The sequence below is a fragment of the Amycolatopsis sp. NPDC114484 genome, from assembly GCF_055633755.1.
On the sequence record NZ_JBVKDQ010000028.1, the window covers coordinates 1 to 97,186 of the forward strand.

General features: G+C 70.1%; 91 protein-coding genes and 1 pseudogene. 41 read left to right on the forward strand and 51 right to left on the reverse strand.

All coding sequences use genetic code 11. From position 1 onward, the window contains the following. Nucleotides 1-230: 230 nt before the first annotated feature. Genes ACZ7SW_RS39410 through ACZ7SW_RS39420 form a run of 3 tightly spaced genes read right to left on the reverse strand, consistent with a single transcriptional unit; the run spans nucleotide 231 to nucleotide 2,677 of the window. Nucleotides 231-1,100 (reverse strand): carbohydrate kinase family protein, encoded by an 870-nt coding sequence (locus tag ACZ7SW_RS39410; protein WP_470235465.1) that lies wholly within the window; start codon nucleotides 1,098-1,100, stop codon nucleotides 231-233. Beyond that, a complete protein-coding gene (locus ACZ7SW_RS39415) occupies nucleotides 1,097-2,011 on the reverse strand; it encodes a pseudouridine-5'-phosphate glycosidase (RefSeq protein WP_470235466.1) in 915 nt (304 codons plus the stop codon). The genes ACZ7SW_RS39410 and ACZ7SW_RS39415 overlap by 4 nt, the downstream gene beginning before the upstream one ends. A gap of 9 nt (nucleotides 2,012-2,020) precedes the next feature. Beyond that, nucleotides 2,021-2,677: an HD domain-containing protein gene (locus tag ACZ7SW_RS39420; RefSeq protein ID WP_470235467.1), complete on the reverse strand. Its 657-nt coding sequence runs from the start codon at nucleotides 2,675-2,677 to the stop codon at nucleotides 2,021-2,023. 84 nt (nucleotides 2,678-2,761) lie between these two features. Here ACZ7SW_RS39420 and ACZ7SW_RS39425 point away from each other — a divergent pair, with 84 nt between their 5' ends. Both ACZ7SW_RS39425 and ACZ7SW_RS39430 read left to right on the forward strand, forming a co-directional pair. After that, nucleotides 2,762-3,004 (forward strand): DUF3039 domain-containing protein, encoded by a 243-nt coding sequence (locus ACZ7SW_RS39425; RefSeq protein ID WP_470235468.1) that lies wholly within the window; start codon nucleotides 2,762-2,764, stop codon nucleotides 3,002-3,004. 125 nt (nucleotides 3,005-3,129) lie between these two features. Continuing rightward, nucleotides 3,130-3,978, forward strand: coding sequence for a hypothetical protein (locus tag ACZ7SW_RS39430; protein ID WP_470235469.1), 849 nt, complete (start codon nucleotides 3,130-3,132; stop codon nucleotides 3,976-3,978). 1 nt (nucleotide 3,979) lies between these two features. On the opposite strand, the gene ACZ7SW_RS39435 is transcribed toward ACZ7SW_RS39430, so the two are convergent. After that, nucleotides 3,980-5,194: a YihY/virulence factor BrkB family protein gene (locus ACZ7SW_RS39435; RefSeq protein ID WP_470235470.1), complete on the reverse strand. Its 1,215-nt coding sequence runs from the start codon at nucleotides 5,192-5,194 to the stop codon at nucleotides 3,980-3,982. Between the two features lie 227 nt (nucleotides 5,195-5,421). Between ACZ7SW_RS39435 and ACZ7SW_RS39440 the strand changes: the two genes are divergently transcribed. The 5 genes from ACZ7SW_RS39440 to ACZ7SW_RS39460 all read left to right on the forward strand — a co-directional run bounded on the left by ACZ7SW_RS39440 (nucleotide 5,422) and on the right by ACZ7SW_RS39460 (nucleotide 12,262). Then, nucleotides 5,422-7,167, forward strand: a complete 1,746-nt coding sequence (locus ACZ7SW_RS39440) for a DEAD/DEAH box helicase (RefSeq protein ID WP_470235539.1) — start codon at nucleotides 5,422-5,424, stop codon at nucleotides 7,165-7,167. Nucleotides 7,168-7,517: 350 nt separating this feature from the next. Further along, entirely contained in the window at nucleotides 7,518-8,654 is a 1,137-nt protein-coding gene (locus tag ACZ7SW_RS39445) for a sugar ABC transporter substrate-binding protein (RefSeq protein WP_470235471.1), read from the forward strand. A 188-nt stretch (nucleotides 8,655-8,842) separates the two neighbouring features. Beyond that, nucleotides 8,843-9,616, forward strand: coding sequence for an ATP-binding cassette domain-containing protein (locus ACZ7SW_RS39450; protein WP_470235472.1), 774 nt, complete (start codon nucleotides 8,843-8,845; stop codon nucleotides 9,614-9,616). A 20-nt stretch (nucleotides 9,617-9,636) separates the two neighbouring features. Then, nucleotides 9,637-11,070, forward strand: coding sequence for a sugar ABC transporter permease (locus ACZ7SW_RS39455; protein WP_470235473.1), 1,434 nt, complete (start codon nucleotides 9,637-9,639; stop codon nucleotides 11,068-11,070). Between the two features lie 22 nt (nucleotides 11,071-11,092). Continuing rightward, complete coding sequence (locus ACZ7SW_RS39460; RefSeq protein ID WP_470235474.1) at nucleotides 11,093-12,262, forward strand: ROK family protein; 1,170 nt, start codon at nucleotides 11,093-11,095, stop codon at nucleotides 12,260-12,262. A 42-nt stretch (nucleotides 12,263-12,304) separates the two neighbouring features. Here the strand turns inward: ACZ7SW_RS39460 and ACZ7SW_RS39465 are convergent, their stop codons facing one another. After that, nucleotides 12,305-12,949, reverse strand: coding sequence for a TetR/AcrR family transcriptional regulator (locus ACZ7SW_RS39465; RefSeq protein WP_470235475.1), 645 nt, complete (start codon nucleotides 12,947-12,949; stop codon nucleotides 12,305-12,307). A 141-nt stretch (nucleotides 12,950-13,090) separates the two neighbouring features. Between ACZ7SW_RS39465 and ACZ7SW_RS39470 the strand changes: the two genes are divergently transcribed. Both ACZ7SW_RS39470 and ACZ7SW_RS39475 read left to right on the forward strand, forming a co-directional pair. Continuing rightward, a complete protein-coding gene (locus ACZ7SW_RS39470) occupies nucleotides 13,091-13,870 on the forward strand; it encodes a glucose 1-dehydrogenase (RefSeq protein WP_470235476.1) in 780 nt (259 codons plus the stop codon). Then, a complete protein-coding gene (locus ACZ7SW_RS39475; RefSeq protein ID WP_470235477.1) occupies nucleotides 13,867-14,343 on the forward strand; it encodes a nitroreductase/quinone reductase family protein in 477 nt (158 codons plus the stop codon). The genes ACZ7SW_RS39470 and ACZ7SW_RS39475 overlap by 4 nt, the downstream gene beginning before the upstream one ends. 319 nt (nucleotides 14,344-14,662) lie before the next feature. Here the strand turns inward: ACZ7SW_RS39475 and ACZ7SW_RS39480 are convergent, their stop codons facing one another. Further along, a complete protein-coding gene (locus ACZ7SW_RS39480; RefSeq protein ID WP_037358805.1) occupies nucleotides 14,663-14,842 on the reverse strand; it encodes a DUF7455 domain-containing protein in 180 nt (59 codons plus the stop codon). A 341-nt stretch (nucleotides 14,843-15,183) separates the two neighbouring features. On the opposite strand from ACZ7SW_RS39480, the gene ACZ7SW_RS39485 reads away from it, so the two are divergent. Genes ACZ7SW_RS39485 through ACZ7SW_RS39495 form a run of 3 tightly spaced genes read left to right on the forward strand, consistent with a single transcriptional unit; the run spans nucleotide 15,184 to nucleotide 18,141 of the window. After that, entirely contained in the window at nucleotides 15,184-15,984 is an 801-nt protein-coding gene (locus ACZ7SW_RS39485; RefSeq protein ID WP_470235540.1) for an EamA family transporter, read from the forward strand. Nucleotides 15,985-16,042: 58 nt separating this feature from the next. Further along, the gene (locus ACZ7SW_RS39490; protein WP_470235478.1) at nucleotides 16,043-17,395 is read left to right on the forward strand and encodes a type I glutamate--ammonia ligase; all 1,353 of its coding nucleotides are present in this window, start codon (nucleotides 16,043-16,045) and stop codon (nucleotides 17,393-17,395) included. Beyond that, entirely contained in the window at nucleotides 17,383-18,141 is a 759-nt protein-coding gene (locus tag ACZ7SW_RS39495) for a DUF6885 family protein (RefSeq protein ID WP_470235479.1), read from the forward strand. The genes ACZ7SW_RS39490 and ACZ7SW_RS39495 overlap by 13 nt, the downstream gene beginning before the upstream one ends. Here the strand turns inward: ACZ7SW_RS39495 and ACZ7SW_RS39500 are convergent. Continuing rightward, nucleotides 18,108-18,497, reverse strand: a complete 390-nt coding sequence (locus ACZ7SW_RS39500) for a winged helix-turn-helix transcriptional regulator (protein ID WP_470235480.1) — start codon at nucleotides 18,495-18,497, stop codon at nucleotides 18,108-18,110. The two genes, ACZ7SW_RS39495 and ACZ7SW_RS39500, sit on opposite strands and share 34 nt — an antisense overlap. On the opposite strand from ACZ7SW_RS39500, the gene ACZ7SW_RS39505 reads away from it, so the two are divergent. Next, on the forward strand, nucleotides 18,479-19,192 hold the full coding sequence (locus ACZ7SW_RS39505) for an NAD(P)-dependent oxidoreductase (protein ID WP_470235481.1): 714 nt from the start codon (nucleotides 18,479-18,481) through the stop codon (nucleotides 19,190-19,192). The two genes, ACZ7SW_RS39500 and ACZ7SW_RS39505, sit on opposite strands and share 19 nt — an antisense overlap. 2 nt (nucleotides 19,193-19,194) lie before the next feature. On the opposite strand, the gene ACZ7SW_RS39510 is transcribed toward ACZ7SW_RS39505, so the two are convergent. Genes ACZ7SW_RS39510 through ACZ7SW_RS39520 form a run of 3 tightly spaced genes read right to left on the reverse strand, consistent with a single transcriptional unit; the run spans nucleotide 19,195 to nucleotide 22,533 of the window. Continuing rightward, nucleotides 19,195-20,628: an APC family permease gene (locus tag ACZ7SW_RS39510; RefSeq protein WP_470235482.1), complete on the reverse strand. Its 1,434-nt coding sequence runs from the start codon at nucleotides 20,626-20,628 to the stop codon at nucleotides 19,195-19,197. Nucleotides 20,629-20,668: 40 nt separating this feature from the next. Continuing rightward, nucleotides 20,669-21,322, reverse strand: coding sequence for a response regulator (locus ACZ7SW_RS39515; RefSeq protein ID WP_470235483.1), 654 nt, complete (start codon nucleotides 21,320-21,322; stop codon nucleotides 20,669-20,671). Next, nucleotides 21,319-22,533, reverse strand: coding sequence for a sensor histidine kinase (locus ACZ7SW_RS39520; protein ID WP_470235484.1), 1,215 nt, complete (start codon nucleotides 22,531-22,533; stop codon nucleotides 21,319-21,321). Before ACZ7SW_RS39520 ends, ACZ7SW_RS39515 begins: the two co-directional genes overlap by 4 nt. Before the next feature lie 109 nt (nucleotides 22,534-22,642). Here ACZ7SW_RS39520 and ACZ7SW_RS39525 point away from each other — a divergent pair, with 109 nt between their 5' ends. From ACZ7SW_RS39525 to ACZ7SW_RS39540, 4 genes are read left to right on the forward strand one after another with little or no spacing between them, the layout of a single operon-like run. After that, nucleotides 22,643-23,212 (forward strand): hypothetical protein, encoded by a 570-nt coding sequence (locus ACZ7SW_RS39525; RefSeq protein WP_470235485.1) that lies wholly within the window; start codon nucleotides 22,643-22,645, stop codon nucleotides 23,210-23,212. Next, entirely contained in the window at nucleotides 23,209-23,412 is a 204-nt protein-coding gene (locus tag ACZ7SW_RS39530) for a hypothetical protein (RefSeq protein ID WP_470235486.1), read from the forward strand. The genes ACZ7SW_RS39525 and ACZ7SW_RS39530 overlap by 4 nt, the downstream gene beginning before the upstream one ends. 10 nt (nucleotides 23,413-23,422) lie before the next feature. Next, nucleotides 23,423-23,800: a hypothetical protein gene (locus tag ACZ7SW_RS39535; RefSeq protein WP_470235487.1), complete on the forward strand. Its 378-nt coding sequence runs from the start codon at nucleotides 23,423-23,425 to the stop codon at nucleotides 23,798-23,800. A gap of 21 nt (nucleotides 23,801-23,821) precedes the next feature. Then, a complete protein-coding gene (locus tag ACZ7SW_RS39540; protein ID WP_470235488.1) occupies nucleotides 23,822-24,796 on the forward strand; it encodes a phosphotransferase family protein in 975 nt (324 codons plus the stop codon). On the opposite strand, the gene ACZ7SW_RS39545 is transcribed toward ACZ7SW_RS39540, so the two are convergent. The 7 genes from ACZ7SW_RS39545 to ppgK form a co-directional block, all read right to left on the reverse strand. Next, on the reverse strand, nucleotides 24,788-25,723 hold the full coding sequence (locus tag ACZ7SW_RS39545) for a hypothetical protein (RefSeq protein WP_470235489.1): 936 nt from the start codon (nucleotides 25,721-25,723) through the stop codon (nucleotides 24,788-24,790). The two genes, ACZ7SW_RS39540 and ACZ7SW_RS39545, sit on opposite strands and share 9 nt — an antisense overlap. An 80-nt stretch (nucleotides 25,724-25,803) precedes the next feature. After that, entirely contained in the window at nucleotides 25,804-27,495 is a 1,692-nt protein-coding gene (locus tag ACZ7SW_RS39550; protein ID WP_470235490.1) for an ABC transporter family substrate-binding protein, read from the reverse strand. A gap of 40 nt (nucleotides 27,496-27,535) precedes the next feature. Beyond that, nucleotides 27,536-29,668, reverse strand: a complete 2,133-nt coding sequence (locus ACZ7SW_RS39555; RefSeq protein WP_470235491.1) for an ABC transporter ATP-binding protein — start codon at nucleotides 29,666-29,668, stop codon at nucleotides 27,536-27,538. 34 nt (nucleotides 29,669-29,702) lie between these two features. Next, nucleotides 29,703-30,710, reverse strand: coding sequence for an ABC transporter permease (locus ACZ7SW_RS39560; protein ID WP_470235492.1), 1,008 nt, complete (start codon nucleotides 30,708-30,710; stop codon nucleotides 29,703-29,705). After that, a complete protein-coding gene (locus ACZ7SW_RS39565) occupies nucleotides 30,710-31,687 on the reverse strand; it encodes an ABC transporter permease (RefSeq protein ID WP_470235493.1) in 978 nt (325 codons plus the stop codon). Before ACZ7SW_RS39565 ends, ACZ7SW_RS39560 begins: the two co-directional genes overlap by 1 nt. Before the next feature lie 611 nt (nucleotides 31,688-32,298). Next, complete coding sequence (locus ACZ7SW_RS39570; RefSeq protein WP_470235494.1) at nucleotides 32,299-33,717, reverse strand: RNA polymerase sigma factor; 1,419 nt, start codon at nucleotides 33,715-33,717, stop codon at nucleotides 32,299-32,301. 223 nt (nucleotides 33,718-33,940) lie between these two features. After that, the gene (ppgK, locus tag ACZ7SW_RS39575; RefSeq protein ID WP_470235541.1) at nucleotides 33,941-34,702 is read right to left on the reverse strand and encodes a polyphosphate--glucose phosphotransferase; all 762 of its coding nucleotides are present in this window, start codon (nucleotides 34,700-34,702) and stop codon (nucleotides 33,941-33,943) included. A gap of 64 nt (nucleotides 34,703-34,766) precedes the next feature. Here ppgK and ACZ7SW_RS39580 point away from each other — a divergent pair, with 64 nt between their 5' ends. Continuing rightward, nucleotides 34,767-35,594 carry an inositol monophosphatase family protein gene (locus ACZ7SW_RS39580; protein WP_470235495.1) on the forward strand — a complete coding sequence of 276 codons (828 nt, stop codon included), beginning with the start codon at nucleotides 34,767-34,769 and terminating at the stop codon, nucleotides 35,592-35,594. 39 nt (nucleotides 35,595-35,633) lie between these two features. Here ACZ7SW_RS39580 and cei read toward each other — a convergent pair whose 3' ends face one another. Then, the gene (gene cei, locus ACZ7SW_RS39585) at nucleotides 35,634-36,317 is read right to left on the reverse strand and encodes an envelope integrity protein Cei (protein WP_470235496.1); all 684 of its coding nucleotides are present in this window, start codon (nucleotides 36,315-36,317) and stop codon (nucleotides 35,634-35,636) included. A gap of 509 nt (nucleotides 36,318-36,826) precedes the next feature. On the opposite strand from cei, the gene ACZ7SW_RS39590 reads away from it, so the two are divergent. Continuing rightward, complete coding sequence (locus ACZ7SW_RS39590; protein ID WP_013224476.1) at nucleotides 36,827-37,135, forward strand: DUF4193 domain-containing protein; 309 nt, start codon at nucleotides 36,827-36,829, stop codon at nucleotides 37,133-37,135. Between the two features lie 460 nt (nucleotides 37,136-37,595). Here ACZ7SW_RS39590 and ACZ7SW_RS39595 read toward each other — a convergent pair whose 3' ends face one another. Further along, a complete protein-coding gene (locus ACZ7SW_RS39595) occupies nucleotides 37,596-38,081 on the reverse strand; it encodes a DUF3093 domain-containing protein (protein ID WP_470235497.1) in 486 nt (161 codons plus the stop codon). Between the two features lie 24 nt (nucleotides 38,082-38,105). On the opposite strand from ACZ7SW_RS39595, the gene dut reads away from it, so the two are divergent. Together dut and ACZ7SW_RS39605 are read left to right on the forward strand one after the other, a co-directional pair. Then, entirely contained in the window at nucleotides 38,106-38,609 is a 504-nt protein-coding gene (gene dut / locus ACZ7SW_RS39600; RefSeq protein WP_344267559.1) for a dUTP diphosphatase, read from the forward strand. Then, nucleotides 38,609-39,265, forward strand: coding sequence for a DUF3710 domain-containing protein (locus tag ACZ7SW_RS39605; protein WP_470235498.1), 657 nt, complete (start codon nucleotides 38,609-38,611; stop codon nucleotides 39,263-39,265). Before dut ends, ACZ7SW_RS39605 begins: the two co-directional genes overlap by 1 nt. An 88-nt stretch (nucleotides 39,266-39,353) precedes the next feature. Here the strand turns inward: ACZ7SW_RS39605 and ACZ7SW_RS39610 are convergent, their stop codons facing one another. Further along, nucleotides 39,354-40,061: an alpha/beta fold hydrolase gene (locus tag ACZ7SW_RS39610; RefSeq protein ID WP_470235499.1), complete on the reverse strand. Its 708-nt coding sequence runs from the start codon at nucleotides 40,059-40,061 to the stop codon at nucleotides 39,354-39,356. Between the two features lie 104 nt (nucleotides 40,062-40,165). Between ACZ7SW_RS39610 and ACZ7SW_RS39615 the strand changes: the two genes are divergently transcribed. Both ACZ7SW_RS39615 and ACZ7SW_RS39620 read left to right on the forward strand, forming a co-directional pair. Next, nucleotides 40,166-40,546: an OB-fold nucleic acid binding domain-containing protein gene (locus tag ACZ7SW_RS39615; protein WP_009075573.1), complete on the forward strand. Its 381-nt coding sequence runs from the start codon at nucleotides 40,166-40,168 to the stop codon at nucleotides 40,544-40,546. Between the two features lie 9 nt (nucleotides 40,547-40,555). Continuing rightward, complete coding sequence (locus ACZ7SW_RS39620) at nucleotides 40,556-41,302, forward strand: DUF3159 domain-containing protein (protein ID WP_470235500.1); 747 nt, start codon at nucleotides 40,556-40,558, stop codon at nucleotides 41,300-41,302. Between the two features lie 64 nt (nucleotides 41,303-41,366). On the opposite strand, the gene ACZ7SW_RS39625 is transcribed toward ACZ7SW_RS39620, so the two are convergent. Continuing rightward, the gene (locus tag ACZ7SW_RS39625) at nucleotides 41,367-42,023 is read right to left on the reverse strand and encodes a potassium channel family protein (RefSeq protein ID WP_116202959.1); all 657 of its coding nucleotides are present in this window, start codon (nucleotides 42,021-42,023) and stop codon (nucleotides 41,367-41,369) included. After that, nucleotides 42,023-42,688, reverse strand: coding sequence for a potassium channel family protein (locus ACZ7SW_RS39630; RefSeq protein WP_354750456.1), 666 nt, complete (start codon nucleotides 42,686-42,688; stop codon nucleotides 42,023-42,025). Before ACZ7SW_RS39630 ends, ACZ7SW_RS39625 begins: the two co-directional genes overlap by 1 nt. A 96-nt stretch (nucleotides 42,689-42,784) precedes the next feature. On the opposite strand from ACZ7SW_RS39630, the gene ACZ7SW_RS39635 reads away from it, so the two are divergent. Continuing rightward, the gene (locus ACZ7SW_RS39635; protein ID WP_470235501.1) at nucleotides 42,785-44,833 is read left to right on the forward strand and encodes an APC family permease; all 2,049 of its coding nucleotides are present in this window, start codon (nucleotides 42,785-42,787) and stop codon (nucleotides 44,831-44,833) included. Continuing rightward, complete coding sequence (locus ACZ7SW_RS39640) at nucleotides 44,830-46,020, forward strand: class I SAM-dependent RNA methyltransferase (RefSeq protein ID WP_470235502.1); 1,191 nt, start codon at nucleotides 44,830-44,832, stop codon at nucleotides 46,018-46,020. Before ACZ7SW_RS39635 ends, ACZ7SW_RS39640 begins: the two co-directional genes overlap by 4 nt. 679 nt (nucleotides 46,021-46,699) lie before the next feature. Here ACZ7SW_RS39640 and ACZ7SW_RS39645 read toward each other — a convergent pair. From ACZ7SW_RS39645 to ACZ7SW_RS39655, 3 genes are read right to left on the reverse strand one after another with little or no spacing between them, the layout of a single operon-like run. Then, the gene (locus ACZ7SW_RS39645; protein ID WP_470235503.1) at nucleotides 46,700-48,253 is read right to left on the reverse strand and encodes a GMC family oxidoreductase; all 1,554 of its coding nucleotides are present in this window, start codon (nucleotides 48,251-48,253) and stop codon (nucleotides 46,700-46,702) included. Beyond that, entirely contained in the window at nucleotides 48,250-49,776 is a 1,527-nt protein-coding gene (locus tag ACZ7SW_RS39650; protein WP_470235504.1) for an APC family permease, read from the reverse strand. The genes ACZ7SW_RS39645 and ACZ7SW_RS39650 overlap by 4 nt, the downstream gene beginning before the upstream one ends. A gap of 32 nt (nucleotides 49,777-49,808) precedes the next feature. Beyond that, on the reverse strand, nucleotides 49,809-51,278 hold the full coding sequence (locus tag ACZ7SW_RS39655; RefSeq protein ID WP_470235505.1) for an aldehyde dehydrogenase family protein: 1,470 nt from the start codon (nucleotides 51,276-51,278) through the stop codon (nucleotides 49,809-49,811). Between the two features lie 209 nt (nucleotides 51,279-51,487). Between ACZ7SW_RS39655 and dxs the strand changes: the two genes are divergently transcribed. After that, on the forward strand, nucleotides 51,488-53,404 hold the full coding sequence (gene dxs, locus ACZ7SW_RS39660; protein ID WP_470235506.1) for a 1-deoxy-D-xylulose-5-phosphate synthase: 1,917 nt from the start codon (nucleotides 51,488-51,490) through the stop codon (nucleotides 53,402-53,404). Between the two features lie 504 nt (nucleotides 53,405-53,908). Here the strand turns inward: dxs and ACZ7SW_RS39665 are convergent. Continuing rightward, nucleotides 53,909-54,535, reverse strand: coding sequence for a hypothetical protein (locus tag ACZ7SW_RS39665; protein WP_470235507.1), 627 nt, complete (start codon nucleotides 54,533-54,535; stop codon nucleotides 53,909-53,911). Nucleotides 54,536-54,714: 179 nt separating this feature from the next. On the opposite strand from ACZ7SW_RS39665, the gene ACZ7SW_RS39670 reads away from it, so the two are divergent. Together ACZ7SW_RS39670 and ACZ7SW_RS39675 are read left to right on the forward strand one after the other, a co-directional pair. Then, complete coding sequence (locus ACZ7SW_RS39670) at nucleotides 54,715-55,350, forward strand: cupin domain-containing protein (protein WP_470235508.1); 636 nt, start codon at nucleotides 54,715-54,717, stop codon at nucleotides 55,348-55,350. Nucleotides 55,351-55,405: 55 nt separating this feature from the next. Further along, the gene (locus tag ACZ7SW_RS39675) at nucleotides 55,406-56,269 is read left to right on the forward strand and encodes a LysR family transcriptional regulator (protein WP_470235509.1); all 864 of its coding nucleotides are present in this window, start codon (nucleotides 55,406-55,408) and stop codon (nucleotides 56,267-56,269) included. On the opposite strand, the gene ACZ7SW_RS39680 is transcribed toward ACZ7SW_RS39675, so the two are convergent. From ACZ7SW_RS39680 to ACZ7SW_RS39700, 5 genes are read right to left on the reverse strand one after another with little or no spacing between them, the layout of a single operon-like run. After that, nucleotides 56,235-57,683 carry a purine-cytosine permease family protein gene (locus tag ACZ7SW_RS39680; RefSeq protein ID WP_470235510.1) on the reverse strand — a complete coding sequence of 483 codons (1,449 nt, stop codon included), beginning with the start codon at nucleotides 57,681-57,683 and terminating at the stop codon, nucleotides 56,235-56,237. The two genes, ACZ7SW_RS39675 and ACZ7SW_RS39680, sit on opposite strands and share 35 nt — an antisense overlap. Continuing rightward, a complete protein-coding gene (locus tag ACZ7SW_RS39685) occupies nucleotides 57,683-59,089 on the reverse strand; it encodes an aminobutyraldehyde dehydrogenase (protein WP_470235511.1) in 1,407 nt (468 codons plus the stop codon). Before ACZ7SW_RS39685 ends, ACZ7SW_RS39680 begins: the two co-directional genes overlap by 1 nt. Further along, nucleotides 59,086-60,729, reverse strand: a complete 1,644-nt coding sequence (locus tag ACZ7SW_RS39690) for a thiamine pyrophosphate-binding protein (RefSeq protein ID WP_470235512.1) — start codon at nucleotides 60,727-60,729, stop codon at nucleotides 59,086-59,088. Before ACZ7SW_RS39690 ends, ACZ7SW_RS39685 begins: the two co-directional genes overlap by 4 nt. After that, nucleotides 60,726-61,679 (reverse strand): agmatinase, encoded by a 954-nt coding sequence (gene speB, locus ACZ7SW_RS39695; RefSeq protein ID WP_067579433.1) that lies wholly within the window; start codon nucleotides 61,677-61,679, stop codon nucleotides 60,726-60,728. The genes ACZ7SW_RS39690 and speB overlap by 4 nt, the downstream gene beginning before the upstream one ends. Continuing rightward, nucleotides 61,676-63,127, reverse strand: coding sequence for a sodium:solute symporter family protein (locus ACZ7SW_RS39700; RefSeq protein WP_470235513.1), 1,452 nt, complete (start codon nucleotides 63,125-63,127; stop codon nucleotides 61,676-61,678). Before ACZ7SW_RS39700 ends, speB begins: the two co-directional genes overlap by 4 nt. Before the next feature lie 107 nt (nucleotides 63,128-63,234). On the opposite strand from ACZ7SW_RS39700, the gene ACZ7SW_RS39705 reads away from it, so the two are divergent. The 4 genes from ACZ7SW_RS39705 (at nucleotide 63,235) to ACZ7SW_RS39720 (ending at nucleotide 66,999) form a co-directional block, all read left to right on the forward strand. Then, complete coding sequence (locus tag ACZ7SW_RS39705) at nucleotides 63,235-64,719, forward strand: PucR family transcriptional regulator (protein ID WP_470235514.1); 1,485 nt, start codon at nucleotides 63,235-63,237, stop codon at nucleotides 64,717-64,719. 59 nt (nucleotides 64,720-64,778) lie between these two features. Beyond that, complete coding sequence (locus ACZ7SW_RS39710; protein ID WP_344267515.1) at nucleotides 64,779-65,450, forward strand: response regulator transcription factor; 672 nt, start codon at nucleotides 64,779-64,781, stop codon at nucleotides 65,448-65,450. After that, complete coding sequence (locus ACZ7SW_RS39715) at nucleotides 65,447-66,571, forward strand: sensor histidine kinase (RefSeq protein WP_470235515.1); 1,125 nt, start codon at nucleotides 65,447-65,449, stop codon at nucleotides 66,569-66,571. The genes ACZ7SW_RS39710 and ACZ7SW_RS39715 overlap by 4 nt, the downstream gene beginning before the upstream one ends. An 83-nt stretch (nucleotides 66,572-66,654) precedes the next feature. Continuing rightward, nucleotides 66,655-66,999 (forward strand): PIN domain-containing protein, encoded by a 345-nt coding sequence (locus tag ACZ7SW_RS39720; protein ID WP_470235516.1) that lies wholly within the window; start codon nucleotides 66,655-66,657, stop codon nucleotides 66,997-66,999. 51 nt (nucleotides 67,000-67,050) lie between these two features. Here the strand turns inward: ACZ7SW_RS39720 and ACZ7SW_RS39725 are convergent, their stop codons facing one another. The 3 genes from ACZ7SW_RS39725 to ACZ7SW_RS39735 all read right to left on the reverse strand — a co-directional run bounded on the left by ACZ7SW_RS39725 (nucleotide 67,051) and on the right by ACZ7SW_RS39735 (nucleotide 72,116). Next, nucleotides 67,051-68,664, reverse strand: a complete 1,614-nt coding sequence (locus ACZ7SW_RS39725; RefSeq protein ID WP_470235517.1) for a PHP domain-containing protein — start codon at nucleotides 68,662-68,664, stop codon at nucleotides 67,051-67,053. Nucleotides 68,665-68,808: 144 nt separating this feature from the next. Then, nucleotides 68,809-70,917, reverse strand: coding sequence for a 3-hydroxyacyl-CoA dehydrogenase NAD-binding domain-containing protein (locus tag ACZ7SW_RS39730; protein ID WP_470235518.1), 2,109 nt, complete (start codon nucleotides 70,915-70,917; stop codon nucleotides 68,809-68,811). After that, nucleotides 70,917-72,116: a thiolase family protein gene (locus ACZ7SW_RS39735; RefSeq protein ID WP_470235542.1), complete on the reverse strand. Its 1,200-nt coding sequence runs from the start codon at nucleotides 72,114-72,116 to the stop codon at nucleotides 70,917-70,919. Before ACZ7SW_RS39735 ends, ACZ7SW_RS39730 begins: the two co-directional genes overlap by 1 nt. 206 nt (nucleotides 72,117-72,322) lie before the next feature. On the opposite strand from ACZ7SW_RS39735, the gene ACZ7SW_RS39740 reads away from it, so the two are divergent. Together ACZ7SW_RS39740 and ACZ7SW_RS39745 are read left to right on the forward strand one after the other, a co-directional pair. Continuing rightward, nucleotides 72,323-73,387 carry a tetratricopeptide repeat protein gene (locus ACZ7SW_RS39740; RefSeq protein ID WP_470235519.1) on the forward strand — a complete coding sequence of 355 codons (1,065 nt, stop codon included), beginning with the start codon at nucleotides 72,323-72,325 and terminating at the stop codon, nucleotides 73,385-73,387. A 26-nt stretch (nucleotides 73,388-73,413) separates the two neighbouring features. Then, nucleotides 73,414-74,469: a tetratricopeptide repeat protein gene (locus ACZ7SW_RS39745; RefSeq protein ID WP_470235520.1), complete on the forward strand. Its 1,056-nt coding sequence runs from the start codon at nucleotides 73,414-73,416 to the stop codon at nucleotides 74,467-74,469. A 38-nt stretch (nucleotides 74,470-74,507) separates the two neighbouring features. On the opposite strand, the gene ACZ7SW_RS39750 is transcribed toward ACZ7SW_RS39745, so the two are convergent. Genes ACZ7SW_RS39750 through ACZ7SW_RS39760 form a run of 3 tightly spaced genes read right to left on the reverse strand, consistent with a single transcriptional unit; the run spans nucleotide 74,508 to nucleotide 77,358 of the window. Continuing rightward, on the reverse strand, nucleotides 74,508-75,467 hold the full coding sequence (locus ACZ7SW_RS39750; protein ID WP_470235521.1) for a 3-hydroxyacyl-CoA dehydrogenase NAD-binding domain-containing protein: 960 nt from the start codon (nucleotides 75,465-75,467) through the stop codon (nucleotides 74,508-74,510). Further along, the gene (locus tag ACZ7SW_RS39755; RefSeq protein WP_470235522.1) at nucleotides 75,464-76,576 is read right to left on the reverse strand and encodes an NAD/NADP-dependent octopine/nopaline dehydrogenase family protein; all 1,113 of its coding nucleotides are present in this window, start codon (nucleotides 76,574-76,576) and stop codon (nucleotides 75,464-75,466) included. The genes ACZ7SW_RS39750 and ACZ7SW_RS39755 overlap by 4 nt, the downstream gene beginning before the upstream one ends. After that, a complete protein-coding gene (locus ACZ7SW_RS39760; RefSeq protein ID WP_470235523.1) occupies nucleotides 76,573-77,358 on the reverse strand; it encodes an SDR family NAD(P)-dependent oxidoreductase in 786 nt (261 codons plus the stop codon). The genes ACZ7SW_RS39755 and ACZ7SW_RS39760 overlap by 4 nt, the downstream gene beginning before the upstream one ends. 87 nt (nucleotides 77,359-77,445) lie before the next feature. Between ACZ7SW_RS39760 and ACZ7SW_RS39765 the strand changes: the two genes are divergently transcribed. Beyond that, nucleotides 77,446-78,210, forward strand: coding sequence for an IclR family transcriptional regulator (locus tag ACZ7SW_RS39765; RefSeq protein ID WP_470235524.1), 765 nt, complete (start codon nucleotides 77,446-77,448; stop codon nucleotides 78,208-78,210). 95 nt (nucleotides 78,211-78,305) lie between these two features. Here the strand turns inward: ACZ7SW_RS39765 and ACZ7SW_RS39770 are convergent, their stop codons facing one another. The 3 genes from ACZ7SW_RS39770 to ACZ7SW_RS39780 form a co-directional block, all read right to left on the reverse strand. Beyond that, on the reverse strand, nucleotides 78,306-79,577 hold the full coding sequence (locus tag ACZ7SW_RS39770) for an HRDC domain-containing protein (RefSeq protein WP_470235525.1): 1,272 nt from the start codon (nucleotides 79,575-79,577) through the stop codon (nucleotides 78,306-78,308). A gap of 71 nt (nucleotides 79,578-79,648) precedes the next feature. Next, nucleotides 79,649-80,365, reverse strand: a complete 717-nt coding sequence (locus tag ACZ7SW_RS39775; RefSeq protein WP_033291604.1) for a response regulator transcription factor — start codon at nucleotides 80,363-80,365, stop codon at nucleotides 79,649-79,651. A gap of 672 nt (nucleotides 80,366-81,037) precedes the next feature. Further along, nucleotides 81,038-81,601 (reverse strand): DUF3000 domain-containing protein, encoded by a 564-nt coding sequence (locus ACZ7SW_RS39780; RefSeq protein ID WP_167441842.1) that lies wholly within the window; start codon nucleotides 81,599-81,601, stop codon nucleotides 81,038-81,040. Nucleotides 81,602-82,150: 549 nt separating this feature from the next. Here ACZ7SW_RS39780 and hemE point away from each other — a divergent pair. The 4 genes from hemE to ACZ7SW_RS39800 are packed head-to-tail and all read left to right on the forward strand — an operon-like array spanning nucleotide 82,151 to nucleotide 86,752. Continuing rightward, the gene (hemE, locus tag ACZ7SW_RS39785) at nucleotides 82,151-83,233 is read left to right on the forward strand and encodes a uroporphyrinogen decarboxylase (RefSeq protein WP_470235526.1); all 1,083 of its coding nucleotides are present in this window, start codon (nucleotides 82,151-82,153) and stop codon (nucleotides 83,231-83,233) included. Next, nucleotides 83,230-84,639 (forward strand): protoporphyrinogen oxidase, encoded by a 1,410-nt coding sequence (hemG, locus tag ACZ7SW_RS39790; protein WP_470235527.1) that lies wholly within the window; start codon nucleotides 83,230-83,232, stop codon nucleotides 84,637-84,639. The genes hemE and hemG overlap by 4 nt, the downstream gene beginning before the upstream one ends. Nucleotides 84,640-84,685: 46 nt before the next feature. Next, nucleotides 84,686-85,378, forward strand: a complete 693-nt coding sequence (hemQ, locus tag ACZ7SW_RS39795; protein ID WP_470235528.1) for a hydrogen peroxide-dependent heme synthase — start codon at nucleotides 84,686-84,688, stop codon at nucleotides 85,376-85,378. Between the two features lie 6 nt (nucleotides 85,379-85,384). Then, nucleotides 85,385-86,752: a CoA transferase gene (locus ACZ7SW_RS39800; protein WP_470235529.1), complete on the forward strand. Its 1,368-nt coding sequence runs from the start codon at nucleotides 85,385-85,387 to the stop codon at nucleotides 86,750-86,752. A 471-nt stretch (nucleotides 86,753-87,223) separates the two neighbouring features. Here ACZ7SW_RS39800 and ACZ7SW_RS39805 read toward each other — a convergent pair whose 3' ends face one another. From ACZ7SW_RS39805 to ACZ7SW_RS39850, 10 genes are all read right to left on the reverse strand, one after another. Then, nucleotides 87,224-88,003, reverse strand: coding sequence for a TIGR04222 domain-containing membrane protein (locus ACZ7SW_RS39805; protein WP_470235530.1), 780 nt, complete (start codon nucleotides 88,001-88,003; stop codon nucleotides 87,224-87,226). Between the two features lie 101 nt (nucleotides 88,004-88,104). Next, the gene (locus ACZ7SW_RS39810) at nucleotides 88,105-88,431 is read right to left on the reverse strand and encodes an SCO6045 C-terminal-like domain-containing protein (protein WP_470235531.1); all 327 of its coding nucleotides are present in this window, start codon (nucleotides 88,429-88,431) and stop codon (nucleotides 88,105-88,107) included. Then, nucleotides 88,428-89,231: an MbnB/TglH/ChrH family RiPP precursor modification enzyme gene (locus tag ACZ7SW_RS39815; RefSeq protein WP_470235532.1), complete on the reverse strand. Its 804-nt coding sequence runs from the start codon at nucleotides 89,229-89,231 to the stop codon at nucleotides 88,428-88,430. Before ACZ7SW_RS39815 ends, ACZ7SW_RS39810 begins: the two co-directional genes overlap by 4 nt. Then, nucleotides 89,224-89,751 carry a DUF2207 domain-containing protein gene (locus ACZ7SW_RS39820; RefSeq protein ID WP_470235533.1) on the reverse strand — a complete coding sequence of 176 codons (528 nt, stop codon included), beginning with the start codon at nucleotides 89,749-89,751 and terminating at the stop codon, nucleotides 89,224-89,226. The genes ACZ7SW_RS39815 and ACZ7SW_RS39820 overlap by 8 nt, the downstream gene beginning before the upstream one ends. A 60-nt stretch (nucleotides 89,752-89,811) precedes the next feature. Continuing rightward, the gene (locus ACZ7SW_RS39825) at nucleotides 89,812-90,762 is read right to left on the reverse strand and encodes a TIGR04222 domain-containing membrane protein (RefSeq protein WP_470235534.1); all 951 of its coding nucleotides are present in this window, start codon (nucleotides 90,760-90,762) and stop codon (nucleotides 89,812-89,814) included. 98 nt (nucleotides 90,763-90,860) lie between these two features. Next, nucleotides 90,861-91,778, reverse strand: coding sequence for a TIGR04222 domain-containing membrane protein (locus tag ACZ7SW_RS39830; RefSeq protein WP_470235535.1), 918 nt, complete (start codon nucleotides 91,776-91,778; stop codon nucleotides 90,861-90,863). 111 nt (nucleotides 91,779-91,889) lie between these two features. Then, the gene (gene msrB / locus ACZ7SW_RS39835; protein WP_344267467.1) at nucleotides 91,890-92,318 is read right to left on the reverse strand and encodes a peptide-methionine (R)-S-oxide reductase MsrB; all 429 of its coding nucleotides are present in this window, start codon (nucleotides 92,316-92,318) and stop codon (nucleotides 91,890-91,892) included. A 19-nt stretch (nucleotides 92,319-92,337) separates the two neighbouring features. Then, nucleotides 92,338-92,643 (reverse strand): hypothetical protein, encoded by a 306-nt coding sequence (locus ACZ7SW_RS39840; RefSeq protein WP_470235536.1) that lies wholly within the window; start codon nucleotides 92,641-92,643, stop codon nucleotides 92,338-92,340. 50 nt (nucleotides 92,644-92,693) lie between these two features. Then, nucleotides 92,694-94,334 (reverse strand): serine/threonine-protein kinase, encoded by a 1,641-nt coding sequence (locus tag ACZ7SW_RS39845; protein WP_470235543.1) that lies wholly within the window; start codon nucleotides 94,332-94,334, stop codon nucleotides 92,694-92,696. Between the two features lie 117 nt (nucleotides 94,335-94,451). Then, complete coding sequence (locus ACZ7SW_RS39850; RefSeq protein ID WP_470235537.1) at nucleotides 94,452-95,126, reverse strand: TVP38/TMEM64 family protein; 675 nt, start codon at nucleotides 95,124-95,126, stop codon at nucleotides 94,452-94,454. Between the two features lie 37 nt (nucleotides 95,127-95,163). Between ACZ7SW_RS39850 and ACZ7SW_RS39855 the strand changes: the two genes are divergently transcribed. Together ACZ7SW_RS39855 and ACZ7SW_RS39860 are read left to right on the forward strand one after the other, a co-directional pair. Beyond that, nucleotides 95,164-96,186 carry a DNA polymerase domain-containing protein gene (locus ACZ7SW_RS39855; protein ID WP_470235538.1) on the forward strand — a complete coding sequence of 341 codons (1,023 nt, stop codon included), beginning with the start codon at nucleotides 95,164-95,166 and terminating at the stop codon, nucleotides 96,184-96,186. 192 nt (nucleotides 96,187-96,378) lie between these two features. Beyond that, nucleotides 96,379-96,771 carry a DUF6221 family protein gene (locus ACZ7SW_RS39860; RefSeq protein WP_116206681.1) on the forward strand — a complete coding sequence of 131 codons (393 nt, stop codon included), beginning with the start codon at nucleotides 96,379-96,381 and terminating at the stop codon, nucleotides 96,769-96,771. Nucleotides 96,772-97,068: 297 nt separating this feature from the next. Here the strand turns inward: ACZ7SW_RS39860 and ACZ7SW_RS39865 are convergent. After that, a pseudogene (locus ACZ7SW_RS39865) lies at nucleotides 97,069-97,186 on the reverse strand (IS5/IS1182 family transposase); the annotation flags it as partial.

Here is a 97,186-nt window from a genome sequence, read left to right on the forward strand (position 1 = left end):
CCACAAGGGGGGGTTTATAAGGACGAGGGGGTGTTCTTCGAGGAGGAGAAGACGCCCCCCAAACACCCCCCCCCCCGCCGCGTTGTTGGCTTCGTATCGGGGTGCAGGGCCGGGTGTGGCTGCGCTGGTGGGTTGGGTGCGCGGGCTGCGGTTGGGTGGGTGGCTGAAAAGCCGTGAGGGGAACCCTGAGGGAATCAGATTCCCTCAGGGTTCCCCTCACGGACTGCGGGTCAGGGTTGGGGGCCGATGCGGCTTACTGCCAGTGCGCCCAGTTGGGTGCCTGCGCGTAGGACGTCCACTGTGGACTTTTCGGCCAGCCAGGTGGTGAGGACGCCTGCGTCGAAGGCGTCGCCCGCGCCGGTGGAGTCCACGCAGGTGGTTTCTACCGCGGGGACTGAGACGACGCCGGTCGCGTCGATCCAGCTTGCGCCGCCTAGGCCTGCGGTGACTACGACTGCGCCTACTGTGTCCAGGAGTTCGGTGGCGGAGGCGGGGTCTGCCGAACCGGTCAGGGCGACTAGTTCTTCGGTGTTCGGCATGAGCAGGTCGGTGCCGCGTACGTCGTCCAGGAAGGCTGCGGGGTCGTGGATGTGGGCGGCTGCTTGGGGGTCCACGGAGGTGGTTAGCCCGGCTTCTTTGGCGGCGGCCAGCGCGGCTAGGCCCGCGGGGCGCGAGGACGGGTCGAGCAGGACGTAGCCGGACAGGTGCAGGTGGGTGGAGCCGGTCAGGGCGGCTGGGGTGACGTCTTCGGGGGCGAAGCGTTTGTTCGCGCCGCGGTCGGCGAGCATGCTGCGTTGGCCTTCGCCGTCCACTAGGACTACTACGCAGCAGGTGGGGGCTTCCGGGTCGGTCGCGAAGGCGCAGCGGACTCCTGCGGCTTCCAGTTCAGCCCGGATCAGGCGGCCGCCGGAGTCGTCGCCGATTCGGGCTACCAGAGTGGTTTCCGCGCCGAGGGAACGCAGCCACAGTGCGGTGTTCGCACCCGCGCCGCCGCCGGTGAAGCGGATTGCTGCGCGGGCGTCGCCGCCGTGGGGGAGGGGTTGGTCGTGTCGGGCGACGACGTCCAGGCCCGCGTCGCCTACTACTACGATTCCGGTCACGACAGGGCCACCGCTACTTCGGTCGCGAGTTTTGCATTGGAGAGCACCAAAGCCTCGTTCGCGTCGATGCTGACGCCTTCGCTGGCGGTGTGGAAATGCTCCAGCAGCACGGGAGTCACGTCTGCGCCGTGTACGTCGGCGTCGGCCAATTTCGCCAGGCCTTCCCGTAACAGGCGGTCGTGCAAAGCACGGTCCATTTCGGACTCTGCGGGGATCGGATTTGTCAGCAGTACGCCGGAATTCGCGTAGCGGCGGTGGGCGGAGATGACCGCGGCGGCTTGTTTCGCGTCCTCGACTCGCCAACCGACGGGGTGGCCGGAGGAGCGGAGGTAGAAGGCGGGGAAATCGTCGGTGCGGTAGCCGAGGACTGGGACCGAGTTGGTTTCCAGGACCTCAAGGGTGGCGGGGATGTCCAGCACCGACTTCACGCCGGAGCACACGACCACGGTCGGCACCTTGGCGAGGACGCCCAGGTCTGCCGAGACGTCCCAGCTCTGTGCTGCGCCCAGGTGCACACCGCCGAGACCGCCGGTCGCGAAGACGCCGATTCCGGCTGCTGAGGCGAGTGCGGAGGTGCCGGCGACGGTGGTGGCGCCGGAGCGGCCGAGGCCGACTGCGGGGCCGAGGTCGCGCAGGGAGAGCTTGTCCAGGCCGGCGTCCGGGGCGCAGACGCGCTCCAGTTCGGCGGGGGAGAGGCCGATGACTGGCCGTCCGTCCAGCAAGGCGATGGTGGCCGGCACGGCGCCGCCGTCTCGCACGGTTTGCTCGATCCGGCGGCCGACGTCGAGGTTCCGTCCGTAAGGAAGGCCGTGCGAAAGGATCGTGCTCTCGAGGGCGACGACGGGGTGACCGTCACGCAACGCCGAGGCGACTTCCTCGTGGACGAACAGGGGAGTGGTCTGGGTGGTCACGAACGGACATCATCTGTGATCGTCGCGTGCGCTGCGGCATCGGGTCAGCTCTGCCTGCAGATTCCGCCGCGCGGCGGCTTCCCAGCGTGAGCGGGCGGTCTCGGTGAGGTACAGCGCGGGGCGGGCGAGGAGGCTTTCCAGTACTGCGGCGCGGCCGGTCGCCCAGGCGTCGTCGGGGTAGCGCGCGTACTCCTGACGCACGTTGTCCACGTACGCCGCGTACACAGCAGGCGCTGCGCCGAGGATGGCTAGGTCGGCGTCGAGGAGAGCGGCTGCGGCGAAGTCGCCTTCGGGTGCTTCGTGGGCCGCGGTGGCGAGTACGAGAGCTTCGGCCTGGTCGATGTGCGCGTCGGCAACGCCTGCGCGAGTGAGCCAGCGGCGGAGCCACTCGGCGCTGCGCTGTTCGTCTTGGCCGGGTATGGCGTCGTAGACCACGTCGTGTGCCCACGCGGCGAGCACGACGACGGCGCGTTCCTGGAAGGGCAGGTCGGCCGCTAGCTGCTCGGCCTCGTGCGCGACGGCGGTGGCGTGGGCGAGGTCGTGGTAGCGGCGGTGCGGTTCGGTGTAGCGCGTTTCGAGATCGGCCCAGGCGTCGCGGCCGACGTGGTGGTCGCCGCCGAGACGGGCCAGCGCGCTGTGCCACCGGGGTGCGGACTCGTGCGGCATCTGGGCTCCTGAGGGGTCCCTTGGCAGGTCAGGCGAGCGTAGCCGGGCATTACCGCGGGCGGGGCGCTGAGGCATGATGGTGGGGTGAGCACCGAAACGCTGACCAAGCCGGAGACCGACAGCACCGAGTCGACCGACGACGACACCCCGAAGATGTTCCACTACGTGCGCAAGAACAAGATCGCCGAGAGCGCGGTCATGGGCACGCACGTCGTGGCGCTCTGCGGCGAGGTCTTCCCGGTCACGAAGTCGCCCAAGCCGGGGTCCCCGGTCTGCCCCAAGTGCCAGAAGATCTACGAGGGCCTCCGTCCCGGCGGCGACGACTGATCCTTCCCGCGCGTCCCGGTGCGCGGGAACAAAGGTGAAAATCCTTCACTCGGTGGCTGTGCACCCGGGGAGGGACTGGTAGACCTGCAGTCCGGCCAGTCGCCTCCCCACAGGAGTGTCCCCGTATGCGCGCAACCGGGATCGTGTTTTCCCTCGTCGTCCTGCTGTCCGCCTTCAGCGCCGTCGCGGCGGGCGCCGCGAACGCGGTGACCGGATGGACCACCGTCGGCTCGGACCGGGCCCGTCCGCTCGACGAGAGCCAGGGCCTCGCCACTGTCGAGCGCTCGTCCGGCACCAGCATCCGCTACACCGGCATCGGCACGGTCGACCCGGGTCTCGCCGCCAAGGGCTGGAACCACATCGGCGACCCGGGGTCCGCGAAGGGCTGGTACGTCGAGCCCTACCAGCGCGACGACCGCGGCGCGAAGCTCTTCCGCGTCGAAGCCCCGGACGGCTCCCGCGCCGACTACCAGCACGCGCTGGAATCGTGGGAGGCCAACAACAATTCGTTCGCCGCGGTGACGCCCGACGCGCGCTGGCTGGTGTCCGGCGAGTGGGGCACGATGGACCGCCTGCTCGTCTACCCGATGCCCGGCGTCGCGGCCGCCGATCCCGGCCAGAACCTGCCGTACGCCTCGGCGATCCGGCTCGACCACCCGGTGCGCGACGTCCAGGGCTGCGATTTCGTGTCCGCCACCCGGATGATGTGCTCCTCCGACGACCCGGACGGCAGCCTGTTCGGCACCACCAAACCCTTGCTGCAGGTCGATCTCTCCGGCTCGGTCTCCGGCTCTGACGTCACCGGGCACGTCACCTCGCTCGGGCAGCTTCCGCTGCAAAGCGGCTGCGGCGGCAACTTCGAGGTCGAGGGCATCGACTACGACGAGCGCGACGGCACCCTGCGCGTGGTCGTGATGTCGCCGAGCGTCTGCATCGCCTTCGACAGCAAGACGTGGCGGTTCCGCCAGGGCTGAATCAGCTCTGCTGGGAGCGCGGTTCCGGGCCGGGCGACGGCTCGGAACCGCGCTTGCCCGAAGCACGGTCGGGCCTCGCGAGCTGCACGGTCTCCGATTCGGAGTGGTTCACCCCGGCACCGTTCGATTCGTCGTGGCCGACCTCGGACTCTGCGTCGGCGGTGTTGTCTTCGGGGTGCCGTTTGGGTCGGCGCAACGGCATCGTCGTGCGGTCCCACAGCTTGCGGCCCTCCTCGGCCCGCATCCGCTCGGTGGCGCGTTCCATCTCCAGCCGCCGCCACTTGCGCCGCTGCCGCCGGGTCGCCTTCGCGGGCCACAGCTCCTGGATGGCGCTGTTGAAGTACGCGCCCCCGACCACCGCGAGGCCGATGAAGAACATCAGCAGCAGGAACGCGATCGGCGCGGCCAGCGCGCCGTAGGTGTAGCCGGTCTTGGTGATCCAGTTCAGGTAGATCCGCAGCCCGATGCTCGACACCAGGAACACCACGCCGGCCAGCATCGCGCCCGGCAGCCCGCGGTGCCAGGGGAGCCGGCGCGGCAGCGCGAGCTTGTACAGCGTCGTCAGCGCGAGCGCGATCATCACGCCCAGCACCGGGTAGTAGAGCGTGCCGACCCAGGACGAGACCGTCGGACGCCAGTCGACCGGGAAGAACTCCGGCAGCAGGTCCGGCCCGATCGCCAGCAGCGGCAGCCCGACCACGAGCCCGATCAGCGCGCACAGGTACAGCAGCAGCGCGAAGATCCGCTGCCACACCTCGTTGCGGACGCCGTACTGGTCGTGCGCGACGGTGATCGCGTCCACGAACGACGACATCGCCGAAGAACCCGCCCACAGCGAGATGACGAAGCCCACGGACACGATCTCGCCCTTGCCGACGGTGAGGATGCTGTTCACCGTCGGTTCGATGATCTCCTGCACCGCGTTCGCGCTGAAGATGGTGTGGCTGAAGGTGATGATCCGGTCGTGCACCGCGGTGACCACGTTCTGGCCGAACCCCTCGCCGATGAACCCGACGCTGCCGAGCAGGCCGAGCAGCAGCGGCGGAAGCGACAGCGTCTGCCAGAACGCAGCTTCGGCGGCCTCGGAGAAGATGTTGCCGTCCCAGGCTTTCGCGAGCGTGCGGGTGAACAGCCGCCACGGCCCCCTGCGCACGGTCTTCTCCGGCACGCTCTTCTTCGGCTCTGCCTCTCCGGCGTCCGGTGTCACCTCGCCCATGGTGTGTCCCAGCATGGTCCATGCGCGCGGTTTTGGCTCGTCACCCCCGCCGAGAGGGGGCGTGTCGGAGGACACCACCCGTGGCGGTGCCCGGCGCCCGCGGGCGCGGAAGGTAAGCTGGCCGACGTGCCCTCATCGCGGCGCCCGGCGGCGAAGCCGGTGCCACAGTGGGGGTTTTCGCACGTCACGGCCGCGCCGAGCGGCCCGAGGAGGGGGTGAACCGAGTTTTGTCCGAGACGACCCAGCCGGTCCTCGGGGCGCCGCCCGCAGAGAAGGACTCCACCGCGCGCCCGCTGCGCGCCTGGCAGCGCCGAGCGCTCACGAAGTACCTGTCGAGCCGGCCGAAGGACTTCCTCGCGGTCGCGACGCCGGGCGCGGGCAAGACTGTCTTCGGCCTCCGGATCGCCGCCGAACTGCTTTCGGACCGCACCGTCGAGGCCGTCACGATCGTCACCCCGACCGAGCACCTGAAGCACCAGTGGGCGTCCGCGGCCGCGGCGGCGGGCATCCCGATCGATTCGAACTTCCGCAACACCACCGGCGTCACGTCTTCGGACTACCGCGGCGTCGCGGTCACCTACGCGCAGGTCGCCGCGCACCCCACGCTGCACCGGGTGCGCACGGAGAACCGCAAGACCCTGGTGATCCTCGACGAGATCCACCACGCGGGCGACGCGAAGTCCTGGGGCGACGCGACCAGCGAGGCGTTCACGCCCGCGGTGCGCCGCCTCGCGCTGACGGGGACCCCGTTCCGCAGCGACGACTCGCCGATCCCGTTCGTCACCTACGAACCGGACGGCGGCGGCTTCCAGCGCAGCAAGGCCGACCATTCCTACGGCTACTCCGACGCCCTCGCCGACGGCGTGGTCCGGCCGGTCGTCTTCCTCGCTTACTCCGGCGAAGCGTCGTGGCGCACGAGCGCGGGCGAGGAGTTCACCGCGCGGCTGGGCGAGCCGCTCACCGCGGAGCAGAACGCGCGCGCCTGGCGTACGGCACTCGACCCGGCGGGCGAGTGGATCCCGGCAGTGCTGCAGGCCGCCGACACCCGGCTCAGCCAGGTGCGCCAAGGCATCCCGGACGCGGGCGGCCTGGTGATCGCCACCGACCAGGAAACCGCGCGCGCCTACGCCAAGATCCTGGAGCGGATCTGCGGCGAGACGCCGACGCTGGTGCTCTCCGACGACCCGAAGGCGTCCGGGCGGATCAAGGAGTTCTCCGAGACCAAGGAACGCTGGATCGTCGCGGTCCGGATGGTGTCCGAGGGCGTCGACGTGCCGCGGCTGGCGGTCGGCGTGTACGCGACCAGTGCGTCCACCCCGCTGTTCTTCGCCCAGGCCATCGGCCGTTACGTGCGGGCCCGGAAAAAGGGCGAGACGGCGAGCATCTTCCTGCCGAGCGTCCCGGTGCTGCTGGAGCTGGCCAGCGAGCTGGAAGCGCAGCGCGACCACGTGCTCGGCAAACCGCACCGGGAGAAGGAAGGCTGGGACGACGAACTGCTCGCCCAGGCCAACCGCACCGAGGACGAACCGGGCGAGGAGGAGAAGGCGTTCACCTCGCTGCACGCCTCGGCCGAGCTCGACCAGGTCATCTACGACGGCAACTCGTTCGGCACCGCGGTCTTCTCCGGCTCGGACGAGGAGCAGGAGTACCTCGGCCTTCCCGGGCTGCTGGAGCCGGACCAGGTCCGCGCGCTGCTGCGCAAGCGGCAGGAAGAGCAGATCACCGACGAGAAGCGGCGCAAGCCGAAGACCGAGGAACCGGCCGCGCCGCCGGTCCGGTCGCAGTCGGTGAGCGAACGGCTCGGCGCGCTGCGCAAGGAACTCAACGCGCTGGTCGGCGTGTACCACCACCGCACGAAGAAACCGCACGGCGCGATCCACAACGAACTGCGCCGTCAGTGCGGCGGGCCGCCCACCGCGATGGCGACGGTGGAACAGCTCGAAGAACGGATTGTCACGCTGCGCTCCTGGTAATTCAGCGGGCCGCGCGTCGTGTTCGCGCGTCCGGGAGCACGCTCCTTGTCCTGGTAGAACCGCGTGTCCGGTTCGGCCGGGGCGCCCAATCGGGCACTCCTGCCCTCTCGACCGGACAAGACCGGACAACTTCTCGTTACGCTCGGTGCGTGTCAGGGATCACTCCGTCATAGCAAGGCGTTGATGAGGGCTGCGTTGCCGAACCGTGTCCATTTGGTGTCGGTTACTCGATCCCGGCATCTTCCGCAGAGCCGCTCCGCAGCATATGTTGTCGGCCACAACATATCTGCGACGGTGCACCGGGGACCCTCTCCGATCACCCCGCGAGCATGATCGGAGAAGGAACGAGGATGCGCAGCAGAACCCTTACCCTCCTCGCCGCGACGGTGAGCGCCGGCCTGGCGCTTTCGGCGTGCGGCGCCAACAGCGCGGGCTCCGGCAGCTCCGGGGACAGCAAAAGCTCCGCCTCCGCCCCGGCGGGCGGTGGCGCCAGCGGCAAGGTCGGCGTGATCCTGCCGGAGACCGCCACTTCGGCCCGCTGGGAAGCCTTCGACAAGCCGATGCTGCAGGCCGCGCTCTCCGCGCAGGGCTTCAGCGCCGACATCCAGAACGCCCAGGGCGACAACCAGAAGTTCTCCACCCTCGCCGACGGCTTCATCAGCTCGGGCGTCAAGGTGCTGGTCATCGCCCCGTCCGACCCGGCGGTCGGCGCGGCGATCGAGGCCAAGGCCAAGAAGGCGGGCATCCCGGTCATCGACTACGACCGCCCGAGCCTCGGCGGTTCGGCCGACTACTACGTCTCGTTCGACAACGAGAAGGTCGGCGAAATCCAGGCGCAGGGCCTCGCGGACGCGCTGAAGAGCAAGCCGGGAGCCAACGTCGTCCAGATCGAGGGCGCGCCGACGGACAACAACGCGACCCTGTTCGGCAACGGGCACGACAAGGTCCTCAAGCCGCTGTACGACTCCAAGGCGCTGAACCTCGTGCAGAAGCAGGCCATCGACAACTGGGACGCCCAGGTCGGCGGCACCACCTTCGAGCAGATCTTCACCCGGGTCAACGGCAAGGTCGACGGCGTCGTGGCGGCGAACGACGAGCTGGCGGGCGCGGTGATCACCGTGCTGAAGAAGAACGGCCTCAACGGCAAGGTCCCGGTCACCGGCCAGGACGCGACCCCGGCCGGCCTGCAGGCGATCCTGCGCGGCGACCAGACGCTGACGATCTTCAAGCCGATCAAGGAAGAGGCCGAGAACACCGCGAAGCTGGCCGCCGCGCTGGCCAAGGGCGACAAGGCCGCCGCGGACGCGATCGCCACCGGCACGCTGCACGACCCGAAGAACAACCGCGACCTGAAGTCGGTGCTGCTGCAGCCGCAGCTGATCACGATCAAGGACATCAAGACCGTCGTCCAGCAGGGCTACGTCAAGGCGTCCGACATCTGCACCGGCGACCTCGCCGCCAAGTGCACCGCAAACGGCATCTCCTGACGCCGGCTGTGCCGAAAAGCCGCTGATCCGGCCACGGCCCAAGGCCTTCGCCGCAACGGCCGCCTGCCGCTTCGGGGCCGGCCCGCTTCCGGCCGGATCGGCGACTGCCCGCCAGAGCAGCCGGGCCGGGACGCGTTCCCCCGACGCGCGTCCCGGCCCGGTATCCACGCGAGAGACAAGCGAATCCCATGAGCGAGCCCATTCTCGACATCACCGGCCTGAACAAGAGCTTCGGCCCGGTCCACGTCCTGCACGACGTGGACTTCGCCGTGCGGGCGGGCGAAGTGACCGCGCTCGTCGGCGACAACGGGGCCGGCAAGTCCACTTTGGTCAAATGCATCGCGGGCATTCACCCGTACGACACCGGATCCGTCCGGTTCAACGGAGCGGACGCGCACATCCGCGGCCCCAAGGACGCGGCCGAACTCGGCATCGAGGTCGTGTACCAGGACCTCGCGCTGGCCGACAACCTCGACATCGTGCAGAACATGTTCCTCGGCCGCGAGCGCGGCAGCAGCTGGCTGCTCGACGAGGCCAGCATGGAGAAGGCCGCGCGCGAGACGCTGGCGTCGCTGGGCGTGCGCACGGTGAAATCGGTCCGCACGCTCGTTTCCGCGCTTTCGGGCGGGCAGCGGCAGACCGTCGCGATCGCGAAATCCGTGCTGTGGAACAGCAAAGTCGTCATCCTCGACGAGCCGACCGCGGCGCTCGGCGTCGCGCAGACCCGGCAGGTGCTCGACCTCGTCCGCAGGCTCGCCGAACAGGGCCTCGGCGTCGTGCTGATCAGCCACAACATGGCCGACGTCTTCGAGGTCGCCGACCGGATCGACGTCCTCTACCTCGGCAGGCTCGTCGCGGACGTCCAGACCAAGGACGTGACGCACAGCCAGGTCGTCGAACTCATCACCGCGGGCCGTTCCGGCGATCTCGGCCTGGCCCGCCCCGAAGCCGTCGTGCAGTGAGCAGCGAGAAAGAACCCGCCATGACCGAAACTTCCGCGAAGCCGGAGAAGCAGGAGGCCCCCGCGGGGGCGATCACCGACTTCGGCATCGACACCACCTCGATGTCCACCGGCGAGGCGATCAAGGACTACTTCGCCCGGATGAAGGACGGCCAGCTCGGCTCGATCCCGGCCGTGCTCGGCGTGATCGTGCTGGCGATCCTGTTCAGCGCGCTGTCCGGCGACTTCTTCACCCTGTCGAACATCGCGAACCTGCTGCAGCAGGGCGCGGGCCAGACCATCATCGCGATGGGCATCGTGTTCGTGCTGCTGCTCGGCGAGATCGACCTGTCCGCGGGCACCGCGTCCGGGGTGTGCGCGTCGCTGATGGCACTGCACTATGTCCACAATGGAAACCTGCTGGGATCCATGGGCACCGGCGTGTTCATCACGTTCATCGCGGTGCTCGGGCTGGCCGTGGTGCTGGCGGTGCTGCAGAAGATCTGGGCCGGGGCGGTGATTTCCCTCCTCGGCATCGTGGTGATCATGATCGGCGTGCCGGTCAACGCCTGGGTCGAGATGCTCATCGCGGTCTGCGCGGGCACCGCGATCGGCTGCATCACCGGGTTCCTGGTGTCGAAGATCGGCATGCCGTCCTTCGTCGTCACGCTGGCGCTGTTCATCGTGTGGCAGGGCGTCATCCTGCAGTTCGTCGGAGAGGGAGGCACGCTGCCGATCGGCACCAGCGACGTCCTCAGCGCGGTCGCCAACGGCAACCTGTCCGTGCTCGGCAGCTGGGTGCTCTGCGTGGTCGCGGCGGGCGGGTACGCGGTGATCGCGCTCGGCCAGCACTTCTCGCGGCTGAAGCGCGGGCTCGTGGTGCAGCCGACGCCGATCGTGCTGGCCAAGGTCGCCGCGATCGCGGCGGTGGCGGTGGTCGCGACCGCGCTGCTCTCGGTCAACCGGTCGTCGAACACGCTCGTGGTGATCGAAGGCGTGCCGTACGTGGTGCCGATCGTCCTGGTCCTGCTGGTGGCGGGCACCTACGTGCTCAACCGCACCAAGTACGGCCGGCACCTGTACGCGGTCGGCGGCAACAAGGAAGCCGCGCGCCGGGCCGGCATCAACGTGCCGAAGCTGCGCACCAGCGTGTTCGTGATCAGCTCGGCGTTCGCGGCGATCGGCGCGATCGTCTACTCGTCGAAGGTCGGCTCGGTCAGCGGCCAGTCCGGCGGGCTGAATACCCTGCTGTTCGCGGTCGGCGCGGCGGTCATCGGCGGCACGTCGCTGTTCGGCGGCAAGGGCCGGGTGATCGACGCGGTCATCGGCGGCGCGGTGCTGGCGATCGTGAACAACGGGCTCGGCCTGCTCCAGCAGAAGGCCGCGGTGGTCGACATCATCACCGGTCTGGTGCTTTTGCTGGCCGCGACCGTCGACGCGCTGTCGCGACGGCGGGCTGAGGCGTCGGTCCGCTGAGGGCTGATGGGAAGATGACCCGGTGAGCAGCCCGCCCGTCGCCCGCCCGGACGAGGTGCGCCGGCACAACCGCACGACTCTGTTGCGCCTGCTGCACGTCGGCGGGCCCAGTACGCGGGCTGCCCTGGCCACCGAACTGGGGCTCAACCGGAGCACGATCAAGACTCTCGTCGACGGCCTCGCCGAGGCGGGAGTGGTCGAGGAGAAAGTGCCGAGGCCGGGGCGAGGGGCGGGCCGCCCCTCGCTCCTGGTCCTGCCGCAGCCGCACGCCGCGGTCGTGCTCGCGGTCGACCTGCAGGTCGAGCACGTGGCGATCGCGCTGGTCGGGCTCGGCGGCCAGATCCTCGGGCGCAACAGCTGGAACCTGCATGCCCGGACGCGGACCGCGGACGAGGTCATCACGCACGTGATCGAGTCGACCCGGGTGCTGGCCGGGGATCTCGGCGTGGAGCCGGTCGCGGTCGGGGTGTCGGTGCCCGGCGTGGTGCGGCGGGCGGACGGGCTGGTGCACGAGGCGCCCAACCTGCGGTGGACCGATGTGGCGCTCGGGGACCGGTTGTCCGCGGTGCTGCGGATTCCGGTGCTGGTGGCCAATGACGCCGAACTGGGCGCGGTTGCCGAGCATTTGCGCGGCGCGGCTCGGGGGTCCTCGGATTCGGTGTACGTGTCCGCGGACGTCGGGGTCGGCGGCGGGGTGATCTCGCAGGGGTCGTCGCTGCGCGGGGGCGCGGGGTATGTCGGCGAGATCGGGCACATGGCGATCCGGCCCGGTGGGCGGGCTTGTTATTGCGGGAGCCGCGGGTGCTGGGAGACCGAGATCGGCGAGGCGGCGTTGTGCCGCGCGTTGGGGTTGCCCGAGGACACGCCGCGCGGGGCGATTCTGGTTGAGCTGCGCGAGTTGGGGGCGGACGCTGCCGCGGCTGTCTCCCGGCTGGAGGAGTACGCGGAGTGGCTCACGCTGGGGTTGGTCAACGTGGTCAATCTGCTGGGGCCTGAGCTGGTGGTGCTGGGGGATTTGCTGACAGTGCTGCCGGAGTCGGTGATTCGGGCTATCGCCGAGGAAGTCCGGCGGCGGAGTTTGGTCTCCCGGGCTGTCGGGGGGACTCGGATTGTCAGTTCGGCGCTGGGGGCGGACGTGAAGCTGCTGGGGGCGGCCGAGGTGGCGTTCGAGGTGGTTCTGGACACGGTTTGAGCCGCGGGTCTGTCGCGTTGGGGCGGCCTCTGGCGGCGGGACTCAGTCGTTGGCGGAAGCCGCTGGTCCAGTCGCGGCGTACCGGGTGGCGGTGGTGCGGACGGCCTCGTCGACTACCTGAGCGACGCGTTCGGCGCTGACTTCCCAGCCTGGCACCAGAAGCGTCGGCCAGAAGACGTAGTTGGAGATCATGCCCAGGAACTGGGTGGCCGCGAGGTCCGCGTCCTCGATCCGTACCGTTCCCGCCTCGTGCTCAGCCAGGAGATAGCTGCGCACGGACTCGAAATAGGGCATTTTCCCGTGCGAGAACTGCGCATGGGCCAGCTCGGGGAACCGCGGCAGCTCGGCGATGACGATCCTGAACAGGTCGGTCATCTGGGCACGGCCCAGCAGTTCGGCGTAACGGCGGCCGATGATGCCGAGCCCGGCGACGACGTCGCCCGCCGGCGGGGATTCCTCCTCGTCGGCGGTCGACCAGGACTCGGTCACGATGGCGTCGAACAGGGCGGCTTTGGTCGGAAACTGCTTGAACAAGGTGGCCCGCGAAACGCCCGAGCACTCCGCGATCCGCGCCAGCGACGTCCGGTCGTAGCCCAGCTCGAGAAACAGCGCGGTCGCGGCGGTCACGATCAGCGCGCGCTTCTCCTGGGCGACGCGCTGGTGATACGTCGTCACGACCTTGCTCATGGGCCGAGCATACGAGGTGAGTGTCTTGACTCGCCACTGCCGCCGACCTAGTGTCGGCAATGGTGAGCCGAGCGGCTCACCATCGGCCGCCGCTCACCACTTGCGGTCTCGGCCATTCCCCTCGTACCGAAGGAACGTCTGATGCCCCGCTTCGACAACCAGACCGTGCTCGTGACCGGCGGGGCCGGCGGTCAGGGCTCGAGCCACGTGCGCGCCTTTCACGCGGAGGGGGCGAACGTGGTGATCGGCGGCATCGACGCGGAACGCGGTGCCGCTCTCGCCGACGAGCTCGGGACCCGCGCCCGCTTCGTCCGCCTTGACGTTGCCGACGAGAGTTCGTGGTCCGCCGCTGTGCTGGCCGCCGAGAGCGCCTTCGGTGCCCTGAACGTGCTCGTCAACAACGCGGGCGTGCAGAATCCGCCTGCGACAATCGAAAACACGGAGCAGGCCACGTGGTCGCGCATCCTCGACATCAACCTCACCGGGACCTTCCTCGGCATCAAGGCCGCGGCCCCCGCTCTGCGGCGCGCAGCGGGGGGAGCCATCGTCAACATCGCCTCGGCCATGGGCCTGGGCGGCACTGCTCACTACGCGCCGTACGTCGCCAGCAAGTGGGCCGTGCGAGGCCTCACCCAAACGGCCGCACTAGAGCTCGGCCGCGACCACATCCGCGTGAACACCATCCACCCCGGCGTGATCTCGACCCCGTTCATCCACGAACCGGCAGCCGGTGCCGCCGCGGCGATCGCCGAGTTCTACTCACCCGAGCCGTTCGCTATCCCCCGGCTCGGGAAGCCGACCGACGTCAGCCGTCTTCTCCTGTTCCTCGCGTCCTCGGAAGCGTCGTTCATCACGGGGTCGGAGTACGTCGTCGACGGCGGACTCCTCCTCGGCCCCGCCCTTCAGGCCGAGGCCGCATGAGCGCCCCGGACACGACCGGGTCAAACGACTCCGCACGGGACGCGTCCTCGTCCTGCCTGTCCGACCGCATCCGACAAGCCCTTGAGATCACCCCCGCCGCGGGCACCAGGGAACGGATCGTCGACATCACGACGCTGGGCCGCCGCACCGGCCGGGCACGCCGCATCGAGATCTTCTTCTACCGAGCCGCGGGCGCGACGTATCTGTGCAGCGGCGCTGGCGGTGCCGCGACCGACTGGCACGCGAACCTTCTCGCTCATCCCGGCTTCACCTTCCACCTCAAGAACGGGATTCGGGCGGACCTGCCCGCACGGGCCACGCCGGTCACCGACCCAGCCGAACGTCAGGCCGTGCTGGCGGAGATCGTCGCGGATCTCAATCAGCCGCACGACCCCGGCACCATCCGGCCGACTCGGCTCGAAGACTGGGCTGACAGCCGGCTGATGCGCATCGGCTTCGGCTGTCGGCCGTGATCGCGGATCCCTCGACAGATGAGGAGGCATACGCGTTCGCCGAAGGGCTCGGGGCCGTGCGGAACACCGCCGGGTGCCCGGGATGGAAGTCAAGGTCAGTGAGGGGAACCCCGAGGGAGTCTGAGTTCCTCACGGGACAACAGCGAGCGACGGCGGGCGGAGGCCGAGGCCCGCACGCGCCTGGGGCACCAGACCGGGGACGGCACCGAGGACCGCAAACCTGGAGCACCGGCTCCCGGTCGACTCGGCGCCGAAAACACCGGAGGCGGCAAGCGCGCTCGCGCCTGCCGCCTCCGGACGAATCTCTCGGTGAGCGAATTTACTTCTGGATCTCCGCGGCCAGTTCCTTGAGCTTGGCCTCGTGCTCGCGGGCGTGGTGCCCGCAGAAGAGCAGCTCGCCTCCGGAGCTGAGGACAGCGCGTACCTGAGCTGCTGCTCCGCACCGGTCGCATCGGTCGGCTGCGGTCAATTCGGGGCGGGTGAGCGTCGGTGTTGTCATGGGGGTCTCCCTCCGTCCCGGCACCGGTCGCCCGGTGCCTCGATCCAGCTACGCCCACTTCGGTCTCGATGCCTTCGGCGGGGATCGCTTCCGGCTCCGCGGTGTTCGTGCTTCCACTCTTGCAGACGTTTGGCAGCCCGCAAGTGTTCCCGCGCCGGTGGGAGGTGCGTCACGCCGAATTAGCCCGGATGCCGCAGCGGTGTCCCATCCCCTAGGACCAGACCACCCGGCGTAGTGCGTTTTCCGTGGTCAGGCACCATGTCGGAGTGGGCATCGCACTCTCCTTGAAACGCGTGAACGCGATTCCGGCACCGGTCTTGTTCGTTCTCAGCGGAATTTCCATGTATGCCGGTGCGGCCATCGCGGTCGACCTCTTCGGGCATGGCACGCCCTCCGGGGTCGCGTGGCTGCGCTGTCTCGGGGCGGCCGTCGTCCTGGTGTTGTGGCGGCGGCCGCCGAAAGCGGCTTGGCGGGGCGAACGGCTGCTGCTCGCGGGCGCTTTCGGCGTGGTGACGGCCGGGATGAACGTGGTCTTTTACGAGGCCATCGCACGGCTTCCGCTGGGCACGGTGGTGGCGCTGGAGTTCGCTGGACCGGTCGTAGTGGCGGCGGTCGGGTCGCGGACGCGGCGGGACTTGATCGCGCTGGTCCTGGTGGCTTCGGGGGTGGTGGCCATCGCGGACGTGCGCGTCGCGGGCAGTCCGCTCGGCGTCGTGTTCGCGCTGGCCGCGGCGGCCGCGTGGGCGGGGTACATCGTGCTCGGCAAGCGGGTCGCGGTCGGCGGGGACGGGCTGGATTCGCTGGCGGTCGGGTTCGTGGTGGCGACCGTCGTGCTGTCGCCGCTCGCGTGGGGCACCGGGGAAGTGTGGGGTTCGCCACGCATGCTGGTGCTCGGGATCGGCGTCGGCGTGCTGTCGACCGTTGTGCCGTACGCGCTCGACCAAGTGGTCCTGCGCCGGCTCGGGCAGGCTCGGTTCGCGGTGCTGCTGGCGTTGCTGCCGGTGACGGCGGGGGTCGTCGGATTCCTGGTGCTCGCGCAGGTGCCGAGCGTCGTCGAAGCGGTCGGGACGCTCGCCGTCGTCGCCGGGGTGGCGTTGCGCAGCCGTGACGGCTCCGGGCCGGTCACTGAGCCGCCCGGGTGAACATTCGCGGATGGCCCGGATCGCGCGGGCCCGCGATACTGAGGCCGAGGAGGTTGCCATGACCAAGGCGGCGTCGGCGGCGGCGAAGGACCTGGCCGCGGCGGGGGTCGGTGGCGTCCACCTGGCCTGGGCGGACAACAACGGCATCCCGCGCTCGCGCGTGGTCCCGGTCGGCGGACTGGCCGACGCGGCGGTCCGCGGCGTCGGCGCGACCTCGCTGTTCGCGGTCTTCGACAGCCACGACGCCATCACCTACGCGCATTCCGGCCTCAGTACGCCGTCTGGCGACATCCGGCTCGTGCCGGTCCTGGAACGCCTCCGTCGGCTTGCCGGCCAGCCTGCGCTCGCCTGGGCGCCGGTGCGGCAACTCGCCGCGGACGGTTCGCCCTGGCCGTATTGCCAGCGTTCCGTGCTGGAACGACAGGTCGCCGAGGCGGCGCAGCGTGGTCTGGAATTCCGTGCTGGGTACGAGCTGGAGTTTTCTGTCGCCCCGGCGGGCAGCGAGGACGTCGTGTCCGCGCCGGGGCATCGGGGGCCCGCGTACAGCCCGCACGCATTGATCGGCTTGGACGAGTTCGTCGCCGCGCTCCTGCACGATTTCGCCGCGAACGGCCTGCAGATCGGCCAGCTGCACGCGGAATACGGTGTGGCACAGCTGGAATTGTCGCTCGCGGCCACGGATCCGGTGTCCGCGGCGGACGATCAGCTCTTGGCCCGGCAGACCGTTCACGCGGCCGCGCACGCGCACGGACTCGTGGCGAGTTTCGCGCCGATGATCGGCCTCGGCGCGGCCGGGAACGGCTGGCATCTGCATACGTCCGTTCGCCGGAAAGGGCGCAATCTCCTGGCTGGCGACGGCGTGCCGGAAGGCGCGGGCGCGGCCTACCTCGGCGGGCTGCTGCGGGATTTGCCCGCGCTGACGGCGATCACGGCGCCGAGCGTGCCCTCGACGATGCGGTTGCGGCCCGGGTTTTTCGCTGGTGCCTATGCGTTCTGGGGCGTGGAGAACCGCGAAGCGCCGCTGCGGTATGTGCCGGGCACGGCGTTGCTCGGGCCGGAGCACGCGAATGTCGAACTGAAGACGTCGGACGCGTCGGCCAATCCGTATCTCGCGCTGGCTGTCGTGCTCGCCGCCGGGATGGCCGGGATCGAGGATTCGGCGGTCCTGCCCGAGCCGATCGCGGAGGACCCGGGCGGCTGGAGCGAAGGGGAACGGAACACCGCGGGCGTGCTGCCGCTGCCGGCGAGTCCGTCCGAACAGGACACCGCGCTGCTGGCGAATCCGCGCGTGTCCGGGGCTTTGGGGGACGAGCTGCTCGGCGCGTTCCGCGCGGTGCGCGCCTCGGACGCGGCGTGGGCCGCCGAGCGGGCGCCTGAGGAGATCGTGGCGGCGCATCTGTGGCGGTACTGAACACGGGGCTTTCCGACGTCCACTGGCTTCCCGGCGGTGCGCGCCTGGTGGCGGAAGCCCGGGCGGAACTCCCGCAGAAGGACGGTTTGGCGGCGGCCTTCACCGCACTCGTGGCACTGCGCGCGGCGGACATCGCGGTGCCGGATCAGGACGAGGTCGCGATCGCCGCCGGTACTGTGCGCGCACCGGCCAACCTTCCGGAAGGTGCGTTGTCCCGCAACGACTTCCGTCTTCCGGTGCCGTTCGACGAGACGGCTGCGGGCACTTCGCTGGACGGCTTGGCTGCGGCTATTCGGACGTTGTCCGCGAAGAAGCTGGCAGTGGTTCCGGCGGTGGGGGAGTGGCGCGCTTCGACGGTCTCGGATCTGTTGCTGGGCCTGTGGGAATTGCCGCGGGTGGCGGTGCTGGCGCGGGTCGATCCGGCGGAACTGGGCGCGCCGGACACGCCGGAACGCGCGCTGCTGGACTATCTCGACACCGGCATCCCTCCACTGTGGACGAACCGGTGGCGGCCGCCCGCGCCGCATCACGTGCTGATCGCCGGGGTACGGCTCGGCGCGGAGGGAACTCTGCTGTCCGTTGTGGACACTTACCGCGAGGTGGGCGACGACGGCGTGCACGACCAGCCGGTGGAATGGATCGCGGCGGGGCTGGAATCGGTGCTGCTGGTGGCGGACGCCCGGCACGCGGGAGCGTTGGCGCAGGCGGTTTCCTACGCCGGGTTGCGCAGCGGCGGCGCGTCGTAGCGCTCCTGCGCGTCCAGCAATTCCTCCCAATGCTCGGCAACCCAGCCGTACACCACCCGCATCGGCTCCAGCAAGCTGCGGCCGAGCGGCGTCAGCGCGTACTCCACCCCCAACGCGGGATCGGCGTGCGCCGTACGGGACACCAGCCCGGAACGTTCGAGGCCGCGCAGGGTCTGGGTCAGCACCTTCGGCGTGACCCGGCGCAACGGCACCCGCAGCTCGGAGAACCGGCGCGGCCCGTCCTCCAGGCAGCGGATCACCAGCGGGGACCACTTGTCCCCGAAGCGGAACGGCACCATCGAGGACGGGCACAGCTCCTCGAACAGGTCGGGAGGCAATGGCTGCCGAACGGTCATCGCGGTCTCCTCTCAGTATCCCGGAGGGAACCGGCCCCCTGGCTACCTTCCAGAGCATCGACACTCCAGGAGGTATTCCCACAATGAGCAAGATCGTCATTTTCGGCGCGGGCGGCCGGGCCGGACGGCAGGCAGCCGCCGAGGCGCGGCGGCGCGGGCACGATGTCACCGCCGTAGTCCGAGATCCCGCGCGCTACCGCGACTTGGCGGATGTCGTCGCTGGCGATGTCACCAACGCGGCAGACGTCGCCGCCCTCGCCGCCGGGCACGACGCGGTCGTCAACGCGGCCGCGGTCTACGGCGAGGGCACCGACCCGGAGGCGTTCTTCACCGGCGCCGCACGCGCCCTCGTCACCGGGTTATCGCAGGCCCGGCTGGTCGCGGTCGGGCTGTCCGCGCTGCTGCCCGCCGCCGACGGAACCTCGGTGCTGGACTCGATTCCGGCCGAATTCCGGCCGTTCTGCCTGGCGCACGCGGCGGGGCTCGAGGTGTTGCGTGCCGAGGGCGCCGGGCTGGACTGGGTGTACGTCAGCCCGGTCGGCGACTTCGACCACGACGGTGAGCGCACCGGCCGCTACGAAATCGGCGAGCACGGCGACCTCTCGGTCAAGATCTCGTACGCCGATTTCGCCGTGGCATTGCTGGACGAAATCGAGAACCCGCGCCACCATCGCGTGCACCTCGCGGTGGCCTGACCTTACTTCGCGAAGCGGGAATGCTTGCGGCCGTAGAAGAAGTAGATCAGCAGGCCGATCACGAGCCACGCGGCGAACCGCAGCCAGGTCATCACGTCGAGGTTCAGCATCAGGTAGAAGCACGCCACCGCGGCGATGATCGGCAGCACCGGCGAGAGCGGCACGGTGAACGGGCGCTTCAGGTCCGGGCGGCGTTTGCGCAGCACCGGCACCGCGACCGCGACGATGATCATCGCCGACAGCGCGCCGATGCTGACCATGTCGGCCAGCGCCGAGATCGGCACGAACGCCGCCAGCACGGCGATCAGCGCGGCCCCGCCGATGGTCATCCGGTGCGGCGTGCCCCAGCGCGGGTGCGCCGTGCCGATGGCCTTGGGCAGCAGGCCGTCGCGGCCCATCGCGAAGCCGATCCGGCCGATCGTGACCAGTTCGACCATCATCACCGACGTCAGCCCGGTGACCGCGCCGAGCGAGATCAGCGCGCCGACCCAGTGCTGGCCGACCCGGTCGAACGCGTCCGCGAGCGGCGCGCCGGAGTCGATGTCGGTGTAGTGGACCATGCCGGTGAGCACGATCGACACCCCGATGTAGAGCACCGCGCACACGGCCAGCGCGCCGAGGATGCCGACGCGGAGGTCCTTGCGCGGGTTGATGGTCTCCTCGCCGAGGTTGGCGAGCGCTTCGAAACCGGTGTAGGCGAAGAACACGACGGCCGCGGCGGTGACCATGCCGGCGATGCCGTACACCGACTGCTCGAGCCCGAGCGCGGCCTGGATCACTGGCTGGTGCAACGCGTTCGCACTGCTCGACGGCGGCTGCGCGGGCGGCACGAACGGGGTGAGGTTCGAGCCCTTCACGAAGAACACGCCGACGGCGAGGATCAGCACGCAGACCGCGACCTTGACGAGCACCAGCACGTTCGTGAGCCACGAGGACTCCTTGATGCCGACCACGGCCACGACCGTCAGCACCGCGATGATCAGCACCGCGCCGACGTTGACCTTCGCGTCCTCGCCGAACCAGTCCGGCGACAGTCCGAGCAGGTTGGCGAGGTAGCCGGACCAGCTGCGCGACACCACGGCCGCGCCGAGCGCGAACTCCAGCAGCAGGTCCCAGCCGATGATCCAGGCGAAGATCTCGCCGAGCGTGGCGAAGGCGTAGGTGTAGGCGCTGCCCGCGGTCGGCACGCTGGAGGCCAGTTCGGCGTAGCAGAGCGCGGCGAGGCCGGCGACCACCGCGCCGATCACGAACGACAGTGTCACCGACGGTCCGGCGTGCGTCTTGGCCTCGACCCCGGCGAGGGTGAAGATCCCGGTGCCGATGATGATGCCGACGCCGAAACCGATCAGGTCGCGCCCCCTGAGCCGCCGCTTCAGCTCGCCGGATTCCTGTCGCTTGAGGACTTCGTCGACGTCGAGAGTTCTCCGCACACCCATGGGGGAACGTTAGAAGGTGACGGCCGGATGCGCAGATCGGCTATCCGGGTGGTGTGAGGCCGTGGTCCTGGGCCAGGATCGCGGCCTGCACCCGGGAACGCAGGCCGAGCTTGGCCAGCACCCGGGAAACGTGCGTCTTCACCGTCGCCTCGCCGATGTACAGCCGGGCGCCGATTTCGGCGTTCGACAGCCCGGCGCCGAGGCAGCCCAGCACCTCGCGCTCGCGTTCGGTGAGGTCCGTCAGGCCGGTCGGGGCGGGCGACGGCTCGGCCGGGGTGCGGGCGAAGGCGGCGATCAGCCGTTTCGTGACCTGCGGCGCGAGGACTCCCTCGCCGGCCGCGACCAGCCGGACGGCCTCGATCAGCCGCGGCGCCTCCACCGACTTCAGCAGGAACCCGGCGGCCCCGGCGCGCAGCGCGGCGTGCACGTACTCGTCGAGGTCGAAGGTGGTGAGGACGAGGACCTCGGCGAGCCCTTCGGCGATCAGCTGCCGGGTGGCGGTGATCCCGTCGGTGCCGGGCATCCGGACGTCCATCAGGACGACGTCCGGGCGCAGCGCGCGGGCCTGGCGCAGCGCGACCTCGCCGTCGGAAGCTTCGCCGACCACCTCGATGCCCTCGGCGTTGCCGAGGATGAGCGCGAGCCCGGCGCGGATCGCGCCGTGGTCGTCGGCGACGAGGACTCGGATGGTCATGGTGCCTCTCCGGCGAGGGGAAGTTCGGCGTGGACGAGCCAGCGCGGCCCGGACGGACCTGCTCGCAGGGTGCCGCCGACGGCGTGCGCGCGCTCGCGCATGCTGAGCAAGCCGTGCCCTCCGCTGTCGGCCTGGGCCGGTGCGCTGAGCAGCTCATTGCCGATCTCGACGGTCAGCGTGCCGTCGGCCGCCCGCAACCGCACCGTCGTCCGGCTGCCCGGAGCGTGTTTGACCGCGTTGGTGAGCGCTTCCTGCGCGATCCGGTACGCGGTGAGGTCGACTGCCGTCGGGAGCGCGAGTTCTTCGTCCACAGTGGAATCCACAGTAACGGTCATGCCCGCCGCCCGGGCCGATTCCACCAGTCTGGTCAGTTCTGCCAGCCGGGCCGGGGCGGTCACCTCGTCCTCCGAGAACTCGGAGGACTCCGAGGGTTCCGAGCGCAACAGGCCGATCATCGCGCGCATTTCTTCCAGCGCGCGCACGCTGTTCTCCCGCACCGCGACGAGCACGGTCTGCGCGGTCTTCGGATCGTCGGCCATGGACAGCGCCGCCTCCGACTGGATGGCGATGGCCGACAGATGCCCGGCGACGACGTCGTGCAGGTCGCGGGCCATCCGCGCGCGCTCGGCCGCGACGGCCGCCTTTTGGTCCAGCGCGGCGATTGTCGCGAGCTGCTCGGCGTTGGCGCGTTCGGTCGCCGCGATGTCGCTCTGCTGGCGTACATTCGCGCCCCACCACACCGGAACGAGCAGGAACGACAGCAGGCTGAACGCACCGACCGCCGCCGCCCGCCAGCCCGCCACGGCCAGGAAGACGAACACCACCGCGAGCACCGCGGTGGCGGTGGCTCCGACCAGCACCCGGGTCGTCCGGCGGGAGCCGTGCATCATGGCGGAGTACAGGAAATCCGTGTACGCGATGGCGATCGGCAGCGACAGGCCCAGCGCGACATCGGCGCCGACGATCCCCGTGGCGATCAGCAGCCCCCACGGCACCTTCCGGCGCAGGAACGAGGCGAGGCAGATCGCGGTGAGTTCGGCGAACCGGACCCAGAGCGGGTACGGGTCGCCGCTCGGCTGCAGCCGGTGGACGTCGGCGAGGTACAGCAACGAGCCGCCGGCGAACACCGCGAGCGCGACGAGCCCGTTCTGCTGCCATGAAGGCAGTTCGCTCGGCCGGGGGAGGGCCGAGCGCAGGTCTCGCAAGCGCACCCGCCTATGACAGCACACCGCGGCGGCCCGGTCGTCCTACGAAATGATGACCCCCCGATCGTGCCGTCCGCTGACGCGCGCGGACGCCCGTGGCCGCGAAAGTGGACGCATGGACGAGATTCTGAACAGCCCGATGACCGCCGCCATCGTGTCGTGCGAGATCGGGTTCTGGGTCTTCCTCGCAGCGGGGCTGCTGACCCGCTACGTGCTGCGGAAGCAGAAGGCCAGCACTGTGCTGCTGGCACTGGTGCCCGTGGTCGACCTGGTGCTGCTGGTGATCACGGTGATCGACCTGATGAACGGCGCGGTGCCGAACGTGACACACGGGCTGGCCGCGGTGTACCTGGGCTTCTCGGTGGTCTTCGGGCCGTCGGTGGTGGAGTGGGCCGACGTCCGGTTCGCGCACCGGTTCTCTGGCGGGCCGCGGCCGGAGAAGCTGTACGGCCGCGCGAAGATCCGCAAGGAATGGCGCGAATGGGGCAAATGCGTGCTGGCGTCCGCGATCAGCGCCGGGCTGCTGTTGCTCGCGATCGTGGTGGTCGGCGACCCGGGCCACGTCGAACCGCTGTGGGGCTGGCTGCCGCGGCTGGGCACGCTCACCGGCGTGTGGTTCGTCTTCGGGCCCCTGTGGCAGCAGATTTTCGGCTCCTCCGCGCCGGAAAAGGAGGCGTCGCGATGATCGAGCTGCTGGGAATTCTGCTGGTGGTCCAGGGCGCGGGCGGGCTGATCAACCGGCTCGCCGGGGCGGGGCACCCGAGCTGGTTCCTCCAGTTGCATCTCTTGCCGCCGCGACTGCACGTCATCGCCAGCGTCGTCCTGCTCGGGGCGGGCGCGGCGGTGCTGTTCGCGAACCGGGCGCGCAAACGCCGCCGCGGCTAGACTCGGCGGGGTGGCGGCCGGTCCGGTTGTGCTGTTCGCCGTGGTCAGCGTGGCGCCCTCGGCGTTGTTCTGGGCTGCCCTCCGCCTTCCCGCTGTCTGTCGCTGGCTTCGCCGGCGACGCTCCGTTCCAGTGCCGTCCGGACCGCCGGTAGAGCAGGTGGCCGCCGATCTGCGCCGGGTACGCCGGACCCTCGCGCGGCTTCCCGCCGGAACGCCCGCCGCGCGACGGATCGGCACCCGGCAGGCGTACGACGAACTGCTCGTCACCGCCTGCCGCGAGATCGGGGTCGAACACCGGCTCGACGGCTTGCGCGAGGGCGCCGACCGGGATCTCGAACGGCTGCGGATCGAGGATTCGCTGAGCCGTAAAGGATTCGTGCTGTCCTGAGCGGAGTGGCAGGATGCCCCGGTGGACTTCCAGCCGAAAGACCGGCCCCCGGACGCGTTCCAGCGATCCCTCACCGCCGAGGAGATCGAGCTGCTCTGCCGCCGCGCGGCCGGCTCCAGCGTGCGGTCCGCCGTCGAGATCGGGTGGGGCGGGTACAACAACACCTACCGGGTGGAGCTGGCTGATGGCCCGGCGATCCTGCGCGTCGCCCCGGAACCGGCGCGGCAGACCCGGATCGAGCACCAGTTCATGCGCAACGAATACCTTGCCGCGCCGTACTTCGCGCCGATCGCGCCGCTGATGCCGGTTACGCTCGCGGCCGACTTCACGCACCAGGTCATCGGCCGCGATTACGTCCTGCAGGCCGTTCTGCCCGGACAGCCCGGTCCGGAAATCCTGTCGCCCGTCTCGCCGGAGGAGCGGACGCCGTACTTCCACCGGCTCGGCGAGATCACCCGCGCCGTCCACGAGGTGCGCGGGCCCGGTTTCGGCGTCGTGGCCGGACCGCATTTCGCGACCTGGAGCGAAGCGCTGATCGCGTATTTCACGGACAACGCCGCTGACGTCGAAGACCTCGGCCTGGACGGCGCCGACCTGCGCGCGGTGGCCGCTTGGGCGGAGCGCGACGCCGCGGTGCTCGACGAGATCGCCGAGCCGCGCCTGCTGCACGGGGATCTGTGGCACGTGAACGTGATGCTGACGCCGGAGCTGGAGATCGTCGGAGTGTTCGACCACGACCGCAGCTGGTGGGGCGACCCGGCGGCGGACTGGACGATCCGCATGGCCTCGGTGAAAACGGGCTCGAAACGGGACGCGTTCTGGGACACCTACGGACGGCCGGACGAGTCCCCGTCGGCGCGGCGGAGGGCGTTGTACTACGAGGCGCGGCACCTCGGCGCGGTGCGGTTGGAGCGGTATCGGCTCGGCAAGGAGGGGAAGGTCGAGGAGTCGTATCCGGAGCTGGCGGAGATCCTGAAAGCGCTGGAGTCAGAGTGAGGGGTCGGAGCCGCGCAGTGCGGCCCACCAGAAGCCGAACGCGGCGATCAGGACGCTGACGGTCAGCCAGCCCGCGAATCCGCTGCCGTCGACCAGTGCCCAGAACGCGCCCACGACGGGAGCGACGGCCAGCACCGGCAGATCGGCGCGGAACTGGCGCGCGAGCCGTACCGGCGTGGCAGCGGCGAGTGCGCGTTCTTCGTCCGGCGCGGAAGGGTTGTCCAGACGGCGGCCGCGAGGCTCGCCAGAGCGCACCGAACCCGCCGGATACAGCACCTCTCCGTCGATGCGGACGGCGAGATGGCGGTCCGTGCGCAAGTCGCCCAGCACCTCGACTCGCGAGGGCGACGGCAGGCCGATCAGCGTCGGCGAGAAGTACACCGGGATCCACCGCGGGGTAGCGGTATCGGTCTCCAGCCACGACCGCGTCAGCAAGCCGCGCTGCACCTTCACCCGGCGCATCGGCACCGAAGCACCCGCCTTGCGTCGCGACGGCTGCACGAAGCGCGTGAAGAGCAAGAACCCGTTCACCGCCAGCATCGCGAGCACCGCCACCACCGTGACCGTCGCGTACGTCGAGGCGCGGTCGGCGGTCACCAGGGCCGAAGCACCGGTCGTGACCGCACGGGACGGAGCCGACGGGTCGTAGCGCACCGGAACCTTCGCGCCCAGCTTCGGAGGCGTGGTGTCCACCTCGACCGCCGCGCTCGCTTCCGGCTGATTCGGCACCGGGAACCGCACCGTGACGGTGGCGTCGTCGACCCGCGAAACGATTCCGGTCGCGTTCGCGGACAGCCCCTCCAGCCGTGGCCGGGTGCTGTTGAACTCCAGCAGCTGCACCACGAACACCACCGCGCACGCGACGAACACGACCGCACTCGTCACCAGGATGTGCCGCACCGGCCGCAACCGCAGGAACTTCCGCACAGAACTCACCTTAACTGTCCAAAAAGGAAGGAGCGGCGCGGGGAGTCCGCGCCGCTCCTTCGATTCCCGCTAGGGGAGACTTACTTCACGAAGCCGATCTTGGTGAAGTCGTACGGGGTGTTCGCGTAACCCGGCGAACCGAAGTTGCCCAGGGTCTTGCGGACGGCGAAGGCACCGGTCGACTGGAAGATCGGAAGCTGGTGGCCCAGCGCCCAGATCTCCTTGTCCGCGGCGTTCAGGTCCGCGGCCCGCTTGGTGTCGTCCAGTTCCTGAGCCGCGGCGTCGATCAGCTGGTTCACCTTGTCGCTGCCGATGTGCCCGTAGTTCTGGTTGATGTTCTTCGGGTCCAGGTAGTAAATGCCCTTGCTGCCGCCGATCGGGAACGAGTTCGAGATCCAGCGGAACAGCGTGAGGTCGAAGTTGCCGACGTTCACGTAGTTCTTGAAGAACTCGGCCGTCGGGACCGCGACGATGTCGATGCCCACGCCGATCGCCTTCAGCTGCGACTGCAGGATCTGGCCGGTCTGCTGGCTGATCGGGGTGCCGGTCGGGATGACCAGGCGCAGCTTCAGCTGCTTGCCGTCCTTGGCGCGCAGGTCGCCGGACTGCTTCCAGCCCAGCTTGTCCAGATCCGCCTTGGCCGCGTTCTGGTCGAACTTGTACGGGCCGCTGTTGTCCTCGTAGGTCTTCGAACCCTTGAGGTACCAGTGGTTGCCCAGCGGCGTGGTGTCCTTCTGCATCTGGCCGAGGATCGACTTCGAGATGCTGACGGTGTCGACGCCGCGCAGCACGGCCACCCGCAGGTCCTTGTCCGCGAGGATCGAGGACGGGGCGCCGTTGAGCGTCATGTGCGTGTAGTCGGGGTAGGTCGACTGGCGCACGACCGCGTTCGGGTCGGACTGGGCCCGCTTGAACGCGTTGATGTCGTTGTTCAGGTTGTAGAAGTCGATCTGCCCGTTGGCGAACGCGTCGGCCAGGGCGGGACGGTCCACGACCTTGAAGGTCACGGTGTCCAGCTTCGGCTTGTCGCCCCACCAGTTCGGGTCGCGCTCGAACACCGCGGTCTTGGCGGTGTTGTCCACGTCCTTGATCTTGAACGGGCCCGCGGTGATCAGCGCCTTCTGCGCCCACGCCTTGTTGAAGGTGTTCGCGTCGCTGTTCAGTTCCTTCGGGTAGAACGGCGAGAACAGCGCCTTCCACTCGGCGAACTTCTTCGAGAAGGTGACCTTGACGTCGAGGTCGTCAGTGCCCTTCTCGACCTTGGCGATGTCCTCGTAGCCGGTGGTGCCGGAGACCTGGTAGGCCGGGTCCTTGCCGTTGAGCACCTTGGCCTGGGCGGCGAAGTCCTCCCACGAGAACTGACGGCCGTTGCTCCACTTGGCCTTCGGGTTGATCTTGTACTCGATGACCTGCGGGTCCTGGCTGACCAGCTCGGCCGAGGTGACGTAGTTCTTGTTCACGGCCACCGACGCGTCGGCGTTCTGCGTGAAGATGTACGGCATGATCGCGCCGTCCATGTTGGCGCCGTCCAGGACCGTGCCGTCGACCTGGTTGTAGTTCCAGTTGTCCGGCATCGAGTCGATCGGCCACTTGAAGTCGCCGCCGTCCTTCAGCTTGTCCAGCGGCTGCTCGTTGATGTCGGCGGTCTTCACGCCCGACGTGCCGGCGTCCTGCAGACCGTTGCCGCCGCCGTTGCCGCCGCCGCCGCAAGCGGCGAGCAGAAGCCCCAGAGCGGCAACGGGGGCCACGAGTGCGGCCATTCTCCGTCGCATGTGTGTACCTTCCTTCTTCTGGTGTGCCAACGGATTGTGGCTACACAACTTCGCGGGTTTTGGCGTAGTGGCACGCCACGTCGTGGTCCTGCGCGCGGGATTCGCGCGGCGGCTCGACGTCGACGCACTTCTTCCTGTCCTCTTCGGACAGTTGGGAGAAGACGAAGCACCGGGTGCGGAACCGGCAGCCCGACGGCGGATTCGCCGGGCTGGGCAGGTCCCCGGTGAGGATGATCCGGCCGCGCTCGCGCTCCTTGGCCGGGTCCGGGATCGGGATCGCGGACAGCAGCGCCTGCGTGTAGGGATGCTGCGGCGCCTCGAAAACCGTGCGGACGTCGCCGATCTCGACGATCTTGCCGAGGTACATCACCGCCACCCGGTCGGCGATGTGCCGGACCACGGACAGGTCGTGCGCCACGAACAGGTACGACAGGCCCAGCTTGGCCTTCAGCTCGTCCAGCAGGTTGATCACGCCCGCCTGGATCGACACGTCGAGCGCGGACACCGGCTCGTCGAGCACGATCAGCTTCGGCTCCAGCGCGAGCGCCCGCGCGATGCCGATGCGCTGGCGCTGCCCGCCGGAGAACTCCGCCGGATACCGGTCGGCGTGTTCCCTGCGCAGGCCGACCAGCCCGAGCAGTTCCGGCACCCGCTGCGCGATGCGCTCCTTCGAGAACCCGTGCGTGACCATCGGTTCGGCGATGATGTCGCCGATCGGCAGCCGCGGGTCGAGCGCGGCCATCGGGTCCTGGAAGACCACCTGCAGGTCGCGGCGGATCGACTTGCGGTCCCTGCCCGCGAGCTTCGCGACGTCCTTGCCGAGCACCGCGACCGAACCGTGCGCCGGGGCGGCCAGTTCGAGGATCTCCATCAGCGTGGTCGACTTGCCGCAGCCGGATTCCCCGACCAGGCCCAGGGTTTCGCCCTCGACGATGTCGAAGGTGATCCCGTCGACCGCGCGCACCGTGCCGACCTTGCGCTTGAAAACGGTGCCCTTGCTGACCGCGTAGTGCTTCTGCAGGTCCTGCACGTCGAGCACGGTCGAGCGCTGGGCCCGCGGCACGGACGCGACCGGGGCCTCCTCGATCACCTCGGCGCCGTAGACCTCGGCGGCGTCCGCTTCCGGACGGGCGAGCTCCTCGGTGCGGATGCAGGCGGCCCGGTGCGTCGTGTCGACCGGCGCGTTCGGGTTGCCCGGCGTGATCGTGAACAGTTCCGGTTCGGCCGTCCGGCAGGCGTCGATCGCCAGCGGGCAGCGCGGCGCGAACGGGCAGCCCTGCGGCAGGTCCACCAGCGACGGCGGCTGGCCCTCGATCGGCACCAGCGGCTGCTTCTCCCGCGCGTCCACGCGGGGGATCGACCCGAGCAGGCCCAAGGTGTACGGCATCCGCGGCTGGGCGTAGATCGTGTCGACCGGACCCTGCTCGACCGCGCGCCCGGCGTACATCACCATCAGCCGGTCGGCGAACCCGGCGACCACGCCGAGGTCGTGCGTGATGATCACGATGCCGGCGCCGGTGACCTCCTGAGCGGTCTTCAGCACCTCCAGCACCTGCGCCTGCACCGTCACGTCGAGCGCGGTGGTCGGCTCGTCGGCGATGATCAGGTCCGGGTTGTTGGCGATCGCGATGGCGATCACCGCGCGCTGGCGCATGCCGCCGGAGAACTCGTGCGGGAAAGCCTTCGCCCGCGCCGCCGCGTTCGGGATGCCGACCAGGTCGAGCAGTTCGACCGCGCGGTTGTTCGCCTGCTGCTTGGTGACTGTGCCCTTGCCGTGCACCAGAAGCGCTTCGGCGATCTGCGCGCCGACGGTGTACACCGGGGTCAGCGCGGACAGCGGGTCCTGGAAGACCATCGAGATCTTCTTGCCGCGGATCTTCGACAGTTCGGTGTCGGACTTGCCGATCAATTCGCTGTCCTGGAACCGGATCGAGCCCGACACCCGCGCCTGCGGCGGCAGCAGCCCCATCACCGCGAGCGAGGACACCGACTTGCCCGAACCGGACTCGCCGACGATGCCGAGCACTTCGCCCGCGGCGACCTGGTAGTTCAGCCCGCGCACCGCGTGCACGCGGCCGGACTCGGACGGGAAGGACACTTCGAGGTCGGAAACCTCAAGCACGGTGCCGGTGGGCTTCTCAGTGTCCACGGTCAGTTCGAGTGCCCTGCTCATGCCGCCTCCGCGGAAAAAAGTACGTCGGCGGTGCTCATGCTTCTGCTCCCACGGTCTGCGTCGAGGCGGTCGACTTGGTTTTCTCTTCGATCCGCTTGCGTTCCTTGCGCCGCGAACGGCTGGACGACGGGTCGAGCGCGTCGCGCAGGCCGTCGCCGACGAAGTTCACCGCGAGCACGGTGAACACCAGGAAGCCGGCCGGGATGTAGAACAGCCACGGGAACGTGCGGACCGCGTCGGAACCCGCCGAGATCAGCGTGCCCAGCGAAACGTCCGGCGCCTGCACGCCGAAGCCGAAGAACGACAGCGACGTCTCCATGATGATCGCGACGCCGACGTTGATCGTCGCGTCGATGATCAGCAGCGACGCCATGTTCGGCACGATGTGCTTGAAGATGATCCGCCACGGGGACTGGCCCATGAACTTGGCGGCCTTCACGAACTCGCGTTCGCGCAGCGTCAGCGTCATGCCGCGGACGATGCGGGCGGTGATCATCCACTGGAACAGCGCGATCAGGCCGACCAGGATCAGCCAGGTCTTGCCGCGGAAAGCGGGCGACAGGATCGAGATGATCAGGAACGGCGGCAGGATCAGCAGCAGGTCGACGACCCACATCGAAACCCGGTCGGTCCAGCCGCCGAAGTACCCGGCCGCGGAGCCGACGATCGAGGCCACGCCGGTGGAGAACAGCGCGGCCAGCAAGCCGATGGTGAGCGACTTCTGCAGTCCGCGCATGGTCTGCGCGAACATGTCGCCGCCGATCTGGTTGGTGCCGAACCAGTGCGTGCCGTCCGGCGGCATCAGCGTCGACGTCGGGTCCAGGTCGTCGTAGCCCCACGGCGAATACCAGCTGTAGGTGAACGCCAGCACGTAGAACAGCAGGATCACGACGAGCCCGACGAGGGCCAGTTTGTTGCGGAAGAACCGGCGGGCGACGAGCTTGCCGCGGCTGGAGGACTTCCCGCTCTGCTGCCCGGTCTCCGTTTCGGTGGCGGCGACGGCCGAATCGGCGAGGTCGGCCTCGTTCAATGGGGCGGCCATCAGATCCTCACCCTCGGGTCGAGCGCGGCGTAGAGCACGTCCGCGAGCCAGCCGGCGAGCAGCACGCAGATCGCGATGAACAGGGTCACGGTGGTGACGATGTTGGTGTCCTGCTTCTGAATGCCGGTCACCAGCCAGTCGCCCATGCCGTACCAGCCGAAGATCTTCTCGGTGAAGACGCCACCGGTGATGAGGAGGCCGAAGCCGAACGCGAACAGCGTCGCCATCGGGATCAGCGCGGTGCGCAGGCCGTGCTTGAACAGCGCGCGCCTGCGGGTGAGGCCCTTGGCCTGCGCGGTGCGCAGGAAGTCCGAGCCGAGCACGTCGAGCATCGCCGAACGCTGGTAGCGGCTGTAGTAGGCGACCTGGGTCAGCACGATCGCGAGGGTCGGCACGATGATGTGCTGCAGCCGGTCGAGCAGGACGTCGCCGAAACCGCCGTCGATCGCACCGCCCTCGCCCTGCACGATGAAGAACTGGTACCCGTTGAGCAGGTTGTCGTTGACCGACTGCGCGCCCGCCTTGAGGATCGTGGCGATCACGAACACCGGCGTCGACAGCACCACGAAGGAGAACGTGGTGGCGATGTAGTCGCTGATCTTGTACTGCCGGATCGCGCTGACCACGCCGACGAGCACGCCGATGATGATGCCGATCGTGATGCCGAGCAGGAACAGCCGCAGGCTCACGCCCGCGCGGCGGAACAGCTCGTCGGTGATCGCCTGGTCCGCGACGGTGCGGCCGAAGTCGCCCTGGACGACGCCGCCCAGCCAGGTGAAGAACCGGTGCGGGATCGCCTGGTCGAGGTGCAGTTCGGCGGCCTTCGCGTCGATGGTCGCCTGCGGTGCGGGCGGGTTGCGCAGTTTGAGCGCGTCCAGCGGGCTGAAGGACAGCGACGCCAAGGAGAACGCCGCGAAGGTCGCGACGAGGCACAAGGCGATGTAGTTGACGAGTCTGCGGAGGAGGAACCCGATCACAGTTGCCTCGCTTCACCGGGGCCGGAGGATCCGCTCCAAGCCGCCGGACTTCCCTGGCTCGCTCGCGATTGAGTTTTCTTCGAAAACACTGGGCGGTGCTGCCTTCCAATACTGACGCTCGTTGTGGGCGCAGCCTAATGGCGATCAGCCGTTGCGATCTTCGTTTTCAGGCAACCAAACAATCACGATTTCCGCTTCCGGGCGGGGAACAACCGACTTTAGCCTCTTGTCCGGGTCCCAGTGTCGCGGTGGGTGCGCGCCCGTGCACCGGCGATGAGTATTCCGGAACGGTTCCGGGGGTTCCGGGTGAACGGTTGTGAACGGGAAACGGACACGCGCGGAACGTCCGCCGCTCGGAAGCGCGCCGAGCCGCACGTGCGGATGCGTGTTCCCGCGGCGGAACCGGGCCGGCGGATTGCGGTTGTGCCGCAGCGTAATTCGCCTCGGGATCCCGCGTCGCCGGGTTTTCCGGACCGGTTGGCGTCCACTGTGTTCAGGCGAAGGAAGGATTTCGCGGAAATGCCCGGCGCCGGCCGTGGTGTTGTCGGTAAACGCGAAAAACCCCGCCGCCGCGTAGTGCGGGGCGGGGTTTCTCGCGGGAACGGAGAAGCTCAGTCCAGGTAGTCGCGCAGCACCTGCGAGCGCGACGGGTGGCGCAGCTTCGACATCGTCTTCGACTCGATCTGCCGGATCCGCTCGCGCGTGACTCCGTAGACCTGGCCGATCTCGTCGAGGGTGCGCGGCTGGCCGTCGGTGAGGCCGAAGCGCAGCCGGACCACGCCCGCCTCGCGCTCGGACAGCGTCTGCAGCACCGACTGGAGCTGGTCCTGCAGCAGCGTGAACGACACCGCGTCCACCGCGACGACCGCTTCGGAGTCTTCGATGAAGTCGCCGAGCTGCGAATCGCCCTCGTCGCCGATGGTCTGGTCCAGCGAGATCGGCTCGCGCGCGTACTGCTGGATCTCCAGGACCTTCTCCGGCGAGATGTCCATCTCCTTGGCGAGCTCCTCGGGCGTCGGCTCGCGGCCGAGGTCCTGCAGGAGTTCGCGCTGTATGCGGCCGAGCTTGTTGATGACCTCGACCATGTGCACCGGGATGCGGATGGTGCGGGCCTGGTCGGCCATCGCGCGGGTGATCGCCTGGCGGATCCACCACGTGGCGTACGTGGAGAACTTGTAGCCCTTGGTGTAGTCGAACTTCTCCACCGCGCGGATCAGGCCGAGGTTGCCCTCCTGGATCAGGTCCAGGAACGCCATGCCGCGGCCGGTGTAGCGCTTGGCCAGCGACACCACGAGCCGGAGGTTCGCCTCCAGCAGGTGGTTCTTGGCCCGCTCGCCGTCGCGCACGATCCACTTGAGGTCGCGGCGCATCTGGGTGACGAGCTTCTCGCCCTCCTCCTCGGCGGTGCGCACGCGCTCGGCGGCGTAGAGCCCCGCTTCGATCCGCTTGGCGAGCTCCACCTCCTCCTCGGCGTTCAGCAGCGCGACCTTGCCGATCTGCTTGAGGTAGGCGCGGACCGAGTCGGCCGACGCGGTGAGCTCGGCGTCCTTGCGCGCCTGGCGCAGCGCCTCGGACTCCTCCTCGTCCCAGACGAAGTCCGGGTTGTCCGAGGACTTGCCGCCCTTTTCCGCCGCCGCGGCGCGACGGCGCGCGGCGGTGGAGGTGGCCGCGGGGGCTTCGGCCGTCTCGGCCTCGTCCGCGTCGTCGTCATCGTCGTCGGTCTCGTCGTTGACCGTTTCGTCGACGACGTCGACCTCGACCTCTTCGAGATCGGACAGGTCCGGGCTGTCGAGTTCGGCCTCGTCGAGGTCGACCGGGCCGTCGGGATCGCCGTCTTCGGTCTTGGCGCCCTTCGCGGCGGCCTTCTTCGCCGGAGCCTTCTTGGCCGGAGTCTTCTTCGCGCCTGCCGGCTTCGCGGCGGTCTTGCGCGCCGGGGACTTCTCCGCTCCGGTGGCCGCCTCGTCGGCAGGCTCGCCGGCTTCGGTCGCTGTCTTCGTCCCGCCTCGGGTTGCGGTTCTTGCGGCTGCCACTTACGCCCTTTCGCAGCGGTCGATCATGACGAGCCGAGATGTCGCCACCTCGGCTGCCTCACATTCGGGGAACACGCCTCGGCCTGCGGTTTTACCTCCGCAGCTCCTGCGCCGTGTTCCATTGTAACGACGTCGGCCCACTGCGTCGCGAAGCGATCACCCTCCGGCCCCCGACCCGGCGCCTCCCGGTGACCGGTCCGAGACCCGGCGCGAACCTTCGCGCTCAGTGCCCGGCGCCCTCCGCGGCGGCCGCGGCGGCCCCGACGATGCCCGCGTTGTTCTGCAGCGACGCGACGACCACCGGCGTGCGGATGTCCAGCAGCGGCACCCACTTCTCGGCCTTCTTGCTGACGCCGCCGCCGACGATGAACAGGTCCGGCCAGATCAGGTTCTCCAGCACCGAGAGGTACCGGTGCACCCGCTTGGCCCACTGCGGGTACGACAGGCCCTCGTTGTCCTTCACCGAAGCGGCGGCGCGTTTTTCCGCGTCGTGGCCGTCGACCTCCAGATGGCCGAATTCGGTGTTGGGCACGAGCTTGCCGTCCTGGAACAGCGCGCTGCCGATGCCGGTGCCGAAGGTGAGCAGCGCGGTCACGCCGGTGCGCGCGGCCGCCTCGCCGAAGCGGATCTCGGCGAGGCCCGCGGCGTCGGCGTCGTTGAGCATCGTGACTTCCTCGACGCCCTTGCCGAGCCGCTTCGCGAAGAGCGCTTCGGCGTCCGTGCCGATCCATTTGTGGTCGATGTTGGCCGCGGTGTGCGCGGTGCCCTTCTTCACGACCGCGGGGAGCGTGACGCCGACCGGGCCGTCCCACTCCGCCGCGCGGACGATCTCGGCGACGACGTCCGCCACCGCGTCCGGCGTCGACGGCTGCGGCGTTTCGATCCGGTGCCGGTCCCCGATGAGCTGTCCCTGTTCCAAATCGACCAGCGCGCCTTTGATCCCGCTGCCGCCGATGTCGATTCCGAAGCCTCGGGTCGCCGTCACTGACGTGGTCCCTTCTCGCACGATTCAGAAGTCTGCTGCGGAGACTTTAACCGGATGTGATGACATGGCGGGCGTGGGAGTTGACGAGGCGATGCTGAACGACCTGAAGGACGCCGCCGAGCAGGTCGCGGTCGAGGCCGCGCACCTGGTCCGGACGGCCTGGGTGCGGATGCAGTCCGGCGGCGAGGTCGCGGTGGACACGAAGTCGGCGGAGACCGACGTGGTGACCGCGGTGGACCGGGAGTCGGAGGAACTGGTCCGCGCGCGGCTGGCGCGGATCCGGCCCGGGGAACCGGTGCTCGGGGAGGAGGGCGGAGGCACCGTCGGAACCGGGGTGACCTGGGTGGTCGATCCGATCGACGGGACGGTCAACTTCCTGTACGGCTTGCCTGCCTTCGCGGTGTCGATCGCGGCGCAGGTGGACGGGGTCTCGGTCGCGGGGGCGGTCGTGGAGCCGGTGAGCGGCCGGCGCTGGACGGCCGTCCGGGGCGGCGGTTCGTGGCTCGACGGCAACCGGCTGTCGGTGTCCGAGGCGGACCGGCTGGACCTGGCGCTCGTCGGGATGGGGTTCTCCTACGCGCAGGACCGCCGGGTCCGGCAGGGCAAGCTGACGGCGGATCTGGTCGGGCGCGTGCGCGACATTCGGCGCGGGGGAGCGGCTTCGCTGGACCTGTGCGCCGTCGCGGCCGGTTGGCTGGACGGATTCTTCGAGCACGGCCTGCACCGCTGGGACTGGGCGGCCGGGGCGCTGGTGGCGCGGGAGGCGGGCGCGACGGTGCTGCTGCCCGGCGAGGCGGCGGATCTGGGGGAGGACTCGACGTTCGCGGCGTCGCCGGGGATCGCGCCGGAGTTGCGCGCGGCGCTGGCCGCCGGCGGTGCGGCAGAAGTGTGACGGCGGGTCGTGCCTGCTGATCTCGTCGCGGACGCGGGATCAGCAGGTGACGGCGCGGGCCGAGGCCAGAAGTGTCTGGTCGATCACCGGAGCGCCGGGATTGGCGGATTGTTCACTGCCGCCGCCGCCTTGGTGCGCCTGCGACCAGGCGGTGAGCTGCTTCAGGATCTTGACCGCTTCGGGGCGGGGCTGGATGTCGGTGAACAGTTTGCCGGTGGCGAGGTCGACGGTGGAGTCTTTGCGGGTGTCGTGGACCAGCTCGGCACAGGGGATCACGAGGCTGACGGTGCGGGCCGCGGCGGCGCCGTTGTCTCCGTAGCGGATCTGGCCGCGGCAGCGCGCGTCGCCCTTCGGGTACGCCGGGTCGTTGCCCGGGTCGCCGATCGCGGTGAAGCCGAGATCGCGCAGCGCGTTGGTGGCGATGCTGCCCTGCCCGCGCGTGCTGCTCGCGTTGAGCACCTTCAGCGCGACCTTGTCCGGCGGCATCGGCGAGCGGTCGTCCAGGCCGTTGTGCGGCACCGAGGTGTAAGTGATTCCAGGAGGGGCTTTGGGCTCGGGATTGCAGCGCACCGCCTCGTCGACGTCGCCGCGGCCCACGACGGCGTTGACCCAGACGAACACCGCCCCGAGCGCGAGCACGCCGATCACGATCAACGCGGGCAGCGGACGGTGCTTGCGATAAGGCCGCGCACCACGGTTCCCCGACCCGTTCCCCGACGCCACCTGCCCCGTCCCTTCCCCTCGCAGAACCGGCCGCGGTAACCCCGCCGCGCCTCGCGGTAACCGCCAGCGTACGCACCGGCGTGGTAGCCGGTGAGCCTAGGCGCTGACCGCGGCGCGCGGTGTCGCGGGTCACCTTCACCCGTTCCGCGTAATGCCCCTCCGGGGCGATCGCACCACGGACGGCTCCGCGGGAGCAAGCGGACACGGCGGCGAGGTGACGTTCGCGACGCCGGGGCAACCCGAACGGAGGACAGGCGTCTCACCTGCGCGTTCCCCCTCCCGGGTGACGCTGGAGCGGCAATGTCCGACTCGGTGCGAGGCGCGCCCGGCGGTGAGCTACCCTTCCCGGGCTCCGGCCGCCGGACGAGGTCAACCAGGTTGAGACCTGGGTCACTCGCAGGCCGGGCACAAACAGGGGCGCTGGAACGTTGACCAGCGGCACGACCGGTATCGGGCGCCTCCGGAACCGGTGCAGGACGACACGCTGAATCGCAGGGGTGAGGGACACCATGGCTACCGACTACGACGCTCCGCGCCGCAGCGAAGCCGACGAGCTGGCCGAAGACTCGTTGGAGGAGCTGAAGGCTCGGCGCAACGAGAACCAGTCCGGCGTCGTCGACGTCGACGAGGACGCGACCGCGGAGAACTTCGAGCTTCCCGGCGCGGACCTCTCCGGGCTCTCCGGGGAAGACATGACCGTGAAGGTCGTGCCGAAGCAAGCGGACGAGTTCACCTGCTCGGTCTGCTTCCTGGTGCACCACCGCAGCAGGCTCGCCGAGGACAACGGCGGTCGGCTGATCTGCCGCGATTGCGCCTGACCTGGGGATTTTCTAGGGGAGATCCAGGGGAGATTCACGGGGACAGCGTTTTCGCGGTCTTGGGATGACCGGGTAAGCAAGGGGGTCGGCCGTTTTGGGTCGGCCCCCTTACTCGTGTTCTGGGGGCGGGCGGGGGCTGGCTCGTCGCCTGGCGGCGACATTGCGCCCGGGGGTTGCGTGGGCACCCCGAAGCCCATTGTGCTGACGGTTCGGGGGTGCTTGTCAAGGCGGGAAAGATGCCTTGACAAGCACCCCCGAACCGCAGGGAAGGCTTCGTATCGGGGTGCAGGGCGGGGGCTGGCTGCTTGGTGAGCCGGGTGCGTCTGCTGCGGTTCGCGGGTGGCCGAAACCTGCGGCGGTTTCGCGGGTGGCCGAAAGGCTGTGAGGGGAACCCTAGGGGAATCAGGGGCTGTGAAGGTGGCCCTCACGGACTGTGTGTGTGGGGGGGCGTGGGCGTGGGTCAGGCGTTGTTGCGGAGAAGTTCGGCTACTCGCTTTGGTTTGCGGGTGCTGAAGAGCCAGTACGGGGTGGGGTCGGCTGGGTCGGTCAGGGTGAATCGGACGGCGGGGCCCACCCAGCCTCGGTGCAGGACGAAGGCGGCGGGGTCGCCGTCGCGGCCCAGGGCGTGGCGTTTGGCGTCTTTTTCCACGACGGTGATTTCGCCGACGTAGCGCAGGGGCAGGTGGGCGTCGCCGACCCAGAGTTCGGGGTCGTCGCCCGCGGTGATCTTGACCTTTGCCCGGCCCAGCGAGAGCAGCAGTGCGGCCATGACGGGCACGGCGATCGCGAGGGGGATCCACATGGGGATCGACGGGTAGCCGAGGTGGACCTCGATGCCGAGCAGGATCGCTCCGGCCATCGGGAGGGGCCAGCCCCACCACGGCAGGTAGAGCCGTTCGGAGTGTGCGACGACGCCCGTCGCGGCGGTGTTCACGCGGTCAGCCACACATCAAGGGTAGTCTCGCCGCCCGTGTCCAGCGTTCAGGTCCTCCTCCAGCGGCTCGACCCCGAAGTCCCGCCGCCCGCCTATGCCCGGCCCGGCGACGCCGGGGCCGATCTCGTCACCACCTCGGATATCGTGCTCGGACCCGGCGAGCGCGGGGTCGTGGGCACCGGGGTCGCGATCGCGCTGCCCTCCGGGTACGCCGGGTTCGTGCACCCTCGCTCGGGGCTCGCGGCGCGCGTCGGATTGTCGGTGGTCAACACTCCCGGCACGATCGACTCGGGCTACCGCGGCGAGATCAAGGTCTGCCTCGTCAATCACGACCCGCGCGAGAAAATCGTGCTGGCGCGCGGCGACCGGATCGCGCAGCTGGTGATCCAGCGCGTGGAGCACGCGGAATTCGTCGAGGTCGCCGAACTCGAGGAGACCGAACGCGGCGCGGGAGGTTACGGCTCGACCGGCGGGCACGCCACACTGGCACCCGGCGCCGGAGACACCGGCGCGGGCACCGGGGAAGGAACGGAACGATAGTGGGGATTTTCGGACGCAAGCGCCGGTCCGGCGACGACGAGACCGGGGGCGTCGCTTCCCAGCGCGGCGAAAGCTCCGAAGCCGACGACGCGCTCGAACCCGAGGACCAGCTGTCGGAAACGACCGACGGTCCGTTCGACGCCACCGAAGCGGAGGAAGACGGCATCCCGCGCATCGACCTGGGTTCGGTGCGCGTACCGGTGCCCGACGGCTCGCAGGTGCAGGTCGAAATGGACCCGGAGGAAGGCGGCGTGCGCGCGGTGCACGTCGTGACGGAGGTCGGGCAGATCACCGTCAGCGCCTACGCGGCCCCGAAATCCGGCGGCCTGTGGCGCGAGGTGAGCAACGAACTCGCCGACCAGCTGCGCGCGGACGGCGCGAAGGTCAACATCGGCCGCGGCGAATGGGGCATGGAGCTGTCCGCGATCGTCGGCGACGTGGCCCTCCGCTTCGTCGGAGTGGACGGCCCGCGCTGGATGCTGCGCGGTGTGATCGCCGGCCCGCAATCGACTGCTTCGCAGGCCCCCGAGGTGCTGCGAGCGATCGTGCGCCGCACCATCGTGGACCGAGGAAACTCCCCGATGCCGGTGCGCACCCCGCTCCCCATCACCCTCCCCGACGCGGTAGCCCAGCACATCGCCGAACAACAGGGCTGAGGCACGCTCGCTTTTCCAGGTGGCCCTCACGGACGTCAGTTCCGTGGGGGCCGCTTCCATGTTCCCGGTTCCCGCAGGAGGGAGCCGGTCACCGCGCCCGCAAGAACGCCAGGACGGTCGCCCTTCCCAGCGCTTCCCGCTCCCGGCCGAGCGCACCGAGCGACGTCTCTCCGTACCGCCCCCGGGGCAACGCCTCCGCCCACTCCCGGGCGACCGAAGCGGGATGAACCGGATCATCCACGCAAGCACCGACGCCCGCCGGAACGTCCAGCCCTCGCAAGGCCTCCACCGTCGGCGCGGCCCTCCCCGCCGCCGCCCGCAGCCCGGCCTCCAACCCGTCGCCGTGCCGCCGCCAAGCCCGGCGCAGCTCCTCCGCCAGCCACCCCGGACTCCCTGCCTCGGCTTGCGCGACCGCCCCGCCGACCCCCTCCGCGGCCACCAGATCCGCTGTGACCGTCGCAGCCAGCGCCGCGGGTGCTCGCCCGGATTCCCCGTTCCAAGCCGGGAGCGCCGCGAGCAGCCCCCCGCAACGCCCGGGATTCGCCACCGCCCACTCCGCCGCGAGATGCGCCCCGAACGAAATCCCGCCCGCCAGCACCGTCCCGTGCCGGTCAGCGAGACGGTCCAGTTCGGCCAGAAACCCCTCCGCGAGACCGGCCCCGGGAGCCGGCGCGGGAGTGATCAGCGGCACGCCCAGAGCCGCGAGCGGCCCCCCGAACACCGAGCGCACGAAGACCTCGTCAGAGCCGGTACCGGGCAACAGGACGGCGACCGGGAGACGGATTGCGGACGTCACGTTGCGATCTTGCCGCAAACCCGTTTCCCTGGCTGGGACCACAGCTACGCTGGAACACGCACGGGCCGAACGAAGTCGGGGGCCCCGGAGCACAGGAGCACACCATGTCCGCCAAGGACGGCGGCTACTTCAGCCGGTTGGTTCGCAAGCTGACCAGCGACGTCGAGGACCTCGACGCCGACGAGATGTCCGAGAGGTCGGGTGCCGAAGGCGCGCAGCGCGCCTGTGACTGCCGGTCCGGCGAAGAGGTGACCGTGCTCGGGAGGCTGCGCAGCGTCGAGCTGTCGCCGACCGACGGGCCGGCCTCGCTGCAGGCGGAGCTGTTCGACGGCACGCAGGGCGTGACGCTAATCTGGCTGGGCAGGCGCCGGATTCCCGGCATCGAGCCCGGCCGCACCGTCAAGGTCCGCGGCCGGATGGCCGAACGGGACGGGCAGAAGGTGCTCTACAACCCGTATTACGAACTCCAGAGCCCGGTAGGGTGATCAACGCTCGTGACTGAACCCGCTGCTCCCCGCGACAAGAAGGACGTTCCCGGAAACGGGGACGACGAAGAGCGGCAGCCGACGCTGATGGAGCAGATGGGCGGGGTTTCCGGCCTGTTCTACTCCTCGGTGCCGGTCATCGTGTTCGTGCTCCTGAACGCGTTCTTCGGGCTCACCGTGGCGATCTGGGGCTCGATCGGCAGCGCGGTGGCGATCACCGTCCTGCGCGTCGTGCGCAAGGAGCCGCTGCAGCCGGCCATCTCGGGTTTCTTCGGCGTCGCGATCGCGGCGTTCATCGCGTTCCGCACCGGGTCCGCGAAGGGGTTCTTCCTCTTCGGCATCTGGGCGAGCCTCGCGTACTGCGCCGTGTTCGTGATCTCGGTGGTGGTGCGCTGGCCGCTGGCGGGCGTCGTCTGGAACGCGCTCAACGGCAACGGCACCGCCTGGCGCAAGGACAAGCCGTCCCGCTACGGCTACGACGTCGCGACGCTCGCGATGGCCGTCATCTTCGCCGCCCGGTTCGTGGTGCAGCGGTGGCTGTACGACGGGAACCAGACCGGCTGGCTCGCGTTCGCCAAGATCGCGATGGGCTACCCGCTGTACGCGATCGGGCTGCTGGTGGTCGTCTGGGCGGTGCGCCGCTCCGACAAGCGGCTGAAGGCGCTCGCCGAGGACGAACCGGAGCCGGAAACCGACGCGCAGGCGGAGGCGCGGCTGCGGGAGAAGTACGCGCAGTCGCCGACCCCCGAGACCTGATCCGGAAGTATCTGACGCACGAAAAAGGGGCGGGCCCAGCGCGGGCCCGCCCCTTTTTCGCGTCTCAGTAGCCGAGCGCCGTGCGGATCTCCGGTTCGACGTCCGAGGTCGCGACGAACAGCAGCTCGTCGCCCGCCTCCAGCGGATCCTCCGGCTGCGGCACGATCACCCGGTCGCCGCGCAGGATGGTCACCAGCGCCGCGTCGCGCGGCAGCGCCAGCTCGCTCACCGGCTTGCCCGCCAGCGGCGTCTCCTCCGGCAGGGTGAGTTCCACCAGGTTCGCCTGCCCCTGCCGGAACGTCATGAGCCGCACCAGATCGCCGACGCTCACCGCCTCCTCGACCATCGCGGCGAGCATCCGCGGGGTCGACACGGCGACGTCGACGCCCCACGCGTCGGTGAACAGCCACTCGTTGGCCGGGTTGTTCACCCGCGCCACCACGCGGCGCACCGCGAACTCCGTCTTCGCCAGCAGCGACACCACGAGGTTCGCCTTGTCGTCGCCGCTCGCCGCGATCACGACGTCGCAGCGTTCGATGCCGGACTCCTCGAGGATCGACACCTCGCACGCGTCGCCCAGCACCCAGTCGGCCTGCGGAACGGATTCCGGCTCGAACTGGTCGGCGTCGCGCTCGATCAGCATCACCTGGTGGCGCCCGTCGATGAGCTCGGTGGCGATGGACTGCCCGACGGCTCCCGCGCCCGCGATCGCGACCCGCATCAGTTCTCCTCCTCGGGGGCGCGAGCGGCCAGGCTCGTCACGTCTCCGACGGTGCCCGATCGCGCCGCCACCCACACGTCGTCGTCGGCCTGCACGACGGTCTTCGCGTCCGGCAGCACCGGGGTGCCGAAGCGCATCATGAACGCCACCCGCGCGCCGGTGGTCTCCTGCAGTTCGCGCACGCTGCGGCCGACCCAGCCCTCGTGCAGCGGCAGCTGCAGCAGCGCGACGTTGCCGGACGGATCGCGCCACGCGGAGGCGACGCCGTCAGGCAGCAGGGTGCGCAGGAACCGGTCGGTCGTCCACGGCACGGTCGCGACGGTCGGGATGCCCAGCCGCTCGTACACCGCGGCGCGCTTGTGGTCGTAGATCCGCGCGACCACGTGCTCGATGCCGAAGTTCTCGCGCGCGACCCGCGCGGAGATGATGTTGGAATTGTCGCCGCTCGACACGGCCGCGAAGGCGCCCGCTCGCTCGATCCCGGCCTCGACGAGCACCCGGCGGTCGAAACCCGCCCCGACGACCTGCTGGCCGTGGAAGTCGCTGCCCAGCCTGCGGAACGCCTGCTGGTTCTTGTCGATGACAGCCACGTCGTGGCCGAGCCGCTCCAGCGCCGCGGCCAGAGACGCGCCGACGCGGCCGCATCCCATGATCACCACGTGCACGCTTAGCCTCCTCGCAGGGTGGGGATGACCCGGTCGTGGGTACCCTCGGACACCAGCGCCGAACCTACCTTGCGCGGACCCAGTTACGCTCTCGTGGTGTCGAAGTTCCCGACAGTGCTGAAGCGGCTGGTCCTAGGGCGTCCGTTCCGCAGCGACCGTCTCTCCCACACTCTGTTGCCCAAGCGCATCGCGCTGCCCATTTTCGCCTCCGACGCGCTGTCCAGCGTGGCCTACGCGCCGGAGGAGATCTTCCTGACGCTGAGCGTCGCCGGCCTGTCCGCGTACGCCTTCGCGCCGTGGATCGGGGTCGCGGTCGCGCTGGTCATGCTCGTCGTCGTGGCGTCCTACCGGCAGAACGTGCACGCGTATCCGAGCGGCGGCGGCGACTACGAGGTCGCGACCACCAACCTCGGCGGGAAGTTCGGCCTGACAGTGGCGAGCGCGCTGCTGGTCGACTACGTGCTGACCGTCGCGGTGTCCACTTCGTCCGGTGTCGCCAACATCGGCTCGGCGATCCCGTGGGTGGCCGACCACAAGGTGATCACCGCGGTGGTGATCGTCGCCGTGCTGACCGCGCTCAACCTCCGCGGCGTGCGCGAATCGGGCAAAGCGTTCGCCATTCCCACTTACGGCTTCATCGCCGGCATCCTGATCATGGTCGTCTGGGGGCTGTTCCAGACCTTCACCGGCACCGAGATGCGCGCCGAGAGCGCGGGCTTCACGCTGCACGAGGAAGGCAGCTGGGCGGGCGTCGCGTTCGTGTTCCTGATCCTGCGGTCGTTCTCGTCCGGCGCGGCGGCGCTGACCGGGGTCGAGGCGATCAGCAACGGCGTGCCCGCGTTCCGCAAGCCGAAGTCGAAGAACGCGGCCACCACGCTGCTGCTGATGGGCGTGCTCGCGGTGACGATGCTCGTCGGGATCATCACGCTCGCGGTCGTCACGAAGGTGAACTTCGCCGAGGACCCGGCGCGGCAGCTGGCCGGAGCGCCCGCGGGCTACGAGCAGAAGACGATCGTCGCGCAGATCGCGCACGCGGTGTTCGAGAGCTTCCCGCCGGCGTTCTACTACATCTCGTTCTCCACCGGCATCATCCTGCTGCTGGCCGCGAACACCGCGTTCAACGGCTTCCCGGTGCTCGGCTCGATCCTCGCCCAGGACCGCTACCTGCCGCGGCAGCTGCACACCCGGGGCGACCGGCTGGCGTTCTCCAACGGCATCCTGTTCCTCGCGATCTTCGCGCTGGTGCTGATCATCGCGTTCGACGCGGAGGTCACCCGGCTGATCCAGCTGTACATCGTGGGCGTGTTCGTGTCGTTCACGGTGAGCCAGGCGGGCATGATCCGGCACTGGAACCGGTTGCTGGCCAAGGAGACCGACCCGGCGGCGCGGCGGCGGATGCGCCGTTCGCAGACGGTGAACGCGGTCGGCCTGACCATGACCGGCGTCGTGCTGGTGATCGTGCTGATCACCAAGTTCCTGCTCGGCGCGTGGATCGCGATCGCCGCGATGGTGGCGATTTTCGCGCTCATGACGGCGATCCGGAAGCACTACGACCGGGTGTCCGAGGAACTCAAGGACATGGGCGACGCGCCGACCGTGCTGCCCTCGCGCAACCACGCGATCGTGCTGGTGTCCAAACTGCACCGGCCGACGCTGCGCGCGCTGGCCTACGCCAAGGCGATGCGCCCCGACGTGCTCGAAGCGGTCACGGTCAATGTGGACGACGCCGACACCCGCGCGCTGACCCACGAATGGGAAGCGCACAAGTTCAAGGTGCCGCTGAAGGTCGTCGAATCGCCTTACCGGGAAATCACGAAGCCGGTACTGGATTATGTGAAGCGCGTTCGCGGCGCCAACCCGCGCGACGTCGTCACGGTGTTCATTCCCGAGTACGTCGTGGGGCACTGGTGGGAGCAGGTCCTGCACAACCAGAGTGCGTTGCGGCTCAAGGGACGGCTGCTGTTCCAGCCGGGAGTGGTCGTGGCGAGCGTGCCGTGGCAGCTGGAGTCTTCGCAGAAGGCGGCCGCGAGGATGCGCAAAGCCCGCCCGTCGGCCGGTGACGTCCGGCGCGGGTTCACCCCCGGCACTGCTCGACCGGCGGATGCCAAGAAGCCGGCCCCTGCAACAAAGGAATCATCTGAATGAGCGACAGCTGGCTAGGCCGCGTACTGGAACTGGAAGTAGGTCCGGTCGCGCACGGCGGGCACTGTGTGTCGCGTGTGGACGGACGAGTGCTGTTCGTGCGGCACGCGCTGCCGGGCGAACGCGTGCGGGCCGAAGTGACCGAGGACAAGGGCGGTTCGTTCTGCCGGGCCGACGCGATCGAGGTGCTCAGCGGGTCCGAGCATCGCGTGACGCCGCCGTGCCCGCTCGCCGCGCCGGGCGGCTGCGGAGGGTGCGACTGGCAGCACGCCGAACCGGCCTACCAGCGTGAACTGAAGGCCGCGGTGGTGGCTGAACAGCTGCAGCGGCTCGCCGGGATCACCCGCGAGGTGGTCGTGGAACCGCTCGGCGACAGCCCGCTCGGCTGGCGCAGCCGGGTGCGGCTGGTCACCGGACGCGACGGCCGGGCCGGGCTGCGCGCGCACCACAGCCACCGCGTCATCCCGATCGACGACTGCCCGATCGCGGTGCCGGGCTCGCTCGACGCCGCGCTGAGCAAGCGGTGGCGGCCGGGTGTCGAACTGGAAACGACCAGCGACGGCGACGGCCACCTCCACCTGCGCGAACTCGCCACCGTGCGCGGGCGCACCCAGGGCAAGCAGCTGTCCGGCGGCATGGCGATCCAGCACGCGGCCGGGCGGGACTGGCGGCTCGACGCGCACGGATTCTGGCAGGTCCACCCGCTCGCGGCGGACACGCTGGCGGAACTCGTGCGCCAGTGGGCGGACGCGCCGCGCGGCGGTGTCGCCTGGGACCTGTACGCCGGGGTCGGGCTGTTCGCGTCGGTGCTGGCCGAGCAGGTCGGCCCGGAAGGGCAGGTGCTGGCGATCGAGTCCGGCCGGCGCGCGGTGACCGACGGTGAGCGCAATCTTGCCGACCTGCCGCAGGTCGGCTGGCGCTCCGGGCGCGTGGAACACCTCATCGGGGACGCTCCGACGCCGGTCGACGTCGTGGTGCTCGACCCGCCGCGCAAGGGAGCCGGTCGAGAGGTCGTCAACGCGATCGCGGCCGGTGAGCCGGACCGGATCGTCTACGTGGCGTGCGACCCGGCGGCGCTGGCGCGGGACGTGCAGTTCTTCTCCGAGCACGGGTATTCGCTGACGGATCTGCGTGCTTTCGACGCGTTCCCGATGACGCACCACGTGGAGTGTGTCGCGCTGCTGCAGTGACTTTGTTGTGCCCGTTGGACTTTCCGCCGCCGCGGCGAGCCCTCGTCGCGGGGTGAGCCCAAGCCGGACGCCAGCAACATCCACGCGCCCGGCGCTGGCCGTACGTCGGCGGGCGGGGCGAGCCGGTTCGCGTCCGGGAGCAATGCCCCGGCGCAGGCTAGGCGGAGTCTGAGAGCCAGGTCGGGTTCCGTCGTGCCCAGCGGCGGTCGCCCCGGCACACGCGAGCGCCAGATTTCCTGCACACAAGGAAGTCTGCGTCCGGCGCGTCGTCTGGCCGGGGATTCTGGCGATCAGTCAACTGCGCGGGCCTGCTCCGCAGGGTCTCGCCGACCGTGCCTCGACGTCGGATTGCTTGTGTCGCAACGAAATCTGCGTCCAGGACACCGCTTTGCCGCGGTTCTTGCCTGGGGCCGGATGGTAACTTTTGGTAACGGTTCGATTACGCGAGAACCTTCACGCTCTCGCTGGCGACTGACCTTATGTGCATCGAGGAGGTGCGCTCTCCGGCAACGGCCGGAGGACGAAGCGAGGGGCGGACATGATGTTGCGCAAATTGCTGGCAGCGGCCCGGGTTCTGGCGGCGGGCCGTCGACGAACCGGATCCGGCGGGCTGACCGGCCCCGTCGGCCGAGGCGAGCGGGTGACGGTGCCTGCCGGGACACCACCACCCGCTCGAAGATCAGCCCCGGTCTTCCTTGAGCATGTCCGCGCACTTCTCGCCGATCGCCATCGTCGTGATGCACGGGTTCACCGTGACGAGGAACGGCATCACCGAAGCGTCGGCCACCCGCAGGCCGTCGACGCCGCGGACGCGCAGGCGGGCGTCCAGGACCGCCTCCGGGTCGCCGTCCGCGCCCATCCGGGCCGTGCACGCCGGGTGGTAGACGGTGTTGTGCGTTTTGCGGAGGTAGTCGGCGATCTCGTCGTCGGTCTTGCAGTCGCGGCCCGGCGCGAGTTCGACGCCGGCCCATTCGTCGAGGGCGGGCTGGGCGGCGATCTCGCGGGCGAGCTTCACGCCGTAGGTCATCACGCGCATGTCGTACTCGTCGGTGAAGTAGCGCGGGTCCACCCGGGGCTTGTCGCGGAAGTCCCGGGTGCGCAGCCGCACCGTGCCGCGGGAACGGCTGCGCGTCACGTTCGGCGTGAGGCAGAAGCCGTTCTCCGTCGTCGGGTAGCCGTGCCGGACAGTGTTCAGGTCGAACGGGACCGAACCGTAGTGGAACATCAGGTCCGGGCGGTCCAGGCCGTCCTCGGTCATGGTGAAGACGCCGATTTCCCACCACTGCGTGGATTCGGTGACCATCGGCTGCAGGGCGTCCCACATCACCAGGCCCTCGGGGTGGTCCTCGAGGTTCGAGCCGACGCCCGGCGAGTCCACGAGCACCTCGACGCCGACCTCGCGCAGGTGCTCGGCGGGCCCGATGCCGGACAGCATCAGCAGTTTCGGCGTGTCGATCGCGCCGGAGCTGACCACGACCTCGCGGCGCGCGGTGATCGTGCTGTGGTGGATCAGGTCCGGGTCCAGCACCTCGACGCCGGTGCAGCGGCGGCCGTCGAACAGCAGCCGCTTCGCCCGCGCGCCGGTGCGGATCTCCAGGTTCGGCCGCTTGCCCATGATCGGGTGCAGATAGGACACCGATGCCGAGGACCGGGTGCCGTCCTCGCGGGCGTTGATCTGGAACCAGTTCGCGCCGTGGGTGACCGTCGTGCCGGAGTTGAACTCCGTCGTCGGGATGCCCGCCTGGTCGCACGCGGCCAGCAGCGCCGCGCCCGCCGGGTCGCGCGGCGGCACCGACCGGATGGTGACCGGACCGGAGCGGCCGTGGTGCTCGCCGGGGCCGTCGTTGGTCTCCAGCCGCTTGTACAGCGGGAAAACGTCGGCGGCCGACCAGCCGGGCAGGCCGATCGAGGCCCATTCGTCGAGGTCCTCGGCCGGAGCCCAGAACGCGATGCACGAGTTGTGCGACGAACAGCCGCCGAGCACCTTGGCGCGGGCCTGGCGCAGGTAGGAGTTGCCCGCCTCCTGCGGCTCCACCAGGTAGTCCCAGTCGTAGCCGGATTCCAGCAGGCCCATCCACTGGGTCAGCTCCAGCACCTCCGGCACGTCCGTGTCGGACGGTCCGGCCTCAAGGAGGCAGACGGTCACGTCCGGATCCTCCGACAGCCGGGCGGCCACCACCGACCCGGCCGTGCCGCCGCCGACCACCACGTAGTCGAACTCGCTTGCGCTCACCGGGAAACCTCCTCATCGGGCGCGGAGGCGGCGGCGTGGTCCGCCAGCACCCCGACCTTGTGCCGTTGCACGAACCAGTAATAGGCGAAGCCGCCGGCCGCGAAGACGCCGACGAACAGCACCGAGATCCACTGCAGATACCAGTGGAAGGGCGGGGTCGCGTTGTAGATCTCGTTGCGGGGCCAGGCCAGGTTGACCGTCATCGCGCCGCCCCACAGCACCGCGAGCACGTTCACCGGAAGGCCCCAGCGGCCGAGGGAGAACCGGCCCGCCGGGGTGCCCTCGCGCGGCCAGCGTCCGCGCAGCCGGCGGATCAGCATCGGCACGGTCACGAGGAGGTAGGACAGGTAGATCAGGATGATCGCGAGGCTGGTGACGGCCGAGAAGATCTGCGTGGAGTTGATGTTCAGCAACAGCAGCGCGACCGCGAGCACGCCGATCACGATCGCGGGCAGCACCGGGGTGCCGGTCGTTTTGTTGACCCGCGCCAGTTTCCGGCCGCCGGGCAGCGCGTTGTCCCGCGCCATCGCGAACGCGATCCGGATCGCCGCGGTGTGCACCGCCAGCACGCACACGGTGATCGCGATGAACACGACGAACAGGAACACGCGTCCGATCGCCGGGCCGAGCGCGTCGGTGAGCACGTACTGCAGGCCGACCGTGCCGAGTTCCGGCGCGTGGATGTTGCCCACGGCCATGAGCGCGAACAGGATGATCAGCCCGCCCAGCACGAAGGAGGCCACCAGCGCGCGCAGGATCGCCTTCGGCGCGTTGCGGTGCGGGTTCAGCGATTCCTCGCCGAGCGAGGCGGCGGTGTCGAAGCCGTACATCACGTAGGAGGAGGCGATGCCGGCGATCAGGAACGCGCCGAGGTAGCCGGACGAATGCCCGGCCTCGGTGCCGTTCGTCTCGGTCACCACCGACGGGCCGCGGACGAAGTGGAAGGCCAGGAACACCACCAGCAGCACCGCGAACAGCAGTTCCACGAACACGCCCGCGCTGTTGATCCGGGCCATCAGCTTCACGCCGAACGCGTTGACCAGCGTCGTGAACACGATCAGCACGGTGGCCAGCAGCACGCCGTTGGCCGCGTCGCTGGTGCCCGTGCCGTCGCCGATGAACTGGAAGAACGACGTGATCTGCGGCAGCGTCCGCTGGTAGGCGAGCGCGGTCGCGGAGATCGAGACGATCGAGGCCAGCAGCATCATCCAGCCGGCCATCCACGCGATGTGCGGGTTGCTGAGCTTCTTCGCCCAGTTGTAGACCGACCCGGCGACCGGGTACTGCGCGGCCAGTTCGGCGAAGCACAGCGCCACCATCAGCTGCCCGATGAACACCGCGGGCCAGGACCACCAGTAGGCCGGTCCGCCCTCGGACAGACCGAGGTAGGAGAGCTGGAACACCCCGGTCAGCACCGAGATGTAGCTGATGCCGGCAGCGAAGGTGTGGAAACTGCCGAGCGTTCTCTTGAGCTGGTTGGTGTAGCCGAATTCGCCGAGTTCGCGATCGCCGGTGTCGCTCAAGGGCACGGTTCCTTTCGGTGGGGGAGGGGGGATCAGCCGGAGAACCAGTGCTGGGGACCGGGCTTCAGGTTCTGGTGGATGTGCTTGACCTCGGTGTATTCCGCCAGTCCGGTCGGGCCGAGTTCGCGGCCGAAACCGGACTGCTTGTAACCGCCCCATTCGGCCTGCGGCAGGTACGGGTGGTAGTCGTTGATCCACACCGTGCCGTGCCGGAGCCGGTTCGCGACGCGCTGGGCGCGGGCGGCGTCCTGGGTGAACACGCCGCCGGCCAGGCCGTAGTGGGTGTCGTTGGCGATGCGGACGGCGTCGTCCTCGTCGGTGAACGTCTCCACGGTCAGCACCGGGCCGAAGGATTCCTCGACGACCGCAGTACTGCCTTGCTGGACGTTGTCGAGGATCGTCGGCAGGTAGTAGAAGCCGTCTTGCAGGGCCGGGTCGTCCGGACGCTTGCCGCCGGTGCGCAGGACCGCGCCCTCCTCGATGGCGGTCGCCACGTAGCGCTCCACCTTCTCGCGGTGCGCGGCGGAGATGAGCGGGCCGGTCTCGGCGTTCTCGTCGAACGGCCCGCCGAGGCGGATCCGCTCCGCGCGGCGCACGAGTTCGTCGACGAACTCGTCGTGCCATTCGCGCTGGATGATCAGCCGCGCGCCGGCCGAGCAAACCTGCCCGGAGTGCAGGAACACCGCGGTGAGCGCGTAGTCGACGGCGGTCTCGAAGTCCGCGTCGGCGAACACCACGTTCGGGTTCTTGCCGCCGAGTTCGAGCGCGACCTTCTTCACCGTCGCCGCCGCGTTCGCCGCGATCACCCGTCCGGTGGCCAGTCCGCCGGTGAACGACACGAGGTCGACGTCCGGATGCTCCGACAGCGGGGCCCCGGCCGCCGGGCCCGCGCCCAGCACCAGGTTCGCGACACCGCCGGGCAGTCCGGCCTCGGCGAGCAGCCGCATGAACAGGATCGAGGTGTGCGGGGTCAGCTCGCTCGGCTTGAGCACGAACGTGTTGCCCGCGGCGAGTGCCGGGGCGATCTTCCACACTGTCTGCAGCAGCGGGTAGTTCCACGGGGTGATGAGGCCGCACACGCCGACCGGTTCGTGCACGATCCGGCTGAACGAGTCGGCGCTGCCGGTGTCCACGACCCGGCCCGCGTCATTGCCCGCGAGCTTGCCGAAGTAGCGCAGGCAGGCCGCGATGTCGCTCATGTCGTAACGGCTTTCGGCCAGGCGTTTGCCGGTGTCGAGCGATTCGGCGCGGGCGAATTCCTCCGCGTCGCGGTCGAGCAGGTCGGCCGCGCGCAGCAGCAGGTTGCCGCGCTCGCCGGCGGGCGTGCCGGGCCACGGGCCGGTGTCGAATGCCCGGCGCGCCGCGGCGATGGCGGCCTCGGTGTCCTCCGCGGTCGCTTCGGCGACCTCGGCGACCAGGCTGCCGTCCGCGGGGCACCGGATCTCGCGTCGCCCGCCCGCGCGCGCGTCCACCCATTCGCCGCCGATGTACAAGTCCGCCATGGGGTCCTCTCGAGCTCGGGGGTCCGTCCGGGATTATCACGGCCACGCGCGGTGACCGCGACTTGACTGACCGGGCTGGTGATCTTCCCCGCTCGTGGAGTTGCGTTCCGGCCGGAGCTGTGATCCGGGACGCGGGCGACCGGACCGGAGTGGCGGCCGTCCGTAGACTGGCCGGAACCGGCGGAGGAAGAAACGGGCGAGGTGGAGCGGTGACCATGCTGGACTCGGTGCACGGACCGGCGGATCTGAAGCGCATGAGCGTCGAGGACCTCGGCGAGCTGGCGGCCGAGATCAGGGACTTCCTCGTGGACAAGGTCCGCCGCAGCGGCGGGCACCTTGGCCCCAACCTGGGTGTCGTCGAGCTGACGCTGGCGCTGCACCGGGTGTTCGACTCGCCGCGCGACGCGATCGTGTGGGACGTCGGGCACCAGGCGTACGTGCACAAGATCGTCACCGGGCGCCACGGCGACTTCGACAAGCTGCGCCAGCAGGGCGGGCCCACCGGGTACCCGTGCCGCGGCGAGAGCGAGCACGACCTGGTGGAGAACAGCCACGCGTCGGCCGCACTGTCCTATGTGGACGGCATGGCGAAGGCGTTCGAGCTGTCCGGCGGCCCGCGCAGGCACGCGATCGCGGTGGTCGGCGACGGCGCGCTCACCGGCGGCATGTGCTGGGAGGCGCTCAACAACATCGCCGGGCGCAAGGACCGCCCGGTCGTGATCGTGGTCAACGACAACGGCCGGTCGTACTCGCCGACCATCGGCGGGATGGCCGACCACCTGGCGTCGCTGCGGCTGCAGCCGGGCTACGAGCGGCTGCTGGACGGCGGGCGCGAGCTGCTGCGCAGCACCCCGGTGGTGGGCAAGCCGATCTACGCGGCGCTGCACGCGGCCAAGGCGGGCATCAAGGACGCGCTGAGCCCGCAGGTGATGTTCTCCGACCTCGGCCTGAAGTACCTCGGCCCGGTCGACGGGCACGACCTGGTCGCGCTGGAGAAGGCGTTCCAGAGCGCGCGGGCGTTCGGCGGTTCGGTGATCGTGCACGTGGTCACCGAGAAGGGCCACGGCTACGCGCCCGCGGTGAACCATCAGGCCGACCAGATGCACCAGACCGACCCGATCGACCCGGAGACCGGCCTCCCGCCGGTGAAGGGCCCCAGCTGGACCGGCGTGTTCGGCGACGAGCTGGCTAAGATCGGCGAGGAGCGCGAGGACGTCGTGGCGATCACCGCCGCGATGCTGCGCTCGACCGGGCTGGAGAAGTTCTCCGAGCGCTTCCCGGACCGCTGGTTCGACGTCGGCATCGCCGAACAGCACGCGGTGACGTCCGCGGCCGGGCTCGCGATGGGCGGCTGCCACCCGGTCGTCGCGCTGTACTCGACGTTCCTGAACCGGGCGTTCGACCAGGTGCTGATGGACGTCGCGCTGCACCGCCAGCCGGTGACGTTCGTGCTGGACCGGGCGGGCATCACCGGTCCGGACGGCCCGAGCCACCACGGCATGTGGGACCTGTCGCTGCTGGGCATGGTGCCGGGCATGCGCGTGGCCGCGCCGCGCGACCCGGGAACCCTGCGCGAGGAACTGCGCGAGGCGGTCGCGGTACAGGACGGCCCGACCGCGCTGCGGTTCTCGAAGGGCAGCGTTGGCCCGGACGTGCCCGCGGTGGAACGGATCGGCACGGTCGACCTGCTGCGCCGCCCCTCCGGTTCGACGGACGTGCTGCTCGTCGCGGTGGGTCCGTTCGCGCAGTTGGCGCTGGAGGCCGCGGACCGCCTGGCGGACCAGGGCATCGGCGTGACGGTCGCGGACCCGCGCTGGGTGGTGCCGGTTCCGGCGGAGCTGGTCGCGCTGGCGGAACAGCACAAACTCGTGGTGACGGTCGAGGACAGCGGCCGGCACGGCGGCTTCGGCTCAGCGCTGGCGGCGGTGCTGCGGGATGCCGAATGCGACGTCCCGCTGCGCGACCTCGCGGTGCCGCAGGCGTTCCACGACCACGGAACCCGGGCCGAGGTGCTCGACCGGATCGGCCTGACCGCCCAGGACGTGGCGCGGCGGATCACGGAGTGGGCTTCGGGGCGGCTGGGCTCCGATGTGGAGGAGACTGCGGGGGAGAAGCCGCGCGCTTGAGTTGAGGTGAGTGGGGTGAGGTTGCTTCGCGCTTGAGCGGTGTGGGCTTCTGGCGGCTGGGCTCCGAGGTCGAAGGGGCTGTGGGGGAGAAGCTGCGCGCTTGAGTTGAGGCGAGTGGGGCGAAGGCTGTTTCGCTCTTGAGCGATGTGGGCTGGGCGAGGCTGCTTCGTGCTTGAGCGGAGTGGGCCGAGTGGAGGAAGTTTCGCGTCCGAGCAGTGTGGGCCGGGCGAGGCTGTTCCGTGCTTGAGCGGTGTGGGCTTCGGCGCTGCCGGGCTCCGAAGCGAAGGAAGCCGCTGGGGAGAAGCCGCGCGCCTGAGCGGGCCGGGCGGAGGATCCCCGCGCCTGAGAGGAGTGGGCCGAGTGGAGGAAGTTTCGCACCGAAGCGGACTGGGCTGGGCTGGGCGGAAGAAGCCCCGCACCTGAGCCCCCGGATGGCAGGTCTCCGCAGCGGAGCCCCGCCATTTCCCCAGATGCGGGCTGCCCGCTTGAATGTCGCCGGAACCGCTAGCCCGCCGTCGGGGTTTCGGTGGCGAAGGTCTGGTCGATGTCCGGGATCCAGTAACAGACCTCCAGCGTCTTCCTCCGGGACATGTGCCAGACTTTCCGGCTGCTGCCCAGCGCCCCGGTCGCGCCGAGCAACGAGAGAACGGCAGCTCCGGCAGCGACCACCCGATGCGGGCCGGTCGCGGTCTGGACGAGGGCGACGACCGCGGCCAGCGTGAACGCGAACGCGATATTGCGCAGCATCACCGATTGCGCGCGCATCCGGACGATTTCTCCCGCGGCGTCCTTGTCGTGCAGTTCAGCCGCGGCCACGAGCAGCGCCGGGTTGGCCTGGACGTAAGCACGGTCGCTCGCCTGCGGAACCTCGGCGACGAATTCTTGCCGGGCCTCCTCCGCGTCCCGTCGGGGGCGGAGCCGCTCGAGTTGCGCGGCCAGCGGGTGGAAGAGGTGCCCGAGCAGGTAACTCGCCACTACGGCACCGGCTACCAGCAGTGCGCCCGGTGCGGAAGTCAGTGCGGCGACGTGCAGCACGCCCAGCCGGTCGAGCACGTAGACGATCAGCGACAGCTGAACCGCTCCGGGTACCGCGAAGCTGAACAGGTCGAAGATGCCGACTGCGAACGTCACGAATCGCCTCCAGGACAGGGGTTTCAGGGATCGTCCCACAGCCGCCCGGAGCCGGTACCAGGTTTGCTCATCGTGGTGCGCGATAGCAGTGATCCGCGCTGGGCTCTTTCCGTTCTTCGCGTTTCCGGAAGAATCAAAGGCAGCAAATCTTCCTCAGTTTCTGGGAAAGGGCGGAAAGAATGTCGGAAATCAGCAGGCGGGGTGCGCTCGGAGCGGGTGCGGGAATCGCCGCGGCGACCGCGCTCGGGGCGAGCGGAACGGCGGGGGCGAGCACCGCGGCACCGGCCGCGACGACCACGCCGGTGTATGTTTTCCCGCTCGCCAAATCCGCGCCTGCCGTTCACGACGGCGGGACGTTGCGCGGAGCACACGAGAAGAACTTCAAGGTGCTGGCCGGTCAGCAGGGCTCGGTGTACCTGGTGCACCTCGACCCCGGCGGGGTGCGCGAACCGCACTGGCACCCGTCCGCGTGGGAGCTGAACTACATCATTTCTGGAAAGGCCGACTGGAGCATTCTCGGCACGCACGAGGACGGCAGTTACCACAATGAAGTCTTCAGCGCGAGTGCCGGGGAACTCGTCTTCGCCCCGCAGGGATTCTTTCACTATTTCGCGAATTCCAGCACCACCGAAGGCCTGGACGTGCTCGTCATGTTCAACACCAGCACCGGGGAGCCGAACGACGACATCGGCATCGTCGGGACGCTGAACTCGCTGCCGAGGGAGATTCTCGCCGCCTCGTTCGGGGTTCCGGTGTCGGCGTTCGCCGCGATCCCGAAGGACCTGAAGCCGGTGGTGATCACCCGCCGCCGGTAGTGGCAGTGCCCACACCTGGTACACGATCGGGTACCGAGAGTGGTACTCCGGAGTAGTGATAGATCCGGTGCTGCTGCGCACTTTTCTCGCTGTGGCCGAGGCGGGCGGGTTCTCCGAAGCCGCCCGCCGGCTGGATCTCGGGCAGTCGACGGTGAGCCAGCACGTCCGCCGTCTCGAGACGGCGCTCGGCAGCGTGCTGTTCGAGCGCGACACGCACAGCGTGCGGCTCACCGGCGACGGCGAGACGATGACCGGCTTCGCCCGCGGCATCCTCGACCAGCAGGACCGCGCACTGCGCTATTTCTCCCGGCCGGGCACGCGCGGGCGGGTCCGGTTCGGGGTGTGCGAGGACTTCCTGCTCGGCCACGCCGCGGACGTCCTCGGCCGGTTCCGCGGCGCGCATCCGGGGATCGACCTCGAACTGTCGGTCGAATTGAGCGAGGTGCTGCACTCCCGGCTCGCCGACGGGGACCTCGACCTGGTGCTGGCCAAGCGCGACTCCGGGCAGGGCGTGCGCCGGGACCCGCTCGTGTGGGTGGGCTCGCCCGGGCTGGACCTGGTCCCGGGCGAGCCGCTGCCGCTGGTCCTCTACCCGGAGCCGAGCGTCACCCGGGCCCGCGCGCTGAACGCGTTGCGCCGCAACGGTGTCCAGTGGCGGATCGGCTGCGTCAGCGAACGGCTCAACGGCCTGCGGGTCGCGCTCGAAGCGGGGCTCGGCGTCGGGCTGTTCGCGGCGTCCGTGGTCCCGGACGGGCTGGTCCCGGTCAGCGGTCTGCCCGATCCGGGATCGGTGACGTTCGTGCTGAGCCACCGCGGAACGGCACGGGGTTCGGCGGCGGCGCTGGCGGACACGATCCTGTCGGCCCAATGGAGCCGGCCGCCGCTCACACTTCGGCAGTCACCGCTTCCGCAGCGGTAGCCGAAGACGGCCCGAAGACCTCCCGCGGCTCCGGAAACACCTTCACCAGCACCGGATACGCCACCGCCGCCGTGCACAGCGTCACCACCAGGCTGAGGTCCACCCCGCCCGCGATCCCGGCCAGCGGACCGGTGATCATCGGCGTGTTCGCGCACAGCAAACCGAGTGCGGTGGCCGGGAGCCAAGCCGCCATCGCGCGCCAGTTGACGCCCCGGTGGAACCAGTACCGTCCGCCGGTGCGGCCTTCGTTGAACACCTGCAGGTCGGCCGGGTCGTAGTAGCCGCGGCGCTGTACGTAGCCGATCATCATGATCACCATCCACGGCGACGTGCACAGCACGATCAGCGTCGCGAACGCGTTGATGCTGGACACCATGTCGAGCACGAAATTGCCGACGAAGATGAACAGCACGCTGAGGGTCCCGATCAGCAGTGTCGCCCGGACCCGGGACAGGCGCGGGAAGATCGAGCTGAAGTCCAGGCCGGTGCCGTACAACGCGGTGGTGCCGGTCGACAATCCGCCGATCAGGGCGACCACGATCAGCGGGATCGCGTACCAGAGCGGCGAAATCGCGGTCAGGCCGGTGACGTAGTCGGCCGGGTCGGCGACCAGGGTCGCGGTCGCGATGCCGAAGCCGAACGGCAGCAGCGTCGCCAGTTGCGCGAGGAACGGCGCGGCCAGCAGCGAGCGGCGCGAGTGGGTGGCGGGGATGTAGCGCGACCAGTCGCCGAGGAACGCGCCGAACGAGATCGGGTTCGCCATCACGGTCAGCACGGCGAGGATCCACGTCGGCCAGAAGGTGCCGAGGGCGAAGGCGCCGTTGCCGGCGAACGACGGGTCGAACGAGCCGCCGTAGGCGAAGTTCCCGACCAGCATGATGAGCGTGCCCAGGGTCACCGCGACGCGGTTGACCAGCAGCATGAAGCGGTAGCCGTAAATGCACACGACGAGGACGGCGATCGCGATCACGCCGTAAGCGACCGCGCGCAGGACCGGGCCGCCGTCGATGCCGAAAAGCCGTTGTGCCGCACCGGCTACCGCGTCGCCGCTCACCCACACCGAGATCGCGAAGAAGGTGATCGCGGTGAGCAGCGACAGGAACGAGCCGACGCACCGGCCGACCACGCCGAAGTGCGCGCCGGACGAAACCGCGTTGTTGGTCCGGGTGACCGGGCCGAACAGAGCCATCGGGGACAGCACGAGCGCGCCGAGCACTACGCCCACGACGGTCGCCGCGAGTGCGGCCCAGAAGCTCAGCCCGTACGCGATCGGCAGCGTCCCGAGGATGATCGTGGCGAACGTGTTGGCCCCGCCGAACGCGAGCCGGAACAGGTCGCGCGGCCGGGACGTCTGCTCGGCGGGCGGGATCGGCGCGATGCCGTGCTGTTCGACCTCGGTGACTTTGCCGCTCATTACTCGAACCTCGTCATCACGTGCTTGACGCGGGTGTACTCGGCGAACGAATACGCCGAGAGGTCCTTGCCGTGCCCGGAGTGGCCGAACCCGCCGTGCGGCATCTCGGCGGTCAGCGGTCCGTGCGTATTCACCCACACGCAGCCGAAATCGAGGTCGCGCGACACCCGCGCGACACGGGCGACGTCGTTCGTCCAGACCGAAGAAGCCAAGCCGTACGGGACACCGTTGGCCAGCTCCAGCGCTTCCGTCTCGTCGGCGAACGACTGGACGGTGATCACCGGCGCGAAGACTTCCTCCTGGACCAGTTCGTCGTCCTGGCGGAGTCCGGACACGACAGTCGGCGCCAGCTGGAAGCCCGGTCCGGTCGCGGTTCCGCCGGTTTCGACGCGGGCGTGCGACGGCAGCCGTTCCAGCAGGCCGAGCACGCGGTCGAGCTGGGCGCGGCTGTTGAGCGGACCGTAATCGACGTCCGGACGGCGCGTGGCGGCGGCTTTCGTCAGCGCCGCGACGAATTCGTCGTGGATGCTCTGGTGCACCAGCACGCGGCTGCCCGCCGTGCAGTCCTGACCGGCGTTGTAGAACGCGGCGTCGGCGATCCGCTCGGCGGTGTCGGCGAGATCGGTGTCCGGGAAGACCAGCAGGGGAGCGTTGCCGCCCAGCTCCAGATGGGTGCGCTTGAGATCGGCCGCGGCGACGGTGGCCACGTCGATGCCGGCGCGCGTCGAGCCGGTGATGGACACCAGGTCGGTATTCGGGTGCCGGACCAGCGCGCGGCCGGTTTCGCGGTCGCCGCACAGGACGTTGAACACGCCCGGCGGCAGGAATTCCGCCGCGGTTTCGGCCAGCAGCACCGCGGTGGACGGCGTGGTTTCCGCGGGCTTGAGCACCACGGTGTTGCCCGCGGCGAGCGCCGGGCCGATCTTCCAGACGGCCATCATCAGCGGGTAGTTCCACGGCGCGATCTGCGCGCACACACCGATCGGCTCGCGGCGGATCACCGACGTGTGCCCGGCCAGGTATTCGCCCGCGCCGGTGCCTTCGAGCTGCCGGGCCGCGCCGGCGAAGAACCGCAACGTGCTCACGCACTCCGGGATTTCCTCGTCCAGCATGACCGAACGGACCTTGCCGGTCTCGCGAACCTCGGCGTCGGCGAACTCTTCCGCGCGGGCTTCCAGCGCGTCGGCGATCTTGAGCAGGGCTTCCTGGCGCTGCGCGGGCGTGCTGCGCCGCCACGACTGGAACGCGCGCGCCGCCGATTCCATCGCGAGGTCGATTTCGTTCCGTGCGGAAAGGACACTCGTGCCGAAGACCTTGCCGGTGGCCGGGTCGGTCAGCTCGAGGGTCGCCTCGGTGTCGGGGGTGTCGACCAGGGCGCCGCCGACGAAGTTGCGGAGGTGGGTCACGAGTGCTCCAAATGGGTTGGGGCGAACATCTTCAGCAGCGCGGGAAGCACGACGACGGACGGGCCGGGGGTGCGCAGCGCGTCGGCGAGGTCGGTGCGGACAGTGTCCAAAGTGGTCTTTTGGGCGGGGATGCCGAACGATTCGGCCAGTGCGACGAAATCCGGCCGGGGCAGTTCGGTCGCGGTGGTCTGGCCGAACGCGCCGGTGAGGTATTCGCGCAGGATGCCGTAGCCGCCGTCGTCGACGACCAGCCACGTCACGTCGAGCTGGTGCTGCACCGCGGTGGCCAGCTCGGCCAAGCTGTACATCGCGCCGCCATCGCCGGACACCGCCAATGACCGCACGCCCGCGGCGGCAGCGCCGAGCGCGCCGGGCAAGCCGTAGCCGAGACCGCCCGCACCCTGCGCGGTGTGGATCGGCGCGCCGTCCGGATTCCACACCGACCACGCCCAGTAGGCCGCGATTGTCATGTCCCAGAAGGTTTGCGTGCCTTCGGGAAGTGCGGCGCGTACGTCCTCCATCAGCTTCCGCTCCGCAGCGAGCGGCTGACTGTCCAACCTGGACTGGACGCGCGCGAGCAGCTCCTTCGCCGCCGCCTCGGCGCGACCGTCCGGAGTGCGCGGCGTGAGCTGGTCCAGCAGAGCGCGGAGGGTGTGCCGGACGTCGGCGTGCAGTGCGAGCGCGGGGTAGTTCGACTCCAGTTTCCCGAGATCCGCCTCCACCTGTACGACCTGGCCGCGCGGCGCGAACTCGCGGTAGTTGCTGGACAGCTCGCCCAGCCCGGACCCGAGCACCAGCAGGACATCGGCGGCGGAGAGGAATTCCGTGGTGTGCCAGTCCTCCATCCACGATTGCGCGGAAAGCTCGTGGTCCCAGGCGAAAACGCCCTTGCCGCCGAACGTCGACACCACCGGCGCGCGGAGGGTTTCGGCGAGCTGGCGCAGTTCGTCGTGCGCCCCCGAACGCAGCGCGCCGCCCCCGGCGAGGATTACCGGATTCTTCGCTGCGTCAAGGAGTTTCGCGGCTTCGGCGACCAGTTCCGGCAACGGTTCGAGCGGTGCGACAGCCGCGGTCACGGTGGTCAGTTCCGGCAGGATCGTTTCGGCGAGCAGCACGTCCTGCGGGATTTCCACCCACACCGGCCCGTACGGCGCGGTCGCGGCGGATTCCCACGCCTCGCGCAGCGCGGTCGGGATCTGGCTGATCGAGCGGACCACGTGCACCGACTTCACGACATCGCGGAAGCTGGCCTGCTGGTCCGGCAATTCGTGCAGGTAGCCGTGCCGTCCGCCGCCGAGCCCGGCGACCGGGACCTGGCTGGAGATCCCGAGCACCGGCACCGAAGCCGCGCGCGATTCCTGCAGCGACGCCAGCGTGAGCAGCGCGCCGGGGCCGGTCGACACGATCATCGGCGTGACCGGCACCGGGCCGTGCGGATCGGCGGCGAGCCGGGCGCGCGCGTGACCGTCCGCGGCGAAGGCGAGGTTGTTCTCCACTCGCGAGCTGACCACGCGCAGGTCGTCGGCCCGGCGCAGCGCCTCGAACAGGCCGAGCGCGTGCTGTCCGGGCAGGCCGAACACGGTGTCCGCGCCGAGCGCCCGCAGCGTCTCTACGACAACGTCGCCGCCGATCCGGGTCATGCGTCGCGTCCCAGCGCCAGCAGGCTGACCAGGTCGTAGGCGACGTGCGAAGCGGCGACCGCGGTGATCTCGGCGTGGTCGTAGGCCGGGGCCAATTCCACGACGTCCGCGCCGACCAGGTTGAGTCCGCGCAGGCCGCGCAGGATCTCCAGCAGTTCGCGGCTGGTCATGCCGCCCGCTTCGGGGGTGCCGGTGCCGGGTGCGTGCGCGGGGTCGAGCACGTCGATGTCCACGGACACGTACAGCGGACGGTCGCCGATGCGCTGCCGAAGCGCGTCCACCGTCTCGTCGATGCCACGGCGCAGTACGTCGCCGGAGGTGACGATGCCGAAGCCGAGGCGACGGTCCTCTTCGAGGTCACGCTTGCCGTACAGCGGGCCGCGCGTGCCCACGTGCGACACGGCGCTGGTGTCGAGGATGCCTTCTTCGACGGCGCGACGGAACGGGGTGCCGTGCGTGTACGGCTCGCCGAAGTAGGTGTCCCAGGTGTCGAGGTGCGCGTCGAAGTGAAGCAGCGCAACGGGACCATGCTTCTTCGCCGCCGCGCGCAGCAGCGGGAGCGCGATGGTGTGGTCGCCGCCGACGGTCACCAGCTTCGTCTCGCCCGCAGTAAGCGCTTCGGCTTCCTGCTGCAGCTTCTCGATCGCTTCGCCGATGTGGAACGGGTTGACCGCGATGTCGCCAGCGTCCACGACCTGCTTCTCCGCGAACGGCGAAACGTCCAGACCCGGGTGGTACGGCCGCAGCAGCCGGCTGGCCTCGCGCAGTGCCGAAGGACCGAACCGCGCGCCAGGGCGGTAGGACACACCGGAGTCGAACGGCACGCCGACCACGGCTACGTCGGCGCTCGGCACTTCGTCGATCCGCGGCAGCCGCGCGAAGGTCGCGAAGCCGGCGAAGCGCGGGATCTGCGACGAGTCGAGCGGGCCGACCGGACGCTGTTCACTCACTGGGTCAACTCCTGTCGGGTTTCGGATGCGCTGAGATCTTCAGCGGCTTCGGACCCGTGCAGACGTTCTGTCCACACGGAAAGGATGCTGTCCGGCGTACGCGGTGTCGCGAGGCTGACGCCGATGTACACGACCAGGCTGACGCCGAGACCCCAGTAGATCGGACTGTTGGCCGCAACCCCGTCGATGATCATGAAGGCGATGACGGATACCGTCCCGGCCACCATCGACGCGTACGCGCCTTGACGAGTACCGCGCTTCCAGAACAACGCGCCGATGATCGTGACGAGCAGGCCGCCGACGAGGATGTCGTACGCGATGGTGAGCGCGTTGACGACGTCGTCGACGAGCATTGCGATACCGATGGCCACGATGCCCAGCACAAGTGTCGTCACTCGGTTACGCAAGACCTCGCCACTCTTAAGGCCGATCTTGCGGAACAGATCCGAAGTCGTCGTGGTGGCGCACGCGATCAGCGCGCCGCTCGAGGTCGACATCAGCGCGGACAGCGCGGCAGCGAGCACGAGACCGCGTACGCCGGTGGGCAGCAGCCGTTCGGCGATGGTGGCGAAGGCGTCCTGCGCGCTGCCGAGGTCTGGGTAGAGCACCTTCGCCGCAGTTCCGATCAGCGCGCCCGCGATGCCGTACACGAGGCAGTAGACGCCGGAGATGACGCCGCCGCCGGTCGCGACGCGCGGGGTGCGCGCGGTGAACACGCGCTGCCAGATGTCCTGTCCGATCAGCAACCCGAAGGTGTAGATCAGGAAGTAGGTCAGGATCGTCTCGCCGCCGATCGAGGTGAACTCGAAGTACGACGCGTCCAGCTTCTCGGCCATCCCGCTGAAGCCGCCCGCCGAGACGAGCGCGACCGGCAGCAGCACGAACAGGATGCCGATCGTCTTGATCACGAACTGCGCGATGTCGGTCAGCGTGATCGACCACATGCCGCCGAGCACCGAGTACAGCACCACGATCGACCCGCCGATCGCGATCCCGGCCCAGCTCGGGATGGAGAACAGCACCTTGAAGATCGACGCGAACGCCAGCGTCGAGGTGACCGTGAGCATCAGCGTGTAGCCCCACATCACCACGCCGGACACCGCGCTCGCGCGGCCGCCGTAGCGCAGGTCGAGCATCTCGCCGACGGTGTAGACGCGCAGTTTCACCAGCCGCCGCGCGAACACCGCGTGCAGCACCAGGATGCCGACGCCGATCGTGATCACCAGCCACGCGCCGGAGATGCCGTAGGTGTAGCCGAGCTTCACGCCGCCGACGGTCGACGCGCCGCCGAGCACGACGGCCGACATCGTGCCGGAGTACATGAACCAGCCGAGCCGCCGTCCGGCGACCAGGTAATCGGATTTGGTCTTGGCCAGCCGGAGGCCGATCCAGCCGACCCCGATCATGCCCGCGATGTACAGCGCGATCACCGCATAGTCGCCGCCCACGGGTCCTCCTTGAAACGGGGTGGGGTTCTTGCGGGACACCGTAGGGTCGGGCGACCCCGCGGCGGCATGGGACGATGTATCCAGGACTTCGCGGAAGATTGGCCGAAATGACCCACCACGACGTGCTGTTGCCCGCGGAGGTGACAGTTCCACTACGCACCGTCGCGGGCAACCCGGAGCTGGCGCTCGACGTCGTGCCCGAAACGCTGCGCCCGGGCGCGCTGGACCGGCCGGTGCGGTGGGCGCACGTGAGCGAACTGGCCGACCCCGCGCCGTACCTGGTGGGTGCCGAACTCGTGCTGACCGCGGGCGTGAACCTGCCGAAGGACACCGACCGCTACGTCCAGGGGCTGCGCGACGCGGGCGTCACCGCGCTCGGCTTCGGCCTGACCCCGACGGTCTCCGAAACCCTGCCGCCCTCGCTGCGGGACGCCTGCGCGGAGCACGGCCTGCCGCTGCTGGTGGTTCCGCCCGCGACGCCGTTCCTGGCGATCAACCGCGCGGTCGCCGTCGCCCTCGCCGAGGCTGGACGGCACGAAGAACGGCGGTTGGCGGAAGGCCGAGAGGCTTTGACGCGAGCCGCGGGCGGCGGTCTGGGGGAGTTGGTCGCCGCGCTTGCCGGACGGTTGCGCGGGTGGGTCGCGATGGTCGGTGCCGGAGACGTGCTGGCGGCGGGCTACGACGCGCCGCAGCCATTGCCGTCGCCGGTGAAGGAACTGCTCGCGACCCTGCGTTCTCGCTCCGGAATCCGCATCGCGTCCACCGAATTGCCTGATGGCACGCACGTTGTCGCGCAGCCGGTCTACCCGCAGGCGACCGCCGCGCACCTGGTCGTGGTCGGCCGGGCGCGGCGGTTCGACAGCGGGGACCGGGCGATCCTGGCGGTCGGAGCTGCACTGCTGGGCCTCGTCGGCCGAGCCGGGTCGGACAGCGCGGAACTCGGCGCCGCGGCCACGGCGTTGCTGCTCGGCGGCCCCGGCTCGGACGCGCTCGCCGGAGTCGTCGGCAGCGATCAGGCCCGGCTCGTCGCCGGAGTCGCCCATCGAAAGGGCCCGGACGCGCTGGCCCGGCGTCCGGACTGGCTGCGCGCCCGGCTCGACACGCCGCTGGTCCAGGTCCTGCCCGGCCCTCGGTTCCATGCCATCACCGGCGAGCTCGGCGACCTGGACGGCCTCCTGGAGCACGGCTGGCTCGCGGTGGCCAGTTCGCCGCACCCGGCCGCGGACCTGCCCGCCGCCGTCGCGGAAACCGAACTGCTGCTGGCCCGCGCCCGCGCGCTGGCCCGTCCGCTGGCCGCCAGCGCCGACCCGCTCGGCTTCGACGAGCTGATCCCGCCCGCCGCGGCCGGCGCGTTCGCCGAACGCCTGCTGGCCCCGCTGCGGGAGCTGGACCGGGCGCACGGCCGCGAGCTCGTGCCGACCCTGCGGACCTGGCTGGCGCACCACGGCAGCTGGGACCGCACCGCCGCCGAACTCGGCGTGCACCGCAACAGCGTGCGGCACCGGATCGGGCAGGTCGAGCGGGCGCTGGACGTCGAGCTGGCCGATCCGGAAACGCGAATGCGGCTGTGGTTCGCGTTGCGGTGGGGATGAACGCGAGTGTCCATTCAGGTCTCTCAGGTGCTCTCAGGAAACTATGGGATTGTGGTCTGGTGCGAGTTCTGGTAGTCGAAGACGAAGAGCCGTTGGCCGACGCGATCGCCCGCGGACTGCGGCGGGAGGGCATGGCCGTCGACATCGCGCTCACCGGCGACGACGGGCACGAGAAGTCGTCCGTCACGCGGTACGACGTGGTGCTGCTCGACCGCGACCTGCCCGGGATGTCCGGCGACGACCTGTGCCGCGAGATCGTGACGTCCGGCGAGCTGACGCGGGTGCTGATGCTGACCGCGAGCAGTTCGGTGTCCGACCGGGTGGACGGGCTGTCGCTGGGCGCGGACGACTATCTCGCCAAGCCGTTCGCCTTCCCGGAGCTGGTCGCGCGCGTACGGGCGCTGGGCCGCCGCGCGACGCCCGCCGCGCCGCCGCTGCTCACCGCGGGCGACGTCGAGCTGGACCCGGCCAAGCGCACGGTCCGGCGCGCGAGCGGGCCGGTCGAGCTGACCCGCAAGGAGTTCGGCGTGCTCGAGGTGCTGCTGTCCGCGGCGGGATCCGTGGTCAGCAGCGAGGAACTGCTGGAACGGGTGTGGGACGAGAACGCCGACCCGTTCACCACGACCGTCCGGGTCACCGTGATGACCTTGCGCAAGAAGCTCGGCGAGCCGGGCATCATCGAGACCGTGGTCGGCTCGGGCTACCGGGTGTCGGTCGCCGGTTCCGAGTGAAGCTTCCCGGCGCCCGCAGCCTGCGGGTGCGCGTCACCGTCCTGGCGACCGTCCTGGTCGCCGCGGCGGGGCTGTTGCTGCTGTGGCTGGCTTGGACGCTCGTCGGCGACGCGGTCGACGCCGTGCCGCACATGCCGCCGGGCACCATCGTCCGGGTCGACGGCATCGACGTGGACGCGTCCACGCTCGCGCAGCATCTGCGCACCCACGCCGTCACCCGGGTGCTGATCTTCGGCTCGCTGGCGTTCTGCTTCGTGGTGGCCGCGGCGGCGATCCTGGCCTGGACGTTCACCTCCCGCGTGCTCCGTCCGCTGCGCGAGATCACCGGGACCGCGCAACGGCTGTCGATCGAGTCGATGGGGGAGCGCATCGGCGAGATCCGCTCGCGCGACGAGCTCGCCGAGCTGGCCCGGACTTTCGACGCCATGCTCGACCGTTTGCAGGACGCGTTCGATTCGCAGCGCCATTTCGTGGCCAACGCGAGCCACGAACTGCGCACCCCGCTGTCGGTGATCCGCACCGAACTGGACGTGACGCTGTCCGACGAACACGCCGACGAGGCCGAGTTCCGCCGGATGGCCGGGGTGGTCCTGGACGCGACGAACCGGGCGGGACAGCTGGTGAATTCGCTGCTGCTGCTGGCGCGCACCGACGGAGCCGGTCTCGTGACCCGGGAACTGGTGGACCTGACGGTGCTCGTGGAACGGGCCTGGTCGGCGGTCCGCGGCGAAGCCGAACAACGGGGCCTGCGCGCGGATTTCGCGATGCAGCCGTCCCCGGCGATCGGGGATTCGGCTTTGCTGGAACGGATCGCGGGAAACCTGGTCGAGAACGCGGTGCGGCACAACGTCGACGGCGGCTGGATCGAGGTGACGACGGAACCGGGCGCGCAGTGGTCGACGCTGCGCGTGTGCTCGTCAGGCGGCCTGCTGGACCCGGCGGCGGTACCGGAGCTGTTCCAGCCGTTCCGCCGCGCGGGGGTGGCCCGGACGGCGCGTTCGGGAGCGGGGCTGGGGCTGTCGATCGTGCGCGCGGCGGTGCAGGCGCACGGCGGGACGGTGTCAGCGGAGCCGGTGGTTGGTGGCGGACTGGCGGTGACAGTGCGGGTGCCTACCGTGTAGCTGTTTCATTCAAAGTTGCGGCAGTAGTTGCCCTGGCGGGTCCCATCGGTCAGCGAGAGCTGCGCAACGACAACGCGGAGATCATGCGGCGGGTAGGGACCGGCGAGATCCAGGAAGCTTTCCGCGGACTCCCGCCGATGGACAGCGCCGATTGGCGTACATCTCGGTGGTCAATCCGGCTCGCGGAACGGGTCGAGCGCTACCACGCCGCTCTCGAACAGTTCGTGGTGCTGCCGTTCGCGGTCAACGAGGCCAAGATGTACGGCACGGCCGCCGCGTTGGTCCGCCGGTTCGGACGGGACCCCAGGCCGCGCCGGATGGACCTGCAGATCGCCGCGACGGCGGCAGTGCAGCGGATCCCGCTGCTCACCAGAAACCCGAAGGATTTCGTCGGGCTCGACTGGCTGCTCACTGTCGTCGACATCTGATTTCGGCCCGGCGGGCGTGGCCGGCGCCGCGCCCGCCGGGCCGAGATGTCCTCAGTAGACGTCCACGAACGTCGGATTCCCGTACAGCCAAAGGTCTTCGTACGGATCAGCCTGCCCGATCACGTCCACCGCCGGCTCGATCCCGCCGGCGACGTGCCGCTTCCCGTCCGTCCCGCGCACCCGGACGTAGAACGGCTCCCGCACGTTGCGGAAGGTGTGCTTGAACATCACGCGTCGTCCCGCATAGCCGCGCGAAGGCGTGAACGACTCCACCACCCGCGTACCCGGCGCAGTCATCGTGTCGCGATCCGCCGCCGGGCCGGTGACCGGGCCCGAGATCAGGTCCAGCCGGCCGAGACGCGGCACCGAACCAGACCCGTTCGGCCGGTACGCAGTCACCGCCGAAACGACGACCGTCACGGTCGATCCTCGGCGCACGCGCAGCCGTCCGCCGAAAGTCGCGCAATCGCCGCCGCCGAACACGCCGACTTCCAGCTGCTGCACCAAACCGCCGTGAGACAGCCAAATCCGGCCGGCGCGCAGACCCTCCAGCACGCCCTCGAAGCCCGGTCGACGCACACCGACCACGGTGCGGCTGAACTCGCCGGGATAGAAATCCGCGTACGGCGCGGACAATTGCGGCACCCCGCTGTCGACCGGGTCCGGGTATTTGCCGGTCTGCTCGTACCAGCCGTCCGGCACCGACGGCCGCACCAGCTGGTCGCCGCGGTTGTAGTGCGAGTCGGAGTTCGTGGTGATCCACCACGGTTTTCCTTCAGCCAGGAGGGAATCCCAGAGCCCGCCGACCTTCGCGGTGGTCCAGTCCCAGCCGCCGAACGTCCGGTACGCCTCGGCCGGGAAGCCGGGCCACGAGTTCGCGCCGGGGCTGTTGCCGTAGCCGCCGCGCGCGCCGCCGTTGCCTTGCGGTTTGGGGAATCCGTCCGCCTGCGCGCCGGGCGCGCCCTCCATGCCGATCACGATGCCCGGCGCGGTGTCGCGGTAGTTGCGCAGTTCGTGCGGCGACACGCGGCCGTTGCGCAGCGGGTGGTTGATCAGCACGACCGGCGCGTGGATCCGGCGTGTGCGTTCCTGATCGGCGAGCCACCGCAAACCCTTGAGCGCCAACGCTTCGTGCTCCGGGCTGGAGGATTCGGAACCGGTCAGCCGCCAGTCGAAACTCCGCTCGAATTCGCGCAGCACGCTCGCCTGGTCGCGCCCGGCCTGGAAGAACAGCGTGGCGTGCTCCGCGCCGGGCACGTTCCACTCCATGCCTTGCCACAGCAGCAGATCCGGATGCCTCCGCTGCGCCGCGAGCACGTCGCGGCTGGTCGGCTCCACCGACGACTTCTCGTGCGTCGCGTGGCCGTGATCAGTGAAGACGATCCATTTCGCGCCGTGCTCGCGCGCACCGGCGGCGATCCGGTCGATGGTGTACATCGCGTCGTACGAGTACTGGCTGTGCGTGTGGTGATCGCCGACGACCCACTGGTAGCGGCGGCCGAACAGCCAGTCGAGATCGATCCCGAGGTCAAGCCCCAGATCGAGGTCCATGGCGTCGGCCTGGCCCGAGGCCAGCACCGGGGCCCCGGCCGCGACAGCGCCGACCAGCCCCGCCCGCTTGAAGAATCCGCGGCGGCCGACGCCGCCCGGGTCCGTGGTGTTCATCCTGCTCCTGACCTGCTCCGAAGATTCGGCAGGACGCTATGGGGCAGTAGTGAACGGCTGGTGCCTGGAAGGTCACGAAGTGCTCGATGTGTCCGGGTTCACGGCGGAGCCGCCCCGCGGAAACAGGGCGGCTCCGCCAAGGCGTTACGCCGGAACCGAAGCGACGCCCTGGGAGAGGAACGGCTTGCCGTTGACCCGCTCCGAGACGCCCGCCCGGTCGAGGTACGGCGTGATGCCGCCCAGCCAGAACGGCCAGCCCGCGCCGAGGATCAGGCACAGGTCGATGTCCTGGGCCTCCGCGACCACGCCCTCGTCGAGCATGATCCGGACCTCCTCGGCGATCGCGTTGAGCGCGCGGTCGCGGACCTGCTCGGCCGTGGACGGCTGGTCGCCCTGCGTCCACAGCGCGGCGACCTCCGGGTCGACCGACGGCGTGCCGGTCGCGTCCCAGGCCCACACGCCCTTCTTGCCCGCCTTCACGAACTTGGCCAGGTTCTCGCTCACGGTGAAGCGGTCCGGGAACGAGCCGTGAAGCGTCTCGCCGACGTGCAGCGCGATCGCCGGGCCGACGAGCTGCATCAGGTTCAGCGGCGACATCGGCAGGCCGAGCGGCTCCAGCGCGGAGTCGGCGACCTCGAACGGCGTGCCCTCGTCCACGGCCACCAGCACCTCGCCGAGGAACCGCAGCAGCAGCCGGTTCACGACGAACGCCGTCGCGTCCTTCACCAGCACGCTCGACTTCTTGAGCTGCTTGCCGACCGAGAACGCGGTCGCCAGCGCCGCGTCGTCGGTCTTCTCGCCGCGCACGATCTCCAGCAGCGGCAGCACGGCGACCGGGTTGAAGAAGTGGAAGCCGACCACGCGCTCCGGGTGCTGCAGCTTCGAGGCCATCGCGGTGATCGACAGCGACGAGGTGTTCGTGGCCAGGATCGTCTCGGGGGAGACGTGCTGCTCCAGCTCGGCGAACACCTGCTGCTTCACGCCCAGCTCTTCGAAAACGGCCTCGATCACGAAGTCCGCGTCGGAGAACGCGGCCTTGTCGAGCGAGCCGGTGACGAGCGCCTTCAGCCGGTTCGCGCCGTCCGGCGACACGCGCTTCTTGGCGAGCAGCTTGTCGATCTCCTCGTGGACATAGCCCACGCCCTTGTCGACGCGCGCCTGGTCGACGTCGGTGAGCACCACCGGCACCTTCAGACGGCGCACGAACAGCAGCGCCAGCTGGCTGGCCATCAGGCCCGCGCCGACGATGCCGACCTTGTTCACCTTGCGCGCCAACGACTTGTCCGGCGCGCCGGCCGGTCGCTTCGCCCGCTTGTTGACCAGGTTGAACGAGTACAGCCCGGCACGCAGCACGTCCGACATCAGCAGTTCGGCGAGCCCGTCGGTCTCCGCCGCGTAGCCGCGGTCGAGATCGTTTTCCCGCGCCAGCTCCAGCAGTTCGACGGCCTTGGTCGCGCCCGGCGACGCACCGTGCGTGCGACCGTCCACGATGGACTTGGCGCGCGCGACGGCGGCGTCCCACTCCGCACCGCGGTCGATTTCCCGGCGGGCCGGGGTGATTTCGCCGTTGACGACCTTGGCCAGCCACAGCAGCGACTGTTCCAGGTAGTCCGCGGAACCGAAGACCTCGTCGACGATGCCGAGTTCGGCGGCCTTGCGCACGTTCAGCATCTTGTTCTGCGCCAGCGCGTTCTCGATGATCACGGTGACGGCGGCGTCCGGGCCGATCAGGTTCGGCAGCAGCTGCGTGCCGCCCCAGCCCGGGAACAGGCCGAGGAACACCTCGGGGAACGCGATAGCCGCGGTGTTCTCCGACAGCGTCCGGTAGTGGCACGACAGCGCGAGTTCGAGCCCGCCGCCCATCACCGCGCCGTTGACGAACCCGAACGTCGGGATCTTCGACTCGGTAAGCCTGCGGAAGACGTCGTGCCCGGTCTGCGCGATCTCCCGCGCCAGCTTCGGGTCCGACACCGCCTCGACGCCGGAAAGGTCCGCGCCGACAGCGAAGATGAACGGCTTGCCGGTGACCGCGATCGCGGCCGGCTCGGCGGCGAACGCCTTGTCCAGCGCGGTGTTCAGCGCGACGAGACCCTGCGGGCCGAAGGTGTTCGGCCGGGTGTGGTCGTGGCCGTTGTCCAAGGTGATCAGCGCGACCGGCTTGTCCAGCCCGGGCACCTTCACCAGGTTCGTGACCGCGTTGGTCACGACCTCGTCCGGGAACGCGGCCTTCGCCTCTTCAGCGGTGAAAGTCATTACTTCGCCCCCTCAGAGCCGTTGTAGGCCGGGTTTTCCCAGATCACGGTGCCGCCCATGCCGATGCCGATGCACATCGTGGTGAGGCCGTAGCGCACGTCGGGGCGTTCGGCGAACTGGCGCGCCAGCTGCGTCATCAGCCGCACGCCGGACGAGGCCAGCGGGTGCCCGCAGGCGATCGCGCCGCCCCACTGGTTGACCCGCGGATCGTCGTCGGCGATGCCGAAGTGGTCGAGGAACGCGAGCACCTGCACCGCGAACGCCTCGTTGATCTCGAACAGGCCGATGTCCTCAATGGACAGACCGGTGCGCTGGAACAGCTTCTCGGTGGCCGGCACCGGGCCGATGCCCATCACCTCCGGCTCGACGCCCGCGAACGAGTAGCCGACCAGCCGCATCCCGATCGGCAGGCCCAGCTCGCGCGCGGTGTCCTCGTCGGCGAGGATCGCCGCGGTCGCGCCGTCGTTGAGGCCGGCGGCGTTGCCCGCGGTGATCCGGCCGTGCGGGCGGAACGGCGTCTTCAGCTTCGCCAGCTGCTCGACGGTCGTGCCCGGGCGCGGCGGCTCGTCCTCGGTCGCGAGGCCCCAGCCGAGTTCCTTCGACTTCGTCGCCACCGGAACCAGCTCCGGCCCGATCTTGCCGGTCTTCACGGCCTCGGCGTAGCGCTCCTGGCTGCGCGCGGCGAACGCGTCCGTGCGCTCCTTGGTGATCTCCGGGAAACGGTCGTGCAGGTTCTCCGCCGTCTGGCCCATCACGAGAGCGGTCGGGTCGACCAGCTTGTCCGCGACGATCCGCGGGTTCGGGTCGACGCCCTCGCCCATCGGGTGGCGGCCCATGTGTTCGACGCCGCCGGCGATGGCGATGTCATACGCGCCGAAGCCGATGCCGCTCGCGGTGGTGGTGACGGCGGTCATCGCGCCCGCGCACATCCGGTCGATCGCGAAGCCCGGCACGGACTTCGGCAGCCCGGCGAGCAGCGCGGCGGTGCGGCCGATGGTCAGGCCCTGGTCGCCGATCTGCGTCGTCGCGGCGATCGCCACCTCGTCCACGCGCTCGGGCGGCAGCTCCGGATGCCGCCGCAGCAGCTCGCGGATGGCGTTGACGACGAGGTCGTCCGCCCGGGTCCCGGCGTACATGCCCTTGTCGCCCGCCTTGCCGAAGGGCGTGCGTACCCCTTCGACGAAGACGACATTGCGCACCCCTCGCGCGGTGGGCGCGAGCGGCGGCGTTGCTGGTGCGGCCACGAATGCTCCTGAAGTCGAGAGTGTTCCTGTTCCGCACCCTAGCCCTTGTTACCCGTGGGTAACCAGGGGAGTGGCCCGGTCGAGTGGGGGACGGCACACTCCCGGGGGCTTGTGGCATGCGGCACACTGACGGGAACGCACCAACCGGATGGGGGACGGCAATGGCGCTTTTCCGGGCGAACCCGGCGACCGAAATCGCGCGGCTGCGCAAAAAACTGGCGAAAGCCGCGGACCCGGATCTCCCGGAGAACCTCGCCATGCGGCACCGGATCGGCGTGCTGCTGGTGGAAACCGGCGAGTGGCCCGAAGCGGAGAAGCACTACACCGAACTCGCCGACGCCCAGGTGCGCGTCGAAGGCGAACAGCACCCGGGCACGCTGGGCGCTTGGCTGAACCTGGCGATGGCGAAAGCCGCGCTGGGGCGGACCGAGGACGCGGTGCACCTGATGGAGTCCACAGTGGACATCTACGAGGCGGTCGCCGGGCTGGACGATCCGGCGACCATGCAGGCGCGGCTGCTGCTGTCGGAGATGTACTCGGTGTCCGGCGAGTACGACGAGGCGCTGGCTGTGCTCAGTCGGCACCTGAACGCGTGCGTGGACAAGTTCGGGGAGTACCACGAGCTGACCATCGCGGCCGCGCGCCGGAAGGTCAGCGTGTTGCGGACGCTGGGCCGGTACGACGAGGCCGGTTCTCTGCACTCCGGCCTGTCCCGCAAGCCGCGAGACGACCACGAACGCGACGCGAATGATGCGGTCGGTTTGCTGATCCGGGCAGAGGGCGGCGAGGCGAAGGTCGTCCAGCACAAGGCAAGGGAACTCGCCGAGCAGTACCGCACGCCGGAGTTCGTGGAGGTGCTCGCGGCAGTGTTGTTGCGGGCTGGGGAGCCTGCGGAAGCGGCGGAGCTGTACCGCGCCGTGCTGGCCGCACAACCGGCGGCGCAGCAGTGGGGCGCGGCGGGCGAGCTGGCGCGGGCCTATCTGGAAAGCGGCCAGCTCGACGCGGCCGAAACGCTGGCGGGAGAACTCGTGGCGGCTGACGGTCTGCCGGACGAGCATCCGCTGAAGCTTGGTGCCCGGGCGACGTTGGCGCGGGTGGCCCGGGAACGCGGCCGGATCGAGGAGGCGGACCGTGAGCTGGCGGCGGTCGCGGCGGGGTTGACGGAGGCGTTCGGTCCGAAGCATCCGGATGTCGTCGAAGTCGCTGGGTGGCTGAAGAAGGACTGAACCGCCGGGGCGGGCAGACTGTCCAGGTGGGACTCTTCCGCGCGAAGCCAGAGCCGGCCGACGAGGTCGCCGCGCTGCAGGCCGCCCTCGCGAAGGCGCGCAACCCGACGAGCGTGCCGAGCCTGCGTCGGCGGCTCTTGCTGGGCCAGTTGCTGCTCAAGAACGAGGACTGGGCGGCAGGGGAGCGGCACTACACGGATCTCGTGCCCGCGTTGACGGACGAATTCGGTCCCCGCGAGCCGAACACCCTTGCCGCGTGGGCGAATCTGGCGTATCGCCAGACGTCGCAAGGCCGTCCGGCGGAGGCGATCCCGCTGCTGGAACGCACCGCGGAGGCGTTCGAGGAAACCTGGGGCGCGCGCCAGCCAGGGACGTTCAAGACCCAGTTGCTCCTCGCGGAAGCCTATGGCGTGGCAGCACAGTACGAAGACGCGCTCGCGGTGCTGGACGCGCACGTCGACTACTGCGCCGCCGAACTCGGCCCGGCGCACGCCCGGACGAGAGCCGGACGGCGCCGGAAGGCCACCATGCTGTGCGCGCTGGCCCGCTACGAGACGGCCGAACAACTGCTGTCAGCCGAGGACGCGCTCTGCGAGACCGACGGGCATCGAGACGCGCTCCTCTTGGTGGTGCGAGCCGAAATCGGAGATCCGGAGGCGGCGATCGCTCCGATGCGAGAACTGTTCGAGAAGCGTCCAGAGCGGGGGGAGTCCCTGGCAACCGTTCTCCTGTTGGCAGGGCAAGCGCCCGAGGCAGCCGACCTGCTCCGCCAGGCACTGGGCGAAGCGCGGGGCCGAGGCGCGCTGACCCTCCGCAGCGCGCTCGCGCGAGCCTGCGTGGAGAGCGGAAATCTGGACGAAGCCGAGCAAGCGGCGCGGGCGGTGCTGGCCGCTGGTGCCTGGCCAGCGGGACATCCGATGGTGCTCGGCCTCCGCGCGACGCTGGCCCGAGCCGCCGCCCAACGAGGCGACCGAGCGGGTGCGGCGGCGGAGCTGGAATCCGTGGTAGCCGGGCTCAACGCAGTCCTCGGCGCAGCCCATCCGCGCGTCGCCCAGGCCACCGGCTGGCTTGCGGAGTGCTGACGGCCGCGGGCTTGAACCCGCGGCCGCCAACCGAAAAGTCACTCCTGTGGACGCTCCGGAACCGGTGTCCCGTCCCGCAAATGCGGTTCCCGCAGCCGGAAAATCTCCTCGAACTCCCGCATCCGCGCCGCCCGGTAGTCCGGTACCCCGGACGCGTCGAAGCGGTAGAACCCGGCACCGTCCTGGAGACCTCGCCGCTGGCCGGTCATGTTCTCCTCGACGATCGCGGGCGCCTGGAACCGCTCGCCGAGTTCGCCGGTCAGGTAGCGCGAGGCGTAGTACAGGATATCCCCGCCGCCCCAGTCGATGAATTCCAGCGGGCCCAGCACCGAGAACCGCGGCCCGAGCCCGGCGCGGACCGCGAGGTCGATCTCGGCGGCTCCGGCCACCCCTTCCTCGACCATCCGCGCGGCCTCGTTCATCAGCAGCGCCTGCAGCCGCGGCACGATGTAGCCGGCGGCGGGCCCGCACACCACCGGCACCTTGCCGATTTCGCGCAGGAGCTCCACGAGCCGGTCGACCGCGGCCGGATCGGTGTCGTCGCTGCGGCTGACCTCGACCAGCGGCATCAGTTCGGCCGGGTTGAGCCAGTGCGCGTTGACGACCCGCTCCGGGCGGTCGGCGAGTTCCGCGATCTGCGTGACCAGGAAGGTCGACGTCGTCGAGGCCAGCACCGCCGACTCCGGCACCTGCGAGCCGAGCCAGCCGAACACCTCGCGCTTGACGTCCATGACCTCTGGCACGGCCTCGAACACCACGGTCGCGTCGGCGAGTTCCTTCGCCGAACGGTCGCCCAGCGTCAGGCTTTCCAGCGCATCCGCGTGGCCGGACATCGCGCGCAGCCGGTCCGCGAGCCGCGCCCGCACCTCGTCGCGCCGGAGCTGGCGTTCTTCCTCGGTGCGGTCCTTGACGTCCGCGAGCAGCACCGGATGTCCCGCCGCGAGGAAGGCCAGCGCGATGCCCTCGCCCATCCGCCCGGCGCCGACGATGGCGATCACGACTGGACTCCGTCCTGCAGCAGCTTGGTCAGCCCGGCGCGGTCGAGCTCCGCCAGGCCGAGGTTCTCGAAGGTCCGTCCCTCGGCGTAGAAGTCGCGGCCGGTGATCGCGGAGCCCAAGGCCAGCAGGCCTTCCGCGACCGGCGCCGGCACCCCGGCCCAACGGCCCGCGGACACCAGGAGCGACAGCCCGAGCCGGGTGTCTTCGACCATGTAGCGGTGCGTGTGGAGGTCGATCTTCTCGCGCCAGTCGCCGCTGTCGGTCAGCCGCTCGTGCGCCGCGCGGCCGTACATCCATTCCTCGCCGTCGGTGGCGTAGTGATCGGCCAGCGGGAAGTGCGGCGCGCCGTAGCCGAACGCTTCGCGCAGCGCGACCCGCTCGGCGTCCAGCGCGTCGGTCACGCTGCGGATCGACGGTTGCGTGCCCTCGTTGTGGATGTCCCAGGCGGCGAAGTGCTCCAGCGGACCGGCGTTCATCGTGATCAGCGGCGGATGGATGATCGGGCCCGCGTTCATCAATGCCCCGCTGAGCCCGTCGCCCGCGTCCTCGACGCTCGGGTACGCCTCGCGCAGCGTCTTGAACGCGCTTTCCGCCAGCCGCAGCGGGAAAACCCCGGTCGGCAGACGGGTCGCGTACCCGCTGATCACCACTTCCGCGGCACCGTGCCGGCGCGCGAGGTACGGCAGCGTCCCCGCTTCGGCGAACGCGATCTCCGAACTCCCGCCCGCCGCGGCGACGGCCTTGGCGAACACCATCGAACCGAACGTGCCCGGCGGCAGGAAGACCACCTGGCCCTCGGTCAGCAGCGGGGCGAGCCGGGGAGCCAGGTCGTCGTGCGTGGTCGAGGGCAATGGGATCACGATCAGAGCCGCGCCGCGCACCGCTTCGGCGAGGTCCGCCACCGGGTTGATCTCCCCGGCGCCGTCGCCCACCGGCACCGAACGGGAGCCCCGGTAGTCCCGGACGCTCACCGCCCCGGTCGCGCGCAACGCTTCCAGCGCCTCGGCGTTCCGCCGCCACCAGCGCACTTCGTGGCCGTGCTCGGCGAGTTCCGCCACCGTGGCCCAGGAACCGTGGCCGCCCCCGAGAACCGCGATCTTCACTTTCATGTGCTCCTGTCTCGTGCTGGTGTGCTGTCGCACTTTCTCACGGGCCGACCAGGTCGGTCTGCTCCCAAAGCCGATCTTGCTGCTCGGACGACCGCGCCGAACTCGCCCGGAACGATCGTCCGGTACGGCCCGGATCCGACCGCGACCCGGGCGATCGTCTCGATCGCCGCCGCCGGATCGCGCTGCATGGCGAGGAAATCCGAAAAGTCGTGGTCCGAGGCGGGTGCGTTCTCCACGAGTTTTTCATTGAACCCCGTGGAAAACGGCCCGGGTTCGACGACCCGGACTTCGATCCCGTGCGGGCGCAGTTCCTGGCGGACCGCCTGTGCCATGGCTTCGAGCGCGAACTTGCTGGCCCCGTACGCACCCGCGCCGGGAGCGACGAACAGCCCCGCCACCGACGTGACGAACACGATCCGCCCGCCGCTCCCGGCGGCGACGAGCCGATCGGCGACCAGCCTCGTCAGCTCGAGCGTGCCGAAGACGTTGACCTCGAACGTTTTCCGGACCATTGCGGAATCAGTGCGCAATAGCGGGCCTTCGGCACCGAATCCGGCGTTGTTGAGCAGAACCGACGCGTCGAGCGCCGCAGCCGCTTCACGATCAGCCGGGTCGAGCAGATCAAGCCGGGAGACCTCCGCGACAAGCCCGCGCTCGGCGAACGCCGCCCGTGTCGGCTCGACCTGAGCGTCCCGTTCGACCGTGGCGAAGACCCGGTGCCCGCGCGCCGCGAGCACCAATCCCGCTCCCAGTCCGAGACCCGAACCCGCGCCCGTGATCAAAACCGACTCGCTGTGTTTCTTGCTTGGCCGACCCACGCCCGCAGTCTCGCTTGCGTCGCGGCCCGGCCTCAATCAGACTTCCGCCACATGGAAGCGAGACCCACTGCGGCGGCGCGGCTGCTGTCGGTACTGGACTGCTTCAGCGCCCAGACGCCGGTGCTCTCCCTGACTGAAATCGCCCAGGCCGCGGGCCTGCCGTTGAGCACGGCGCACCGGCTGGTCGGCGAGCTGGCCGAATGGGGTGCGCTGACCCGCGACGACCACGGCGGCTACCACCTCGGGCTGAAACTGTGGGAGCTTGGCTCGCTCTCGCTGGCCCGGGCCTCGATACGCGACATCGCCCTGCCGTATCTGGGCGACCTGTTCGACGCGACCGGTGAAAACGTGCACCTGTCCGTACTGGACGGAACTGACGTCGTGTTCCTCGCCCGGCTGGCCGGACACCGCTCGGTCGGCATCCTGACCACGACCGGCAGCCGCCTGCCCGCGACCACCACCGCGACCGGCCGGGTGCTGCTCGCGCACGCCACCGCCGACACCCGTGAATCCGCGCTCACCAGCCCGATCGCGGCGGAAACCCCGCACACCACGACCGACCCGGAAACCCTGCGCGCCGAACTAGCCGAGATCGCCCGCACCGGCTACTGCGTCGCCGACCGCCAGCTCGCGGACGACGCGGTCGCCGTGGCTGCCCCGATCCGCGACGCGTCCGCACGGGTCACCGCCGCGGTCGCGGTCGTGGGCCGCCGGGAGACGACCTCGGTCGCGCACCTGGTCCCCGCGGTGGTCACGACGGCTACCGGGGTGGCAAGGTCGCTCGGTTACCGCCGCCCGGCCCGTCGTCGCGTTTGAGCGCTGTTCCTGGACCATCCGAGCCAATCAGCCGCTCGCCCGAACCCTGCCGAAGGTCTAAACCTCAACTAGAGGTCCGAACCACTCGGCGCGCGTCAGGAAGCCGTGCTGTGCAACGCCTTGCTCAACGCCGCCACAGTCAGCTCCACCTGCCACGGCCGCGCCCCGCCCGCCCGCAGCGCGTCCGCCACCGAATCCTCCGCGAGGTCGGCGGGCGGTCGCCAGCAGGTGCGCCGGACGAGATCCGGCAGCAGCAGGTTCTCCACCGGCAGCTTGCGGTCCTCCGCGATCGCGGCCAGCGCGGCTCGCGCCGCGGCGAGCCGGGCGGCGGCGTCGGGGTCCTTGTCCGCCCAGCGGTTCACCGGCGGCGGACCGTCGTTGGGCTGGCTCGGGCTCGGCAGTTCGCTCGACGGCAGCGCCTTCGCCGCCTGCAAGTGCCGCAGCCAGCTGGCCGTGTACTTGCGCTGCACGCGTCCGCTGAACACCGGCAGCGCCTGCAGTTCCTCGACCGTCTTCGGGTCCGAGGTCACGGCGTTGACGATCGCGCTGTCGGGAAGGATCCGGCTGGGCGCGCGGTCGCGTTTGCGGGCCAGTTCGTCGCGGGCCTGCCACATCTCCCGCACCGCGGCGAGGCCGCGCGGGCTGCGGATCTTGTGCACCCCGGACGTCCGGCGCCACGGTTCGGCGCGCGGCGCGGGCGGGGGAGCGGTGCGGACAGCCTCGAACTCCTGCTGCGCCCACTCCAGCTTGCCCTGCGCCGCCAGCTCGGCTTCGAGCTTCGCGCGCAGTTCGTTGAGCAGTTCGACGTCGAGGGCCGCGTAGTTGAGCCAGTCGACCGGCAGCGGACGCTTCGACCAGTCCGCGGCGCTGTGCCCCTTTTCGAGCGTGTACCCGAGCAGCAGCTCCACGAGCGTGCCCAGCGCGACGCGTTCGTACCCGGCCAGCCGTCCGGCCAGTTCGGTGTCGAACAGCGACAGCGGGCGCAGGTCCAGCTCCGCCAGGCACGGCAGGTCCTGGGACGCGGCGTGCAGCACCCATTCGGTGTCGTTGAGGACGTCCCGCAGCGGGGCGAGGTCGTCGGCGAGCGCGATCGGATCGATCAGCACCGTGCCGGAGCCTTCGCGGCGCAGCTGGACGAGATAGGCCTTGGGCCAGTACCGGTAGCCCGACGCCCGTTCGGTGTCGACGGCGACGGCGCCCGTGCCCGCGGCGAGCCGCGCGCACGCTTCGGAGAGCGCGACGGGGTCGGTCACCACCGGTGGGGTGCCTTCCGCCGGTTCGCGGAGCAGCACCGGCGTTCCGGAGGCACCGGGGTTCTCGGTGGTCTCGTCTCCGGTCCGGGCTCCGTCCGCCTGTGCAGTTCCCATGTCCGACGACCCTACGGGACGAGCGGACCGCGCCTGGTCCGCCCGCCCCGCAGGGACGTGGTTCGTCGTCGTCAGCGGATCACGCCGGCTCGCATCGCCAGCGCGACCATCTGCGCCCGGTCGCCCGTGCCGAGCTTGCGCCCGATGCGGGACAGGTGGGACTTGACGGTGAGCGCGGAGAGGGAAAGCTCCTCCCCGATCTCCTTGTTCGACTGCCCGTCCGCGACGAGCTGGAGCACCTCCACCTCGCGAGCCGAAAGCTCGCGCGGGGTGTTGTCGGTGCCCGCCACTCGCGTGCCGGTCGCCAGGACCGGGGCCACGCTCGGGTCGGCGTAGACGCCGCCTTCGAGAACCCGGCGCACGCCGTCGGTGACCACCACCGGCGACGCCGACTTCAGCAGGTACGCCTGAGCTCCGGCCTGGAACGCGGAGCGCACCGCGTACGGGTCGTCGGAGGATGCCAGGACCACCACGCGCGGCCAGCCGTGGCTACGGAGTTCCGTAACCAGCTCGATGCCGCTGCCGTCCGGCAGTCCGAGATCGAGGATCGCCAGATCGCACGGGCCGGTGGCCTGTGCTCGCGCCCTCGCCTCGGCCACCGTGGCGGCCTCGTGGACAGTGCCCGCACCCATTTGTGCGAGTCGTGCTGCGATTGCCTCCCTCAACAGCGGGTGGTCATCGACCACCAACACGGAAAAAAGCTCTTCCCGCGGGTGCGGAACCATGCTCGCCGGCAAAGCACCGGCTGGCGTGGATCGGACGGCCTGAGATAAGCCGACGGTAGCCACGTCACTACCTCCCTGGAGTCGGTCGTGCCCCCCGACCGGCACCGGGACCTTCGGCCGTTCAGCCGCGCCAGCTTTAGACCGAAAGTGGTGTCGTCCCAGGCACTGTAGCCGTCCGGACGCCGTTGCGGGGGGATCGAATGGGTATCTATCCGAAACAGTTCGTCACTCAGCGAGGTCGTTGTAACACGATCGGACTAACGATCGGAGTCTTGTTAACGACTGGCGACCGGGCCGCGATGCACCTCAGTTACCGGCATCGAAACGGGCGTGCAGATGGCCCGTGCACCTGCGGGTGCTGCCGGAGCGGGGCCGCCGCCCCGGCCGTCCCGCTCCGGAAATGCGCTCCGGCCGGGGCAAGATCATTTTCTTTCACGTTTTGCCGCGCGCGTCGCCCGCCCGGCCGGGTCGTGCCGGAGGCGCTGGAAGACGGCCTGGAACCGCGTAGGAGCAGGTTACCGGGGGTTCACTGGCTGTGATCATGCCCGGCCACGAACGTGCGGCATCCGGAGCAGCGGCTGCCGCGGTCCACGATGGACAGTCGGCGGCGGGCGTCCGGAAGCCCCGCTGAAGATCTCAGCGGAGGGCTGGGAAGGCTCGAATCCGCCCGGGAAGGCGCGTTCGTGCGCGTGCAAGGGCCGCGAAGGGGCTGCCCGACCGGGTGAACTTAGGAAATCAGGAGCTTTGCCGCTGCTCGAACAGCGTGACGCCCACCGGCGGCAGCCCCACGACGCTCGCCATCACCTGGCAGAACGCGAGCCCGTGCGGGCCGAGCGCGGCGTCGGTCGGGGTCCAGGAGGCCCGCAGTTCGAGGTCGTCCGTGCGGGCCGGGCCGGAGATGTCGCCGAAGCGAGCCGAGGACGTTTCCGTGACGGTGCCGCCGAGCGCCTTCCACGACGCGCCGGAGGCCTCCAGCGCGTCGGTGAGCCACGACCAGCCGACCGCGGGAAGGAACGGGTCCGTGGCCAGCTCGCGGTCGAGCTCGGCGCGCACGTACATGACCAGCCGCAGCACGCCGTCCCAGCCTTCCTGGCCGTCCGGATCGTGCAGCAGGACCAGCCTGCCGGACGCCAAGACGTCGGCGGGCCCGGAAACGTCGCAGCTCAACGCGTACGACCACGGCGCGAGCCGCTGCGGCGCGCGCATGGTCTCCAGGCGGATCTCCGGGCGCGGCCGGACGGCTTGCAGCGCCGCGACGGCTTCGCGGAAGAGATCGGGCACTGGCGTCATCGCGGTCACGCACCGACTGTAGGGCGGCGACGCCCAGTTGCGGACGCAGGCGCGCCGAGCGAGACCCAGCCGCGACCCGGCGAACGGCTCCGGCTGCCCTTCCGTCTCTCCTGCCGTGCCCGCTGCCGCTGCGGCGCCGGCCGGGTCCCGCGCGACGCGTGCGCCTGGGTGCGCGGGGCGGGGGCCTGGCAGGTCGTGGTGTGTCGGTGTGGAGGACGTCCTTGACGCCGTATTGGTTGCATCGCTCGCACCCGATGCTGCGTTGGTTGCGCCTCGCGCACTGAGCGCCGTGCTGGGTGCGTCGGGCGCAGTCGACGCCGCGGCGGTGCGCTGGATGTCCGGGCGACGCCGCGTGGTTGCGCCTCGCGCACCGAATGCCGCGTTGGATGCGTAGTCCGCACAGCATTGGCACCGGGCAGGCGACGCCGAATCCGGCACCGAGCCGTGCGGATCCCTCGGCAGGCGCGGCTATCGGCAGCGGAGCGAGGGCTTGTCGGGCACGGGGCGGCCGGACGTTGGGCACGGGGCGGCCCGGGACTGCCGGACCCGCGTGGGACCATGGGGGTCGTGCCTCAGGTTTCGTCCGCGCCCGTCGGCGCCCCGTCCGTTTCGCCCCGTCGCGCCCTGCCCGGCTCGGCTTTCCTCGCCGCCGCGCGCGGGGAGCGGCCCGCGCACGTCCCGGTGTGGTTCATGCGCCAGGCCGGCCGTTCGCTGCCGGAGTACCGCGCGCTGCGCGAGGGCGTCCCGATGCTCGACGCGTGCTTCGACCCGGAGATGCTCGCCGAGATCACGATGCAGCCGGTCCGCAGGCTGGGCGTCGACGCGGCGATCCTGTTCAGCGACATCGTGGTCCCGCTCAAGGCGGCCGGCGTCGACATCGACATCGTCCCCGGAACCGGCCCGGTCGTGGCCTCGCCGATCCGCGACGCGGAGGCGGTGCGCGCGCTGCCGAAGCTCGAACCCGAGCAGGTGGCGAAGGTCGCCGAGGGCGTCCGGCTGCTGGTGGACCGGCTCGGCGAGACGCCGCTGATCGGGTTCGCCGGAGCGCCGTTCACGCTGGCCAGCTACCTGATCGAGGGCGGCCCGAGCCGCAACCACGAGCACACCAAAGCCCTGATGCACTCGCAGCCCGAGGTCTGGCACGACCTCGCCGCGCGCCTCGCCGACATCGCCGCCGCCTTCCTGCGCGCCCAGCTCGATGCCGGCGTCGACGCGGTGCAGCTGTTCGACTCGTGGGCCGGTGCGCTGTCCGAGCGCGACTACCGCGAGTTCGTGCTGCCGCATTCGGCCCGGGTGCTGGCGGCGGCCGGCGAGCACGAGGTGCCGCGGATCCACTTCGGCGTCGGCACCGGCGAGCTGCTCGGCGCGATGCGCGAGGCGGGCGCGGACGTCGTCGGCGTCGACTGGCGGATTCCGCTCGACGTCGCGGTCCACCGGCTCGGCGGCAAGGTGTCGGTGCAGGGCAACCTCGACCCGGCGCTGCTGTACGCGTCGTGGCCGGTCCTGGAGGCCGAGGTGCGCCGGATCGTCGAGGAGGGCCGCGCCGCTCGCGGGCACGTGTTCAACCTCGGCCACGGCGTGCTGCCGAGCGTCGACCCGGAGGTGCTGAAGCGCGTCGTCGACCTGGTGCACTCGCTGTGAAGCACGTCGCGGTCGTCGGCGGCGGGATCTCCGGGCTGGCCGCGGCGTACCGGTTGCGCCGGCTGCTCGGCGACCGGGTGACGATCACCGTTTTCGAGAGCACGGCCGCGATCGGCGGGAAGCTGCGCACGGCGGAGGTCGGCGGAGTCGGCTACGACGTCGGCGCCGAAGCGTTCCTCGCCCGGCGGCCCGAGATGCTTTCGCTGGTCGACGAGGTCGGCCTGGCCGATCGCCTGGTGCATCCGACGAAGGCGCGCGCCACGATCCACGCGGGCGGTTCGGTGCAGAGCTTGCCGCCCGGCACCGTGATGGGAGTCCCGGCGTCCGCGGACTCGGTCGCGGGCGTGCTGTCCGACGACGGACGGCGCGCGGTCGAGAAGGAGCGTTCGCTCGGCCCGGTCGAACTGGGCGATGGCGACGCGCCGCTCGGACCGCTGCTGCGAACCCGGTTCGGAGAGGAGCTGGTGGACCGGCTGGTCGACCCGCTGCTGGGCGGCGTCTACGCGGGCGGAGCCGACGGCTTGGGTCTCCGCGCGACGATGCCCGGCCTGGCCAACGCGATTGAGGGCGGAGCGGGTTCGCTTACCGAGGCCGCTTCCTCGCTGCTGCCGAAAACACCGGGCACCGCACCGGTTTTCGGCAGTCTCACCGGCGGCTTGCGGGGATTGCTCGACCGGCTGCTGGAGCTGTCCGGAGCGGAACTGCGCACTTCATCGACGATTCGCGCGCTGACGCGGACGCCATCCGGCTGGCGGCTGGAGTTCGGCGCGGCCGCCCCGGCACATGCGCCCGCGGACAGCCCCGTCGACGCGGACGCGGTGCTGCTCGCGGTGCCCGCCCCAGCCGCTCGGAAGCTGCTGGACGGTGTGGTCCCGGCGGCTTCGGCAGCGTTCGGCGAGGTTGAACTGGCGTCGATGGCGGTCGTCGCGTTCGCGTTCCCGCCGGGCACTGAGCTGCCTGATGCATCCGGAATCCTCATCGGCGCGGGGGAGCGGGACGCGGAAGGCGTGCCGTACGCGTCCAAGGCGTTCACGTTCTCGTCAAACAAATGGGCGCACCTGGGCGGGTCCGGTCCGGTTCTGGTGCGCGGTTCGGTCGGCCGGTTCGGCGAGCCCGGCGCGTTGAACGGCGACGACGATTCGCTGGTCGCGGCGGTCCGCGCGGATCTGGCCCGGCTCGCCGGCGTCACCGCGGAGCCGATCGACACCCTGGTGACGCGCTGGGGCGGCGGCCTCCCGCAATACGGCACCGGGCACCTGGAGCGAGTGAGGCGGATCGAGACGGCGGTGGCGGAGGTCCCGGGCCTGGCCGTGGCGGGCGCCACGCTGCACGGCGTCGGGCTGCCGGCCTGCGTGGCCACGGCCGATGCCGCCGCCCGGCGGATCGCGGAGCAGCTCTTCGTGTGACGGAGCCCCATGGCGATCGCCGTGCGAGGAGTGCCAGGATGGAGTCATGGCGCGGCTGAATTACAACGAACTCAACGACACGATCCGCTACACCACGTGGTCGGTCTTCCGGATCGAACCGGGGAAGTTGGGGGAGGACCGCGGCGCCGCGGGCCGCGAGACGGCCGAGTACCTCGACGGGCTCGAGGCCAAGGGTGTCGTCGTCCGGGGCGTGTATGACGTTTCCGGCCTCCGCGCCGACGCGGACTTCATGATCTGGTGGCACGCCGAGGAGATCGAGCAGGTCCAGGCCGCCTACACCGGGTTCCGGCGCACGCCGCTCGGCCGCGCGTCCACGCCGGTCTGGAGCCAGACCGCGCTGCACCGGCCCGCCGAGTTCAACAAGAGCCACGTGCCCGCGTTCCTGGCCGGCGAGGAGGCGCGCAAGTACGTCTGCGTGTACCCGTTCGTCCGGTCCTACGACTGGTACCTGCTGCCCGACGAGGAACGCCGCAAGATGCTGGCCGACCACGGCAAGGAGGCGCGCGACTACCCGGACGTGCGCGCCAACACCGTCGCGTCCTTCGCGCTCGGCGACTATGAGTGGATCCTCGCCTTCGAGGCCGACGAGCTGCACCGGATCGTCGACCTGATGCGCCACCTGCGCAACACCGAAGCCCGTCGCCACGTGCGCGTCGAGGTCCCGTTCTACACCGGCACGAAGGTGCCGCCCGCCGAACTCGTCGCGGCTCTGCCGTAACCGCCGGTGCAGGACGTACTTGCCGGGGCCTGGCAGTCGCTCGCCGGGGAACCGCTGCCCGCCGTGTCCCTGACCGGTGACGAATCCGTGCTGCCCGGGCACTTCCGGGTCCCCGCCATGGCGAGCGCCAGCATCGCCGCGGCCACCCTGTCCGCCGGTGAACTGCTGCGGCTGCGCGGCATCGACCCCGGCACGGTGTCGGTCGACACCCGGCACGCCGCCGCCGCGTTCCGCAGCGAGCAACTGCTGCGCATCGACGGCGAACCCGCGCCGAGCCCGTGGGGCAGCATCGCGGGCGACTACCGCGCGGCCGACGGCTGGATCAAGCTGCACTGCAATACCTCCCGCCACGAAGCGGCGGTCTGCTGGGCGCTCGGCGTCCCGGCGACCCGCGAAGCGGTGACGAAGACCGTGGCCGCGAAATCCATGGCAGAGGTCGAATCCGCCGTGGTGACCGCGGGCGGCGCGGCAGCGTTGATGCGCTCGCGCGAGGACTGGCTGGCGCACCCGCAAGGCCAGGCCGTCGCGGAACTGCCCCTGGTCGAACTGGACCGGATCGGCGACGCGCCGAAGCGCACCCTGTTCGACTCGGACCGCCCGATGGGCGGCGTCCGCGTGCTGGAACTGACGCACGTGCTCGCCGGCCCTGTCGCGGGCCGCGTGCTGGCCGCGCACGGCGCGAACGTGCTGCACGTCGGTGCCGCACACCTGCCGCGGATCCCCATGCTGACCATGGACACCGGCCAAGGCAAACGCTCCGCCTTCGTCGCGCTCGACACCGAGGGCGGCCGCGCGAAGCTGAAGAAGCTCATCGCCCGCGCGGACGTCCTGGTCCAGTCGTTCCGCCCCGGCGCACTCGCCCGGATCGGCTTCGGCCCGGAGCAACTCGCCGAATTGCGGCCCGGCCTCGTGGTCGCGGACATCTCGGCATACGGCTGGACCGGCCCGTGGGCCCGCCGCCGCGGCTTCGACAGTCTCGTGCAGATGTCGTCCGGCATCGCCGAGGAGTACGCCACTGACGCTCCCGCTCCGCTGCCCGCGCAGGCCTTGGACCACGCCACCGGCTGGCTGACCGCCGCCGCGATCATGACGGCCCTCCGCCGCACCGTCACCGACGGCGGCAGCTGGCACGCCCGGCTGTCCCTCGCCGGCACCGGACGGTGGCTGGATTCCTTGGGCCGCAAGGATCCGGAACCGTCCGAAGTGGACTACGCGGACGTGCTAGAGACGGTCGACAGCGACTTCGGCCAGATGACCCGGGTACGGATGGCCGGAGAACTGCCGGGCGCGCCGCCGCACTGGGACCACCCGTCACCCCGGCCCGGCGCGGACACCGCGGTGTGGTCGCCGGTCGTGCCGCAGCCGGTCTCGTGAGCGCAGCCGGTTCCGCGGGCGCGACCGGCCGGTGACTGCCGCACCGGTGCCGCGGGCACGGACGGTCTCGTAAGCGCAGGCTCGTGAGCGCCCGGCCGGTGAGTGCAGCGCCGGTCGGTAAGGGTGCCCAGTCCCGCGAGCACCCGTGAACGCCGCCGGTCTGTGCGCGCGCCCAGCCCCACGAGCGACGGTGAACACCGCGCTGGTCGCCGCTCTCGCAAGCGCACGCAGTGCTGGTCACCCTCCCGCAAGCGCACGCAGTTCCGTGAGCGCCGCCGCTTCCGTGAGCGCAGCCGGTCCTGTGAGTGCGCCGATCCTGTGAGCACCGTCAGCACAGGCAGCCCGTGCGCACCCAGCTCCGCGAATGCCACCGGAAGGTCAGCGCCGCCAGTCCCGTAGGTCCCATGCCGGTCCCGCGAGCGCCACCAGCCTCGTCGATCCCGCCGGTCAACCCCGCTCGCCACGCAGCGGCTAAATCGGCATAAGCCCTCCAGTGACCCGCTTGTCCGGATAAGCCGCCAGTCCGCCCATCGCCACGAGTTCGGCCGGTCCTGAGCCACGGCCCGCAGTGCCCTGCTGTTCGGCCCGCGCGAGCACCGTCGCCCCGGCAGTCGTCGGCGGCAGCGAATCGACCTTCCGCTTGTCGAACTTCTTGGCGATCCGCTGGCTGCCGACCAGACAGAGCCAGAGCGCCATCCCGATCTCGACGAAAACAAGCAGCACCATGACGTTCAGGTGAGACCGGCCGACGTCGTAGACCAGCCGCGCCACGCCCACTGCCAGCACGATCACCCCGGCCGCGGTCAATGCGTACCCGAGGCTCGTCAACGGCCTGCGCCGGCTGACCAGCTGCCGCTGGACCAGATCGGTTTCGAGCGCCTGTATCGCAGGCTTGAGCACGGGCGACCGCGCGACCCGCGACGCCAGCTGACCTTGACCTGCCGCCTGGTGCACGGCTTGTTCGATCGGCGGCGACGCTGGTGGCGAGCCGGTAGAGACGACTTCGCCCAGTCGCCCAACCTGCAACTGTCCGCGTGAGAGCAGCGCCGCGATCGCGGTTTCCACCACCCGGAGCCGCCCGTCGGCCAAGTACGCGACGTCGTAGGCATCGCGCGGTACGGCGGCCGACTCCGGCGCGGACGCCTGCGTGGCCAGCTTGTCCTTGCCAGTGGCCAGAATGCTCAGCACGCCCACGGCGGTGGCCGCGTAGACGAGATAGATCGGGCTCAAGGCAGCCCAGAATCCGTTCACGACAGGTTCCCTCCCTCCAGGTCCGGCAGAGATCGGATAACACCGCCGTAACCAGACATGTCGTCAGCGTAACCAGCACCACCGACAAAACCGGAACAGGCTCAGCGGCGAAACCATCTGCGCCGGGGTTTGGGCAGGTCACCGCGGGCGATGAGCCACTCCGCGAACGCGTCGGCATACTCCCGGGCCCGGATCGAAGTCGTCTTAGGACGCTCCGCGGCGTAGGTGTCGAACAACGGCCGGTACCGCGCGCCCAGCGTCTCCGGCAGGTCCGGCCGCAGATACGCCACCAACCGCCGCCGCTTGCCGAGCAGCACTTCGGCTTCGATGCGCAACCGCGAGGCCTCGAAGCCGGACGGCGCCTCGGCCCCGGTCAACAGGCTGTCCAGCAACGCGGCCTGCCGAGCTGCCAGCTCTTCCCGGCTCACCTCGTCACCGCAGTCCGCAATGCGACCAGCTCGGCAGCGAGTTCGGAATCGGTGGGGTAGTCGTCGTCGCGCTCCAGGAGAACGCCCGGCGGATCCGTGCGCCGACGCAGTTCGGCGAGCAGATCGAGCACCTCCGGCAGCACTGGATGCGCGTGCGTGTCGTGATAAACCCCGTCGCGTTCCACGCCGCCTGCCATGTGCACGTACGCCAGCCGTTCCCACGGAATCCCGTCCAGGAACGCCACCGGATCGGTACCCACATTGCGCGCGTTCGCGTACAGGTTCGCCACGTCGATGATCAGCAGGCAGCCGGTCCGTTCGGTCAGCTCGGTGAGGAATTGTTCCTCGGTCAGCTCGCTTTCCGGCCATTCCAGCAGCGCGGCGATGTTCTCCAGCGCCAGCGGTACGTCCACAATGGACTGAGCGAGCCGGACGTTGTCCACCAGCACGTCCAGCGCCTCGCGCGTGCGCGGCAGCGGCATCAGGTGCCCGGAATCCAGCCCGCCCGCGCGGACGAAACAGACGTGGTCGCTGGCCAGCGGCGCGTCGAGGACCCGGGCCAGTTCGGCCAGATGCTCCACCCGCGCGGTGTCCAGCGGTTCGGCCCCGCCCAGCGACAGCGACACCGCGTGCGGCAGCACCGGCATCCCGCGGTCCTTCAGCGCCAGCAGGCTTTCCGGCAGGTGCGGGGCGTGCAGGTTCTCCGCGACCACCTCGACCCAGTCGACGCCCGGCAGCCGCGCGATCGACAGGTCCAGTTCCGGCCGCCAGCCGATGCCGATCCCCAGCCGGTCAGCCACCGCACCCACCTCCGCCTCCGTCGCAGGACGAGCTTCCCGCTCCGCTCTTCAACGCCAAGCTTGTCGCATGGCGCGGATACAGCGCGAACCCGCCCAACGCGACCTGCGAAGCGGACTGTGCCCGCGGTGCCGCCGGATCCGTCCGCACCGCGGCGACCATCGCGCGCCCGTCCTTGGTCAAATGGCCCCTCGGCCGCCTGCGGCTGGTCACCGCGAGCAGCACAGTCAGCCCGCCGGTCGGGTGGTGCAGTGCGAAGCCGTTCACCCAGCGCGCCAGACCGATCACGAGCAGTGCAGCGAAGGCCAGAACCACGCCCGTCGCGAAGCCGAAGGAAGCGACCAGACCGTGCTGGCGGAGGTCGTTCCCGATGGCCCGCACCGGCGCGGAGACCGCCTGCTCAACCGGCCCGCTCGGCGCTCCGGAGACAGCGGTGAGCTGGTGCACCGTCAGCGTCAAGGCCAGCGCGGATCCGTAGATCGCCAGGAACTGCGGGCCGAAGATCCCCGACGGCTCGTGCACGGCGTCTCCCTCCTCGGATCGGATACCCCGCGGACGCCCGGACCGCGCGTCTCGTCGCGGCTATCCGCCGCAGCCGCCCCCGCCGCCACAGCTGCTGCCTCCGCCGCACGAAGACCCGCTGCTGCACGAGGAACCACTGCTGCACGACGATCCACCACTCGATCCGCCGCCCCCGGCCCAGGTGGTCCCGCCGCCGCTGAGCAGCGCGGTGCTCATCTCGTCGTCCGGATACAGCGCGATCCCGCCGAGCGCGACCACGCCCGCCGCCCCGGCGAACAACATTACGCCGCCGTTCCGGCTCGTCTCGGCGAACTCCTCAGGCCGTTCCTGCGCGGCTTTCGCGTCTTCGCGGGCCCGCGCCACGACAGCGTGGCCCGCGTCGGTCGCCTGGGACGTTTTCTTGCCCTTGCGGGACGTGAACGCGATCAACGTGAGGATCCCGGCCACGAACAGCAGCCCGATCAACCCGCCGATCGGCCGGCCCAGCTGTGCTCCGTTGACCGCACGGACGATGCCGATCAGCAGCAGCGCCGCGTACACCGCCACAACGCCGGTGCGGAAGCCGTCCAGTCCGTCGCCGATGACGGTCACCAGCCCGCGTCGCTCGAGGTCCTCGCGGATCTTCTCCACTTCCGCCCGGACCGCCGGCAACCTGCGCACCATGGCAACGGTCGCCGTGCCGCTCTGCGCGGCGTCGTGCACCGCTCGTTCCAGCCTCTTGCGAGCCGGTCGCTTGCCGATCGCGCTCAGCTTGCCCTTGCTGCTCACCCGCAGCAGTTCTTGCTCCAGCAGCGTCGCGATCGCGGTGTCGACCGTGCGGTCCGAGCCGCCGGCCAGGTAGGCGAGCTGGTAGACGTCCGGGCGCAGCGGGGCCGCGACGGCAGCGGGCGCGTTCCGCTGCCGGGACCGCGCCATCGACGGCCAGGTCAGCTGCACCACCAGCACGACGGCCAGCGCCAGGCCGAAGATCAGCAGGAATTGCGGGCCGGAAATGCCCCACGGTTCGTCCACGGTTTCCCCCTCTTTTCCGCGTTGCCGGAACCTTAACCGGACCGTCGCCGGAGGCTGACGGCAGAACTGACGCAGCCGGCGCCCGATTCGTTCCCGGCTCAGCTGTTCCCGCCGCCGCAGCCCCCTCCGCACCCGCTGCCGCAGCCGGATCCGCACCCCGAACCGCCGCACCCGGATCCGCAGCCCGCACCGCCGCCGGATCCGCAGCCCGCCCCGGCGGCCCAGTACCCCGCCGCTCCGCCGAACCCGCCCGCGACGCCGGTACCCGCGATGGCGGCCCGTGCCTGCCGGGTCGCCGGGAGCCCGCGGAGCAGCGCGACCCGCAGCTCGCGATCGGGATGATTCGAGAGCCCGCCCACCGCGACGTTCCCGGTCAGGCCGCTGATCAGGCTCTGGTCCGGCCACGCCGCCTCGGCCGCCGCACGTCCGGCCTCGGTCGGCCGGATCCGCCGGGCAGCCCTGTGACGGGACAGCGCGGCGAACGCGAACCACACGGGCACCAGAAGCGAAATCAGCACAAAGCCGTTCAGCCAGCCGACGAACGCCGCCACGCCGGCCGCAGTCAGCACTGCTTCTTCGATCGCGGTCCACTTCCACGCCCGTCGCAGCGCTGGGCCGTCGACGAGCAGACCTCGTTTGGTCAGGTCATCGACCAGCTCGCGGACCGCGTCACCCCAGACGAGGCCGCGCAGCACGGTCGCGATCCCGACCCCCGTGCCGGCCAGCTCAGCGGCTTCCCGGCTCAGATCGTCGGACGGTTCGGTCGGCGTGCGATACAGCCGTCCCACGGAATCCGCCCGCAGCTGCTCCCGCTCCAGCATTGAGGTGACCGTCGTTTCGGCGACGCGGATCGGGCCGTTCGTCAGCAACGCGACCTGCGCCGCGGACGTCAGCCGCGTTTCGGGATGCCTGCCGCGGCGCAACCGGGCGGCGGTCCGCAGCCCGAGCCGCCAGCAGATCAGCGCCAGCACCAGGATCAGCGCGGCCGGCGTCGCGCGTTCGATCGTCCACTCCATCACGGACCCCCTCCGGATGAACAATCCACGCTACCTGCCCGGCCCGGGTTGCCGCCGCACGAAAAACCGCCCTCCCCGGGACGGGAAGGGCGGTCTTGGGGGACCCGGGCGTCAGTCGCCGGATTCCTCGACGAGCTTCAGGGAAATCGAGTTGATGCAGTAGCGCTGGTCCGTGGGAGTCGCGTAGCCCTCGCCCTCGAACACGTGCCCGAGGTGGCTGTGGCACGAGGCGCACAGCACTTCGATGCGCCGCATGCCCATGGTGCGGTCCTCGCGCAGCAGCACCGCGTCCGAGTCCGCCGGGTCGTAGAACGACGGCCAGCCGCAGTGGCTTTCGAACTTCGTGTCGCTGCGGAACAGCTCCGCGCCGCAAGCCCGGCACTCGTACACGCCGGTGGTCTTGGTGTCGGTGTACTCGCCGGTGAACGGCCGTTCGGTGCCGGCTTGCCGGAGCACCGCGTACTCCTCGGGGCCCAGCTGCTCCCGCCATTCCTGGTCGGACTTCACCACGCGGGGAGTGGTGCCGACGACGGGTTTCATACCTTTCACCCCTCCCACGTTACCTGGAGAGAAAAGCGACCGTGTGCAGCGCGATGTCCCAGGCGGTGACCAGCAGCCCGAGCACGATCAGCACCACGACCAGCGCGGACACCCAGTAGCGGAGCCCACCGGTGCGACTGCTGGAGTCGGCGAAGTCGGCGACCTGGTCCAGGCACGCCTCTACGGTGAAGGTGGGCCCGGTGCGCTCCATCCGGTCGAGATGGGCGGCGAACGCACGGGCCTCCGGGTCGTACGGATCCAGCCCGACCAGGTCCTCGTGGAACCGAGGATTCCAGCCCGGCGGCAGAGCTCCGTTCTCGGCCATGCCTCAAAGGTAGGCTATTCGCCTCGTCGTACCCACCTCTGCGGCGCGTGTCACTGCGCGGGCGTGCCGCCTCCGATGCGCGGGTCGCTGTTGATCATCAACGTGCCGTCGGGCCCGGCGATGACCTGTACGACCTTCTGCATCGGCGCACCGCCCTCCGGGGTGAGAGTGATCTGGACATCGGCGGAACCGTCCGGATTGTTCTGGTGCTTGTAAACGTTCGCGCCCTTGTAGCCGGACAGCTTGTTCTGATCCCAGTACGAGGCGAAAGCGGTCTGATCACCGAAGGCCGCCTGTGCCGACGGGGTCAGCATCGCCCACGCAGTGGGCGATCCGGCGTTCTGATAGAAATTCACGGCCAGCTGGCCGGCCGGCCCCCACTGCACGTTGCCGTTGGATTTGGCTGGCGGAGCAGAAGAACTCGGCGTGCTCGACGGAGTCGCCGGAGCGGAGGAGCTCGACGCCGGCGGCTGCGCGTTCGACGAAGCCCCGCCCTTGCCCCGGCTACTGCTCAACACCAGGAAGACCACCAACGCCACCGCGACAATCGCCACAGCCCCGCCAGCGAGGAACGCCATCTTCTTCTTCCGCGCCGCCGCAGGCGAAACCCGCTCTCCGGTCCCGGAGCCGGAGTAGTTCGGCGCGGCAGCGGTAGGCGTCGGCCGCACCGCGGGCTGCGGGCGCGGGGGAGTGTTCGGCGGGGGAGCAGGACGCGAAGGCGCACCCATCGGCATGAACGCCGCAGTCGGCGTCCGCGGCGGGTTCGACGGAGCCTTCGGCGCGGACGCGGCAGCAGCCGCCGGAGCACCCGCGCGCGCCCACGGCGGGCGAGAGCCATTGCTCCCCGGACCGCGATTGCCCGACAGCAACTGCTGCGGCGCAGCCGGTTCCCCGGTCGCCAGCGAGGCCAGCCGCTCCCGTGCCTCGGCCATGCTCGGCCGCTCGGAAGCCTCGCTGCGCAGCAGGCTCATCAGCAACGCGGTCGCCGGACCGGCTTGCGTCGGCGGGTTGACCTGCCCGTTCGCCGCCGCGTACAGCAGCGCGAGCTGGTTCGTGGTGTTGCCGTACGGGGTCTGTCCCTCGATCGCCTGGTACAGCGTCGCGCCGAGGGCGAAGACGTCCGAGCTGGGGACCGGGTCGGCGCCGCGGGCCAGTTCGGGCGCGAGGTACGCCGGGGTGCCGCCGATGAGGCCGGTCTGGGTGAGCGTCATGTCGCCGGCCGCGCGCGAGATGCCGAAGTCGGTGATCTTCGCGGTGCCGGTCTCGTCGATCAGGATGTTGCCGGGCTTGACGTCCCGGTGCACGATCCCGGCGCGGTGCGCGGCCACGAGCGCCGCGGCGACCTGCTCGCCGATCCGCGCGACCTGGCCGACCGGCAGGGTGCCCTGTTCGGACAGCACCGCGGACAGGCTCGGGCCGTTGAGGTACTCCATCACCAGGCACGGGTCGCCGCCGTGCTCCGCGACGTCGAACACGACGATCGCGTTGGGGTGCTGGAAGCGGGCGGCGTTCTTCGCCTCGCGCATGGCGCGCTGGCGCATGTTGTCGCGTTCGGCCTCGGAGACGCCCGGCTGCGGCAGGATCTGCTTGATCGCCACCGACCGCTCCAGGCGCACGTCGACGGCACGCCACACCACGCCCATGGCACCGCTACCAATGTGCTCGACGAGGCGGTAATGCCCCGCGATCAGCTGCCCGGTGTCGATGACGCCCGCTCCTGACAAAAGTCCCGTGATCGTGGTCGTGCGCAGCGCGGATGCCCCTCGCGCACCCGAACGAGTGTAGCGGTCGGAAGTACCTGCCCGCCGTCAGCCAGCCGGTGCCGACGGCACGGGAGCCTCCGGCTCGGCGGCGGGGACGCGCTTCCGCAGCACTCGCACCAATCCTGCCGCACCGAGGATCGCGAACACCGCGTAGCAAGCCAGCAAAGCGGGCGGCGTGTCGCCGGTCAGCGCGTCCGCGAAAACTACCACCGCGATGGTTCCCGGGACGCTCCCGAGCGCCGTTCCGGCAAGGTACGGAAGGAGTCTCACGGACGAAACGCCGCAGAGGTAGTTCATCGCCGAAAACGGGACGACCGGGATCAACCGCAGCGATGTGATGGCGAGCACGCCGCCGTCGGACAGCCGGTCGTTGACGGCCCGCACCGGTGCGCGGTGCAGGTGCCGCAGGATCAAGTCCCGGCCGAGCAGCCGCGCCAGCCCGTACGCCAGAGCGGCGGCGATCGTGGTGGCCGCCAACGCGATCAGCACTCCCGCGACGCTCCCGACGAGCAATCCGGCGGCCAGATTGAACACCGTGCGCGGGATCGGCGCGACGGTGAGCAACGAGTAAGCCACGAGGAGAACCAGCGGAGTCATCGACCCGGTCGCCGCGGCCCAGGTGCGCAGCTGCGCCGGTCCCGGGATCGGCAGCCACAGCGCGGCGGCTCCGAGAAGAGCTAACACGACCAGGGCGACGATCAGCTTGGTTCTCCCGGACACCCCGCCACGGTACGGCACTCGCGGCTACGGTGGCCGCATGCCCAAAAACGGCGATCCGGTCGAATACCAGGTGGGGGAGCGCACCGTCCGGGTGTCGAGCCCGGACAAGGTCTACTTCCCCGAACGCGGCATCACGAAGCGGCAAGTCGTCGAGTACTACCTCGCCGTGGCCGACCCGTTGCTGCGGGCGATCGGGGAACGGCCGACCACGCTGAAACGCTACGTCGACGGCGTCACCGGCGAATGGTTCTACGCCAAGCGTGTGCCCAAGGGCGCGCCGGACTGGCTCGAAACCGCGCGGATCGCCTTCCCGTCCGGCCGCACCGCCGACGAGGTCTGCCCGACCGAGCCCGCGGTGTTCGCCTGGGCCGCCAACCTCGGCACCTTCGACTTCCACCCGTGGCCGGTGCGCCGGTCCGACGTCGACCACCCGGACGAATTGCGGATCGACGTCGACCCGCCGGAGCGCGCCGGGTTCGCCGACGCGGTCGAGGTCGCCGGCGTGGTCCGCGAGGTGCTCGCCGACGCCGGGCTCACCGGATACCCGAAGACCTCCGGCGGCCGCGGGGTGCACGTCCTCGTGCGGATCCGCCCGGAATGGGACTTCATCGCGGTGCGGCACGCGGTGATCGCGCTCGGTCGCGAGGTCGAACGGCGGATCCCGGACAAGGCGACGGTGTCCTGGTGGAAGGAGGAACGCGGCGGCCGCGTCTTCCTCGACTACAACCAGGCGGCGCGGGACCGGACGGTCGCGTCGTCGTGGTCGGTGCGCGGCACCCCGCGCGCGACCGTCTCGACGCCGCTGACCTGGGATTTGCTCGCCGACGTCGACCCGGACGACTTCGACGTCCTGACTGTCCCGGATTTCCTCGCCGAACGCGGCGACCTGCACGCGCCGATGGACGAGACGGCGTTCGGCCTGGAGACGCTGCTGGAGTGGTACGAGCGCGACGACCGGGACCTCGGCGGCGCGGAGCTGCCCTACCCGCCGGACTATCCGAAAATGCCCGGCGAACCGAAGCGGGTGCAACCGAGCAAGGCCCGATCGGACCAGGCGTGACCGTCCGATTGCCGGGCGTGATCACTCTGGGTGATCAACATCGCGGGGAATTTCACGGATGTTTCCGCAGGTCGCACTGAGTTTTCCGAGGTCGACTACCATGGGGTGTGCCGCTAGCTGGTAACGCGCCGGGGTCGAGGTGCGACTATTGCCGGGGCCGGAGGGGAGCCGGGACCGGAGGAGGGAGACGTCGTGGACGACCTGATCGCGTTCCTCGCCGCGCGCGTCGGACAGCGGCAGGCGCTGATCATGCAGGCGGTGCAGAAGGGCAAGGCCGGCGAGCCGTTGAACCGCGGAGAGGCCAAGGTCGGGCTGGAGGAGCGGGTCCGTTCGCTCGGCGACCTCGAACTCGACGTGGTCAACCAGATGATCAACGAGATCGAGGCGACCCGGCGGATCATGCTCGCGCATCGGACCACGGTGTCGGAGAAGGTGCCTGGGTTTCCGCTGTATGGCAGTGAGTATTGGTGCGAGACGTGCCATGTGCCCGCGGATGAGGCTGGGTCTAATTGGTGTTTGACGTTGCGGTTGCTGGCGTTGCCGTATGCGGAGCATCCGGATTACAGCGAGCGGTGGAGGCCTTGAGGGTCTGGGTGGTAGGTCGTCGCCTGGCGGCGACATTGCGCCTCGTTTGTGAGAGGGCACCCCGAAGCTGATTGTGATGACAGTCTGCGGGGGCTTGTCGAGGCGGGAAAGATGCCTCGACAAGCCCCCGCAGACTGCATTTTTGGCTTCGTATCGGGGTGCGGGGGTGGTGTGGGTGCCTGGTTGGTTGGGTGCGCGGGCTGCGGTTTGGGGTTGGTGTAGTCCGTGAAGGGGTCCCTCGCTGCCTGGCGGTGGTCGTGAGGGGAACCCTGAGAGGGTGTTGCGGAACCTGGGTGGTTAGTCGTCGTGGTCTTGGGCTGGGCGGCGTGCTGCTTCGGTTTCGATGGGGCCGCGGGGTTCGATGTGCTCGTCGGCGAGGCGGGCGGCCATCAACCGGATCATCGCGAACTGGATC

Excerpts from the sequence above, each read along its gene's own strand:
- ACZ7SW_RS39515 (WP_470235483.1), bottom strand. The coding sequence starts at position 21,322 with ATGACCATCCGAGTCCTCGTCGCCGACGACCACGGCGCGATCCGCGCC.
- ACZ7SW_RS39755 (WP_470235522.1), bottom strand. The coding sequence starts at position 76,576 with ATGAAAGTGAAGATCGCGGTTCTCGGGGGCGGCCACGGTTCCTGGGCC.
- ACZ7SW_RS39510 (WP_470235482.1), bottom strand. The coding sequence starts at position 20,628 with ATGGGTGTGCGGAGAACTCTCGACGTCGACGAAGTCCTCAAGCGACAG.
- ACZ7SW_RS39705 (WP_470235514.1), top strand. The coding sequence starts at position 63,235 with ATGACCCACCACGACGTGCTGTTGCCCGCGGAGGTGACAGTTCCACTA.
- ACZ7SW_RS39480 (WP_037358805.1), bottom strand. The coding sequence starts at position 14,842 with ATGACAACACCGACGCTCACCCGCCCCGAATTGACCGCAGCCGACCGA.
- ACZ7SW_RS39470 (WP_470235476.1), top strand. The coding sequence starts at position 13,091 with ATGCCCCGCTTCGACAACCAGACCGTGCTCGTGACCGGCGGGGCCGGC.
- ACZ7SW_RS39555 (WP_470235491.1), bottom strand. The coding sequence starts at position 29,668 with ATGAGCAGGGCACTCGAACTGACCGTGGACACTGAGAAGCCCACCGGC.
- ACZ7SW_RS39465 (WP_470235475.1), bottom strand. The coding sequence starts at position 12,949 with ATGAGCAAGGTCGTGACGACGTATCACCAGCGCGTCGCCCAGGAGAAG.
- ACZ7SW_RS39770 (WP_470235525.1), bottom strand. The coding sequence starts at position 79,577 with ATGGGAACTGCACAGGCGGACGGAGCCCGGACCGGAGACGAGACCACC.
- hemQ (WP_470235528.1), top strand. The coding sequence starts at position 84,686 with ATGGCGCGGCTGAATTACAACGAACTCAACGACACGATCCGCTACACC.
- hemE (WP_470235526.1), top strand. The coding sequence starts at position 82,151 with ATGGGGGTCGTGCCTCAGGTTTCGTCCGCGCCCGTCGGCGCCCCGTCC.
- ACZ7SW_RS39830 (WP_470235535.1), bottom strand. The coding sequence starts at position 91,778 with ATGGAGTGGACGATCGAACGCGCGACGCCGGCCGCGCTGATCCTGGTG.
- ACZ7SW_RS39450 (WP_470235472.1), top strand. The coding sequence starts at position 8,843 with ATGAGCGAGCCCATTCTCGACATCACCGGCCTGAACAAGAGCTTCGGC.
- ACZ7SW_RS39445 (WP_470235471.1), top strand. The coding sequence starts at position 7,518 with ATGCGCAGCAGAACCCTTACCCTCCTCGCCGCGACGGTGAGCGCCGGC.
- ACZ7SW_RS39455 (WP_470235473.1), top strand. The coding sequence starts at position 9,637 with ATGACCGAAACTTCCGCGAAGCCGGAGAAGCAGGAGGCCCCCGCGGGG.
- ACZ7SW_RS39840 (WP_470235536.1), bottom strand. The coding sequence starts at position 92,643 with ATGGCCGAGAACGGAGCTCTGCCGCCGGGCTGGAATCCTCGGTTCCAC.
- ACZ7SW_RS39550 (WP_470235490.1), bottom strand. The coding sequence starts at position 27,495 with ATGCGACGGAGAATGGCCGCACTCGTGGCCCCCGTTGCCGCTCTGGGG.
- ACZ7SW_RS39500 (WP_470235480.1), bottom strand. The coding sequence starts at position 18,497 with ATGACCGTTCGGCAGCCATTGCCTCCCGACCTGTTCGAGGAGCTGTGC.
- ACZ7SW_RS39590 (WP_013224476.1), top strand. The coding sequence starts at position 36,827 with ATGGCTACCGACTACGACGCTCCGCGCCGCAGCGAAGCCGACGAGCTG.
- ACZ7SW_RS39625 (WP_116202959.1), bottom strand. The coding sequence starts at position 42,023 with ATGCGGGTCGCGATCGCGGGCGCGGGAGCCGTCGGGCAGTCCATCGCC.
- ACZ7SW_RS39485 (WP_470235540.1), top strand. The coding sequence starts at position 15,184 with ATGTATGCCGGTGCGGCCATCGCGGTCGACCTCTTCGGGCATGGCACG.
- ACZ7SW_RS39430 (WP_470235469.1), top strand. The coding sequence starts at position 3,130 with ATGCGCGCAACCGGGATCGTGTTTTCCCTCGTCGTCCTGCTGTCCGCC.
- ACZ7SW_RS39615 (WP_009075573.1), top strand. The coding sequence starts at position 40,166 with ATGTCCGCCAAGGACGGCGGCTACTTCAGCCGGTTGGTTCGCAAGCTG.
- ACZ7SW_RS39560 (WP_470235492.1), bottom strand. The coding sequence starts at position 30,710 with ATGGCCGCCCCATTGAACGAGGCCGACCTCGCCGATTCGGCCGTCGCC.
- msrB (WP_344267467.1), bottom strand. The coding sequence starts at position 92,318 with ATGAAACCCGTCGTCGGCACCACTCCCCGCGTGGTGAAGTCCGACCAG.
- ACZ7SW_RS39670 (WP_470235508.1), top strand. The coding sequence starts at position 54,715 with ATGTCGGAAATCAGCAGGCGGGGTGCGCTCGGAGCGGGTGCGGGAATC.
- ACZ7SW_RS39720 (WP_470235516.1), top strand. The coding sequence starts at position 66,655 with ATGCGGCGGGTAGGGACCGGCGAGATCCAGGAAGCTTTCCGCGGACTC.
- ACZ7SW_RS39690 (WP_470235512.1), bottom strand. The coding sequence starts at position 60,729 with ATGACCCGGATCGGCGGCGACGTTGTCGTAGAGACGCTGCGGGCGCTC.
- ACZ7SW_RS39655 (WP_470235505.1), bottom strand. The coding sequence starts at position 51,278 with ATGGCGGACTTGTACATCGGCGGCGAATGGGTGGACGCGCGCGCGGGC.
- ACZ7SW_RS39730 (WP_470235518.1), bottom strand. The coding sequence starts at position 70,917 with ATGACTTTCACCGCTGAAGAGGCGAAGGCCGCGTTCCCGGACGAGGTC.
- ACZ7SW_RS39435 (WP_470235470.1), bottom strand. The coding sequence starts at position 5,194 with ATGGGCGAGGTGACACCGGACGCCGGAGAGGCAGAGCCGAAGAAGAGC.
- ACZ7SW_RS39580 (WP_470235495.1), top strand. The coding sequence starts at position 34,767 with ATGGCGGGCGTGGGAGTTGACGAGGCGATGCTGAACGACCTGAAGGAC.
- ACZ7SW_RS39490 (WP_470235478.1), top strand. The coding sequence starts at position 16,043 with ATGACCAAGGCGGCGTCGGCGGCGGCGAAGGACCTGGCCGCGGCGGGG.
- ACZ7SW_RS39740 (WP_470235519.1), top strand. The coding sequence starts at position 72,323 with ATGGCGCTTTTCCGGGCGAACCCGGCGACCGAAATCGCGCGGCTGCGC.
- ACZ7SW_RS39680 (WP_470235510.1), bottom strand. The coding sequence starts at position 57,683 with ATGAGCGGCAAAGTCACCGAGGTCGAACAGCACGGCATCGCGCCGATC.
- ACZ7SW_RS39640 (WP_470235502.1), top strand. The coding sequence starts at position 44,830 with ATGAGCGACAGCTGGCTAGGCCGCGTACTGGAACTGGAAGTAGGTCCG.
- ACZ7SW_RS39525 (WP_470235485.1), top strand. The coding sequence starts at position 22,643 with ATGGACGAGATTCTGAACAGCCCGATGACCGCCGCCATCGTGTCGTGC.
- ACZ7SW_RS39475 (WP_470235477.1), top strand. The coding sequence starts at position 13,867 with ATGAGCGCCCCGGACACGACCGGGTCAAACGACTCCGCACGGGACGCG.
- ACZ7SW_RS39530 (WP_470235486.1), top strand. The coding sequence starts at position 23,209 with ATGATCGAGCTGCTGGGAATTCTGCTGGTGGTCCAGGGCGCGGGCGGG.
- ACZ7SW_RS39765 (WP_470235524.1), top strand. The coding sequence starts at position 77,446 with ATGGAAGCGAGACCCACTGCGGCGGCGCGGCTGCTGTCGGTACTGGAC.
- ACZ7SW_RS39725 (WP_470235517.1), bottom strand. The coding sequence starts at position 68,664 with ATGAACACCACGGACCCGGGCGGCGTCGGCCGCCGCGGATTCTTCAAG.
- ACZ7SW_RS39420 (WP_470235467.1), bottom strand. The coding sequence starts at position 2,677 with ATGCCGCACGAGTCCGCACCCCGGTGGCACAGCGCGCTGGCCCGTCTC.
- ACZ7SW_RS39855 (WP_470235538.1), top strand. The coding sequence starts at position 95,164 with ATGCCCAAAAACGGCGATCCGGTCGAATACCAGGTGGGGGAGCGCACC.
- ACZ7SW_RS39505 (WP_470235481.1), top strand. The coding sequence starts at position 18,479 with ATGGCTGCCGAACGGTCATCGCGGTCTCCTCTCAGTATCCCGGAGGGA.